The 115,343-nt window shown below is 74.5% G+C and carries 69 protein-coding genes, 1 tRNA gene, 1 rRNA gene and 1 pseudogene (1 of these 72 running past the window's edge); 54 read left to right on the plus strand and 18 right to left on the minus strand.

The genetic code is table 11. The features are described 5' to 3' along the window. The 3 genes from rrf to ACH495_RS26895 form a co-directional block, all read left to right on the plus strand. Positions 1–93 (plus strand): 5S ribosomal RNA (gene rrf, locus ACH495_RS26885); the annotation flags it as partial. Between the two features lie 1,418 nt (positions 94–1,511). Beyond that, positions 1,512–2,552 carry a tetratricopeptide repeat protein gene (locus ACH495_RS26890; protein WP_396860624.1) on the plus strand — a complete coding sequence of 347 codons (1,041 nt, stop codon included), beginning with the start codon at positions 1,512–1,514 and terminating at the stop codon, positions 2,550–2,552. A 2-nt stretch (positions 2,553–2,554) separates the two neighbouring features. After that, complete coding sequence (locus tag ACH495_RS26895) at positions 2,555–3,613, plus strand: HAD-IIA family hydrolase (protein WP_396860625.1); 1,059 nt, start codon at positions 2,555–2,557, stop codon at positions 3,611–3,613. A gap of 15 nt (positions 3,614–3,628) precedes the next feature. Here ACH495_RS26895 and ACH495_RS26900 read toward each other — a convergent pair whose 3' ends face one another. Then, positions 3,629–3,964 (minus strand): SCP2 sterol-binding domain-containing protein, encoded by a 336-nt coding sequence (locus ACH495_RS26900; protein ID WP_396860490.1) that lies wholly within the window; start codon positions 3,962–3,964, stop codon positions 3,629–3,631. A 112-nt stretch (positions 3,965–4,076) separates the two neighbouring features. On the opposite strand from ACH495_RS26900, the gene ACH495_RS26905 reads away from it, so the two are divergent. From ACH495_RS26905 to ACH495_RS26965, 13 genes are all read left to right on the plus strand, one after another. Then, positions 4,077–4,655, plus strand: coding sequence for a phasin family protein (locus ACH495_RS26905; protein WP_396860491.1), 579 nt, complete (start codon positions 4,077–4,079; stop codon positions 4,653–4,655). Continuing rightward, positions 4,652–4,882, plus strand: a complete 231-nt coding sequence (locus ACH495_RS26910; protein WP_396860492.1) for a hypothetical protein — start codon at positions 4,652–4,654, stop codon at positions 4,880–4,882. The genes ACH495_RS26905 and ACH495_RS26910 overlap by 4 nt, the downstream gene beginning before the upstream one ends. 23 nt (positions 4,883–4,905) lie before the next feature. Further along, on the plus strand, positions 4,906–5,754 hold the full coding sequence (locus tag ACH495_RS26915) for a TlyA family RNA methyltransferase (protein ID WP_396860493.1): 849 nt from the start codon (positions 4,906–4,908) through the stop codon (positions 5,752–5,754). Then, on the plus strand, positions 5,751–6,635 hold the full coding sequence (locus ACH495_RS26920) for an NAD kinase (protein WP_343442076.1): 885 nt from the start codon (positions 5,751–5,753) through the stop codon (positions 6,633–6,635). Before ACH495_RS26915 ends, ACH495_RS26920 begins: the two co-directional genes overlap by 4 nt. 468 nt (positions 6,636–7,103) lie before the next feature. Then, the gene (recN, locus tag ACH495_RS26925) at positions 7,104–8,861 is read left to right on the plus strand and encodes a DNA repair protein RecN (protein ID WP_396860494.1); all 1,758 of its coding nucleotides are present in this window, start codon (positions 7,104–7,106) and stop codon (positions 8,859–8,861) included. 117 nt (positions 8,862–8,978) lie between these two features. Continuing rightward, complete coding sequence (gene steA / locus ACH495_RS26930) at positions 8,979–10,157, plus strand: putative cytokinetic ring protein SteA (protein ID WP_396860495.1); 1,179 nt, start codon at positions 8,979–8,981, stop codon at positions 10,155–10,157. A 26-nt stretch (positions 10,158–10,183) separates the two neighbouring features. Further along, on the plus strand, positions 10,184–11,125 hold the full coding sequence (locus ACH495_RS26935; protein WP_396860496.1) for a copper transporter: 942 nt from the start codon (positions 10,184–10,186) through the stop codon (positions 11,123–11,125). Between the two features lie 62 nt (positions 11,126–11,187). Then, positions 11,188–12,051, plus strand: coding sequence for a hypothetical protein (locus tag ACH495_RS26940; RefSeq protein ID WP_396860497.1), 864 nt, complete (start codon positions 11,188–11,190; stop codon positions 12,049–12,051). 1 nt (position 12,052) lies between these two features. Continuing rightward, the gene (gene murJ, locus ACH495_RS26945; RefSeq protein ID WP_396860498.1) at positions 12,053–13,741 is read left to right on the plus strand and encodes a murein biosynthesis integral membrane protein MurJ; all 1,689 of its coding nucleotides are present in this window, start codon (positions 12,053–12,055) and stop codon (positions 13,739–13,741) included. Continuing rightward, on the plus strand, positions 13,738–14,871 hold the full coding sequence (locus tag ACH495_RS26950; protein ID WP_396860499.1) for a glycosyltransferase family 4 protein: 1,134 nt from the start codon (positions 13,738–13,740) through the stop codon (positions 14,869–14,871). Before murJ ends, ACH495_RS26950 begins: the two co-directional genes overlap by 4 nt. Further along, positions 14,871–17,237, plus strand: a complete 2,367-nt coding sequence (locus ACH495_RS26955) for a hypothetical protein (RefSeq protein WP_396860500.1) — start codon at positions 14,871–14,873, stop codon at positions 17,235–17,237. Before ACH495_RS26950 ends, ACH495_RS26955 begins: the two co-directional genes overlap by 1 nt. Positions 17,238–17,410: 173 nt before the next feature. Further along, entirely contained in the window at positions 17,411–19,129 is a 1,719-nt protein-coding gene (locus ACH495_RS26960) for a CTP synthase (protein WP_396860501.1), read from the plus strand. Beyond that, positions 19,126–19,731 carry an NUDIX domain-containing protein gene (locus tag ACH495_RS26965; RefSeq protein WP_396860502.1) on the plus strand — a complete coding sequence of 202 codons (606 nt, stop codon included), beginning with the start codon at positions 19,126–19,128 and terminating at the stop codon, positions 19,729–19,731. Before ACH495_RS26960 ends, ACH495_RS26965 begins: the two co-directional genes overlap by 4 nt. 61 nt (positions 19,732–19,792) lie before the next feature. Here ACH495_RS26965 and ACH495_RS26970 read toward each other — a convergent pair whose 3' ends face one another. Further along, the gene (locus ACH495_RS26970) at positions 19,793–20,164 is read right to left on the minus strand and encodes a TM2 domain-containing protein (protein WP_396860503.1); all 372 of its coding nucleotides are present in this window, start codon (positions 20,162–20,164) and stop codon (positions 19,793–19,795) included. 171 nt (positions 20,165–20,335) lie between these two features. Between ACH495_RS26970 and ald the strand changes: the two genes are divergently transcribed. From ald to ACH495_RS27015, 9 genes and pseudogenes are all read left to right on the plus strand, one after another. Next, positions 20,336–21,451 carry an alanine dehydrogenase gene (gene ald, locus ACH495_RS26975; protein WP_396860504.1) on the plus strand — a complete coding sequence of 372 codons (1,116 nt, stop codon included), beginning with the start codon at positions 20,336–20,338 and terminating at the stop codon, positions 21,449–21,451. Then, positions 21,448–22,437, plus strand: coding sequence for a site-specific tyrosine recombinase XerD (locus ACH495_RS26980; RefSeq protein WP_396860626.1), 990 nt, complete (start codon positions 21,448–21,450; stop codon positions 22,435–22,437). The genes ald and ACH495_RS26980 overlap by 4 nt, the downstream gene beginning before the upstream one ends. 199 nt (positions 22,438–22,636) lie before the next feature. After that, positions 22,637–23,560 (plus strand): ParA family protein, encoded by a 924-nt coding sequence (locus tag ACH495_RS26985; protein ID WP_396860505.1) that lies wholly within the window; start codon positions 22,637–22,639, stop codon positions 23,558–23,560. A 41-nt stretch (positions 23,561–23,601) separates the two neighbouring features. Further along, entirely contained in the window at positions 23,602–24,663 is a 1,062-nt protein-coding gene (locus ACH495_RS26990; RefSeq protein WP_396860506.1) for a segregation and condensation protein A, read from the plus strand. Positions 24,664–25,291: 628 nt separating this feature from the next. Beyond that, a pseudogene (gene scpB, locus ACH495_RS26995) lies at positions 25,292–25,900 on the plus strand (SMC-Scp complex subunit ScpB); the annotation flags it as partial. After that, a complete protein-coding gene (locus ACH495_RS27000) occupies positions 25,887–26,657 on the plus strand; it encodes a pseudouridine synthase (protein WP_396860507.1) in 771 nt (256 codons plus the stop codon). The pseudogene scpB and the gene ACH495_RS27000, both read left to right, overlap by 14 nt. Positions 26,658–26,830: 173 nt before the next feature. Further along, positions 26,831–27,511 (plus strand): (d)CMP kinase, encoded by a 681-nt coding sequence (cmk, locus tag ACH495_RS27005; RefSeq protein WP_396860508.1) that lies wholly within the window; start codon positions 26,831–26,833, stop codon positions 27,509–27,511. Next, the gene (der, locus tag ACH495_RS27010) at positions 27,508–28,914 is read left to right on the plus strand and encodes a ribosome biogenesis GTPase Der (RefSeq protein ID WP_396860509.1); all 1,407 of its coding nucleotides are present in this window, start codon (positions 27,508–27,510) and stop codon (positions 28,912–28,914) included. The genes cmk and der overlap by 4 nt, the downstream gene beginning before the upstream one ends. A gap of 164 nt (positions 28,915–29,078) precedes the next feature. Then, positions 29,079–29,152, plus strand: a tRNA-Pro gene (locus tag ACH495_RS27015). 629 nt (positions 29,153–29,781) lie between these two features. Here the strand turns inward: ACH495_RS27015 and ACH495_RS27020 are convergent. The 4 genes from ACH495_RS27020 to ACH495_RS27035 form a co-directional block, all read right to left on the minus strand. Beyond that, the gene (locus tag ACH495_RS27020) at positions 29,782–30,612 is read right to left on the minus strand and encodes a Crp/Fnr family transcriptional regulator (RefSeq protein ID WP_396860510.1); all 831 of its coding nucleotides are present in this window, start codon (positions 30,610–30,612) and stop codon (positions 29,782–29,784) included. Between the two features lie 61 nt (positions 30,613–30,673). After that, positions 30,674–30,868, minus strand: coding sequence for a ferredoxin (locus ACH495_RS27025; RefSeq protein ID WP_396860627.1), 195 nt, complete (start codon positions 30,866–30,868; stop codon positions 30,674–30,676). Beyond that, positions 30,862–32,109 carry a cytochrome P450 gene (locus ACH495_RS27030; RefSeq protein WP_396860511.1) on the minus strand — a complete coding sequence of 416 codons (1,248 nt, stop codon included), beginning with the start codon at positions 32,107–32,109 and terminating at the stop codon, positions 30,862–30,864. The genes ACH495_RS27025 and ACH495_RS27030 overlap by 7 nt, the downstream gene beginning before the upstream one ends. A 129-nt stretch (positions 32,110–32,238) precedes the next feature. Next, on the minus strand, positions 32,239–32,868 hold the full coding sequence (locus tag ACH495_RS27035) for a DUF6157 family protein (protein WP_396860512.1): 630 nt from the start codon (positions 32,866–32,868) through the stop codon (positions 32,239–32,241). 79 nt (positions 32,869–32,947) lie between these two features. Here ACH495_RS27035 and ACH495_RS27040 point away from each other — a divergent pair, with 79 nt between their 5' ends. The 11 genes from ACH495_RS27040 (at position 32,948) to ACH495_RS27090 (ending at position 55,112) form a co-directional block, all read left to right on the plus strand. Further along, positions 32,948–33,385 carry a group II truncated hemoglobin gene (locus ACH495_RS27040; RefSeq protein WP_396860513.1) on the plus strand — a complete coding sequence of 146 codons (438 nt, stop codon included), beginning with the start codon at positions 32,948–32,950 and terminating at the stop codon, positions 33,383–33,385. Further along, positions 33,382–34,095: a 3-oxoacyl-ACP reductase FabG gene (gene fabG / locus ACH495_RS27045; RefSeq protein ID WP_396860514.1), complete on the plus strand. Its 714-nt coding sequence runs from the start codon at positions 33,382–33,384 to the stop codon at positions 34,093–34,095. Before ACH495_RS27040 ends, fabG begins: the two co-directional genes overlap by 4 nt. Positions 34,096–34,203: 108 nt before the next feature. Beyond that, positions 34,204–40,890: an amino acid adenylation domain-containing protein gene (locus ACH495_RS27050; RefSeq protein ID WP_396860515.1), complete on the plus strand. Its 6,687-nt coding sequence runs from the start codon at positions 34,204–34,206 to the stop codon at positions 40,888–40,890. After that, the gene (locus ACH495_RS27055; RefSeq protein WP_396860516.1) at positions 40,887–41,660 is read left to right on the plus strand and encodes a thioesterase II family protein; all 774 of its coding nucleotides are present in this window, start codon (positions 40,887–40,889) and stop codon (positions 41,658–41,660) included. Before ACH495_RS27050 ends, ACH495_RS27055 begins: the two co-directional genes overlap by 4 nt. Beyond that, on the plus strand, positions 41,657–42,382 hold the full coding sequence (locus tag ACH495_RS27060) for an enoyl-CoA hydratase-related protein (protein ID WP_396860517.1): 726 nt from the start codon (positions 41,657–41,659) through the stop codon (positions 42,380–42,382). Before ACH495_RS27055 ends, ACH495_RS27060 begins: the two co-directional genes overlap by 4 nt. A gap of 7 nt (positions 42,383–42,389) precedes the next feature. Beyond that, positions 42,390–43,235: an ACP S-malonyltransferase gene (locus ACH495_RS27065; protein WP_396860518.1), complete on the plus strand. Its 846-nt coding sequence runs from the start codon at positions 42,390–42,392 to the stop codon at positions 43,233–43,235. 73 nt (positions 43,236–43,308) lie between these two features. After that, positions 43,309–49,332 carry a beta-ketoacyl synthase N-terminal-like domain-containing protein gene (locus ACH495_RS27070; RefSeq protein WP_396860519.1) on the plus strand — a complete coding sequence of 2,008 codons (6,024 nt, stop codon included), beginning with the start codon at positions 43,309–43,311 and terminating at the stop codon, positions 49,330–49,332. Positions 49,333–49,365: 33 nt separating this feature from the next. Beyond that, positions 49,366–50,808: an MDR family MFS transporter gene (locus ACH495_RS27075; RefSeq protein ID WP_396860520.1), complete on the plus strand. Its 1,443-nt coding sequence runs from the start codon at positions 49,366–49,368 to the stop codon at positions 50,806–50,808. 140 nt (positions 50,809–50,948) lie between these two features. Beyond that, a complete protein-coding gene (locus tag ACH495_RS27080) occupies positions 50,949–51,863 on the plus strand; it encodes a DUF6039 family protein (protein ID WP_396860521.1) in 915 nt (304 codons plus the stop codon). 7 nt (positions 51,864–51,870) lie between these two features. Then, a complete protein-coding gene (locus ACH495_RS27085; RefSeq protein ID WP_396860522.1) occupies positions 51,871–54,180 on the plus strand; it encodes a PfaD family polyunsaturated fatty acid/polyketide biosynthesis protein in 2,310 nt (769 codons plus the stop codon). Positions 54,181–54,197: 17 nt separating this feature from the next. After that, positions 54,198–55,112 carry a DUF6039 family protein gene (locus ACH495_RS27090; RefSeq protein WP_396860523.1) on the plus strand — a complete coding sequence of 305 codons (915 nt, stop codon included), beginning with the start codon at positions 54,198–54,200 and terminating at the stop codon, positions 55,110–55,112. Between the two features lie 66 nt (positions 55,113–55,178). On the opposite strand, the gene ACH495_RS27095 is transcribed toward ACH495_RS27090, so the two are convergent. Together ACH495_RS27095 and ACH495_RS27100 are read right to left on the minus strand one after the other, a co-directional pair. Beyond that, on the minus strand, positions 55,179–55,550 hold the full coding sequence (locus ACH495_RS27095; protein WP_396860524.1) for a VOC family protein: 372 nt from the start codon (positions 55,548–55,550) through the stop codon (positions 55,179–55,181). Positions 55,551–55,607: 57 nt separating this feature from the next. After that, a complete protein-coding gene (locus ACH495_RS27100) occupies positions 55,608–56,027 on the minus strand; it encodes a DUF3224 domain-containing protein (protein WP_396860525.1) in 420 nt (139 codons plus the stop codon). Positions 56,028–56,168: 141 nt separating this feature from the next. Between ACH495_RS27100 and ACH495_RS27105 the strand changes: the two genes are divergently transcribed. Further along, positions 56,169–56,885 carry a PIG-L deacetylase family protein gene (locus tag ACH495_RS27105; protein ID WP_396860526.1) on the plus strand — a complete coding sequence of 239 codons (717 nt, stop codon included), beginning with the start codon at positions 56,169–56,171 and terminating at the stop codon, positions 56,883–56,885. Between the two features lie 123 nt (positions 56,886–57,008). Here the strand turns inward: ACH495_RS27105 and ACH495_RS27110 are convergent, their stop codons facing one another. Next, entirely contained in the window at positions 57,009–57,734 is a 726-nt protein-coding gene (locus ACH495_RS27110; RefSeq protein ID WP_396860527.1) for a class I SAM-dependent methyltransferase, read from the minus strand. A 55-nt stretch (positions 57,735–57,789) separates the two neighbouring features. Beyond that, on the minus strand, positions 57,790–59,580 hold the full coding sequence (locus tag ACH495_RS27115) for an alpha/beta fold hydrolase (protein WP_396860528.1): 1,791 nt from the start codon (positions 59,578–59,580) through the stop codon (positions 57,790–57,792). Positions 59,581–59,753: 173 nt separating this feature from the next. Here ACH495_RS27115 and ACH495_RS27120 point away from each other — a divergent pair, with 173 nt between their 5' ends. From ACH495_RS27120 to ACH495_RS27145, 6 genes are read left to right on the plus strand one after another with little or no spacing between them, the layout of a single operon-like run. Then, the gene (locus tag ACH495_RS27120; protein ID WP_396860529.1) at positions 59,754–60,014 is read left to right on the plus strand and encodes an acyl carrier protein; all 261 of its coding nucleotides are present in this window, start codon (positions 59,754–59,756) and stop codon (positions 60,012–60,014) included. Next, a complete protein-coding gene (locus ACH495_RS27125) occupies positions 60,011–61,591 on the plus strand; it encodes an AMP-binding protein (RefSeq protein ID WP_396860530.1) in 1,581 nt (526 codons plus the stop codon). Before ACH495_RS27120 ends, ACH495_RS27125 begins: the two co-directional genes overlap by 4 nt. Then, a complete protein-coding gene (locus ACH495_RS27130) occupies positions 61,588–80,181 on the plus strand; it encodes an SDR family NAD(P)-dependent oxidoreductase (protein WP_396860531.1) in 18,594 nt (6,197 codons plus the stop codon). Before ACH495_RS27125 ends, ACH495_RS27130 begins: the two co-directional genes overlap by 4 nt. Next, complete coding sequence (locus ACH495_RS27135) at positions 80,178–81,416, plus strand: hydroxymethylglutaryl-CoA synthase family protein (RefSeq protein ID WP_396860532.1); 1,239 nt, start codon at positions 80,178–80,180, stop codon at positions 81,414–81,416. The genes ACH495_RS27130 and ACH495_RS27135 overlap by 4 nt, the downstream gene beginning before the upstream one ends. A gap of 21 nt (positions 81,417–81,437) precedes the next feature. Next, positions 81,438–81,680, plus strand: a complete 243-nt coding sequence (locus tag ACH495_RS27140) for a phosphopantetheine-binding protein (RefSeq protein WP_396860533.1) — start codon at positions 81,438–81,440, stop codon at positions 81,678–81,680. Beyond that, positions 81,677–82,933, plus strand: coding sequence for a beta-ketoacyl synthase N-terminal-like domain-containing protein (locus tag ACH495_RS27145; RefSeq protein ID WP_396860534.1), 1,257 nt, complete (start codon positions 81,677–81,679; stop codon positions 82,931–82,933). Before ACH495_RS27140 ends, ACH495_RS27145 begins: the two co-directional genes overlap by 4 nt. Here ACH495_RS27145 and ACH495_RS27150 read toward each other — a convergent pair. Further along, positions 82,896–83,873 (minus strand): alpha/beta hydrolase, encoded by a 978-nt coding sequence (locus ACH495_RS27150; RefSeq protein ID WP_396860535.1) that lies wholly within the window; start codon positions 83,871–83,873, stop codon positions 82,896–82,898. The genes ACH495_RS27145 and ACH495_RS27150 overlap by 38 nt on opposite strands. A gap of 156 nt (positions 83,874–84,029) precedes the next feature. Between ACH495_RS27150 and heR the strand changes: the two genes are divergently transcribed. From heR to ACH495_RS27165, 3 genes are all read left to right on the plus strand, one after another. Continuing rightward, positions 84,030–84,797 (plus strand): heliorhodopsin HeR, encoded by a 768-nt coding sequence (heR, locus tag ACH495_RS27155; protein WP_396860536.1) that lies wholly within the window; start codon positions 84,030–84,032, stop codon positions 84,795–84,797. A 305-nt stretch (positions 84,798–85,102) separates the two neighbouring features. Next, positions 85,103–85,234, plus strand: a complete 132-nt coding sequence (locus tag ACH495_RS27160) for a hypothetical protein (RefSeq protein ID WP_396860537.1) — start codon at positions 85,103–85,105, stop codon at positions 85,232–85,234. Positions 85,235–85,339: 105 nt separating this feature from the next. Then, the gene (locus tag ACH495_RS27165; RefSeq protein WP_396860538.1) at positions 85,340–85,849 is read left to right on the plus strand and encodes a DUF6624 domain-containing protein; all 510 of its coding nucleotides are present in this window, start codon (positions 85,340–85,342) and stop codon (positions 85,847–85,849) included. A 13-nt stretch (positions 85,850–85,862) separates the two neighbouring features. Here the strand turns inward: ACH495_RS27165 and ACH495_RS27170 are convergent, their stop codons facing one another. The 6 genes from ACH495_RS27170 to ACH495_RS27195 all read right to left on the minus strand — a co-directional run bounded on the left by ACH495_RS27170 (position 85,863) and on the right by ACH495_RS27195 (position 100,717). Next, complete coding sequence (locus tag ACH495_RS27170) at positions 85,863–87,755, minus strand: hypothetical protein (RefSeq protein ID WP_396860539.1); 1,893 nt, start codon at positions 87,753–87,755, stop codon at positions 85,863–85,865. Next, positions 87,752–91,303, minus strand: a complete 3,552-nt coding sequence (locus ACH495_RS27175) for a DUF5682 family protein (protein ID WP_396860540.1) — start codon at positions 91,301–91,303, stop codon at positions 87,752–87,754. Before ACH495_RS27175 ends, ACH495_RS27170 begins: the two co-directional genes overlap by 4 nt. Further along, complete coding sequence (locus ACH495_RS27180; protein WP_396860541.1) at positions 91,287–92,447, minus strand: AAA family ATPase; 1,161 nt, start codon at positions 92,445–92,447, stop codon at positions 91,287–91,289. Before ACH495_RS27180 ends, ACH495_RS27175 begins: the two co-directional genes overlap by 17 nt. Next, positions 92,444–97,201: a hypothetical protein gene (locus ACH495_RS27185; RefSeq protein WP_396860542.1), complete on the minus strand. Its 4,758-nt coding sequence runs from the start codon at positions 97,199–97,201 to the stop codon at positions 92,444–92,446. Before ACH495_RS27185 ends, ACH495_RS27180 begins: the two co-directional genes overlap by 4 nt. Further along, positions 97,198–98,073, minus strand: a complete 876-nt coding sequence (locus tag ACH495_RS27190) for a DUF4132 domain-containing protein (protein ID WP_396860543.1) — start codon at positions 98,071–98,073, stop codon at positions 97,198–97,200. Before ACH495_RS27190 ends, ACH495_RS27185 begins: the two co-directional genes overlap by 4 nt. A 1,231-nt stretch (positions 98,074–99,304) precedes the next feature. Beyond that, positions 99,305–100,717 (minus strand): beta-1,3-glucanase family protein, encoded by a 1,413-nt coding sequence (locus tag ACH495_RS27195; RefSeq protein WP_396860544.1) that lies wholly within the window; start codon positions 100,715–100,717, stop codon positions 99,305–99,307. Positions 100,718–100,926: 209 nt separating this feature from the next. Between ACH495_RS27195 and ACH495_RS27200 the strand changes: the two genes are divergently transcribed. Then, the gene (locus ACH495_RS27200) at positions 100,927–104,016 is read left to right on the plus strand and encodes a discoidin domain-containing protein (RefSeq protein ID WP_396860545.1); all 3,090 of its coding nucleotides are present in this window, start codon (positions 100,927–100,929) and stop codon (positions 104,014–104,016) included. A gap of 51 nt (positions 104,017–104,067) precedes the next feature. Here ACH495_RS27200 and ACH495_RS27205 read toward each other — a convergent pair whose 3' ends face one another. Next, entirely contained in the window at positions 104,068–104,871 is an 804-nt protein-coding gene (locus ACH495_RS27205; RefSeq protein WP_396860546.1) for a DUF1206 domain-containing protein, read from the minus strand. 100 nt (positions 104,872–104,971) lie between these two features. On the opposite strand from ACH495_RS27205, the gene ACH495_RS27210 reads away from it, so the two are divergent. From ACH495_RS27210 to ACH495_RS27240, 7 genes are all read left to right on the plus strand, one after another. Continuing rightward, positions 104,972–105,763: a thioesterase II family protein gene (locus ACH495_RS27210; RefSeq protein WP_396860547.1), complete on the plus strand. Its 792-nt coding sequence runs from the start codon at positions 104,972–104,974 to the stop codon at positions 105,761–105,763. 142 nt (positions 105,764–105,905) lie between these two features. Beyond that, on the plus strand, positions 105,906–106,913 hold the full coding sequence (locus ACH495_RS27215) for a class I SAM-dependent methyltransferase (RefSeq protein ID WP_396860548.1): 1,008 nt from the start codon (positions 105,906–105,908) through the stop codon (positions 106,911–106,913). Between the two features lie 5 nt (positions 106,914–106,918). Continuing rightward, entirely contained in the window at positions 106,919–109,543 is a 2,625-nt protein-coding gene (locus ACH495_RS27220; RefSeq protein WP_396860628.1) for an amino acid adenylation domain-containing protein, read from the plus strand. After that, entirely contained in the window at positions 109,524–110,693 is a 1,170-nt protein-coding gene (locus ACH495_RS27225) for a potassium transporter TrkA (protein WP_396860549.1), read from the plus strand. Before ACH495_RS27220 ends, ACH495_RS27225 begins: the two co-directional genes overlap by 20 nt. After that, a complete protein-coding gene (locus tag ACH495_RS27230; protein WP_396860550.1) occupies positions 110,684–112,045 on the plus strand; it encodes a DUF6002 family protein in 1,362 nt (453 codons plus the stop codon). The genes ACH495_RS27225 and ACH495_RS27230 overlap by 10 nt, the downstream gene beginning before the upstream one ends. Continuing rightward, positions 112,042–114,414, plus strand: coding sequence for an amino acid adenylation domain-containing protein (locus ACH495_RS27235; protein ID WP_396860551.1), 2,373 nt, complete (start codon positions 112,042–112,044; stop codon positions 114,412–114,414). The genes ACH495_RS27230 and ACH495_RS27235 overlap by 4 nt, the downstream gene beginning before the upstream one ends. Beyond that, positions 114,411–115,343, plus strand: partial view of a beta-ketoacyl synthase N-terminal-like domain-containing protein gene (locus ACH495_RS27240; RefSeq protein ID WP_396860552.1) — the 5' portion only. Its footprint extends 717 nt past the window's final position; the window shows 933 of its 1,650 coding nt (coding positions 1–933); the start codon lies at positions 114,411–114,413; the stop codon falls past the right edge of the window. The genes ACH495_RS27235 and ACH495_RS27240 overlap by 4 nt, the downstream gene beginning before the upstream one ends.

The raw sequence follows: 115,343 nt of genomic DNA on the forward strand, positions 1-115,343 counted from the left end.
ACGCCCGGTTACATTCCGAACCCGGAAGCTAAGCCCTCCAGCGCCGATGGTACTGCACTCGGGAGGGTGTGGGAGAGTAGGACACCGCCGGACAAACTTTCAGTCGAGGGCCGCCCCACCAAGGGTCGGCCCTCGACTGCGTTAGCGTTTCTGGCGGAAACGCCATCAGGAAGGATGCACCTGTGAGCTCTGGACCCCAGGGCGGGGACCGCCCCCGTCGCTACGAGGACCGCGCCGACCGTGGCCAGGGGCGCGGCGACGCCCGCCGCGATGACCGCCCCTCGTACCGGGGTGGTCGTGACGACCGCGCCGGCGGGGCCGGCGGTGGCGACCGTCGTGAGGGCGGTTACCGCCGCGATGACCGTGCCGGCGGTGCCCCGAGCGGTGGGCGCCGTGACGGTGGCTTCCGTCGTGACGACCGTTCCGGCGGCGCCCCCGGCGGTGACCGTCGTGAGGGTGGCTTCCGTGGTGGCGAGCGCTCCGGTGGGTTCCGTGAGGGTGGTTTCCGTGGCGGTGACCGTCGTGAGGGCGGTTTCCGTCGTGACGACCGTTCCGGCGGTGCCCCGAGCGGTGACCGTCGTGAGGGCGGGTTCCGTGGCGGTGACCGTGAGGGCGGTTTCCGTGGCGGGGAGCGCTCCGGTGGGTTCCGTGGCGGTGACCGTCGTGAGGGTGGCTTCCGTGGTGGCGACCGTTCCGGCGGTGCCCCGAGCGGTGACCGCCGTGAGGGCGGGTTCCGTGGCGGTGACCGTGAGGGCGGTTTCCGTGGTGGCGAGCGCTCCGGTGGGTTCCGTGGTGGTGACCGTGACGGTGGTTTCCGTGGCGGTGAGCGCCGTGAGGGTGGCTTCCGTCGTGACGACCGTTCCGGCGGTGCCGCGAGCGGTGAGCGTCGTGAGGGCGGGTTCCGTGGTGGTGACCGTGAGGGCGGTTTCCGTGGTGGCGAGCGCTCCGGTGGGTTCCGTGGTGGTGACCGTGACGGTGGTTTCCGTGGCGGTGAGCGCCGCGAGGGTGGCTTCCGTCGTGACGACCGTTCCGGCGGTGCCCCGAGCGGTGACCGTCGTGAAGGCGGTTTCCGTGGTGGCGAGCGCTCCGGTGGGTTCCGTGGTGGTGACCGTGACGGTGGTTTCCGGGGCGGTGACCGTCGTGAGGGTGGCTTCCGCCGCGACGACCGTTCCGGCGGCGCCCCGAGCGGTGACCGCCGTGAAGGCGGCTTCCGTGGCGGCGACCGTGAGGGCGGCTTCCGTGGCGGTGACCGCCGCGAGAGCTACGCCGGCGGCGACCGCCGGGACGGCGGTTACCGGGGTGGGCGTACCGAGCGGGACGGGGAGCGCCGTGGCTACGGCGACCGGCCGGACGGGGACGACCGTCAGTCGGGCACCTACGGTCCGCAGCGTGAGCGTCAGGACGAGCGGGGCGAGGGACGTACCGGCGAGGCGCCGGCCCTGCCCGACGACGTGGTCGCGACCGACCTCGACTCGACCGTTCGGGCGGAGCTGCTCTCGCTCAACAAGCCGGTGGCGGAGACCGTCGCCCGGCACCTGGTCGCGACCGGCCTGCTGATCGACGACGACCCGACGCTGGCGCTGGCGCACGCCATGGCGGCCCGACGGCTTGCCTCGCGGATCGCCGCCGTGCGTGAGGCGGTCGGGCTGGCCGCGTACCACTCGGGGGAGTGGCAGACGGCCATCGCCGAGCTGCGGACGTACCACCGGATGACCGGCCTGCAGAGCCACCTCGCGGTCCTGGCCGACTGCGAACGGGCGCTGGGCCGGCCGGAGCGGGCGATCGACCTGTTCCGCGGGGCCGACCAGGCGAAGCTCGACCAGGCCGTCGCCATCGAGCTGCTGATCGTGGCGGCCGGCGCGCGCGGCGACCTGGGCCAGAAGGACGCGGCCGTGGCGATGCTCCAGGTTCGCGAACTGACCGCCGAGTCGGCCGAGCCGTGGGCGGCGCGGCTGCGCTACGCGTACGCGGACGCGCTGCTCTCGGTGGGTCGGCGTGAGGAGGCACGCGAGTGGTTCTCCCGCGCTTCCGACATCGACTCCGACGGTGAGACCGACGCCGCGGAGCGGCTGCTGGAGCTCGACGGCGTGGTGATCGAGGGCGACGACGACGAGGACGACGACGCGATCAGCTCGGACTCGTCGGCCACGGACCGCGACTCCGACGACGAACGGGACGGCGAAGACGGCCGGACCGACGACGAGGACGACGACCTCGACGACGACGAGGACGACGACCTGGACGAGGACGACGACGACCTCGACGAGGACGACGACGAGGACGAGGACGACGACCTCGACGAGGTGGCCCGCCCGACCGACGACCGCGCCGACGCGCCCGGCGCCGGTGACGCGGCCCGGGCCGGGTACCGGGACCGTGACGCCGGTGACCTGGGGGACGACGAGCTGACCGACACCGAGGCCGACTCGCTCACCGCCGCCACCGCCGACGCACCCGCCGGCCAGGCGGATGACCGACCGGCGACCGGCGGGAGCGAGAACGGGACCGGCGGGACCACGCCGGGCGGGGACGAGGCGGCGGAGCGCCGGTGAGCGTGCACGCCGGGGACACCGGCGCGGAGCGGGCGCGTCCCGACCGCGCCGAGGCGGACGGGCGGCTGGTCGACGGGTATGCCCTGGTCGTCTTCGACCTGGACGGGGTCATCTATCTGATCGACCGGCCGATCCCCGGCGCGGTCGAGGCGGTCGGCCGGCTGCACGCCGAGGGCCGGGCGGTCGCGTACGCGACGAACAACGCCTCGCGCCGTTCCAGCGAGGTGGCCGACCTGCTCACCGGCATGGGCGTGCCGGCCGAGCCGACGGAGGTGCTGACCTCCGCCGCCGCCACCGCCGAGCTGCTCCGGGACCGGTTGCCGGCCGGTGCGCCGGTGCTGGTGGTCGGCGCGGAGGCGCTGCGGGCGGAGCTGCGCGCGGTGGGCCTGCGGCCGGTGTCGACTGTCGACGAGGAGCCCGCCGCCGTGGCCCAGGGCTACGGCCCGGAGGTCGGCTGGTCCGAGCTGGCCGAGGCGTCCCTGGCGGTACGGGCCGGTGCGCCCTGGTACGCCACGAACACCGACCGCACGCTGCCGAGCCCGCGCGGGCCGCTGCCCGGGAACGGTTCGTTGGTGGCGGTGCTGCGTACCGCGCTCGGCCGGGATCCCGACGTGGTGGTGGGCAAGCCGGAGCCGGCGCTGTTCGCCACCGCCGCCCGCCGGGCCGGGACCGGGCGCACGCTGGTGGTGGGCGACCGGCTGGACACCGACATCGAGGGCGCCCGCCGGGCCGGGCTGGACAGCCTGCTGGTGCTGACCGGGGTCAGCGACGCGGCCGAGCTGCTGGCGACGCCCGAGTCGCGCCGGCCGGCGTACGTCTCCTTCGACCTGACGGGGCTGTTCGACGCGAAGGCCGTGGTGGCGGTGCCGGGCCGACCCGAGACCGGGGGCTGGTCGGTGACGGTGACCGGCGGGGAGCTGGTTCTCGACGGCGCGGGACGGTCGTTGGACGCGCTCGCGGCGCTCTGCGCGGTGGCCTGGTCGACGCCGGCCGGCCCGCGGGTGCGGGCCGCGTCCCCGGCGGCGGCGGAGGCGCTGGCGGCGTTCGGTCTCGACGGCTGAAGCCGGCGGCGCCGCTCAGAGCAGCTTGCGGAGTTTCATCAGGTCGAACGGGTTCGCCTTCACGGAGACCCGTCGGGACGCCACCGCCGACATGATGTCGAGCTTGCCGTGGACGAGGGCGATCAGGTCGTCGCTGGCGATGCCCAGCGCGATCTTGGCCTTCGGGTCGTCGCCGTCGGTCAGCCCGACCAGCCGGCCGCCTTCGAGCCGTCCGTGGAAGGCGGTGCCGAGATCGGTGATCCGGCAGGCCAGGGTGCGGTCGAGGTCGATCTTCCCCGATGCCTCGGCGTGCCGGTCGAGCCGGTCGGCCAGGTCCTGCAACGCCTGGCGGCAGTCGTCCACGCTGGCCACATCGTCTCCTCACCACGAGCCACGCCGTTCCCCGGCACCGTACCGCAATGGTGTGTCAGCGGTGCCCGGTAGCGTGGCACCTGCACACCTCGCCCCGTGGAAGGACTCAGGCATGCAGGACGCGTGGCGCGCCTACCTCTCGCTGGCCATGGGCCTGACGGAGGCGCCCCGGAAGAAGGCGCAGGACGCGGTGATGCGCGTCGTCGGTCAGGGCGGCGCGACGGCCGGTCAGCTCCAGTCGCTCGCCGAGGAACTGGTCGCCACCGGCCTGGCGAACCGGGAGGCGCTCACCAAACTGGTCCGCTTCGAGGTCGACCGGGCCCTGGGCGCGGTCGGGCTGGCCACCGCCGACGAGGTCGCCGAGCTGACCCGGCGGGTGCACGACCTGGAACGGCAGTTGCGTGAGGCGCGCACGTCGGTCGAGCCGGCGACCCCGGCCGCCCCGACCACGCCCGCCCCGGCGACCTCCACGCCGACCACGTCCGCGCCGGCTTCGAGCGGGACCGTGCCGGGCCGGACCGAAGAGGACGGGACCGTGCCGTCCAAGGCGGTGGCGAAGAAGGCGGTGGCCAAGAAGGCGATCGCGCGCAAGCCCGCGGCCACGGTGGCCCGCACCCCGGCCGGTGAGTCGCCCGCCGCGCCCGCCCGGCCGGCGCGGAAGGCCACCGGCCGTCGGGCGGACGGTTCGTGACCGCGCCCTACCGACCGGGTCCGCCGCCGGGCCCGCGCCCCGGCCCGCCCCCGGGGGTACGCTCCGCGCCGGCCGAGGAGGTCGGCGAGGCGCGGCACCCGGCGGTGGACGCCGCGGTGCGGGGCATGGCCAACGCGGAGGCGCTCGCCCCGGCGGACCAGATCGCCCAGTACGAGGCGGCGTACGAGACGCTGCGCGAGACCCTGGCCGGCATCGACCAGGCCTGAGCAGAGGCGGAGAACGGACACCGATGGCTCGTCGTACCCGACTGGACGCCGAACTCGTCCGCCGCGGTCTGGCCCGCTCCCGGGAGCAGGCCGCCGCGCTGGTGGAGGCCGGTCGCGTCCAGTTGCGCGGGGTGCCGGCCCGCAAGCCGGCGGCCATGGTCGACCCGGCCGACCCGCTGCTGGTCACCGGCGAGGACCCGGCGGAGGACTACGTCTCCCGGGGCGGGCACAAGCTGGCCGGCGCGCTTGCCGCGTTCGCGCCGGGCGGGCTGGTGGTGACCGGCCGGCGCTGCCTGGACGCCGGCGCGTCCACCGGCGGGTTCACCGACGTGCTGCTGCGCGCCGGCGCGACCGAGGTGGTGGCCGTGGACGTCGGCTACGGGCAGCTCGCCTGGCCGCTGCGCACCGACGAGCGGGTCCGGGTCTTCGAGCGCACCAATGTGCGTACGCTCACGCCGGAGACGATCGGCGGCCCGGTCGACCTGACGGTGGCCGACCTGTCGTTCATCTCACTGCGGCTGGTGCTGCCGGCGCTGGCCGGCTGCACCGGGCCCGACGGCGACCTGGCGCTGATGGTCAAGCCGCAGTTCGAGGTCGGCAAGGAGCGGGTCGGCGCCGGTGGGGTGGTGCGCGACCCGGCGCTGCGCGCCGAGGCGGTGCTCGACGTGGCCGCCGCCGCGGCGCGGCTCGGTCTCGGCCTGGCCGACGTGGCGGCCAGCCCGCTGCCCGGGCCGAGCGGCAATGTCGAGTTCTTCGTATGGTTGCGCCGGGACGCGTCCGCCGCCGATCCCGACCGGGTACGCGCGGTGGTGGCCGCGGGTCCGCAGGGTGCCGCCGCGACGGCGGCCACGACCGAGGAGGTGTCCGGGTGAGTCGCACCGCGCTGTTGGTGACGCACACCGGCCGTCGACGCAGCACCGAGCACGCCCGGGCGGTCGCCGCCGACCTGATCTCGAACGGGTTCGAGGTGCGGGTGGTGGCCGAGGAGGCCGACGACCTCGACCTGCCGGGCGTGGTGCCGGTGACCGGCCCGGAGGCGGCCGAGGGCGCGGAGATCGTGTTCGCGCTGGGCGGGGACGGCACGTTCCTGCGCGCCGCCGAGCTGGCCCGTCCGGCCAAGGCGCCGCTGCTCGGCATCAACCTGGGCAAGGTCGGCTTCCTGGCCGAGGCGGAGATGAACGACCTGGACGCCGCGGTGCGTGACGTGGTCGCGCGCAACTACACGGTGGACGAGCGGTTGACCCTCGACGTGACCGCCGAGTTCGAGGGCGGGCCGACCATCGAGTCGTGGGCGCTCAACGAGATCAGCGTGGAGAAGGGCGAGCGCGCCCAGATGCTGGAGCTGCTCGTCGACGTGGACGGCCGGCCGCTGTCCCGGTACGGGTGCGACGGCGTGGTCTGCGCGACCCCGACCGGCTCCACGGCGTACGCGTTCTCCGGCGGCGGGCCAGTGGTCTGGCCCGAGGTGGAGGCGCTGCTGCTGGTGCCGATCAGCGCGCACGCGCTGTTCAGCCGTCCGCTGGTCACGGCGCCGACCTCCACGTTCGTCATCACGGTGGACCCGTTCACCACGCTCGCGGTGCTCTGCTGCGACGGCCGGCGGGTCTACGACCTGCCGCCCGGCGCGCGGGTCACCGTGCGTCGGGGCGCGTTGCCGGTGCGCATCGTCCGGCTGCGGGCACGCCCGTTCACCGATCGGCTGGTGGCCAAGTTCGACCTGCCCGTGCAGGGGTGGCGCGGCAACCGTCGCTGATCGACGGCTCAGCGGCGTACCGGGGTGCGCCGGTGCGCGTTACGGTGGGCGGGACGGGCCGCGTCGAGGTGAGTCCGGGCGCGGTGGTGAGGCCCGCCGCGCCGGGAGGTGACGTGGCCCGCGGTCGCGGGTTCGACCAGGGGGTGGTCGGAGCCGCGACGGTCGGGGTGCCGGAGCGTCGCGGCCGGCCGCGGCGGGCGGACCGGCGCGCCGTGCCCGGTCGGGTGTCGACCCCGGTCGGGCCGACAGGTCGATGAGCCGCCGCCGGAGGAAGCGGCGGCACGCGAGCTGGGCGACGACGTGACGCCCGGCGCCCCGACCACACCCGGCTCTCGGGTGCGCTGATGCACGGAAAGAGTGGCTATCCACGGCTGGATAGCCACTCTTTCCGGGAAAGCGCAGAGCGACGTCCGCCGGCCACCGTGCCGGCTGGTCAACTGTCACCCGGCGGGGCTACTGTCGGGTGCTGTGCTGGAAGAGCTGCGCATCACCGGACTGGGCGTCATCGAGGACACCACGCTGCCGCTGGCCGGGGGGATGAACGTCATCACCGGCGAGACCGGCGCCGGCAAGACCATGGTGGTGACCGGCCTCGGCCTGCTCTTCGGTGGCCGGGCCGACGCCGGCCGGGTGCGGGCCCAGCCGGGTCGCGCGGTGGTGGAGGGGCGGCTGCGGCTGCGCGGCCGGGTGGCCGAGGCGGTGCACGCCCGCATCATCGACGCCGGCGGCGAGCCCGACGAGGACGGCTCACTGCTGCTGAGCCGCACCGTCACGATCGAGGGCCGCTCACGTGCTCACCTGGGCGGGCGCAGCATGCCGGTGGCGACGCTCGGCGAGGTCGGCGAGCAGGCGCTGGCGGTGCACGGCCAGTCGGACCAGTTGCGCCTGCTGCGGCCGGCCGAGCAGCGGGCCGCGCTCGACCGGTTCGCCGGTCCCGACCACGAGAAGCTGCTGGACGCGCTACGCGAGACGTACGCGCGATGGCGGCGGGTGGTCGACGACCTGGCCGACCGGCGGCGCAACGCCCGGGAGCGCAACCAGGAGGCCGACCTGCTCCGGCTCGGCCTCGACGAGATCACCCGGGTGGATCCGCAGCCGGGGGAGGACGACGAGCTGAAGGCGGAGGCGCAGCGGCTGGAGCACGCCGAGGGGCTGCGCACCGCGGCCCAGGTGGCGCAGCAGTGCGTGGCCGGCGGCGTGGAGGCGACCGACGACACGCCGGACGTGGCCGTGCTGCTCGGCACCGCCCGTCGCACCCTGGAGGCGCAGGCCGGCACCGACCCGGCGCTCGGTGAGCTGGCGGCCCGGCTGGAGGAGGTCGCCACGCTGGTCACCGACGTGGCCGCCGAGCTGTCCACCTACCTGACCGCGCTGGACGCCGACCCGGCCCGGCTGGAGACGATCTACGAGCGACGGGCCGCGTTGCGTGGGCTCACCCGCAAGTACGCCGACGACGTCGACGGCGTGGTGGCCTGGGCCGAGCGGGCCCGCGCCCGGCTGTCCGATCTGGACACCTCCGACGAGCTGTTGGACGAGCTGGACCGGGAGGCGTCCCGGCTCGCCGGTGAGGTGGCCGACCTCGCCGGCCGGGTCTCCGCCTCCCGGCAGGAGGCGGCCGTCCGCTTCGCCGAGCAGGTCACCGTCGAGTTGGCCGGGTTGGCCATGCCGCACGCCCGGATCGAGGTGGCGGTGCTGCCCCGCGCGGCCGGGCGGTCCGAGCCGAGCCTGCCGGTCAACGGCGTCGAGGCGGGCGTCGGCGCGGACGGCGCCGACGAGGTCGAGTTGCGGCTGCTGGCCCATCCGGGAGCGCCGTCGTTGCCGTTGCAGCGGGGCGCCTCCGGCGGTGAGTTGTCCCGGGTGATGCTCGCCATCGAGGTGGTCTTCGCCGGTTCCGGCGGTCCGCCCACGCTGGTCTTCGACGAGGTCGACGCCGGTGTCGGCGGGCAGGCGGCGGTGGAGATCGGCCGGCGGCTGGCCCGGCTGGCGCGCAGTCACCAGGTGCTCGTGGTCACCCACCTGCCGCAGGTCGCCGCGTTCGCCGACCGGCACCTGGTGGTGGCGAAGGACACCGGGGGCGCGGTGACCACCAGCGGCGTCCGGGTGGTGGAGGACACCGAGCGGGCCCGGGAGCTGGCCCGGATGCTCGCTGGTTTGCCGGACTCCGATCTGGGTATCGCCCACGCCGAGGAGCTCTTGGCCGTGGCGGCCAAGGAAAGGCGTCCGTGATACCCCGATTGTGAGCGCAAGCACACCGGGGCGCGTCCCGGTGTGCTTCCCTGGGTAGGCGGCCCTGCTCAGCATGTCGCGACAGCAGAACCTGCCCCACATGCCAGGATGGTCACGATGCGTCTACCCACACTGCGCCGGACCCGGAACGCGGAACCGGGCTCGATCCTCGGCACCGCGCGCCTCGACCGCCGGACGAAACGGCTGGTCGGCCGCCTGCGCCCGGGTGACATCGCGGTCATCGACCACGTCGACCTGGACCGGGTGGCGGCCGACTCGCTCGTCGCGGTGGGAGTGGCCGCGGTGCTCAACGCCAAGCCGTCGGTGTCCGGGCGCTATCCCAACCTCGGTCCCGAGGTGCTGGTGTCGGCCGGCATCCCGCTCCTGGACGACCTCGGTGAGGGCGTCTTCGAGCAGGTCCGCGAGGGCGATCTGGTGCGTATCGAGGGCAACACGGTCTTCGTGGGCACGGAGCCGGTCGCGCACGGCGCGCTGCAGGACGCGGAGACGGTCGGCAAGTCGATGGCCGACGCCCGGGAGGGCCTGTCGGTGCAGTTGGAGGCGTTCGCCGCCAACACCATGGACTACCTCCGGCAGGAACGCGACCTGCTGCTCGACGGCGTCGGCGTGCCGGAGATCCAGACCCAGATGCAGGGCCGGCACTGCCTGATCGTGGTCCGGGGCTACGACTACAAGGCCGACCTGGACGTGCTGCGACCGTACATCCGGGAGTTCAAGCCGGTGCTGATCGGCGTGGACGGCGGGGCCGACGCGCTGGTCGAGGCCGGCTACACCCCCGACATGATCATCGGTGACATGGACTCGGTCACCGACGACGTGCTGCGCTGCGGCGCCGAGGTGATCGTGCACGCCTACCCGGACGGGCGGGCCCCCGGTCTGGCCCGGGTCAACGGCCTGGGTGTGCCCGCGATCACGTTCCCGGCGGCGGCCACCAGCGAGGACCTGGCCATGCTGCTGGCCGACGAGAAGGGCGCCTCGCTGCTGGTGGCCGTCGGCACCCACGCCACCCTGGTGGAGTTCCTCGACAAGGGTCGGGGCGGCATGGCGTCGACGTTCCTCACCCGGTTGAAGGTGGGCGGCAAGCTGGTCGACGCCAAGGGCGTCAGCCGGCTCTACCGGCAGAGCATCTCCGGGTCCTCGCTGCTGCTGCTGGTCCTCTCGGCGGTCGCCGCGTTGGCCTCCGCGGTGGCGGTCTCCACCGTCGGGAAGGCGTATTTGGGCGTGGTCTCCGAATGGTGGGACAATTTCGTGTTCCAGCTCGGCCAGCTCTTCTAGCCCCCGACGATCAAGAGGCTGCAAGCGTGATCAATTTCCGCTACCACGTGGTGTCCCTGACCGCGGTGTTCCTCGCGCTGGCGATCGGCCTGGTGGTCGGCACGGCCGCCCTCAACGGCCCGGTCGCCGACTCGCTCCGGGAGACCGTCAACGGTCTGCGCAAGGACAACTCGCTGATGCGCCAGTCGGTCAACGACATGCAGAAGCAGCTGAAGACCGAGGAGGAGTTCGTCGGCGAGATGGCGCAGCTCGTCCTGCCCGGCAAGCTCAGCGGCCGGCGGGTGGTGGTGCTCAGCCTGCCCAGCGGCCGGGACCAGACCGAGGGCGTGATGGAGATGCTCCGCACCGCTGGCGCGGACGTCACCGGCCGGGTCACCGTGCAGGAGAAGTTCGTCAACCCGGACAGCAACAACAACCTGCTCGAGCTGGCCGTCACCGCCGTCCGCCCGAACAGCGCCGCCACCGCGAACCTGCCCGGCAACGGGCACGGCGTGGAGACCTCCAGCGCGTTGCTGGCCAACGTCCTGCTGGACCGCCCGGCGGGCAGCCCGCCGGTCAGCGAGGCCGACCGGCGCAGCGTGCTCCAGAAGTACGCGGAGGCCGGCTACCTCACCCCGGAGGACAAGATCTCCGGCGCCGCCGAGGCGGTGGTCCTGGTCACCGGCCAGCCGTACGTGGACAAGGACTCGGCGAAGAAGGACGAGTCGGTGGTGAAGGTCGCCGAGCAGTTCGACCGCGCCGGCGCGGTAGTGGTCGCCGGCATGGGCTCGACCGGCGGCAACCTGGTGGCCGTGGTCCGCGGCGACCCGGTGCTGTCGCAGACCATCTCCACCGTCGACAACGCCAACACGGTGCAGGGGCAGCTGGTCACCAGCCTCGCCCTGGCCGAGCAGCTCACCGGCAAGAAGGCCGGCCAGTACGGCGCGGGCGACAACGCCGCCGCCCGGCTGCCTAAACTGCCCCAGTGACCGCGGCGGGCCGTGGAGGTCCGTGCCGCGTCGCGTCGAGAGTCCGGATCAGGAGGGGTCGCGTGAGACTGGGTCGGCTGCTGGCCGTGGGCACGGGGGTGCTGGCCGCCCGCTACGCGCTGCGGGAGGTGCGCACGTCGCCGAGCGCGCCGGCGTTGGAGCGCACCAACTTCCGGGGCCGCACCGTGACGCTGGCCGCCGGCCCGGCCCTGGCCGTGGGCGCCGCCACCGCGGGCGCGCTCGGCGCCGGCAGCGCCCCGGCCGGCGCGGCCGCGCTGCTGGCCGGCGTCGGCGCGGGCGCGGTCGGGCTCTACGACGACGTGGTCGGCGCGCGACCGGAGCAGAAGGCCGCCAAGGGCTTCGCCGGCCACCTCGCCGCGCTGCGCGAGGGCCGGGTCACCGCCGGGCTGGTCAAGGTCGCCGGGGTGGGCGTCGCCGGGCTGGGCGCTGCGGCGCTGCTCGCCGCCGACCGGCGGGTCGCCGCCCATCCGCGCCGGCAGCGGGCCGGCGCGTTCGGCCGCGGGGTCGACGTCCTGCTCGGCGCCGGCGTGGTGGCCGGCACCGCCAACCTGGTCAACCTGCTCGACCTGCGCCCGGGCCGGGCACTGAAGTCCGGCCTGCTGCTCGGCGTGCCACTGTCCACCGGCCCGCACGGCGGCATCGCGGCGGGCGCGGTCGGCGCCGCCGCCGGCCTGCTGCGCGACGACCTGGACGAGCGGGTGATGGTCGGCGACAGCGGCGCCAACGCGCTCGGCGCGCTGCTCGGCGTGAGCCTCGCCGCGCGTACCGGACCGGTCGGGCGGGCCGGCGTGCTGGCCGTGCTCGCCGCGCTCACCGCGGCCAGCGAGAAGGTCAGCTTCACCCAGGTCATCCAGCGGACCCCGGGGTTGCGGCACCTCGACGAGCTGGGCCGGCGCACCGACTGACGTGACGAAACCGGCACCCCTCGCCGCCGCCGGCCGCGTCGCCGGGGCGGCCGCCCTCATCGCCGTCCTCACCGTGGTCAGCCGCCTCGCCGGCTTCGGTCGCACCGCCGTGTTCACCTGGACGCTCGCCCCCACCGACCTGGGCGGCGCCTACCTGGTGGCGAACTACGTCCCGAACTTCATCTTCGAGATCGTCGCCGGTGGGGCGCTGGCCAGTCTGGTCGTACCGCTGCTGGCGGGCGCCGTCGCGGCGGGTGACCGGCGGGCGGTGGCCGCCGCCACCGGGGCGCTGCTGACCTGGACGTTGAGCCTGCTGGTCCCGCTGGCGGTGCTGGTGGCGGTGTTCGCCGACCCGCTGCCGGGTCTGCTCGGCCACGGCCTCAGCGAGGCCCAGCAGGCGTCCGGCGCGCGGATGTTGCGGGTCTTCGCGCCCCAGTTGCCGCTCTACGGCGTGGGGATCGTGCTCACCGGCGTGCTCCAGGCGCACCGGCGCTTCGCCTGGCCGGTGCTCGCGCCGCTGCTGTCCAGCATCACCGTCATCGGTGTCTACCTCGTCTTCACCGCCGTCGAGGGACGGGGCGCGAGCATCGGGGCGGTCGGGCGGGGCGGCGAGCTGATGCTCGCCGGCGGCACCACGCTCGGCGTGGTGGTGCTCTCGCTGTCGCTGCTGATCCCGCTGCGCCGGCTGCGACTGTGGCCCCGGCCGGGCTACCGGTTCCCGGCCGACGCCCGGGCGCGGGTCGGCGGGCTGGTGGTCGCCGGCGTGGCCACCGTGGCCGCCCAGCAGATCGCCCTGGCCGTCACGCTCAACCAGGTCACCTACGGCCGGACCGCCGATGTGGGCGTGTACAACCTGGCCCAGACCGTCTACTTCCTGCCCTGGGCGGTGCTGGCGGTGCCGCTCGCGGTGGCCGCGTACCCGGCGCTGGTGGCGGCCCGGGCCGCCGGCGACGAGCGCGCCTACCGCGACACCCTGGCCCCGGCGGCGCGCGGGGTCGTGCTGTTCAGCCTGCTCGGCGCCGCCGCGCTGGCCGGCACCGCGATCCCGGTCGGGCACTTCTTCTTCCCCGACCCGGTCGACGCGCGCACCGCCGCGGCCGGGATCGCCGGCTTCGCCCCCGGCCTGCTCGGCTACGGCCTGTTCGCGGTGCTCACCCGGGCGCTCTACGCACGCGGCGAGACCCGCTCGGCCACGGTCGCCACCGCGCTCGGCTGGCTGAGCGTGCCCGCCCTCGCGCTCCTGCTCGGCCCGGCGCTGCCGCTGGCCGACCGGGTGCCCGCGGTGGCGCTGGCCACCTCCGCCGGCATGCTGCTGCTCGGCGCGCTGCTGGTCACCGCCGTACGGCGCACCGCCGGCCCGGAGGCGCTGGCCGGCATCGGTCGGGCCGGCGCGGCCGGGCTGCTGGCCGCCGTGGTGGCGGCCGCGGGTGGGGTGGCGACCGCCCGGGGCCTCGACGGGCTGGGCGACGGGACCCCGACGACGCTCGCGGCCCTCGCGCAGGGCATGCTGTCCGGGGTCGTGGTCGGCGTCCTGTTCCTCGCCGTCGCCTGGCTGACCGACGCCCGCGACCTGCGGCCGCTGCTCGCGGCCGTGACCCGCAGGCTGCGTCGCCGGCGACCGGCCGACGGCCCGCCGGCGGACCAGCACCCCGGCGAGCGGGGCGACGGAAAGGAGATCGTTTCCTCATGACGGACGCCTCGCCGGCACCGCGCTGGCCCGGGTCGGTCGCCCTGGTGCTCGCCTCCAGCACCGGTGGGGTGGGACAGCACGTCCGCTCGGTCGCCCGAGGGCTGACCGCTGCCGGCGCGTCGGTGCTGGTCTGCGGCCCGGCCGCCACCCAGGAACAGTTCGACTTCATCGGGGCGGGCGCCCGGTTCACGCCGGTGGAGATCCCGGCCAGCCCGACCCCGGGCGACGCGCGCGCGGTCACCGCGCTGCGCCGGGCGCTGGCCGAGACGCCCGTCGACGTGGTGCACGCGCACGGCCTGCGGGCCGGCCTGGTCGCCGCGCTCGCCCGGCCCACCGTCCCGCTGGTGGTGACCTGGCACAACGCGGTGCTCGCCGGCGGGCTGCGCGGCGCGCTGTCCCGGCTGGTCGAGCGCGTCGTCGCCCGCTCCGTGCGGGTCGCCCTCGGCGCCTCCGCCGACCTGGTCGAGCGGGCCGCCGCGCTGGGCGCCACCGACGCCCGGCTGGCGCCGGTCGCCGCGCCGGCGCTGCCCACGCCGGCTCGCCGCCGCGCCGCGGTACGGGCCGAGTTCGGCGTCACCGCCGACCGCCCGCTGATCCTCTCGGTGGGCCGGCTGCACCCGCAGAAGCGGTACGACGTGCTGATCGACGCCGCCGCCCGGTGGCGGACCCGGGTCCCCGCCCCGGTGGTGGTGATCGCCGGCAGCGGCCCCGCCTACCTGCCGCTGGCCGCGCGGATCTCGGCCGCCCGCGCCCCGGTGACCCTGCTCGGGCACCGCACCGACGTGGCGGACCTGCTGGCCGGCGCCGACCTGGCGGTGGTCACCAGCGACTGGGAGGCCCGCCAGTTGTTCGCGCAGGAGGCGCTGCGCGCCGGCGTACCGCTGGTGGCGACCGCTGTCGGTGGCCTGCCGGAGTTGGTCGGCGACGCCGCGGCGCTGGTCCCGGCCGGTGACGTGGACGCGGTCGACGCGGCGGTGCGTGAGCTGCTCGACGACGCGGCCCGCCGCGCCGACCTGGGCCGCCGGGGCGCGGCGCGCGCAGCGACCTGGCCCACCGAGGCGGACACCGTGGCCGCGCTCGCCGACCTCTACGCCGAGCTGACGCCGCAGCACTCCCCGGGGCACCGCTGATGCTGCGCAGACTGACCCCGGTGCTGCTGACCCTGGTGGTGGTGGCACTGGGCATCACCGCGCTGGCCGCCCGCCCGGACGACGGCGGGCCCCGGCGCAGCGCCGACTTCGTGGTGCTGGTCGGCGCGGCGGGCCTGCGCTGGGACGACGTGGACCCGCAGAACACCCCGACGCTGTGGCGGATGGCGGAGCAGGGCGCGATCGGCTCCCTCTCGGTGCGCTCCGCGCACCGTCCCACCTGCCCGGTGGACGGCTGGTTGACGCTCGGCGCGGGAAACTTCGCGGCCTGGAACGGCAGCCGCCCGGGCGGTGGCTGCCCGGCCACCGGGGTGACCGTCGAGCAGCCCGACGGGATCGGCGCCAACCTGCCCGACCAGCAGGGCGTCGTCGCCCACAACCAGGAAAAGCTCGCCTGGGGCGCGGTGCCGGGCGCGCTGGCCGAGTCGGTGCGCTGCTCGGTGGCGGTCGGGCCGGGCGCCGCGGTGGCCGCCGCCCGTCCGTTCGGCCGCGTCGACAGGTACGAGCCGGCGCTGCCCGAGGACCCGGCGGAGCTGCTCGGCTCCTGCGTGCTGAGCATCGTCGACGTGGGCATGGTCGACGACGACGATCCGGCGGTCCGGGCCGCCCAGGCCCGCCAGGCCGACGCCCGGCTCGCGCGTGTGCTCGCCGCCCGGCCGCCGCGCTCGCTGGTGCTGGTCGCCGGCGTCTCCGACACCGACACCCCGGCGCGGCTGCACGTCGCCGTCGCGGACGGGCCCGGCTGGGACGGCGGCTGGCTGACGTCGCCGAGCACCGCCCGGGCCGGCTACCTGCAACTGGTCGACCTGGCCCCGACCGCGCTCGCCGCGCTCGGCCGGCCGATGCCGGAGCGGCTCTTCCTCGGCCGGCCCGCGGTGACCGTCGACGACCGGCCGGACGACCTGCGGGAGGCGATCACGGCGCCGGCCGACGCCGACCGGGAGGCGGCCGCCCAACGCCGGGTCGCCGGCTGGTTCTTCACGCTGCTGGCCGCCGCCCAGACGGCCCTCGCGGTGGCGGTGCTGCCGCTGCTGCGGCGGGCCCGCCGGCTGGCCGGCCCGCACGGGCCGGAACCGGTGTCCAAGCGGGTGGTCGCGGTGGTGGAGCTGCTGCTGGTCGCCGCCGCGCTGGCCGTGCCGGCGGCCCTGCTGGCCGACGCGGTGCCCTGGTGGCGCGGGACCCACGCGGGCTGGTGGTTCGCCTCGGTGACCGCCCTGCTCATCGTCGGTGGTACGGCAGTGGTCCGGTTCGCCCCCGGGCACGACCGCACGCTGGGGCCGCTCGGCGCGGTCGCCGGGCTGGCCACGCTGGTGGTCGGCGTGGACGTGCTCACCGGTTCCCGGCTGCAACTCAACGGCGTGGTGGGTTACTCCGCGCTGGAGGGCGGCCGGTACGCCGGCCTGGGCACCGTCGGCTTGGGCGTGTTCATCGCCGGGTCGCTGCTGTGCGGGGGCTGGCTGGCCCAGCGGGTACGCCGCACCTGGCGGCCGCCCGTCATGGTGGCGGTGGCCGGCACCGCGGTGGTGATCGTCGGCAGCCCCTACCTGGGTGCGGATTCGATCGGCGCGATCGCGCTCACCGCCGGGGTGAGCGTGGCCGCGGCGATCTGCGGCGGCGGCTGGCTGACCGTCAGCCGCCTCGCCTGGGCCACCATGGCCGGGCTGGCCGTCACCATCGGCTTCGCGCTTGTCGACCTGGGCCGGCCGGCGGCCGAGCGGGGCAGCCTGGGCCGTTTCCTGGCGGCGCTCGGGGACGGCACCGGCGGTCTCACCGTGCACCGCTCCAGCACCTCGAACTTCCAGACGCTGGTGAACAGTCCGCTCACCGTGCTGGCCCTGGCCGGGGCCGCGCTGGTCTGGCTGGCGCTGCTCCAACCGTGGGGCGGGCTGATGCGGCTGTTCGGCATCTACCCGGCGATCCGGGCGGCGATGGCCGGCACCGGGGTGGCTGCCGGGCTCGGTGGTGTGCTGGGCGGCTCCGCGTTGGACGTGGCCGGCGCGGCGGGCGCGCTGGTGGTGCCGATGGCGGCGCTGGCCGCGCTGCGGGTGCTCGACCACTCCACCGACCGGACGCAGCCCGACAGCGGCCGGCCGGGAGGCGAGGGGGGCGCGACCGGGTCGGGCGGCCCCGCCCCGTCCGGTGGTGGCCCGGACCGGGCCGTCCACCCCGCCGGTGACGCCGAGCGCGCCGGTACGCCCGGCCGGTCGGGCGACGCCGACGGGGCCGGCCCGGGTCGGGCGGAGCGGCCGGGGTCGGCGGACTCCGCCGGCCCGGCGTCCGAGCGTTCCGCCGGCGTGCGGGTGCCCGCGCAGTCCGGCCCGGCATCGACCGAGGTGCCCGCCGGTTGACCCCCGACCCGGTGCCGGACGTACCCGGACGGGGTCCCACGTGCGCCGACAGCGGGTGCGACGCCGGCTCACGGTCCGGAAGGTGTTACCGTGGAATCCCGTGGATCGCGTGATCACTTGTCTGATCGGCACGGCGGTTCGCACGACCGCTACGGACGACACGGGAGCAGGCCTTGGCCCCTTCAGCACGGACGACCAGGCACATTTTCGTCACCGGGGGAGTCGCCTCCTCGCTGGGCAAGGGCCTCACCGCCTCCAGCCTCGGCAACCTGCTGACCGCGCGCGGGCTGCGCGTGGTGATGCAGAAGCTCGACCCGTACCTGAACGTCGATCCCGGCACGATGAACCCGTTCCAGCACGGCGAGGTGTTCATCACCGAGGACGGGGCGGAGACCGACCTCGACGTCGGCCACTACGAGCGGTTCCTCGACCGTGACCTCTCCGGCAAGGCGAACGTCACCACCGGGCAGATCTACTCGGCGGTGATCGCCAAGGAGCGGCGCGGCGAATACCTCGGCGACACCGTCCAGGTCATCCCGCACATCACCAACGAGATCAAGGCCCGGATCCTCGGCATGGCCGACCCGGACGCCGACGGTCAGGTCCCCGACGTGGTGATCACCGAGGTCGGCGGCACGGTCGGCGACATCGAGTCGCTGCCGTTCCTGGAGTCGATCCGGCAGATCCGGCACGACCTGGGCCGGGACAACTGCTTCTACCTGCACGTGTCGCTGGTGCCCTACCTGGCGCCGTCGGGCGAGCTGAAGACCAAGCCGACCCAGCACTCGGTGGCGCAGCTGCGCAGCATCGGCATCCAGCCCGACGCGCTGGTGCTGCGCTGCGACCGGGAGATCCCGGACAAGGTCAAGGAGAAGCTCTCGCTCTACTGCGACGTGGACCGGGAGGCGGTCACCGCCGCCCCGGACGCGCCGAGCATCTACGACATCCCGAAGGTGCTGCACCGCGAGGGCCTGGACGCGTACGTGGTGCGCCGGCTCGGCCTGTCGTTCCGCGACGTCGACTGGGCGAGCTGGGACGACCTGCTGGAGCGGGTGCACCAGCCGCGCCACACCATCACCGTGGCGCTGGTCGGCAAGTACGTCGACCTGCCCGACGCGTACCTGTCGGTGAGCGAGGCGATCCGGGCGGCCGGGTTCGGCCACCGGGCCCGGGTGCAGCTGCGGTGGGTGCCCAGCGACGACTGCGTCACCCCGGCCGGCGCGGCCGCCGCCCTGGCCGGCGTGGACGGCATCGTGATCCCCGGCGGGTTCGGGGTGCGTGGCATCGAGGGCAAGGTGGGCACCGCCCGGTACGCCCGGGAGAACGGTGTGCCGCTGCTCGGCCTCTGCCTGGGCCTGCAGTGCATGACCATCGAGGTGGCCCGCCACCTGGCCAACCTGGACGGGGCGAACTCGCTGGAGTTCGACGAGGAGGCCGTGCACCCGGTCATCGCCACCATGGCCGACCAGGAGGACATCGTGGCCGGCCGGGGCGACCTGGGCGGCACCATGCGGCTCGGGGCGTACCCGGCGACGCTGGCCGAGGGGTCGATCGTCGCCGAGGCGTACGGCAGCACCGAGGTCAGCGAGCGGCACCGGCACCGGTACGAGGTGAACAACGCCTACCGTGACCAGCTCACCAAGGCCGGCCTGACCGTCTCCGGCACCTCGCCGGACGGCCGGCTGGTCGAGTTCGTCGAGCTGGACCGGAACCTGCACCCGTTCTTCGTGGCCACCCAGGCGCACCCGGAGCTGAAGAGCCGCCCCACCCGCCCGCACCCGCTGTTCGCGGCGTTCGTGGGCGCCGCGGTCGCGTACTCCGAGTCCGACCAGCTCCCGGTGGACCTGGAGGGCACGACGGCGAAGGCCGGCCGGGGCGGGGAGGCAACGTGAGCGGCGTCGAGCACCGGTACGAGGTGACCGCGCGCCGGGACGTCTGGTCCGGCCGGATCTTCTCGGTGGTCAGCGACGACGTGACCATGCCCGGCGGTGGCACCGCGGCGCGCGACTACGTCCGGCACGTGGGCGCGGTGGCCGTGGTGGCGCTCGACGACGCCGGCCAGGTGGTGCTGATCCGCCAGTACCGGCACCCGGTGGGCCGGCACCTGTGGGAGCTGCCCGCCGGCCTGATGGACGTCAGCGGGGAGGACCTGGCCGCCGCGGCGGCGCGGGAGCTGGCCGAGGAGGCCGACCTGACCGCGGGGCGCGTCGACGTGCTGGTCGACCTGCACAGCTCGCCCGGTTTCTCGGACGAGGTGGTGCGCGTCTTCCTGGCCCGTGACCTCGCCGACGTGCCGGCGTCGGAGCGGCACGACCGCCGTGAGGAGGAGGCCGACCTCCAGGTGGTGCGGGTCGATCTCGACGAGGCGGTCCGGATGGTCCTGGCCGGGGAGATCACCAACGCGTCCTGCGTGGCCGGCCTGCTCGCCGCCGCCCGGGCCCGGGAGACCGGCTTCGCCGAGTTGCGTCGCCCGGAGGCGCCGCTGCCGCGCTGATCGGAACCGACGACGAAGGGGCCGCGCGGCGCACGCCGCGCGGCCCCTTCCGTGTCGCCGCTCAGTCGCGCAGCGGGCGGCCCTGGCCGTCGACGCCGCCGTTGACCAGGATCAGGATGCCGTCGACGAGGCCCCAGATCGCGCCGAAGCCACAGGTCACGAGTGTGACCACGAGCTGGATGACGCCGGTCTTGGTGTCGCCCATGTAGAACCGGCCGATGCCGAAGCCGCCGAGGAGGATCTGGAGGATGCCCGCGACGACCTTGCTCTTGTCCGAGACGCCGTACGGGTGCTGCTGGTAAGGAGTGGTCATGAGCGGACACCATAGTGATCCACTCTCGTTCTGTCCGCGCCGGCACCCCGCCGGTGCGAGGATATTTACCGAAGTCTGTCCTGTCGGCTGATGGCGTCTCCACCGGGCAGCCCGGTCCATGCCTGACACTCCGTCAGCACCACCGGGCACCGGATGTCACTGTGTCGGCGTCCCCGGGTCGCCCGCACGCCTAGACTGCCGCCGGCGGGACCGGTGGACCGCGTCGGCAACGGAGCCGTCGCGGCACCGCGCTGTCGGGGGTGAGCCGCCCCGGAGGAAGGTGTCTGCATCGTGAAGGTCGGAATCCCCCGCGAGGTCAAGAACCACGAGTACCGGGTGGCGATCACCCCCGCGGGCGTCAACGAGTTCACCCGTCACGGTCACGAGGTCTTCATCGAGGCGGGCGCCGGGGTCGGCTCCAGCATCACCGACGACGAGTTCGCCGCCGCCGGCGCGAAGATCCTGGCCACCGCCGACGAGGTGTGGGAAACCGCCGAGCTGGTGCTCAAGGTCAAGGAGCCGATCGCCGAGGAGCACCACCGGATGCGCGCGGGGCAGGTGCTCTTCACCTACCTGCACCTGGCCGCCTCCCGGGAGTGCACCGACGCGCTGGTGGACCGCAAGGTCACCGGCATCGCGTACGAGACGGTCGAGCTGCCGGACCGGTCGCTGCCGCTGCTCGCCCCGATGTCCGAGGTGGCCGGCCGGCTCGCCCCGCAGGTCGGCGCGTTCTACATGATGCGCACCGGCGGCGGCCGGGGCGTGCTGCCCGGCGGCGTGTCCGGCGTCTACGCGGCCAAGACCGTGGTCATCGGCGCCGGCGTGTCCGGCCTGAACGCCGCCGCCATCGCGCTGGGCCTCCAGTCCGAGGTGCTGCTGCTGGACAAGAACGTGGCCCGGCTGCGCTCCGCCGACGCGATCTACCGGGGCCACCTGCAGACCGTGGCCTCCAACGCGTACGAGATCGAGCGGGCCGTGCTCGACGCGGACCTGGTCATCGGCGCGGTGCTGGTGCCCGGCGCGAAGGCCCCGAAGCTGATCTCCAACGAGCTGGTGGCCCGGATGAAGCCGGGCAGCGTGCTCGTCGACATCGCCATCGACCAGGGCGGCTGCTTCGAGGACTCGCGCCCCACCACGCACGCCGACCCGGTCTACAAGGTGCACGACTCGATCTTCTACTGCGTGGCGAACATGCCCGGCGCGGTGCCGAACACCAGCACCTACGCGCTGACCAACGTCACCCTGCCGTACGCGCTCGAACTGGCCAACCAGGGCTGGCGGGACGCGCTGCGCGCCGATCCGGCGCTGGCGCTGGGCCTGAACACCCACGACGGAAAGGTCGTCTACGGCCCGGTCGCCGAGGCGCACGGCATGGACGTGCTGCCGCTGGCCGAGGTGCTGAGCTGACCGACCCCGCGGCACACCGGGCCGGCGCGGAACCCGCGCCGGCCCTGCGCCGCGCGGTCCGGGGCTACCTCGACCACCTCACCGTCGAGCGTGGCCTGTCCGGGAACACGCTCGCCTCGTACCGCCGGGACCTGGACCGCTACCTCGACACGCTGGCCGCCGCCGGGGTGACCGACCTGGCCGCCGCCGGTCCGGCCGTGGTCGAGGCCCACCTGGCCCGGCTGCGTGCCGGCGACGACGAGCACCCGCCGCTCGCCGTCTCGTCCACCGCGCGCGCGGCCAGCGCGGTCCGCGGCCTGCACCGCTTCGCGGTGCGCGAGGGCCTGGCCGGCGCCGACCCGGGTCGCGACGTCCGACCGCCCACCCCGCCGCGCCGGCTGCCCCGGGCGCTGCCGGTCGACGCCGTGCTGCGGCTGATCGACGCCGCCGGCCCGGCGGTCACCACCGGCGACGACGCGCCCCGCGCGCTGCGCGACCGGGCGCTGCTGGAATTCCTGTACGGCACCGGCGCGCGCGTCTCCGAGGCGGTCGGCGCGGTCGTCGACGACCTCGACCTGGAGGCCGGCGCCGTGCTGCTGCGCGGCAAGGGCGGCAAGGCCCGCCTCGTCCCGGTCGGCGGGTACGCCGCCGACGCGGTGCGCGCCTGGCTGACCCGGGGCCGCCCGGCGCTGCTCGCCGCCGGGCGGGGCACCCCGGCGCTGTTCGTCAACGCCCGCGGCGGGCCGCTCACCCGGCAGGGCGCCTGGGGCGTGCTGCGCGCCGCCGCCGACCGGGCCGGCCTGCCGGTCGAGGGGCCCGACGCGGTCTCCCCGCACACGCTGCGTCACTCGTACGCGACCCACCTGCTCGACGGCGGCGCGGACGTGCGCGTGGTGCAGGAACTGCTCGGCCACGCGTCGGTGACCACCACCCAGGTGTACACGTTGGTCACCGTGGAACGGCTGCGCGAGGTGTACGCCACCGCGCACCCGCGCGCCCTCGGGTGAGCCGGGTTCGCGAGCGGACCGCGTCGCTGATGGGCGGCCGACACGCCGACCCGCTGCCGAACGTGCTGCTGGCCGGTGGCGTACAGTCGGCATCGGCGCGGGCCTCCAGGTGCGACGGACCGGGGGTGCGCAGCGGCGCCGCGAGGGACGTCGGACGGCTCCGACGCCGGGTTGGTCGTCGGGAGGGGGCAACGAGGACATGGCAGGAAACGGTGACCGTGCCGAGACCTGGACGTCGGAGCTCCGCGAGCAGCAGGCGACGCTCGGCGCCGACCTCGGCCCCGCCGACCCGGCCGCGTACACGATGCGCAAGCCGATCCCCGAGCCGATGCCGACCGACCGGCACGGCCCGGCGCGGATCATCGCGATGGCCAACCAGAAGGGTGGCGTCGGCAAGACCACGACCACCATCAACCTGGGCGCCGCCCTCGCGGAGTACGGCCGCAAGGTGCTCCTGGTCGACTTCGACCCGCAGGGTGCCCTCTCCGTCGGGCTGGGCGTCAACCCGCACAATCTCGACCTGTCGGTCTACAACCTGCTCATGCAGGACGACGTCATCGCCGAGGACGTCCTGATCAAGACCGACGTGGCCGGGCTGCACCTGCTCCCGGCCAACATCGACCTCTCCGCCGCCGAGATACAGCTGGTCAACGAGGTCGCCCGGGAGATGGCCCTGGCCCGGGTGCTGCGCACCATCCGCAAGGAGTACGACTTCATCCTGATCGACTGCCAGCCCTCGCTGGGCCTGCTGGCGATCAACGCGTTGACCGTCGCGCACGGCGTGCTCATCCCACTGGAGTGCGAGTTCTTCAGCCTGCGCGGCGTCGCGCTGCTGCTGGACACCATCGACAAGGTGCGCGAGCGGCTCAACTTCGACCTCGAACTCGAGGGCATCCTCGCCACCATGTACGACAGCCGCACCACCCACTGCCGCCAGGTGCTGCAACGGGTGGTGGAGGCGTTCGGCGACAAGGTCTACCAGACCGTCATCACCAAGACGGTGAAGTTCCCCGAGTCGACGGTGGCCGGCGCGCCGATCACCACGCTCGACCCGGCCTCCTCCGGCGCCCGCAACTACCGGCAGCTCGCCCGAGAGGTGATCGCCGCCGAGACGGACCGGTAGGGCGTCCGCCACCCGCCCACCGCGTCGACTACGGTTTCCCGGTGACCGCACCGCCCGTCGACCCGCCGCAGGGCGCCGGCGACCCCGTCGCCGAGGTCGCCACCGGGCCCGCCGAGAGCAGTGGCTTCACGGTCCGGCTGGACAACTTCACCGGCCCGTTCGACCTGCTGCTCCAGCTGATCAGCAAGCACAAGCTGGACGTCACCGAGGTCGCGCTGCACAAGGTCACCGACGAGTTCATCGCCTACCTGCGGGCCATGGGCGACCGGTGGGACCTGGACGAGACCAGCGAGTTCCTGCTGGTCGCCGCCACCCTGCTCGACCTGAAGGCGGCCCGGCTGCTGCCCTCGGCCGAGGTGGAGGACGAGGCGGACCTGGCGTTGCTGGAGGCGCGGGACCTGCTCTTCGCCCGGTTGTTGCAGTACAAGGCGTACAAGGAGGCGGCGGCGCACATCGCCGGGTTGGAGGCGGTCGGCGGCCGGCGCTATCCACGGGCGGTCACCCTGGAACCCCGGTACGCCGAGGCGCTGCCCGACCTGGTGCTCGGCATCGGCCCGCAGCGGCTGCTCCGGCTGGCGGTGAAGGCGATGAGCCCGAAGCCGGTGCCCGAGGTGTCGATCGCGCACGTGCACATGGTCCGGGTCAGCGTGCGGGAGCACGCCGGCATCATCGCCGACCGGTTGCGCCGTGCCGGTGTCGCCACGTTCTCGCAGCTCTGTGTCGACTGCGAGATGACACTGGAGGTGGTGGCCCGGTTCCTGGCGCTGCTGGAGCTGTACCGGCAGGGGCTGGTGGCGTTCGTGCAGGAGCAGGCGCTGGAGGAGCTGACGGTCCGTTGGACCGGCCCGGTCGAGGGCGCGGCCGAGTTGACCGTCGACGAGTACGCCGGCGCCCCGGAGCCCAGCACCGCCCCCGCCGGCACGTCCGCCGTAGTCGACGCGTCCGGCCCGGGCGCCGCCCCCGGCACCGCACCCGCCGTCGGCGTGCCCGACGAGGGCGGCTCCGCCGGGGTCATCCCCTCCGGCACCACCGTCCGCCCCGCCGGCGGCAGCGCTGACGCTGACGGCGAAGCGGCGGACCAGTCCGCACCGACACAGGAGTGACCCGATGAGCGACGAGGAGCGACGCGACTCGCTGGCCGACCAGGCCGCCGCCTGGATCCCTCCGTGGGCGCGCCCCACCCCGCCCAAGCCCGACCCCACCGACGAGCCTCCGGAAGCGGAATCCGTCCAGGATCTCGATCTCTCCGCAGATCTTGGAAGCGCCGGGCCCTCGGAGGGGCCGCATCCTTCCAAGATCTCGTCTACGGATGAGGGGGGCCGAGATCTTGGTACCGGAGCGCCCCGGGCGGGGCGGGACCGTACCAAGATCTCGGAGGAGATCGGGTCAGGTGGGGTGGCGTCGGCGGGCGGGCCGGAGGAGCCGGTTGGCGGCGGTACTCCGCCGGACGGCGACACCCTGCCTGGCGGTGACACGGCCGCCGAGACCTCGGGTGGTGAGGGCCCCCGGTCCGGCCGGGACGCCCGGCCCGGTGGCGAAGCCCACACCGGCGGCGGCATGTCCGGTGACGATGCCCGATCCGGTGGTGACGCCGGGTCGGACAGGGACGCCCGGTCCGGTGGGGACGCCCGGTCCGGTGGGGACGCCCGGTCTGACGGGGACGCGCTGGCCGGCGGGGTCGACGGGGGCACGCCGGGTGGGCAGCCGGCGGGGAGCGAGGGGGGCGCTGCGGGCGTACCCCCGAGACGGGGGCGGCGGCGGGCGGCGCCCGAGCCGGCGCCCGCGCCGGTGCTGGACGACGCGGAACTGCGCGGCGCCCTCGAGGCGATCCTGCTGGTGGTCGACCAACCGGTCAGCGAGCTGATCCTGGCCGACGTGCTGGAGCAGGCCCCCGAGCGGGTCGGCGCGATGCTCGACGAGATCGCCGCCGGCTACACCGCCGCCGGGCACGGGTTCGAGCTGCGCCGGGCCGCGGGTGGCTGGCGTCTCTACACCCGGCCGGAATACGCCACCTACGTCGAGCGGTTCGTGTTGGACGGGCAGTCGGTCCGGCTGACCCAGGCCGCGCTGGAGACGCTCGCCGTGGTCGCCTACCGCCAGCCGGTGACCCGTTCGCGCATCTCGGCCATCCGGGGTGTCAACTGCGACGGGGTGCTCCGTACCCTGGTGGGTCGCGGCCTGGTCGAGGAGTGCGGCACCGAGGCGGACAGCGGTGCGTTCCTCTACCGGACCACCACCATGTTCCTGGAGAAGCTGGGGCTCAACTCGGTGGACGACCTGCCGCCCCTGGCCCCGTTCCTTCCCGACGACGTAGAAGAGCTTGCCGATGCGACGCGATGACCGTGCCCCGAAGCCCGACGCCCCCGTGTACGAGGGCGCCGAGCGCCTGCAGAAGGTGCTCGCCGCCGCGGGGGTGGGTTCGCGGCGGGCCTGCGAGGACCTGATCTTCCGGCGGCGGGTCACGGTCAACGGAAGGGTCGCGCAGCTCGGCGACCGGGCCGACCCGACCCACGACGTCATTCACGTCGACGGCGAGCGGCTCCAGGTCGACGTCCGCCTGGTCTACGTGGCGATGAACAAGCCGCGCGGGGTGGTCACCACCATGGCTGACGAGAAGGGCCGCACCGAGCTCGCCGACTTCATCGGCGCGCGGCTGGAGCAGCGGGTCTACCACGTCGGGCGGCTGGACGCCGACAGCGAGGGCCTGCTCCTGCTCACCAACGACGGCACCCTCGCCCACAAGCTCATGCATCCGTCGTACGAGGTACTCAAGACCTACCTCGCCGAGGTGGCCGGGCCGATCCCGCGCAACCTGGGCAAGCGGCTGACCGGCGGCGTCGAGCTGGAGGACGGGCCGGTGAAGGTCGACGGGTTCAAGGTGGTCGACACGCTGGGCAAGACCGCCCAGGTGGAGCTGACCCTGCACGAGGGGCGCAAGCACATCGTCCGGCGCCTGATGGCCGAGGTGGGACATCCGGTGTCCCGGCTGATCCGTACCTCGATCGGTCCGATCAAGCTGGGCGACCTGCGCACCGGGCGGCTGCGGCGGCTGACCAACGCGGAGGTCGCCGCCCTGTTCAAGGCCGTGGGTGACTGACCGGAGACGATCGGGGTAGGGCGACCGGTAGGCTTCGACGCGGTCCGCGGGCCGGCGCGCACGCGCCCCCGACGGGACGCCCGCGCGGCGCGGGCATGATTGACGACGAGAACCATCCGCTCAACGGCGCCGGACCGCGGCGACCTGCGAGGTACGGGCTGAGGAGGACAACGGTGGAGGAAAACGTACCGGCCGGGCGCTGCGTGGTCGCTGTGGACGGGCCGTCCGGTTCGGGCAAGTCCACCGTGTCGCGGCGACTGGCGGTGGGCCTCGGCGCCCGCTACCTCGACACCGGCGCCATGTACCGGGCGCTGACCTGGGCGGTCCTGCGCTCCGGCGTCGAGCTGACCGACGCCGAGTCGGTGGCCAAGGTCGCCCGCGAGGCAGACCTGCGCATCGGCACCGACCCCCAGGGGTACGCGGTGACCGTCGACGGCACCGACGTGTCCGCCGACATCCGCGGCCCGGAGGTGACCGGCGCGGTCTCCGCGGTGGCCGCCGTCGGCGCGGTCCGGGAGCTGCTGGTGGACCGGCAGCGGCGGCTGGTCGCCGAGGCGGGCCGGATCGTGGTGGAGGGTCGCGACATCGGCTCCGTGGTGACGCCCGACGCCGACCTGAAGGTCTACCTGACCGCCTCCGAGGTGGCGCGCGCCCAGCGGCGCAGCGCCGAGGACGCCGCCGACGTCTCGGCGACCGCCGCGGACCTGGCCCGCCGGGACCGGCTCGACTCGACCCGCACCGTCAACCCGCTCCAGCAGGCCCCCGACGCGGTGGTGCTGGACACCACCGAGCTGGGCATCGACGAGGTAGTCGCCCGCCTGCGTGATCTTCTCACCGAGCGGGGCGTGGCATGACCGACGACTTCGGCGGCTGGGTGGAGCTGCGTGAGCCGGAGGTCGAGGCCGACGAGCCGACCGGCCCGCAGCCCGTGGTGGCCGTGGTCGGCCGCCCCAACGTGGGCAAGTCCACGCTGGTCAACCGCATCATCGGCCGCCGCCAGGCGGTCGTCGAGGACATTCCCGGCGTGACCCGGGACCGGGTGCCGTACGACGCCCAGTGGAACGGCCGGACGTTCACCGTGGTCGACACCGGCGGCTGGGAGCCCGACGCCAAGGACCGGGCCGCGGCCATCGCCGCCCAGGCCGAGACGGCCGTGGCCACCGCCGACGTGGTGCTGTTCGTGGTGGACGCCATGGTCGGCTCGACCGACGTGGACGAGGCCGCGGTGAAGATGCTGCGCCGCAGCGCCAAGCCGGTGATCCTGGTGGGCAACAAGGCCGACAACACCACCATCGAGATGGAGGCGACCGCGCTGTGGTCGCTCGGCCTCGGTGAGCCGTACCCGGTGTCGGCGCTGCACGGTCGCGGCTCCGGCGACCTGCTCGACGCCATCATGGCCGCGCTGCCCGAGGCGCCGCCGATCGTGGAGAACCGCCCGCGCGGACCGCGCCGGGTGGCCCTGGTCGGCCGGCCCAACGTCGGCAAGTCCAGTCTGCTCAACCGGTTCTCCGGCGAGGAGCGGGCGGTGGTCGACTCGGTCGCCGGCACCACCGTCGACCCGGTGGACAGCCTGGTCGAGATCGGCGGCGAGACCTGGCAGCTCGTGGACACCGCCGGCCTGCGCAAGCGGGTCGGCAAGGCCAGCGGCACGGAATACTACGCCAGCCTGCGTACCGCCGCGGCGATCGAGGCCGCCGAGGTGGCGGTGGTGCTGCTGGACTCCAGCGAGGTGATCAGTGAGCAGGACCAGCGGATCCTCACCATGGTGGTCGAGGCCGGCCGGGCCCTGGTCATCGCGTTCAACAAGTGGGACCTGGTCGACGCGGACCGCCGCTACTACCTGGACAAGGAGATCGACCGGGAGCTGCGCCGGATCCCGTGGGCGATCCGGCTGAACCTGTCCGCGCAGACCGGCCGGGCCGTGGACAAGCTCGCCCCGGCGCTGCGTAAGGCGCTCGCGAGCTGGGAGACCCGGATCCCCACCGCGCAGCTCAACCAGTGGCTCACCGCGCTGGTCCAGGCCACCCCGCACCCGGTGCGCGGCGGCCGGGCCCCGCGCATCCTGTTCGCCACCCAGGCCGGGGTGGCGCCGCCGCGCTTCGTGCTGTTCACCACCGGCCCGCTGGACGCCGGCTACCAGCGGTTCGTGGAGCGCAAGCTGCGCGAGGAGTTCGGCTTCGAGGGCAGCCCGATCGACATCTCGGTGCGCCCGCGCAAGAAGCTGGGCCCGGGCGGCCGCGGCAAGGCGCACGGCTGACCGTCCGGGACGGAAGCCGCCGGGGCCACCCCGGCGGCTTCTTTCCTAGGACGCTCTAGGGGGAGTGGCGCAGGTCCGTGCGTCGCGGAGGGCCCTGTGCGTACGGTGCGAAGATCTTGCGCTAAGCTGTACCGGCTGCCGCGGGGAACGTCGCGCGGGGGCATCGGGACGTGGCGCAGTTTGGTAGCGCACTTGACTGGGGGTCAAGGGGTCGTCGGTTCGAATCCGGCCGTCCCGACAGCAAGAGGGTTTCCGCAGGTCAGCGACTTGCGGGAACCCTTTTTTTATTGCTCGGCATGAATGCCTGGGCCAGCAACTATCTCCTCGCTGCCGCGCAGTTGGGTCGGTACCGTCCCTGCTCGCGGGCCGGGGTCAGTTCCTTCCGGCATGGGCGGCACCAAGCCCACGCCGCCCTGGAGGAGGCGCCGACCCGTCCCGCCGCCGCAGTCGGCCCGCGCCGCCCAGGTGATCATCCTGTCCGCGCGTACCCACGAGGCGTTGGACGCGGCCGGCACGCAGCTCGCCGCGGTCCTCACCGCGCACGAACGCGCCCAGGCCGCCGAGCCGGAGTGCGCCGCCCGACGGCGGGCGGTCGTCGCCGAGCGGTACCGGGCGACGGCCGCGCTGCGCGCCGCCGGTGTCGCGGTGCCGACGGGCGAGGGAACCACCTCTGGTTGCCGCTGGGCGACCGGACCTCCGGGTTCGCGGCGGCCTGTCGGGCCCGGGGCGGTTGGTGCACGCCTTATCCGAGGGCGTCCGGGTCACCCTCGGGGTCGCCCGAAGGCAACGACCTGCTGCTGGAGGTGGCCCGCCAGGGCGATGTCGCGCGCACCTGACCACCGGCCGGGCGGATGGGTGAGCGGGGAGTCAGAGGTACTGTTCGATGTAGCTGCGCAGGGCCGGCTGGTTCACGGCCAGCAAGCCGCCGGGCCTGGCGCTGACCAGGCCCTTGCTCTTGAAGTTCTTGAGGAAGACGCCGATCCGGGACCGGGTGGTGCCCACCATGTCGGCGAACTCCTCCTGGGTCAGCCGGTGCTCCAGTAGGGTGACGTCGCCGCGGTGGATGCCGAGTTTGCGGCTGAGCTGGTACAGCATGTATGCCAGCCGTTGCTGGCAGTCGAAGGTGACCAACGCGGCGATCGTCTCCTGGCGCTGCTGCAGACGCTCGGTCAGCCACAGGACGTACGCCTCCTGCACCTGCTGGCGGCTCAGTGCGGCCCGCAGCTGGTCGCGGGTGATCACCTGTAGCACCGAATCGGTGAGGGCCACCGCGGTCTCGGCGCGGCGGTCGCTGATCAGCACGCCCTCGCCGACCAGTTCGCCGGCACGGTGTACGTCGAGCAGGCAGGACTTGCCGGTCCGCATCACGACGCTCGTTTTCAGCCGGCCGGAACGGATCAGATAGAGACACGAGTCCCGATCGCCCACCGAGTAGACCGCCTCCTTGGGGGCGACCAGCCGCCGTGAGCCGGGCAGGGTGGCGAGTTCTTCGGCCAGTCGCCGGTGCAGGTTGGCTTCGGTGGGGCGCCCCGGCGCGAGGGGCTCGGCAGGGCGCCCCGGCGTGAGCGGAGCTGCCTGCGTGTGCCCGGCGGGCGCCGTCTTGCGGGCTTGTCCGATCCTGGCTCGTGGGGAGGGGAGGAGCTTGGAGTGGCGCCAGGTGAGGGGAGCTGACTGCGCGTACACGGAGGACGTGGTCATGCGTGCTCGTCCGATCTTGGCTCGAGGGGTGGGCAGGCGCGCGTGCTGCCGCGCCTTGTCGTCAGTCGGCGAGGTCGATCGCCTGGCGGGGACAGACCAGGGCGGCTTCGTGGACGTCGTCGTGCTGCTCGGGTGTCGGCTCCGCCACGAGGAGCCGCGCGATGCCGTTCTCGTCCTGGTCGAAGACGTCGGGCGCGGACAGCACACACTGGCCGGCGCCGCAGCACAGGTCGCGGTCGAGGATCACCTTCACCAGTCCACCGCCAATCGCGAGACCCCGTACACGATGGCCTCACGGCGCAGCTCCAGATCAGCCTCGCCAGCGGCCAGGCGCAGGGCGGGGAAGCGTTCCAGCAGGCGGCCGAAGACGACCTCGAGTTCCAGTCGGGCCAGGGTGTGGCCGAGGCACTGGTGAGGGCCGTAACCGAAGGCCAGGTGGCGGCGTGCGTCGCGGCGGATGTCCAACTCGTCTGGGCGCTCGAAGACGGCCGGGTCCCGGTTCGCGAGCGCGAGCAGGGCCACGACGCCCTCGCCCGCTGCCACCGTACGGCCGTCCACCTCCGCGTCCGTCACGGCCACCCGGGTCATGCCGAGCTGCATGACGGTCAGGTAGCGCAGTAGTTCGTCGACGGCCCGGGGCATGAGCTGCGGTTCGCGGCGAAGGAGCTCGAGTTGGTCGGGGTGTCGCAGCAGTGCGGCGGTGCCCAGGCCGATCATGTGGGCGGTGGTCTCGTGCCCGGCTGCCAGCAGCATCCAGGCGATGGTGAGCACCTCCTGGCGGGTCAGCTCGCCGGTGACCAGGTGGCCGCGTACCAGGCGGCCCAGCAGGTCGTCCCGGTCGTGCTGTTCCCGGTCGGTCACCAGGGCGTCGAGGTAGGACACCAGGCCCTGCTTGGCGGCGTTGATCTGGTCCCGGTCGCTGCTCGCGTCGAAGAGCGTCTGCAGGAGATCGGCGAACGAACCGTGGTCGCTGTGCGGCACGCCCAGCACGTGGCAGATCACCCGGGATGGCACCACGAGTGCGACGTGCTCGACGACGTCGGCGCCGGGGCCGGCCGCCGCGAGTCGGTCGAGGGCCTCGTCGGTGATTCGGGTGACGACAGGCCGCATCGCTTCGACCCGCTTGACGCTGAATTCGCCGATCAGCATCCGGCGGTAGAACATGTGGTCCTCGCCGTCCATCCGGATGAACGTGCCCTTGAGGACGGGGTCGACGGGTTTGGCGTACAGGTTGGGAAAGCCCGGTCGTGACATGTCCGAGCTGAAGCGGGGGTCGCTGAGCACGGTGCGGACCCCTTCGAAGCTGGTGACCAGCCATGAGGTCTGCCCGCTGGGTAGTTTGGCGGGTGCTACCGGGCAGCGTCCGCGCAGCTCGGTGAAGGCCTGCGGCGGATCGAACGGGCCGGGGCGGTCGAACTGGGGGAAGTCCAGCTCCGGCGCCGGCGTGTCCAGCGGTGCGGTGGTGTCGGTCTGGGGATGGGCGGGGTGTGACGGCATGCGGATTCCTCCGTCGGCTCGGATGTGCGCCTGGGGCGCACGGCAAACGGTGTCCGGGGCACGCATCGTGTCCGGATGTGCTGGCAGGGTGGGCCGGCGGCGGTCAGCGACCGTGCCCGGGAGAACCGTTCATCGCTGGGAACGCAGCGCCTTCACCGTTTTCACGGAGTCGTCGGCGAGCAGTTCGCGGTAACGGGGTGAATTGGCGGGGTGGACAGCAGTTCGACCTTTGTCGTCGAAATGAATTCCCCAGCCGTACTTCTTGCCGAGAGGCGAGGAACGCAGGCAGGCACGCGGCTTGGCGAAGAATTCGTCGCGCTTCTCAGGCGTGTCCGCGGAGGGCGGCAGCGACTGCTGTCGCAGTGCGGTCAGGACCAGGATGTCCGCTTGGGTGTATCGGTACGGATTTTCGGAGATCAGCTCGTAATGGGACGTCGCGACCGTTGGTTTTCCACCCCGGGTCTGTGGTATCTCGGCCACCGCCGTGCAGTCGTCGGCGACCGCGATGAAGGTGTTCCGGTATCCGTCACGCGCCGTTGCCACCGTGAGAATCCCTTCCCCATACCGGGTGGTGCCGGGCAAAGGCACCAACCCAATTCCGGACGAACGAAGAGAAGCGGGTGCACCCGTTCGCAGTATCTCCCTGACGCCGAGTCGCTGCAAGTCGATCGAGCTGTCCGCCTCCGCGAGAATCTCCGGAGTGATGTTCGCCGGCTGCTCACGATTGAGCACGGTGGGCGGCGGCGCTCCTGCCACCATGAGGCTCCGGCGACATCCGGCCGGATCCGCGCGCCGGGGCCCGGCAGGCGCGCCAGACGATGCCAAGCGAGGAGCAGGCATGCCCGAGACCATGTTCGAGCACGTGGGAGGCGAAGAGACCCTGCGTAAGCTCGCCTCCGCCTTCCACCACGCGGTCATGGACGATCCGCTGCTGGCGCCGCTGTTCGCCTACAGCGGCCAGCGGCACACGGAGAACCTCACGAAGTACTTCACCGAGGTGTTCTCCGGTCCCCCACTGTTCACCGAGGAACTCGGCGGCTTCGAGTACATCAAGAACCGGCACGCCCGCCTGCGTATCACCGAGGAGCAGCGGACCCGCTTCGTCGAGCTGATGCTGCGGGCCGGGGAGGAGGTCGGCCTACCCACCGACGAGCGGTTCCAGACCGCCTGGCGAACGTGGGTCGACCGGGCCGCCGGCTTCTCGCTGAAGGCCTCTCACCTGACTGACGAGCAGCTCGCCGCCGTGCACTCGAGCCTCGGGCGGTGGGACTGGTGAACCGCACGGTCCTGGTCACCGGCGGCAACCGGGGGATCGGGGCGGCGATCGTGGCGGCGTTCGCGGAGCTGGGCGACACGGTGTGTGCGACGTACCGCAACCAACCCGCGCCCAGTTGCTCACCCCGGCACGAGCAGTTCCGCTGCGACGTGCGGGACGCCGCGGCTGTGGACGCCATGTTCACCGAGATCGAGGCCCGGTACGGCGGTGTGGATGTCGTGGTGGCCAACGCCGGAGCCACCGACGACCGGGTCGCACTCCGGATGGACGATCACTGCTTCACGAGCATCCTCGACGTCAACCTGACCGGCGCGTTTCGGGTCGCCCGGCGCGCGCTCGGCTCGATGGCCCGCCGACGCCACGGTCGATTGATCTTCATCTCCTCGGTGGGCGCGCTGTCCGGCTCGCGGGGCCAGGCGAACTACGCCGCCGCAAAGGCCGGCATGGTGGGTCTGGCCCGCTCGCTGGCCCGCGAGTTCGGCCCTCGGGGGATCACGGCGAACGTGATCGCGCCCGGATACGTCGAGACGGACATGTCCGCGGCCATGACACCGGAACGTCGCCGGGAAGTGTTGGCCGGTATTCCGCTGGCCCGGATCGCCAGCCCCACCGAGGTGGCCGGCGTGGCGACGTTCCTGGCCTCGGACGCCGCCGGCTACATCACCGGTGGCGTGATCCCGGTCGACGGTGGCCTCGGTATGGGCCACTGAGGACTGCACCGCCGGCCGGCCCGCCGATGCGCAAAGTTGCACAGCGTGGCGGCCGGCCCGCTCCCTAGCGTGATCGCGTCGAGGGTCGAGGAAAGGTAGGACCGCCTCATGCGCACCGAAGCCGTCCGCACCGATGCCCGCCACGCCGTGCAGGCCGAGGTCCGACAACTGGTGGCCGCCGTCGCCGACGGCGACGTGCCGGCCGGTGACCAACCCGGACTGGGCCTGGACTCGATGGCCGCGGTGCGGCTGACCGCCGAACTCGAGATGGCCTTCGGAGTCCGGCTCGGGCTGCGTGAGGTCCGAGAGTGCACCGGCGTCGAGGAACTCGCCGACCGGGTCGCCCGGCTCGTCGCCGACGGCGGCGGACAGCCGGCCGTCTCGGCCCCCACCGCACCCGCCGGCACCGAGATCCCGGCCGGACTCACCCCCTTGCAGCAGGCTTACCTGGTCGGCGCCGACGAACAGGCCACCGCGGACCCGGTGGGCTGTGTGCTCTACCGCGAGTTCGACGTGCCCGACCTGGACGCGGAACGGCTCCGCCAGGCCTGGACCGCCGTGATGGCACACCACCCGATGCTGCGCGCCCGGGTCACCACCGACGGCCGGCAGAGCGTCCAGGAGCGGCTGCCCGAACCGCCCGTCGTGATCGACGTCGAGCACGACGAGCGCGACCGGCACGTGGCCCAGGCCCGCGACGAGCTGACCGGGACCCGGTTCCCGATCGGCGCCTACCCCCGCGTGACCGCGCGGGTCCTGAGGTGCCGCCGGCACGGCGAGGCGCGGGTGTGCCTGGTCATCGACGCCGGCATCGCCGACGCCACCGCAGTGGACATCCTGCTCGACCACTGGGGCCGCTGCTACCAGCATCCCGGCGCCGCGTTGCCGTCAACCGGGGCCACCGTGACCGAGGCGTTCGCGACCCTGGCCCAAGGCCGGCGCCGGATCCGCGACGAGGACCTGGCGTACTGGGAGCGGCGGTTGGCCGAGCTGCCCGCGCCGCCCCGGTTGCCGTACCGGGACACCGGCCGCCGCGCGCTGCGCCGGACCTCGCTGACCGGCCGGATCGGGCCGGAATCCTGGCAGGCGCTGCGCCGGCTGGCTGGCCGGTGGCGGGTGTCCGAGTCTGCGCTGCTGCTCACCGCCCTGTTGCGGACCCTGGATGACGGCGCGCGGGAACCCGCGACGATCGTGGTCACCACAAACGACCGACCCCGGGTACGCGACGTCGGCGACACCATCGGGCCGTTCACCTCCACGCTGGTCTTCGCGGCGCCGGGCGGTGCGGCGGCACCGTCCACCCACGCCGGTGAGGTCGACCGGCTGCTCTGGTCGGACCTGGAACACGCCGGGACGTCCGGCGTCGAGGTGCTGCGCCGCGTCGGCCCCCGCGCCGACGGCGGTGCCCTGCCGGTGGTCTTCACCAGCATGCTGGACGCCCGGGCGCAGTACCGCGACGGGTTCGCCGGCGCCGTACGCCACAGCGCCACGAGCACCTCCGGCGTCGACCTCGAGCACCAGGTACGTCCGGACGGCGACGGCCTGGTGGTGTCCTGGGACGTCTCCGAACGGCTTCCTCTCGACGACGCCCGGCTCCGCTTCGCCCGCTGCCTCAACCTGCTGGAGTCCTGGGCGGCGCAGACGGACGGGGAGGACAGCGCCGGGCGGCTCAACGCGCTGCAGGAGGCGTACTGGGTCAGCCGGCAGCACCGCCCGGCAGAGGCCTGTCAGATCGCGATGACCAGCACCGTGCCCGGGCTGGACGTCGACCGGCTCACCTCGGCGTGGCTGCGGCTGATCGCCCGGCATCCGGCGTTGCGCACCCGGGCCGGCACGGACGGCATCCCGCGTGCCTGTACCGCCGCCCCCCGCGGCTGGACGATACCGGTGCTGGAGGCAGAACCCGAGCAGGTCCGAGCCGACCTGTGCCGCCGCCCGTTCCCCGCCGAGACGTGGCCGGGCGCAGAGATCGCGGTCGGCTCCGGCCCGGACGGCCCGGCCGTCACGATCGCCGTCGACCTGATGCACGCCGACGCTCGCGGCATCATGCGCCTGGCCGGCGAGCTGCTGGCCGAATACGGGGGGCAGCGACCGGAGCCGCTCCCCGAGCCTCGCGGTGAAGCCGACCCGGCGGCCGATCCGCAGCACTGGATCGAACGGGCCGCGGTGTTGCGAGCGACGTCGCTGACCCATGCTGTCGACGGACCCCGGCTGCGTCGCGAGCTGACCCTGCCCGGCTGGACCCGCCGCGTACACCACCTGGCCGAGCGAGGGCTGCGCCCGGACGACGTGCTGCTCGCACTCTATCTGGACGCGCTCACCGCGCTCGTTCCGGCCGGCGAGCCTGTGTCCGTGGTGCGCTGGAACCCGGCGGCACCCCGCACGGTCGCCGAGCACACCGCGTTGAGCTGGGTCACCACGGGGCCGGTCGACCTGGGTGACGTCGGCCGCCGATGTCGTGAGCTGCGCGAGGCACTGACCGCCGACGAGCGCGTGGACGGGACGTCCGCCCTGGCCGGGCTGCGTATGGCGGCCCGCCGTGACCACCGGCTGCGTGCACCTGTGCTGGTCTACACCTCGCTGCTCACGGCGCCCGCCGGCCGGTCGGAGCGGGACGGCTGGCTGACCAGCACCCCCGACGTAGCCGTCGACTGCGTCGGGGTGGTCGCCGGCGACACCCTGCAGCTGGCCTGGGACGTGGCTGCCGATGACGTCGACCCGGCCGCGCTGGAGACGGCGTTCGCCCGGTTCGAGGCGGCCGTCCGCCGGGTCCTGGACATGCCCGGCGTGCCGGAGCCGTCCCGGCTGAACGCCGCCGAGAGGCACCGGATCCTGCACGTCTGGAACGCCACCGCCCGCGACTACGTGGCCGACGGGCCGGTGCACGTGCTGTTCGAGCGGGCGGCGCGGGCCCGGCCGGACGCTGTCGCGATCCGCTGGCGGTCGGGGACCATGACGTACGCCGAGCTGGACGCCCGTGCCAACCGGATCGGCAACCGGCTGCAAGCGGCCGGGATCGGCGCCGGGGACATCGTGGCCATCTCCACCCGGCGCGGTCCGGACATGATCGCCGCGGTGTTCGGCGTCCTCAAGGCGGGCGCCGCGTACCTACCGATCGAGGCGTCCCTGCCGCAGGAGCGCGCCCGTCTCATGCTCGCCGACGCCCGCGCCGCCGCCGTGCTGGTGGACGCCGGCCGTGCCGGCTGGGAGGCACCGCCGGACTGCCCGGTGGTGGACCTCAGCGCGCTCGGCGACGACGTCCCGGACACCCCGGTGCCACTGCCGGAGGGAGTCACCGCCGACTCCATCGCTTACGTCATCTACACCTCCGGCAGCACCGGCACACCCAAGGGCGTGGTCGTCACCCACCGGCCGTTGTGGAACCTGCTGCAGTGGTGCGCGCGCACCTTCCACTTCGGCCCGGACGACGTCGGCCTGTGTGTCACGTCGCTCGGCTTCGACCTGTCCGTCTTCGACATCCTCGGGCTGCTCGGTCATGGCGCCGGTCTCTACGTGGCCGACGCCGCGCAGCAGCGCGACCCCACCGAACTGCTGGCGATCCTCCTGCGGGAACCGATCACCTTCTGGAACTCCGCGCCGACCACGCTGGCCCAGCTGGCGCCGCTGCTGCCGCGGCACATCGGCGCGGTGGGCACCGACCGGTTGCGGCTGGTGTTCCTCAGCGGCGACTACACACCTCTCACCCTGCCCGACGTCGTCCGGGCGACCTTCACCCGAGCCCGGCTGGTCAGCCTGGGCGGGGCCACGGAAGCGACGGTGTGGTCCAACTGGTTCCCCGTCGACCGGATCGACCCGCAGTGGCGCAGCATCCCCTACGGACGGCCGATCGACAACGCCCGGTACTACATCCTCGACGAGTCGGGCGAGCCGTGCCCGGTCGGCGTCGAGGGTGACCTGTTCATCGGCGGCGAGTGCCTCAGCGTGGGCTACCTCAACCAACCGGAGCTGACTGCGGAGCGGTTCGTGCCCGACCCGTTCGTGCCGTTCGACGACGCGCGGATGTACCGCACCGGCGACCGGGCCCTGTTCTTCCCGGACGGCACGATCTGCTTCCGGGGCCGGACGGACCACCAGGTCAAGCTCCGCGGGCACCGGGTGGAGCTGGACGAGATCGAGCACCATCTGCGCCGGCATCCGGCGGTGGACGACGTCGTGGTGCTGGTCCGGCGGACCGACGACGGTGACCAGCGGCTCGTCGCGTACGTCGTCGCGGCCGATCCGGCCGCCCCGCCGACCGTGCGCGAGCTGCGCGCCTGGGCGGCCCGCACGCTGCCCGACTACATGCTGCCGAACCACGTGGCGGCGGTGCCGTTCTTCCCGGCCACCGCGAACGGCAAGCTGGACCGCGACGCACTGCCCTGGCCGCTCCCGGCAGCGCCGCCCGGGCCGGTCGTGGAGCCGGCGTCGCGGGCTGAGCCGGTTGTGGAGCCGGCGTCGCCCGGGCCGGCCGGGGCCGCAGCGCCCTTCGGCGTGGACGAGCTGGCTGACCTCGTCGCCGACCTGCTCGGCCAGCCGGTGGCGCCGGACGACGACCTGTGGGACCTGGGCGCCACCTCGTTCACCATGGTTCAACTGTCCAACCTGCTCGCCGAACGGTACGGGGTGACGATGCCGGTCGCCGCGCTGCTGGACGAGCCCACCGTCCGCGGCGTCGCGGCCCGCGTCGGCCCGCCCGGCCGCGGCGGCGACGACCGGGCCGGCGACAGCCCTCCGCCGGCCGTCCCCCCGCCGGCTGGGGGGAGCACCGGCCAGGACCAGCCGCGCCGGGCCGCCACCGACCTGCTCTTCGCCGCCGACGACCGGGACGCCTTCAAGCAGGAGCATCGCGAGCTGCGGCCGGTCGACCCGGCCGAGCCGCTGCGGGAACTGCCCGCGGCCGGCGTCGACGAACGGTACCTGCGCCGGCGGGCCAGCCGCCGTGACCTGGCCGCCGGTGTGCCTGCCGAGTCGCTCGCCGGGCTGCTCGGGCTGCTGCGGATCCACGAGGTCGACGGCCGGCCGCGCCGTGCGTACCCGTCCGCCGGGGAGACGTACGCGGTGCAGGTCTACCTGCACGTCCGGCCCGGCGGCGTGGTCGGGGTGGAACCGGGCCTGTACTACTACCGGCCGGAGCGGCACGCGTTGCAGCAGATCGCCGTCGGGACGGACGTCGACCGCAACGCCCACGTCTTCTACAACCGGACGGTGTACGACACGGCCGGCTTCGAGATCTTCCTGATCGGGCAGCGCCGGGCGATCGCCCCGCTGTATGGCGCCGAGAGCGACCGTTATCTCGCACTGGAGGCCGGCTACCTCGGCCAGGTGCTGCTCGCCGGGCAGGTCGACCACGGCATCGGCCTGTGCCCGGTGGGCCTGATGTCGTTCGACGCTATCCGCGAGCAGCTCGGGCTCGACGATGACCAGCCGTTCCTGCAGGCGTTCATCGGTGGGCGGGCGGGGGACGCCGGAACCGAGCCGCCGGCGCCGGTGCCGGCCCTGCGGTCGGCCTCGGCGGACACCACGCGTACCGGGGAGCTGGCGGTGATCGGAATGGCCGGCCGGTTCGCCGGCGCCACCGGGACCTCCGCGCTGTGGCGGTTGCTGCGGTCCGGGCAACGCGCGCTGCGGCCGGCCGCCGACCTCGCGGCCCGCTGGGCACGGGCCGCTCTGGATCCGGGCCCGGTCGCGCCGGTCGGCGCGGTGGGGATGCTGACCGACGACGACGGCTTCGACCCGCGGGCGTACCGCATCTCGCCGCGCGAGGCCGCCGGACTGGATCCCCAGCTGCGGGCGTTGCTGCCGGTCGTCACCGGTGCCCTGGAGAGCGCCGGGTACACCGGCCACGGCCTGCGGGCCACAGGTACCCGGGTCGGCGTCTTCGTGGCGGTCATGTGGCACGACCACATGCAGTCCGGCCTGGACCGGTGGCGCAGCGGGGCCGGTGCCGAGTACAGCTCGTTCGGCTCCGACCTGGCCAACCGGATCGCTCACGTCCTCGACCTGCGCGGGCCCGCCGTCGCCGTGGACACGTCCTGCTCGTCGGCGGTCAGCGCGCTGCATCTGGCCCGGCTGAGCCTGGCCGCGGGCGAGTGCGACGTCGCGGTGGTGTGCGCCGCGAACATCCTGGCCCATCCGTACCATCTCGCTCTGCTCGCTGATCTGGGGTTGACCGCGACCGGTACGGAGCCGGCCGCGTTCGACGCCACGGCGGTCGGTTGGACGCCCGGCGAAGGCGTCGGCGCGTTGCTGGTCCGCCGCCTGTCGGACGCGCGGCAGCAGGGTGACCCGGTGCTCGGCGTGGTGACCGGTACCCGTGTCGGCCACGTCGGGCAGGTCGCCCGCTTCGGCTCGCCCAGCCAGCAGGCGCTGACCGACAGCATCCGAGCGGCCCTGGACGACGTGGGCTGGCGTCCCGCGGACGTCGGGTACGTGGAGTGCGCGGCCGCCGGCGCCAGCCTGGCCGACGCCGCCGAGGTGGGCGCGCTCGTCGAGGTGTTCGGCGGCGGATCCCGTCCTGGTCCGGTGCCCATCGGCACACTGAAACCCAACCTCGGGCACGCCGAGGCGGCGGCCGCGCTGGCCCAGCTCAGCAAGGCGCTGCTGCAGAGCCGGTACGGCCTTCTCGCGCCCACCCTGGTGGCCGAGCGGACCAACCCGCTGATCGGGTGGGACGACGCCGCGGTCCGCCTGGTGCGCTCGGCCGAGCCGGTAGCCGGTGCGGGCCTGCGCACGCTGGTCAACGCCGTCGGTGCCAACGGCAGCATCGGTCACGTCCTGCTGCGGGACCCGCGATGAGCGCGCCGGTACTGGACGTCGACTCGTGGTTCGCGCGTACCGCCGTCGAGCCCGACCGGGGTCTGCCGCAGATGTTCGCGTTCCCGCACGCCGGTGGTGGAGCCGCGTTCTTCCGGCCCTGGGCCGCTGCCCTCGCCGGGCACGCCACCGTCCTGCCGGTGGTGCTGCCCGGCCGCGAGGGACGGCTCCGTGAACCGGCGCACACCAGCCTCGACACACTGCTGCCGCCGCTGGTGGCCGCGCTGCGGGCCCGGATCCACGGCCGCTACGTGCTGTTCGGACACAGCCTCGGCGCGTTGGTCGCGCACGAGGTGGCCCGGGCGCTGGCCGGTACCGAAGCAGGGCCGCCCGCCTGCCTGATCGTGTCCGGCCGGCGACCGCCGCACCTGCCGGCGCGGCGCGGGGACCTGCACCGGCTCGACGACGACACGTTCGTGGCGGAGGTGGCCCTGCTCGGCGGGATGCCGCCCGCCCTGCTGGCCGACCCGGCCCTGCTCCGGGTGTTCATTCCGGCCATGCGGGCGGACTTCACCGTCAACGAGACGTACCGGCCGCCCCGCCCGCCGACCCTGGACTGCCCGATCCTGGCCCTCACCGGCCTGGACGACCCGGAGGTCACGCCGGCCGAGATGCAGGGCTGGGCGGAGGTGACCACCGGCCGCTGCCGGCTGCGGGTGTTCGAGGGCGATCACTTCTACCTGCAGGATGCCCGCGCCGACGTCCGGGACGCCGTGCTGACCCGGCTGCGTGAGCTGGCGGCCGACCGATGAGCGCCGACGTGCTCGTCGCGAGCCTGACCACCCCGGACGGTCGCTACACCCTCGACCCGGACGGCGTCGAACGGCTGCACGACACGCTGACCGAGGCGGAGCGGCGGCCGGGACCGCGCATCCTGGGACTGACCGGATCGCCCGGCACCTTCTGCACCGGCATGGACCTGCCCGGGGCGGCCGGCGGTCACGGCGACGCGCGCCGCTTCCAGGACCTGCTCGACCGGGTGGCCCGCTCGCCGGTGGTCGTGGTCGCCCTGGTCGACGGCACGGTGGCCGGCGGCGGCGTCGGCCTCGCCGCGGCCAGCGACTTCGTGTACGCCACCGCGCGCAGCACCTTCGCCCTGCCCGAGCTGCGGCTGGGGTTGCTGCCGTACATGGTGGTGCCGTACCTGGTGCGCCGGGTGGGCTTCCAGCAGGCGTATGCGATGGCCCTGTCCACCCAGCCGGTCCTGGCCGCCGAGGCCCACCGCGCCGGGCTGGTCGACGCCGTCGCCGACGACCCCGCCCGGCTGCTGGCCCGCCTCGCGGTCCGGCTCGGTGGCGTGCGACCCGCGATGGTCCGTGCCCTCAAGGAGTACTTCGAGACGGTGTCCGTGGTCGACGAGCGGGTTCGTGCCGCCGCCCCGGCCGCCCTGGAACGCCGGCTGGCCGACCCGCAGGTGCGCGTGACCCTCGGCCGGGCCACCAGGTCCGCGACGCCGGCCGCGGCGGAGGGATGAGAGGACGATGACGACAGCGTGGCTGTTCCCCGGGCAGGGCTCGCAGCGCGAGGACATGGGCCGGGGTCTGGTCGAGCGATATCCCGACCTGACGCGGCAGGCCGACGAGGTGCTGAACGCGCCGCTGGCCACCCTGGCCGGCGGATCCGACCCGCGACTGCGGGAGACCGAGTACCTCCAGCCGGTGCTGTTCGCGATCTGCGCACTCGCCTGCCGGGCGGCGACCGACGCGGGTGCCCAGCCGGACGTCGTGGCCGGGCACAGCCTCGGCGAGTACGCGGCCCTGTACGCCGCCGGCAGCCTCGGCTTCGCCGACGGACTGCGCCTGGTCCGCCGTCGCGGCGAACTGATGGCCCGGTGTCCGGGCGGCCGGATGCTGGCCGTCGTCGGGCTCGACGAGGCCGCCGTCCACCAGGTGCTGGCCGACGAGAAGGCGATCGACGTGGACGTGGCCAACCACAACGGCGAGCGGCAGTTCGTCCTGTCCGGCCCGGACGGCACGTTGCGGCTGCTGCGGGACCGGTTCACGGCGGCCGGGGCCACCAAGTGCGTACCACTGGCAGTCAGCGTCGCGGCGCATTCGCGCTATCTGGCGTACGCCTCGGCGCTCTTCGCCCGCGACCTGGCGGTCGTGTCGTTCGCGCCGCCCCGCATTCCGGTGATCAGCAACGGCGACGTGCTCACCGACCCGACCACCGTCGCCGCCACGCTGGCCGCGAACCTGAGCGCACCGGTGGCCTGGACGGCGACCATGGCCCGGCTGCGGACGCTCGGGGTCGACCGGATCCGGGAGATCGGCCCGGGGCACGTGCTGACCCGGCTCTGGGAGACGCGCCCCGCTGCGCACATCTGAGCAGCGACCGCCCCGGCCGGATTCCTAGCCTGGCCGACGGGGTGCTTTCCACGAGCCCAGTGGGAGGGCGATCATGTCGTACCAACAGGTGAACCGGTCCGGAGCCGAGTACGTGCCGCTGTCCGCGGACAGCGAGGAAGGGCTGCGCGAGTACGCCGCCGACCTCGCCGAGCACCTGCGGGCCGCACCCGAGGAACCGGCCGACGTGGCGTACACGCTGCGCGTCGGGCGGGAGGCACGCCGCTGGCGGGCGGTGATCGACGCCGGCGGCCTCGACGACATCCTGGCCGGTCTGGACGCGATCGCCGCGGGCCGTGACCAGCCCGGTGTCCGCCGGGCCAGGGTGGATCGGGTCGACACCCCGCCGGAGACGCCCGACGACGCGGCCGAGGCGGTACGGCGGTGGCTGACCGGTGTGGAGATCGACTGGTCCGGCCTGGAAGCGCCGGGCGCTCGCCGGCTGACACTGCCGGTGCCGGTGCCCGGCGGTGCCCCGGACGCGGTGCCGGATCCGTCGCCGGAGCCCGTGGTGACCCCGGCGGCCGGCGCGTCGCCCCAGCCTGTCACGCCCCTCGTGGCGGGTCTGTCGCCGCAGCCCGCCGGGCACCCGGCGGCCCGGCAGCGGGCACTCGACCTGCTGCTCAACCTGTACGCGGAGGTGTCCGGCTTCGCCGTCGGTGACCTGCGCGCGGATGTGCCGACCGACCGCTACGGGCTCACCTCGGCCCAGATCGTCGAACTGAACGGCCGGCTCGCCGAACTCACCGGGCCGGGCCTGCCGCCCACCCTGTTCTTCCGCAACGCGACGCTCGGCGGTGTCGCCGACGATCTGAGCCGGCTGCCCGGCCCGTGGTCGACCGAGCCGGAACCGCCCGCCGCGGTCCCGGCGGTCGCGCCCGCGCCGGCGGTCGCCGCGCACGCCGACCGCGGCGCCCTCGGCGCGCACGCCGACCGCGGCGCCGTCGCCGTGATCGGCCTGGCCGGTCGTTACCCGGACGCCCCGGACCTGGACACCTTCTGGCGGAACCTGCTCGACGGACACGACGCCGTACGGCAGGCGCCGGCCGACCGCGGCCACCCGGCCTGGGGGGCCGAGCGGATGTGGGGCGGCTTCCTCGACGACGTGGCCCACTTCGACCCGGGCCTGTTCGGCATCACCCCCCGCGACGCGTCCCGGATGGACCCACAGGAGCGCCTGTTCCTCGAGTGCGTCTGGGAGGCGCTCGATGACGCCGGGCATCCCCGATCCCGGCTGCGCGACCGGCACGGCGGTCGGGTCGGCGTGTTCGCCGGCTCGATGTACAACGAGTACCCCTTCTTCGGCGTCGAGCGGACCCTGCGTGGCGAACCCACCGACACCGGCTCGGCGATCGGCGGCATCGCCAACCGGGTGTCGTTCCATCTCGACCTCGTCGGGCCGAGCCTCACCGTGGACACCCTGTGCTCCTCCTCGCTGGTCGCCATCGACCTGGCGGTACGCGCCCTGCGGCACGGCGAGTGCGAGGTCGCGATCGCCGGCGCGGTCAACCTGTCGCTGCACCCGAACAAGTTCATCCAGCAGGAGCGGATGAGGCTGACCGCGTCCGGGCGGCGCTGCCGCAGCTTCGGCGCCGGGGGCGACGGGTTCGTGCCGTCCGAGGGGGTGGGCGTCGTCGTGCTCAAGCCGCTGGCGCGGGCACTCGCCGACGGTGACCCGGTGCACGGTGTCATCCGCGGCACGGCGACCCTGCACATGGGCCGGACGTCCGGCTGGATCGTGCCGAACCCGACCCGGCAGGGCGAGCTGATCCGGGCCGCACTGGCCGACGGGGGCACGCCGGCGACGAGCATCGGCTACATCGAGGCGCACGGCGCCGGCACCGCGCTCGGCGACCCGGTCGAGATCGAGGGCCTGCTGCACGCGTACGGGGACCTGGGCCTCGCCCCGGGATCGGTACCGATCGGAGCGGTCAAGTCGAACATCGGCCACGTCGAGGCGGCCGCCGGGATCGCCGGGCTGACCAAGGTGCTGCTGCAGATGCGGCACCGGACGCTGGTCCCCTCGTTGCACGCCGACCCGCTCAACCACCGTATCGACTGGGACGCGGTCCCGTTCCGGGTACAGCGCGCCGCCGAGCCGTGGCCCGAGCCGGCGGGTGGGGGACCACGGCGGGCCGGCGTCAGCTCGTTCGGTGCCGGCGGCATGATCGCCCATGTCGTCGTCGAGGAGCCGCCCGTCCCGGCCGTCCGGCCGTCGGTGCCGCCCGGCCCGCAGGTGGTCGTGCTCTCCGCCGCCGACCGTGATCGGCTGGCCGAGTGTGAGAAGCGCCTGCTGCGCCACCTGGAGGACGACGTCGCTGCCCGGCCCGAGCCCGGTGCCCGGGTCCTCGCCGCGCTGCGCTCCCTGGCGGCCGGCACCGTGCCGGCCGGCCTCGACATACCCCTGGGGGCCGGACCGGCCGAGGTGGCCGCCGCCCTGCTGCGGGCCGATCAGGCGACGGACGCGACCGCGCTCGCCGACCTGGCGTACACCACCCAGCTGGGTCGCGAGCCGCTGCGCGAGCGGGTGGCCTTCGTCGTGGACGACCTCGACGAGCTGCGCCGGGAACTGCGGGCACGGATCGACGGGTCTCCCGGCCGGGCGTTCTCCGGCACCGCCGGGCGGGGTGGGACCGAGCCGGGGGCCCCGCACGGCGCGGCCGGCCGGGAACACCTGACCGACCTGGCTCGCCGCTGGGTGGGCGGGGCGGACGTGGACTGGCATGCGCTGCACCAGCCTGGCACGCGGCGTCTCGTGCCACTGCCGAGCTACCCTTTCGCGCGGGTCCGCTGCTGGCTGCCCGACACACCGGTGGCCGGCGTGCCCCTCTACGAGCAGGTCTACGCGGACGCCGGTCCGGTGACCGACACCAGCGTGCCGCGGCCCGGCGTCACCATCTGTGTCTATCCGCCGTCCGCCGAGGCGCTGGTGGCCGAGCTGGTCCGGGCTCGAACCTGTGGCGAGCTGCTGCCGATCCGGTGGGGCGACGCCTCTCGCCCCGACGGACCGGTCAGTGACCTGGCGGTGGTCGACGACCACGCCGGGGCGGTGCGGGCCGCGGGCCGGCTGCTCGCCGAGCACGCCGGCGTGGACGGCCTGCTCGACCTCTGCGACCTCGCCGACCGCCCGGCGTCCGGCAGCCTGCTGCCCCGCATCGCGATGCTCCAGCAGCTCATGCTGCACCGCCGGGGACGGGTCCTACGGGTTCTGCACGTCACGCGCGGTCTGGACGGCGCGCACGAGGATGCCGTCCAGTTCGCCGCCGTGGTGGCCACCGTGGCCGCCGACCAGCGTGGACTGCGTACCACCACGGTGGACGTGGACGAGGCGCGGGCGGCCACGCTGGCGGCGGCATGGACGGCCGAGGCTTCCCGTGCCCGAGTCCGGGCCGGACGGCTCCAGGTGATGCGCCTGGCACCGGTCGAGGCCCCACGGGCCGTTGCGCTGGATCCGCACGCCTGGTATCTGGTCACCGGGGCCGGGCGGGGCATCGGTGCCCGGGTCGCCCGGCACCTGGTCGACCGTGGCGCCCGCCGGGTCGCCCTGCTCGGCGTCCGGGCGCTCGACCATGTGGCCGGCGGCGACCGGACGCGGCGGGCCGCCGAGGTGGTCGACGACCTGCGCCGCCGAGGAGCATCCGTGCGGGTGCACACCGGCGCCCTCGACGACGCGGCCGGGCTGGCCGTGTTCCTCGACGGTCTGCGGGCCGACGGCCCGATCCGTGGCCTGGCCCACTGTGCCGGCCGCACCGGCGGCGCACCGCGGATCTTCGCGCACCAGGGCGCGCTGGAGTTGCGGGCGATGACGGCGCCCAAGCTCACCGCGTGGCTGGCCCTGGCGCAGGCGTTGAAGGCCGACACTCTCGACTTCGCGGTGGCGTTCTCGTCGCTCGCGGCGGTCAGCCCGGTGCTGGCCCGCGGTGGGATCGACTACGCGGCTGCCAATGCGGCGCTGGACCTCTGCGGGGCCGACAGTGGCTTCGGCTCGGCGAACCGGACCATCGCGTGGCCGATGTGGGCGCAGAGCGGACAGGGGGCCGGCCGGCCGAACGTGGGCGATCGGATCGACGTGGCTGCGCTGGACGACGCGGCTGCGCTGGATGTCCTCGACCGGGTGGCCGGGCTGCCCCGGCCGGTTACCGTCGTACCGCTGCCCGGGGTGGGCGGGGCCGCGGTGGATCCGGCCAAGGTGCTCGCCGGGCCGGACGAGCCGGAACCCGCGAAGGCACCGGAACCCACCCGTCCGAACACGACCGGGGCCGCCGCCCTGCCCGGCTCGCCCGTCGAAGCCGCCGCCCCCACCGCAGCCGCCGCCCCACCCGCCTTCCGCGTCGCGGCGGGGACGGGAACCGACGAGGTGCCACGATGGCTGGTGGAGATCGTCGCCCGCATCACCGGCAACGACCCCGCCGATCTGGACGTCGACCGGGATTTCGGTGACCTGGGTATCGAGTCGGTCATGCTGGCCGATGTCCTGGCCGGGGTCGAGCAGCACGCCGGGCGCAGTCTTGAGCCGGCGCTGTTGATCGAGAACCCGACCGTACGGCGGCTGGCGACCGCCCTGGCTCGGGAGGGAATCGGCGCCCCCGCCGAGCGACCGGTGGAGGCCGAACCGGAGCGACCGCCCGCCGTCGCGGTGCCGGTCGAGACCGCCGCGCTCCCGGACGGGCGGGTTGCGGTGATCGGTCTCGCGGTCCGGGTGCCCGGCGCCGACGACCCGGACACGTTCTGGGCGAACCTGATCGCCGGCCGGTCCGCGGTCGGGGAGGTGCCGCCGTCGCGGTGGGACGTCGCTACGCTGTACGACCCGGCCGGGGGTCCCGGCCGGAGCATCTCGCGGTCCGGCGGCTTCATCGACGGGCTGGAGGAGTTCGACGCCGCGCACTTCGGCATGTCCGCTCAGGAAGCGCGCGACCTCGACCCGGCGATCCGGCTGGTGCTGGAGAGCGCCGCCGAGTGCCTGGACGACGCCGGCTACCGGCCCGAGGAACTGGCCGGGCGACGGGTGGCGACTGTGGTCGGAGGCCGGGTCACCGGCTACGTGGCCCGGGCCGGGATGTCCCCGGCGGTGCTGCAGACCGACGCGAACTTCATGGCGGCGCAGGTGGCTCAGCGGTACGACTTCCGCGGCCCGGCCCTGGTGGTCGACAGCGCCTGCTCGTCCGCACTGCTCGCGGTGCACACCGCCGTGCGTGGACTGCTCGCCGGGGACGCCGACGTCGCCTTCGTCGCAGGCGTCGAGGTGCTGCTCGACGAGCGACCCTACCTGGAGTTCACGGCCGCCCGGGCGATCTCCCCGTCCGGCCGGTGCGCCACCTTCGACGCCTCCGCCGACGGGTTCGTCCCCGGTGAGGGCTGTGTCGGCGTTCTCCTCAAGCCGCTGGCGCGGGCGCTGGCCGACGGCGACCGGATCCACGCGGTGATCGAGGGCAGCGCGGTGAACAACGACGGGCAGACGATGGGGGTGACCACCCCGAATCCGGCCGCGCAGGCCGACGTGGTGCGCCGGGCCCTGCGGGCGGCCGGGCGCCGGCCGGACGAGGTGGGCATGATCGAGGCGCACGGCACCGCCACCCCCATCGGTGACCCCATCGAGCTGCGCGCGCTGACCGACGTGTTCGGCGAGGCGGGCGTCGCGTCCGGATCCTGCGCGGTCGGCAGCGTCAAGAGCGGAATCGGGCACCTGCTCAACGCCGCCGGTATGGCCGGGCTCGTCAAGAGTGTGCTGGCAGTCGAGCGTGGGGTCATCCCGCCCACCCTGCATTGCCCGCGGCCGAACCCGCGCTTCGACTTCGCCGCCTCGCCGTTCTTCCCGGTGCGGGAGCCGACCGCGTGGCATCCCGGCCGGCCGCGCGTGGCCGGCGTCAGCTCGTTCGGGCTGGGCGGCACCAACGCCCACCTCGTGGTGGCCCAGCCGCCGGACACCGGGGCACATCCACCGCGGCGCGGTCCGCTGCCGCGCAGGGTGTGGCAACGGGAGCGCCTCTGGCACGACCGGCCCGGAGCCGACGCGCCGCGTACCTCGTTGTTGAATCTCACGATCCGCCAGTCCCGCCAGACCCCCCTGGCCGTGGGTTGACGGCACCCACGCCATCGCAGAGAGGACGAGGAGATGACCACGGTGAACGAGGCTGCGCCGCCGGCCCTGCCCGCCCGGCAGGTGCGGCTGGTGGTGCTCGGCGCACTGCTCGGTGTGCTGCTCTCGGCACTGGACCAGACCATCGTCAGCACGGCGCTGCCCCGGGTGGTCGCCGACGTCGGCGGCATCGACGACCTGCCCTGGGTGGTCACCGTGTACCTGCTGACCTCGATGGCCACCACACCGGTGTGGGGCAAGCTGGCCGACCTCTACGGCCCACGCGGCACCTTCGCCACCGCGATCGGCGTATTCCTGGCGGGTTCGCTGCTGTGCGGCCTGGCTCAGGGCATCGGGCAGCTGATCGCCTTCCGTGCGCTGCAGGGGCTCGGCGGCGGCGGCCTGTTCGCGTTGGCGCTGAGCATCATCGGCGCTGTCGTGCCGCCCGCGGACCGGGGCCGCTACCAGGGCGCGTTCGGCGCCGTGTTCGGCCTGGCCAGTGTGGGTGGCCCGGTGCTCGGTGGCGGGTTGGCCGACTCCCTCGGCTGGCGGTGGATCTTCTTCGTTAACCTGCCGGTCGGCCTGGTCTCGCTGGCCACCGTGTGGACCACGGTCCGGGTCCCGCGGACCCGGCGGGACCATCGGATCGACGTCACCGGGGTGGTGCTGATCCTGATCTCGGTGACCGCCCTGCTGCTCTACCTGAACTGGGCCGGCCGTACCCACGGCTGGACCGCGCCGGGCTCGCTGGCGCTGCTGGCCATCTTCGTGGTGGCCGCTGTGGCGTTGCTGGCCGTCGAGTCGCGGGCACCCGAGCCGATCCTGCCGCCGCAGCTGTTCCGCGTCCCACTGGTACGCGTCGGCGGCGTGTTCGCCTTCTTGTCCGGCTTCACCATGTTCAGCGGCGTCGTCTATCTGCCGGTGTATCTGCAGGAGGTGGCGGGCATGTCGGCGGCGCGGACCGGTCTGGCGATGCTGCCGCTGATGCTCGGTATCGTCGCCACCTCGATGGGGTCGGGCATGCTCATCAGCGCCCGCGGACGGTACAAGCCGCTCGTGGTCACCGGGGCGTTTCTCGTGCTGCTGGGCACCCTTGCCCTGACCCGGATCGGCACCGGCACGCCGTACCTGTTCATCGGGGCGGCCGGTCTGGTCTTCGGCGCCGGTGTCGGCCTCACCATGCAACCGGTGATCACCGCGGTGCAGAACTCGGTGCCGTTGCAGGACATCGGTGCGGCCACCGGCAGCGTCAACTTCCTCCAGCGGATGGGGTCGGTGGTAGGCACCGCCCTGCTCGGGAGCGTGTTGAGCAGCAGGGTGGCGTCCGGGATGGCCGACGCATTGTCCACGGTCTTCCTGGTGGCGGTGCCGTTCGCCGTGCTCGCCGCCGTGGTGTCGATGTTCCTGGTGGAGATGCGCCGGCCGGCCGCGCCGGGAGGTGCACCGGCGCAGCCGGCTGCCGAAGCCGCCGGCGATTAGCCGCTCACGAGCCGCTCACTTGTGCGCAGACGGGCCGCGGCGGCTCGACGAAGCTGGAGAGCACACCGGTTGGCTACGAGGCGGCCGGTGTTCGCCGCAGCCATGCAGCAACCCACGCCATGCCGAGAAAGGGAACCGTCATGACCGTGTCGATCGAGCAGCCGGCAACCTCGCCGGCCCCGTCGGCCACCATCCGGCCCGCTGCGCACCAGACCTCCGTGCCGGCCGACCGGGTGCTGCACTCCGGCAACGCCGGGTTCATCATCGCCCGCAACGTGCAGCTGAAGAACGAGTTCCGCACGCAGGGCCGAAAGTTCTTCTTCGACGTCATCAAGCACATGAACGACTCCGATCTGAACGGGGCGTCGTTCTTCGCCTACGAGGAGCTGTTCGGCGCCCGCGACAAACTGCACTGGCTGATCAACTGGAACACCCCGAACGACTACGCGATCAGCCTCGAGATGGTCGACCACGACTCCAAGATGATCGACCTGCTTGAGTCCGACATCGTCGAGGACGACAACGGCCGGGGCGCCTGGGGCCGGATGGTGGTCGAGGGCAGCATGCAGGAGAAGATCCTGGTGCCGCAGCACGGCGCCCACGACGAGCACGATGAGGAGGACCACGACAGCAAGTCATGGGTCCCGACCGCCTGGCGGCAGAGCTCCCAGCCGCGCGAACTGCAGCTGAACTCGGCCAACTCGCCCCTGGTCGTGCACCGGGTCGGCTCAGCCAAGCACGAGTTCCGCAAGGAGGCCCGCTACTTCGCCTTCGCCTGGCAGGACCTGGTCAACAGCAAGATGACCGGCCGGTGCACCTCCTACCTCTACGAGGAGACCTTCGGGGTGATGGACCAGCTCCACTGGCTGGTGCACTTCGCGTCGTTCGAGGACTACGAGGCGCTGCGCCGGCTGGAGCAGCGGGACCCGGACTTCGCGGCCCTGTACGACAAGCAGTTCGTAGCCAAGGGCAAGGGCGGTGGCACCTGGGCCCGGACCTTCGTCGACGGCGGGATCACCGACACCCTGCTGGTGCCCTACCAGCTGCAGGACTGAGCGCCCCGTGCTGGCCTGGCTGTTCCCGGGTCAGGGCGCGCAGCGGCGGGGAATGGGGCGGCAGTTGTTCGACCGGTACCCCGACCGCTGCGCGCAGGCCCGGGACATTCTCGGCTATGACCTGGTGGCGCTCTGCCGGGACGATCCCGACGGCCGGTTGCGCGGCACCCGGTACGCCCAGCCGGCACTGTTCCTCGTCGCCGCGCTCGAGGTGCTCGCGCGTCGGGCCGACGGCGACCCGGAACCGGACGTGCTGGCCGGGCACAGCGTGGGGGAGTTCGCCGCGCTGTTCGCGGCGGGCTGCTTCGACTTCGCCACCGGCCTGCGCCTGCTCGCCGCGCGCGGCGACCTGATGGCCCGGGCGGACGGGGGAGCGATGACCGCCGTGGTCGGCGCGCCGGTGTCCGAGGTCGAACGGGCGGTGGCCGCCAGCGGCATCCCGGTCGACGTGGCCAACGTCAACGCGGCCCGGCAACTCGTGCTCTCCGGCGCGGCGGCCGACATCGAGCGGGTCGCCGCGGTGGTGGACGCGGTACCTGGTGCCCGTCGGGTCCCGCTGCGGGTCAGCGGGGCCTTCCACTCCCGGCACATGCGGGCGGCCGCCGAGCGGTTCGCGGCCGACCTGCGGGCGGCCGGACTGCGCGACCCGGACCGGCCGGTGATCGCCAACGTGACCGGCGAGCCGTACCCGCCGGGCCGGGTCACGGACCTGCTCGTGCGGCAGATGGCCGAGCCGGTGCGCTGGTGGCGGGCAATGAGCCTGCTGCGGGCCGGTGGAGTGACCGAGGCCGTCGAGCTCGGCGGCGCCCGGGTGGTGGCTGACCTGTGGAAGCAGGCGGCGCGCGAGCCGGACCAGGTCGACCCGGCGCGGGCGCGAGCCCTGCTGCGGCCCGCGACCGCCGTCCCGGTCGAGGCCGTCCAGCCGACGCCGCGGCTCCGCTCGGTCGGGTCCGTCGAGCCGGCAGCGCTGCTCGGCTCGGCCGGATTCCGCGCCGACCACGGGGTGCGGCTCGCCTGCGTGGCGGGCTCCATGTACCGCGGGATCTCATCGGTGGAGATGGTGCGGCGGCTGTCCGAGCACGGTCTGCTCGGCTTCTTCGGCACCGGCGGGCTCACTCTCGCCGAGGTGGAGAAGGCGCTGATCGAGCTCGGCGCCTCATGCGGGCCGGACCAGCCCTACGGGGCGAACCTGCTGCACGAGGTCGACGACCCCGGGCACGAGGACGCGATGGTCGACCTTTTCCTGCGGCACGGCGTCCGGGTGGTGGAGGCGGCGGCGTTCCTGCAGATCACCCCGGCCCTGGTGCGGTACCGGCTGTCCGGAGCCCACCTCGACGGCACGGGGCGTACGGTCACCCCGCACCGGATCATCGCCAAGGTGTCCCGCCCGGAGGTGGCCGAGCAGTTCCTGCGCCCGGCCCCGGCCCGGATCGTCGACGAGCTGCTGCGCACCGGCCGGCTCACCGAGCAGGAGGCGCGGGCGGGCCGGGACGTGCCCATGAGCCAGGACATCGCGGTGGAGGCCGACTCCGGTGGGCACACCGACGGCGGCGTGGCGTGGGCCCTGCTGCCGGCCATGGCGGTGTTGCGCGACACCGTGGTGGCCGAGCGGGGCTACCGGGTCCCGGTTCGGATCGGCGCGTCCGGCGGGCTCGGCTCGCCCGAGGCGGTGGCGGCCGCGTTCGTGTTGGGCGCCGATTTCGTCGTCACCGGTTCGGTCAACCAGTGCACGCCGGAGGCCGGCACCTCGGACGAGGTGAAGGACCTGCTCAGTCGGCTCGACGTGCAGGACACCGGATACGCGCCCTCCGGCGACATGTTCGAACTCGGCGCTCGGGTGCAGGTGGCTCGCAAAGGGACCCTGTTCGCCGCGCGGGCCAACAAGCTGCACCAGCTCTACCGCCAGTACGGCAGCCTCGCCGAGCTGGACGACGCGACCCGGCGGACGCTGGAGAAGAGCTACTTCGGCCGGAGCCTGGAGGAGGTGTGGGACGAGACGGTCGCCTACTACCTGCGTACCGGGCGGCCCGAGGTGGTGGCGCGAGCGGAACGGCAGCCCAAGACCAGGATGGCCCTCGTGTTCCGGTGGTATCTGGCGCGCACGACCCGACTCGCGCTGGCCGGCGACCCGGCACACCGGGTCGACTACCAGATCCACTGCGGGCCCGCGATGGGCTCCTTCAACCGGTTCGTGGCCGGCACCGACCTGCAGGACTGGCGGGCCCGGCACGTCGAACTGGTCAACCAGCGACTGATGGACGGCGCGGCGGCCGTCCTGCGCCGGCGCCTGGCCGCACTGGTTCCGTCCGCCGCATGACCTGACAGGAGGAGAGCATGACCAGTATGATCACCCGCTCGGTCACCGCGGCGCACCAGACCGGGCAGCCCACGGACAGACTTCTGCACTCGGCCAACGCCGGGGTCCTCGTCGAACGCGTCGCGCAGGTCGCGGCGGGTCGGGGCACCGACGCGCGCGCGGCCCTGCGGGACATGACCTCGGCCGTCAACGAGGCGGGCGTGGCCACCGCGATGGTCTTCGAGGAGACCTTCGGCACCCGTGACCGGATCCACGTCCTGCTGCACCTGCGCTCACTGTCGGACTACGACGCTCTGCTCGCGCCGGGCGGTCACGACGTGAGCAACGGCCTGTTCGGTGCCGCGGTGAGCGGTCGTGACCGGGCCCGGTGGGACGCGCTATTCGTACCCGGTGGGGTGCGCGACACCGCCCTGCTGCCGCACCGGTTCGGAATGTTCGGCACCGCCACCGAGGCGATGGCGGCGGACCCCCGGATGGCCCCTCTGGTCGAGCGGGACGGGCTGCCGGTCTTCGACGTGCAGCCGGCCGTCGCGCAGACCGCGGTGCCGGCCGACCAGATTCTCGACTCCTCGACCGCCGGTGCGCTGATGTGGCGGCACGTGCAGTTCGACTACCGCTACCGGGCCGAGGCGCGGGTGTTCGCCCGGACCATTGCGGAGACGATGAACCTGAACATGCGCGGGCACGCCACCGTGCTGCTCTACGAAGAACTGTTCGGCACCATGGACCGGGTGCACTTCCTCGTGCACCTGCGCAGCCTCGACGTCATGTACGAACTCATGGGCCTGGACGCCCGGACCGACCCGGACGCGCCGCGCGCCTCGTTCCTGAAGGACTGGGTGTCGCTGGAGAAGGGTGGCGGTTCGTGGGACCAGATGATCGTGCAGGGCGGCACGCGGGACTGCGCGCTGTCCCCGCAGAACTGGACCTGAACCTCCGCAACGAAGTACGGGCGCCGCGACTCGCGCGGCGCCCGTTTCGTGTGCTGTGCGGTGTGCTCAGGCCTTGAAGGTGGTGACGCAGAACGGGTGACCCGCCGGGTCCTGGAGAACCCGCCACTTGTCGCCGCCGGGCTGGAACTCCGGCTTGCTGCCACCGGCCTCCAGGATGGCCTTCTCCGCGTCGTCCAGGTTGTCCACCGACAGATCCAGGTGGAACTGCTTGTCCGAGCTCGGCCAGGACGGCGGCTTGTGGTCGGGCACGCGTTGCAGGCTCAGCCGGACCGGGAAGTCCTTGCCTGCCAGGTAGGTGAAGTCGTCACTGCTGAAGACGACTTCCCAGCCCAACAGCCGAGTGTAGAACTCGGCCAGAACGGCCGGGTCTGGGCAGTCCAGCGAGACCGCCGCGAGCGTGCCAATCGGGCGTGACATGACAACCCTTTCAGGACGGGGCGCGAGGCGCCGACGATTATTGCGGCTTTTGACACATTAGCCGAGGTGCACGTCCAGCGTTACCTCGGCGTGCCCGTCCGGGCCGACATTGCGGCAGACGTACGTGGCGGAGCCGCTGATCCCGGCCAGTTCGCCGGTGCCCGACCCCGACACGATCGTCAGCGTGGCCGTCGCGGTGCCGTTCTCCACCACGCCGTCCAGGCGCACCACGAAGGTGCCGCGCCGGCCGTCCAGGGTGCCGTCCACCCGCTCCAGCCCGATCATCGGGCTACGCCCGTCCGGGTGCACCGTCACCAGCGTCTCGAGGGTGCCGACCGCCTCAAGCCGGCCGGTGTAGTGGTTGCGCACGCTGCCCCGCATCAACAGCGGACCGCCGTTGGGCTCGACGAACGGGGCCGGCTGCCACGGCTCCCAGGTCAGCGTGGTGGTACGGGTGCCGGTCGCGGCCTGCGTCATGTTGCTCTCCCTCCACGTTCTCCTCGCGCCGGGGCCTGGTCCGGCCCATCCCGGCGTACCTGCCGAGTGTGCCGCCGCTCGTCCGGCCGGGCTGCTCACTAGTGACCACCGCCGTGGCCCCACCATCCCTAGCCTCGGTTCATGGACACTCAGTACCCCTTCCTCACCACCGACTGGAACTCGGCTCTGGTCGTCGTGCCGCACCCGGACGACATCGAGTTCGGTGCCGCGGGCGCGGTCGCGGCCTGGACCGCTGCCGGCAAGTCCGTGCGGTACCTGCTGCTCACCCGGGGCGAGGCCGGCATCGACGGGATGCCTCCCGAGGAGGCCGCCAAGGTCCGCGAACGCGAACAGCGGGAAAGCGCCGCGATCGTGGGCGTGGAGCAGGTCGAGTTTCTCGACTACGCCGACGGCACCATCGAGGCCACCATGGACCTGCGCCGCACCCTGGTCGGCGCCCTGCGCCGGCACCGCCCCGAACTCGTGGTCGGGTTCAACCACCACGACCGCTACCTGTCCGGTCGGTGGAACCACCCGGACCACCGGGCGGCCGGACGCGCGTTGCTCGACGCGGTCGGCGACTGCGGCAACCGGTGGGTGCACACCGACATCGGTCCGGAGCCGTGGACCGGCATCAAGCACGTGGTGATCGCCAACTCCGCGCAGCCCACCCACGCGGTGGACATCACCGACACGTTCGACCTGGCCGTGCGGTCGCTGGCGGCGCACCAGGCGTACCTGGAGGGGCTCAACCCGCCGGTGGCCGACGTGCGCGGCCCGCTCGCCGCGATGGCCGGTGGGGTGGGCGCCCGGGCCGGCGTCCGGTACGCGGTCGCCTTCGAGGAGATTCCCCGCTGAGCCCGCGCTCTCCCGGCGTACGGCGAAGCGGGCCTCCGGGCCACCGCACGCGTCGGACGCGAGTCCCGGACACGCACGGAGCGGACCCGGAAGGGTCCGCTCCGGTGTTTTGGGTACCCCCGGTCAGCCGGCCGGCTTGGCCAACACCGTGCACTCGGAGCGCCAGCGGTGCACCCGCGCCACGTCCTGGTCAGGCAGCGCCCGCAGCTCGGCGAGCACCGGCTCGACCACCCGGCTCCAGGCCAGCTCGTCGACGTCCCAGAGGTACGGCGGCACCCGGTCCTCGATGCTGCGGATCAGAGCCGTCGGGGTGGTGGGCTGGTCGTACTCCCCGCCCCTGGTGTGGGTGACCGGCTCCAGCCCGGCAGCCGCGCCGATCCGGGCCAGGTTCGCGGCGGTGTCCGGCCGCGGCGGTTGCAGCACGGAGAGCCGGGCCAGCGCGTCCACCATCGGATCCGGGTCGGCGGTGGGCATGCCGTGGATCGCGACCAGTCGTCCGCCGCCGCGCAGCACCCGGGCCGCCTCGGTGATACCGGCGTCCATGTCCCCGATCAGGTGCAGCGTGTGCACGAAGACCACGTTGGCCACGCAGGCGTCCGGGAAGGGCAGGTTACGGGCGTCTGCCTGCTGCACCCGGCCGGGCAGCCGTTCGTGGGCCTGTTCGAGCATGGCCTCGGAGATGTCGACGCCGAGTACCTGATGGCCGAGCCGTTGCAGGCCCAGGGCGACGATCCCGGTGCCGACCCCCACCTCCAGGACCACGCCGTCGGTCAGATGCGGCGAGATGCCGCGGGCCGAGGCCAGCCCTCGCTCCTCACCGCCGCGCATGGCGTCGTAGCGTGACGCCACCCGGTCGAACGATTTCGGGCCGCCGTCCGGCCGTGTCCGCAGGGTTCCCCGGTTGTCAGTCATGAGAGATCACGAACTCCTCGATGTGCTCGGCGATCACCGGAGCGTCGTCGACCAGGGACTGATGTCCCCCGCCGGCGATCTCGACGCTGGTCAGGTGAGGCAGGTCGGCCAGGACGCGGCGGGCGCGCTCGTTCGAGACCACGTGGTCGTGCTGGGCGCTGAGAGCCAGCACCGGCAGGTCCGGGACGTCGCCCGGCCACACCGGTCGCCGCCAGAAGTCGAGCATCTGCGCGCAGTACGTCACCATCGGCCCGACCTCGGCGAACGGGGCCGCGAGCAACCGGCGCAGCGCCGGGCCGGTCGTCAGAAGGGCGGCGCCGGCGTCCGCGGGGGTCTCGTCGTCGGCGGCGTCCGGGGCGAACATCGAGCTGAGCCGGGCCGCCCAGGCGGGCCGGGTCTGCACGGTACGGGCGAGTGAGGCGAGGTTTCGCTCATAGCCGACGTCGTCCGCCTCGGCGGTGTCGCTGGTCTTCACGGAAGCGTTGAGCGAGACGATCGACGCCACCGGTCCGGGTCCGTCGGCCCACGCGGCGAAGGAGACCTTCACGCCGGTGCACCAGCCGAGCAGGTGGCAGCGGCGCGAACCGGTCCACTCCAGCACCGACCGGAGGTCGGCGACCTGCTCGTCGAAGAGCACCGGTCGGCCGTCCGGCCGGGTGGCGCGGGCCTGCCAGAGCAGCACCGGCCGATACGGGGCAAGTTCGGCCAGCAGCGGAAACCAGCAGTCCACCGGCTGGCCCAAGGCGTTGACCACCACCAGCGGGGGCCGGCCGCAGGCACTCGCCGACGCCGGTTCGTGACGCAGGACGGTGAGCACGCCGCCGTCCGGCCGCGTCAGCTCGGTCGTCCGGAGCCGGGACGCGATGGCGAGCGCGGCCCGGCGGCGGTCCCGCTCCCGCTCGCGGATCGCGTGCACCGACGCGCGCAGCGCCCGTTGGGTTCCGGTGGTGTCGGGTGCCCGGGTTGCGGCCGTCGCGACCGACGTGCCCGGGCGGGGGAGCCGGCCCCGGACCAGGGCGTCGACCGGTTCGGGCGCTGCCGGATCGACGTGCCCGCCGACCGCCTCGGCGAGCAGCTCCCACAGCGTGCCGCCGGGCAGCACCACCTCCGGCGGCACGGCCTCCTCGCCGTCCGGTGCGGTCCCGTCGGCCGCCGCGACGGCAACCAGCCGGGCGGCCACCGCCTCGGCGCCGGCCAGCGGAACGTCGCCGGGCCAGTCGACGGTCGGGACCGGCCACGGGCCGGTCCAGCCGGCCCGGCGCAGCCGGCCCTCGACTTCGGTGAGCAGCGCGAGCACGGCGTCCGGGCCGGTCCCGCCGGGATCCGGGGCACCGGAGAGCACCGCCGGGACCCGTACCCGGCGCAGCGGGACGGCGTGCCGGCGGGCGAGCGCCCGCAGAGGGTCGTCCGCCGCCCCCGCCCCGGACGGGTGCGGCAGCACGTGCGTGATGTGCCGCAGCCGGGAGCCGGTCGAGGCGTCCAGGCGCGCCAGCAGGCGCGTGGCCCGCCGGTTGCGCCGGGAGGGTGAGTGGCCGCCCGGGTCATCGAGCCACCAGAGCCGGTCACCCCAGACCGGCAGCCGGTCGGTGTCGGGATCCGCCGTCAGGCAGGTGAGCCGACCGGCCCGGGCGGGCCGCGCCCGCTCCACCCGGTGCCGCACGAGGTGTGCCCCGGGATCACCTGGCTGCGTCACCACCACAACGTCGGAACCGGACCGCACGAGCTGGGCGGCCAGGTCCGGGGCCAGCGCCAGCGCCGGGCCGGCGATCAGTTCGGTGGGCACGGCGTTCCTCCTCCGCCGTCGATCGGGCAAGCAGGCTCTGATGGTGGCGTCGGGAAACGGACCCGACTGCTCAACTTTGAGCTGGATGCACCTTGCGAGTCTCCTAACGTCCACAAGGACGGCAGGGGGACCGCCGCGGGCGGGCCTCAACGGTCGCAAGCGGAGGAGCCGCCATGTGGGATTCCAGATTCGAGGAAGCGGTCCGGGCCCGGACCCCGATGCTGCCGCCCGGCTTCGCGTTCGGGCCCGACGACGAGCTGCGCGCGCTCGGGATGGACTCGGTCGCGACGGCGGCCCTGGCCGCCGACCTGGAGTCGGCGTACGGGATCACCTTCGAGCTCGACGACCTGGTGCCGGAGAACTTCCGCACCCCGGCCCGCATCTGGGAGCTGATCAGCGCGTGTCGCGCCCGTGTCTCGGCGGGGCGGCCGTGAGACTCGACGACTGGTTCCGGCGCGGGCTGGCGGTCAACCCGTCCGGCGTGGCTCTGCAGGTGGCCGGCCGGCAGTGGACATACACCGCAGTGGACCGCCTGGCCCGCCGGTGCGCCGCGCGGCTGCGGGCCGACGGCCGGCCACGACGCGTCGCCCTGCTGGCCGCCAAGTCCGAGACCGCGTACATCGGGCTGCTCGGCGCCCTCTACGCCGGCGCGACGCCGGTGCCGCTCGGCACCGAGACTCCCTACGAGCGGATGGTGGGGATGGTGGTCGCCGCCGAGGTCGACACGATCGTCGCCGAGCCGGAGCGGGCCGCCACCGCCGAAGGGTTGTGCTCCGTCGTCGGTGGCCGCTGCATCGTTCTCGGCGACGCCGAGCGGCTGCGGGCCACGCTCGACGAGCCCGAGCCCGAGCTCTCCGCACCCGACCTCGACGGGGAGGACCTCGCCTACATCCTGTTCACCTCCGGTTCGACCGGCACGCCCAAGGGCGTGCCGATCAGCCACACCAACGTCAACGCCTTCATCGAGGCCAGCCTGCCCCGGTACGACCTGAGCCCGGCGGACCGGTTCAGCCAGATCTACGAACCCACCTTCGACCTGGCCATGTTCGACCTCTTCATGGCCTGGGCCACCGGTGCCCGGGTCTGCGCGCTGTCCCGGCTGCAGGCGCTGGACCCGGTGCGCTGCGTACGATCGCTGGGCCTGACCGTGTGGCACACCACGCCGAGCCTGGCCGCGGCCGTGCTGGCGCGCGGCGGCCTGCCGCCCGGTTCCATGCCCGGGCTGCGTTACTCGGTCTTCTGCGGGGAGCCGCTGCGCGAACGCGTGGCCGCCGGCTGGCAGCGGGCCGCGTCGGCCGGCCTGCTGGACAACATCTACGGACCCACCGAGCTCACCATCGCGTGCACGCACTTCCGTCGGCCCGCGTCCCGCCGCGCCGCGCCGGACGAGGTCGTACCCATCGGGGTGCCGAACGAGGGCATGACCGCGCGGCTCCTGCTGCCCGACGGGCAGCTGGTCGAGCCGGTCGACGGCGCCGAGGGTGAGCTGTGCATGAGCGGGCCGCAGCGCTTCGCCGGCTACCTGGACCCGGAGCAGGACCGGGACCGGTTCCCGGTGACCGACGGCATCCGCTGGTACCGCACCGGCGACCGGGTCCGTGTCGACAGTGACGCCGGGCTACTGCACCTGGGCCGAACAGACTCGCAGGTCAAGATCCAGGGCTACCGGATCGAACTGGGGGAGGTGGAACAGGCGATCTCCCGGGTGACCGGCGCGGACACGCTCGTCTTCGCCACCGGGGACGGCACCGACACCCGGCTGACCGCGTTCGTCCTGGTGCCGGCCACCCGGCTGGCCGGCACCGAGGCCGAGGCCGTACCCAGGGTGCTACGTCGGCTCGCCGCGACACTGCCGCCGTACATGATGCCGGCCGGGTTGTGGTTCGAGCCCGACCCGCCACTCAACTCCAGCAGCAAGATCGATCGGACCGCCCTGCGCCGTCTCGCCGCCGAGCGACTCGCGGCGCGCGACAGCGATCGGCGGGTGGCAACGAAAGGTAGGGCGGCATGACCGTGACGGATACCCCGGCCGGACGGGAGGGGGCGACCATGGCGCCGGAGATCGAGGTCGAGCTGACCGTCGAGCACACCGACTTCGTGATGAGCAACCACCGGGTGCACGACGTGTCGGTGCTCCCCGGCGTGGCCTTCCTCGACGTGGCCGCGCGGGCGCTGCTGGCGACCGGGACCGATCCGGCGACGCTGGAGTTCCGCGACGTCTTCTTCATCCAGCCGGTCACCACCGCGCACGGGAACGACCGCCGGGTCCGGCTCACCGTCGACGGACCGTCGACGGGCCGGCGCACGTTGCGGGTGGTCAGTCGGCCGGCCACCGACCCGGCCGCAGGCTGGGTGGAGAACCTGACCGCGACCCTCGTCCCCGCCGACCCCGGGCCGGACCGGACGGCCGGTTGGCGCGACCGGGCCGACGCGCTGGAACGCGTCGAACCGGACGGCTCGATGGCCGACCTCTACGCCCAGGCCCGCGGCGAGGGCATCGTGCACGGTCCCGCGATGCGCTGCCACGGCGACCTGCACCGGCACGACGGTGCGTTGCTGGCCCGGCTGACGCTCGACCCGGCCGCCCCGCGGGCCGGCTTCCACCTGCACCCGGCGATGCTGGACGCCGCCACGGTGGCCGCCTTCGGGCAGCTGCCGTCACCCGGCGACCCGTTCATCCCCCTGCACATCGGTCGAGTCCGCGTGCACCGGCCGATGCCCGTGTCGTGCCGGGTGCTGGTGCCCGAGCCGGAACGGATGGCACCCTCGGGTGACCTGCTCACCTCGTCGCTCGTGGTGCTGGCCGACACCGGCGAGCTGCTCGTCGAGATCGACGGCCTGCGGTGCAAGCGGATCCGGCATGCCGGGCTGCTCGCCCGGCCCGGCGCGCCGGAGCCGCCGGAGCCGGCCACCTCCGCGCCCGAGCCGGCTGAGCCGCCCGCGCCCGCCACCTCCGCGCCCGAGCGACCCACCACGGGCCGGGATCGGGTGGAGCGCTTCTTGCGTACGGTGGTGGCCCGGCGGTTGGGCGTCGCGTCGGGGGTGGTGGACGCGGAGCGCGGCTTCTACGACCAAGGGCTGGACTCGGTCGCGCTGCTGGCGATCGGTCGCGAGCTGGAGGAGTGGCTGGGCCGGACGATCTATCCGACGCTGCTGTTCGAGTATTCGGACATCGCTCGTCTCGCGGAGCATCTCGCAGCCGACGGCCCGGTTCCCGAGGGCCCGGTCGGCGAGGACCCGGCTTCCGAAGCCGACATCGCGGCTCCGGAAGCCGGCAGCGAGCCGTCCGCGCCGGCTGCCGAGGCTCGTACGGTCTGCTACCGGCCGCACTGGGTGCCGGACGCCGCGGCGGAGCCCGGCCCGTTCACCCCGCTGGTCGTCGACCTGGTCGACGCCGGACGCGCGGAGGCCGTCACCCGGCGGCTGGGCGGCGAGGCCCCGCCGACGCGGCCGGTCGCCGACGTCACTGACCGAGCGGCCTGGCGGGCCGGTCTCGAACCGCTGTCCGGCCCGGTGCTCGTCGTGCTGCTGGCCGGGGACGGCCTCGACGCCGGCCATGTCTATGCGGTCTGGGCCGCCGCTGCCGCCGCCGCGGTGGACCGGCACCTGCGGGCGCGCTTCGTGGTCCTGCACCCGGGTACCGACAGCACCGACGCGGCCTGCGGTGCACTGGCCGCGGCCATGCGCACCGCGGCCGCCGAACTTCCCACGCTGACCGGACGGGTCGTCGCCGTGCCGCCCGGGATCCTGGCCGATCCGGCCGCCACGGCGGACGCCGCCCGCGCCGAGGCGGGTGGCGCGGAGCCGGTCGCGGAGGTCCGGATCGGCGCGGACGGCCGTCGGCGGGTACGCCGGCTGCGGCGCTGGGCTCCCGAGCCGAAGCAGCCCGCAGCGGTGCTGCGGCCCGGTGTGCGGTGTGTGGTCACCGGTGCCGCCGGCGGCCTCGGTCGGCTGCTGACCGGGTGGCTGACCGGGCGGAAGCGGGCCCGAGTGGTCATGCTCGGCCGCGGCGAGCCCGGCGTCGACCTCGCCGCCGACCTGGCCACCTGGACCGCAGCCGGGCACGACGTCCACTACCGACGCGCGGACGTGACCGAGCCGACCGAGCTGTCCGACGCCCTGGACTGGGCCCGGGCCGAGTTCGGCGGCCTCGACCTGGTGTTCCACTGCGCCGGTACGCTGCGCGACGCCACCGTGCCCCGGCAGCGACCCGAGGACGCCACCGCGGTGCTCGCCCCGAAGATCGTCGGGACGGACACGCTGCGCCGGCTGACCGCCGGCGACGAGCTGCACCGGCTGGTGCTGTTCTCCTCGTTCAGCGCGCAGGCGCCGAACCCGGGGCAGAACACGTACGCGTACGCGAACTCCGTCCTCGATCATGTGGCCGAGCAGGACGCCGCGGCCGGCCGCCGTACCCTGTCCGTGGGCTGGCCCTATTGGGCCGAGGGCGGCATGCGAGCCGGCACGGATGCCGCGGGAATGCCCACCGCGACCGGATTTGACCTGCTGGAACGGCTGCTGGACGCCGGTGTGACCGGCGCCGTCACCGTCGGCCACGGCGACGAGGGCGACCTGGACGCGGTGCTCGAACCGGTCGAGGCCGCGGCCGAGCCGGCCGCCGGCCCCACCCTGCTGAGACGCGCGGACCCGGCGGGGCCCACGCCGATCGCCGTGGTGGGTCTGGCCGGGCGCTACCCGGGTGCCGGGTCACCGGCGGAGTTCTGGGACCGGCTGCGCGCTGGCGAGGACTGCGTCGGCACCATCCCCGACGATCGCCGCGTGCCCGGCACCGCTCCGCTGACCGGCGGGTTCCTGGACCGCATCGGCGGCTTCGACGCCGCTTTCTTCGGTATCTCCCGTCGCGAGGCGGAGCTGATGGATCCGCAGGAGCGGCTCTTCCTGGCCACCTGCTGGCACGCCCTGGAGGACGCCGGCCTGCCGGCCGGCGCGCTGGCCGACACGGCGATCGGTGTCTTCGCCGGGGTGATGTGGAACCAGTACCAGCTGGTCGACCCCGGTGGCGACGGCGTGCGGGCGATGGCGATGCACTCGGCCATCGCCAACCGGGTGTCCTACCTGCTCAACCTGCGCGGACCCTCACTGGCGGTGGACACCGCCTGCTCGTCGTCGCTGTCCGCGGTGCACCTCGCGGTGCAGAGCATCCGCCGCGGCGAGTGTCGGGCCGCGCTGGCCGGCGGCGTGAACCTGACCACCCACCCGGACAAGTACCGGCAACTGGCGCACGGCGGTTTCCTGTCGCCGGACGGCCGCTGCCGGGCCTTCGGGGCCGGTGCGGGTGGCTACGTACCCGGCGAGGGTGTGGGCGCGGTGTTGCTCAAGCCGTTGCCCGACGCGTTGGCCGACGGGCACCACATCTACGGTCTCATCGTCGGCTCGTACCTCAACCACAACGGCCGCAGCGGCGGGTTCACCGTGCCCACACCGGCCGGGCAGGCCGAGGTCATCCGGGCGGCGCTGGCCGACGCCGGGATCGATCCCGGCACGGTCGGCTACATCGAGGCGCACGGCACCGGCACCGCGCTCGGCGATCCGATCGAGATCGACGGTCTGACGGCCGCGCTCGGGCCGGCCGACGGTGACCGGCACGTCGGCTCGGTGAAGTCCAACATCGGTCACCTCGAAGGTGCGGCCGGCATTGCCTCGCTGACCAAGGTTCTGCTGCAGCTACGGCACCGTACGATCGTCCCGTCGCTGCACGCCGAACCGCCGAACCCGCAGCTACGGCTGACGGAGGCGGGCCTGCGGGTGCCGCCGGCGGCGACGCCCTGGCGGCCGGTCGGTGACGCCCCGCTGCGCGCCGGCATCAGCGGATTCGGAGCCGGCGGTTCGAACGCCCACCTCGTGGTGCAGGAGGCGCCGGCCGGGCCGCCCGCCACCGAGCGGCCCGGCCCACACCTGTTCGTGCTGTCCGCCCGCACCGCCACCGCGTTGCAGGAGTACGCCGCCCGGCTGTGCGACGCGCTGACCGCCGACCCGGATCCGGTCGCCGGCGACGGCCTCGACCAGCGGGTGCTGGACGTGGTGGCCGAGGTGCTGTGCGTACCGCCCACCGCGTTGGACCCCGGCGAGACGCTCGACGACGTGGGTCTCGACCCGGTCGGGTTGGAGCAGGTGCGGGATCGGCTGCAGGTGGACGGTTTCGAGCTCGGCACGGTGGAGCCCGGCACCCGGATCGGGCAGCTCGCAGCCGCTGTCGCACCGGATCGCGGGGCTGCCGCGGCCGACGGCGACTCGTCCCGGCCGGAGCGGCCGTTGTCGCTCGCCGACGTCGCGTACACCCTGCAGGTGGGCCGCTGGCAGCTGCCGCACCGGCTGGCGGTCGTCACCGGCGACCGCGCCAGTTTGCTGCACGCGCTGGACGTGGTGGCCCGTGGGGAGACGGCCGGACCGGAGGTCCACCGGACCGGCGACGAGCGGCCGGTGGACCGCCGGGACGGCGACGTCGCCGCGCTGTTCCGTGCCGGGCACCTCGATGACGTGGCCGCGCGCTGGGTGGCCGGGGAGGACGTGGACTGGGCGGCGTGTCACGGGAGCGTGGGCCGGGCCCGCCGGGTGCCGCTGCCCGGGTACCCGTTCGAGGAGAAGCACTACTGGAACGGTGACTGGCAGGCCGGGCGTGCCGAGACGAGGGTGCCCGCTCCGGACGTGGCACAGCCGCCGACTACCGAGGTGGCGGATCGGCCGGCCACCGAGGCCGAGATCGCCGAGCTGGTCGCGAAGCTCCTCGCGGACGAGCTGTTCCTGACCGGCGAGGAGCTCGACACCGAGGCGAGCTTCCAGGACCTGGGCCTCGACTCGATCACCGGTGAGCTGCTGCGCGGCAAGCTGGAGGACACCCTGGGGGTGGAGCTGACCTCGGTGGAGTTCTACGACCACCCGTCGGTGCTCCGGCTGGCCCGGCACCTGGCCGGCAAGGACGCCCGCCTGCCCGGCGGCGACCAACCGCCGGCCGCGCCGCCGCCCGCGGCTGCTCAGGCGGCGGTCGCGCCATCGCCGGCCGGCGAGACGGAACCGGAGTGGTACGCGCCAGACGACATCGCCGTGATCGGCTACTCGGTGACCGCTCCGGACGCCCCGGACGCCGAGACGTTCTGGGCCAACATCCGCGCCGGCCGGTGCTCGATCGGTCCGGTGCCCACCGAACGGCTCGACCTGGCCGCGCGGTACAGCCCGCAGCGTCCGGCGCCCGGCCGGACCTACACGACAGCGGGAGCCATGCTGGACCGCGTCGACCTGTTCGACGCCGGCTTCTTCGCCGTCCCGCCGGTCGAGGCCGAGTCGATGGACCCCCAGCAGCGCCTGTTCCTCCAGGAAGCGTGGCGTGCCCTGGAACACGCCGGGCACGCCGGGACGACCGGCGAGCCCCGGCGGTACGGAGTGTTTGTCGGCACGGGCACCGGCGACTACGCCCGGCTGCTGGGCGAGCAGGACGACGCGGACACGGCGCAGGCCTTCCTCGGCGTCGCACCCTCCATCCTGGCCGCGCGCATCGCCTACCACCTCGACCTGGTCGGGCCCACCATGGCGGTCGACACCGCGTGTTCCTCGTCGCTGGTGGCGATCCACCTGGCGGCGGAGAGCGTCCGGCGCGGCGAGTGCGACGCCGCCCTGGCCGGCGGGGTGGCGCTGATGCTCACCCCGCAACTGCACGTGCGAAGCAGCCAGATCGGGATGCTGTCGCCGAGCGGCCGGTGCCGCCCGTTCGACGCGGAGGCTGACGGCACGGTGCTCGGCGAGGCCGTCGGTGTCGTCCTGCTCAAGCGGCTGGACCGGGCGTTCGCCGACGGCGACCGGGTGCACGCCGTCATCCGGGCCGGCGGTGTCAACGGCGACGGGCGGACGAACGGGATCACCGCGCCGAGCGCGGCATCGCAGCAGCGCCTGCTCGCCGACGTGCACGACCGGGCCGGGATCCGGCCGGGGGAGATCGGGTACGTCGAGGCGCACGGCACCGGCACGCCGCTGGGCGACCCGATCGAGTTCGCCGCGTTGGCCGCTGTGATCGGGCGGGACGCGCCCGCCGGCTACCGCTGCGCGGTCGGCTCGATCAAGGGCAACGTCGGGCACACCACCATGGCCGCGGGCGTTCTGGGCCTGCTCAGGGCGGTGTTGGCGCTGCACCACGGCGAGATCCCGCCGTCGGCCGGTTTCGAGCGGCCCAACCCGCGGATCGACCTGGCCGGCACGCCGTTCGAGCTGCCGGGTCAGGCCCGGCCGTGGCCCGCCCCGGCGACCGGCGGCCCGCGTACGGCCGTGGTGAGCAGCTTCGGGTTCAGCGGCACCAACTGCCATCTCGTGGTGGCGGAGGCGCCGACGCGGGAGCCGCTGCCGGCGGTCGACGAGGACGTTGTCGTGCCCGTCTCGGCGCGGACCCCGGCCGAACTGGCCGACGCGATCACCGACCTGGCGGGCGCCCTGCGGCCCGACATGTCGCCGACGGACGTGGCCTTCACCCTGTCGGTCGGCCGGCGGCACCACCCGGTGCGGGCCGCGTTCCGGGTGCGTACCAGCGCTGAGCTGATCGCGGCGCTGGGGTCTTGGACGCCCCAGGACGCGCCAGCGGCCGGCGTGGACACCAGCGGCCCGGACGGGCGGTATCTCGCCGGGGAGGACGTGGACTGGGCGGCGCTGTGGCGTGACCGCCCCGCCCGCCGGATCCCCCTGCCGGCGACCCGCTTCCGGACGGAGCGGTACTGGCTGCCCGCCGCTGGCACCCGGACCGCCGACGAGCCGCTCCTGGACTCCGCGGAACCGGTGCGCGTCTTCGTGCCCGACACCCGTCCGGCCGCGCCGCCGTCGGCCCCCGAGCCGGCCCGGACGGTCGCCGTCCTCACCGGCCCAGGCGCGCCTGACCTTGCCGACCACCTCGGGCGCTGGCATGAGGACGCCGGCTGCCGGGTGGTACGCGCCCCGCTGGGCGCGCCCGTGCCGGTCGGCGCGGACCGCGTCTATCTGCTGGCCGGGCCGGCAGACGACGACCTGGTCGTCGTGCCGGTCGCCGAGACGATCCGGTCCCTGCTCGACCGGTCCGCCGGGGACCAGGCACCGCAGGTGGCCGCGGTGCTCGACACCGACCGGCACGCGGCCGTCGTCGGGTTGATCCGCACGCTGCGGGCCGAGCGACCGGGCTGGCGGGTCGGCGTACTCGACGTGGCCGGAACCGACCCGGCCGGTGCCGCCGCCCTGGCGGGCCGGCTCGCCGCCGAGCCGCTCACCGAAGCGGTGGTGCGGGTGCTGGACGCCGACCGGCGGGTTCCGGCGCTGCGCGAGGTGGCCGTGGAGCCTGCCCCGGTGGTCCGCGCGGGTGATCACGTGCTGGTCGTCGGCGGCGCCGGCGGGATCGGCTCGGCGATCAGCCGGCGGCTGGCCGCCGACGGTGCCCGGCTGACCTGGGTCGGTCGCCGGCCGCTCGACGACGCGATCCGGGCCCGGGCGGCCGAGATCGACGGGAACGTCGACTACCTGAGCGCGGACGTCACGGACAGCGCCGCCCTGCGCGCCGCCGTGCACACCGCCGCGCGGCGATCCGGCCGGATCACTGCGGCGGTGCTGGCCGCCGGCGAGCTGGTGGACCGGCCCCTGGCGCAGTCGTCCCCCGACGACCTCGGCGCTCAGGTCGCGGCCCGGGTCGCCGCGGTGCGCACCTTCCTCGCTGTGCTGGACGAGACGCCGCCCGCGTTCGCGGTGATCTGCTCCTCGGCGGTGGCGCACCTGGACAGCGCGGGCCAGGCCGGGTACGCCTCGGCGGTCTGCGCGGCTGCGAAGGAGCCGCGACGGACGCCGGTCACCTTCCCGGTGCATGTGATCGACTGGGGTTGGTGGGGTGAGCGAGGCATGGCCGCCGGCGCGTCGCACCGAGCCGCCATGCAGGGCGCCGGTGTGCGGTCGATCGGCGCCGACGAGGGAGGCGCCGCGCTCACCGCCATCGTCGCGGCCGGGCTCCCGTGGGCGGTGGCGCTCAAGGCGGAACCGCACTGGTACCGGCGTACCGGGGTGGAGAGCCCGGAACCCGCCCCGCCCGTAGCCGCCCCGGCGGCGTCCATACCGCATGCGCAGGCGGTCCGCGAGTACGTGCGGGAGACGATCGCCGAGGTGCTGCACTACACCCCGGACCAGGTCGCCGAGAACGTCACCTTCGACAACTTCGGCGTCGACTCGGTGCTCTCGCTCGATGTCGTGGCCCGGTTCGAACGCGACCTCGGTCCGCTTCCGTCCACGCTGCTGTTCGAGCACACCACGGTGGCCCGGCTCGCCGAGCACCTACGCGCCGAGTACGGCGACCGGTTGCCCCGCCCCGAGCCGGCCGGGCCCGCGCCGGAGCCGGCCGGGCCCGCCGTCGTCGTCGACCGTGACGACGTCACCGGTCCGCCTCCGGTCGGTGACGACATCGCCGTCATCGGCGTGGCCGGCCGTTTCCCCGGGGCGCCCGACCTGGACGCCTTCTGGGAACTGCTCGCCGAGGGCCGCAGCGGGGTCACCGAGATCCCGCCGGACCGGTGGGACTGGCGTGCCCACTTCGATCCGGAGCCGGGCCGGCCGCAGCGCAGCTACAGTCGCTGGGGCGGGTTCCTGACCGACGTCGACCGGTTCGACGCCGCCCACTTCGGCATCCTGCCCAGCGTCGCGAAGGACATGGACCCGCAGGAGCGCCTCTTCCTGGAGACGAGCTGGCAGCTGCTGGGCCGGGCCGGCTATCTCGGTGAGCACGTCCGCGAGCCGGAGACCGGTGTGTTCGTCGGCGTCATGTACGGCACGTACGGCGAACTTGGCGCGACGCAGTGGGCGGCCGGCCGCCTTTCCGGGGCGCACACCGCGTACTGGTCGATCGCCAACCGGGTCTCGTACCAGTTCGACCTCCAGGGACCGAGTTACGCCGTCGACTCGGCGTGCTCCTCCTCGCTGACCTCGCTGCACCTGGCCTGTGAGAGCCTGCGCCGCGGCGAGTGCCGGATGGCGGTGGCCGGTGGGGTCAACCTGATCCTGCACCCGAGCCACCACGTGTCGCTGTCCGCGTTGACGATGCTGTCCCCCGAGGGGGCCTGCAAGACCTTCGACGCCACGGCGGACGGGTACGTTCCCGGCGAGGGCGTGGCGGCTGTCCTGCTCAAGCCATTGGCGCGGGCGGTCGTGGACGGCGACGACATCTGGGCGGTGATCAAGGGCAGCGCGTTGACCGCGGGTGGCCGGACCTCCGGGTTCACGGTGCCGAACCCGCAGGCGCAGGGCCGGGCCATCGCGCGCGCTCTCCAGCGGTCCGGCGTGGACGCGGCCTCGATCGGATACCTCGAGGCGCACGGTACCGGCACGGAGTTGGGCGACCCGATCGAGGTGGCCGGCATGGTCGACGCCTTCCGGCCGGCCAGCGGCGCGCCGCCGGCGCTGATGGGGTCGGTGAAGTCGAACATCGGGCACCTGGAATCGGCGGCCGGCATCGCCGCCCTGGTCAAGGTCCTCCTGCAACTTCGGCACCGGCAGATCGTCCCCACCGTCGGCCTGAACGAGGTCAACCCCAAGATCGACCTGTCCCGGGCGCCGTTCCGCCCCGCCATCGAACGCGTGCCCTGGCCGGCGCCGGCCGACGGCGGCCCGCGCCGGGCCGGGATCAGCTCGTTCGGGGCCGGCGGCGCGAACGCCCACGTGGTGGTGGAGGAGTACCGGCACGCCGGCCGGAGCCAATCGGATCCGACCGGACCGCAGCTCGTTCTGCTCAGCGCCCGCGACGAGGAGACCCTGCGAGACACGGCGGCGCGGTGGGCGGCGTTCGCCCGGCGGCCACGGCACGCCGACGGACGCCCGGCCGGCCTCGCTTCGATCGCCTGGAGCAGCCAGCTGGGCCGGCCGGCTGAGCCGGTACGACTCGCCGTCACCGCCCGCGACCTCGACGAACTGGCCGACCAGCTGGACCAGTTCGCCGCGACCGGACGAACCGGCCCGCGCCGCGTGCTGGGCCGCGGTGCGGGGAGCGACCTGCTGAACAGCGCCACCGGTGCCCAACTCGTCGAGGCGGCGCTGCGCGGCGGTGACCTGGCGGCGCTCGCCGCCGCCTGGACCGGGGGAGCGGACGTGGACTGGCGCAAGGCCTGGCCCGCCGACCACCCGCCGCGGGTGACGCTGCCGGTGAACCGGCTGCACGGTAGGCGGTTCTGGCTGGACCTGACCGCACCCACCGAACCCGTCCCGCACACCGCGACCGGGTCGTCTCAGCCGGTCGCCGACATCGAACCCGCGTCCGCGGTCACCGACGGCACCACACCGCCTCCGCCCGGCCCGGTTCCGGCCGACGGGACGGCACTCGACCTGGCGGCGCTCGGCCCGGTGGCCGACGAGCACCGCGTCGGCCAGCGGCGATGGCTGCCGGGCGCCGCCGTGCCGGCCCTGGCCGCCGCCGACGGTGACCGCCTCCGTGACCTGCGCTGGCTCGCGCCGGTGGATCTGGACGGCGGCGTCCGACCGGTGTGGCGGACGCTGGACGACGGCACGATCGCGGTGACGCACGGCGAACGGCGCCTGGTCACCTTCCGCCGGGAACCCGCCGACGCCCCGTCGGGTCCGGTCCCCGCGCCGGTGCTCGGCCCGGACACCCGTACGGTGGCCGGTGCGGACCTGTACGCCCGGCTGTGGGCCGCCGGTCTCCGGCATGGTCCCGCGCTGCGGTGCCTGCGCGAGGTCCGGGCCGCGGACGACACGGCCGTGGCTGACCTGGACGCGTCCGCCCTGCACGGTCCGGCGCGGGCGGCGGCACTGCTGGACGCGGCGTTCTGCGCGGCTGCCGTCCTCATCGACCGGCCCGGCACCTGGGTTCCGGTGTCCGCCGACCGGATCGATCTGCGTCCGCAGTTGCCGGGCCACTGCCGCGCGGTGGTACGCCGCCGCGACGACAGTGACGGCACGACGTTCGACATCGCCCTGGTCGATCGGCAGTCGGGCGACGCCTCGGCGGTCGCCCGGGTCGACGCCTTCCGGGTCGCCGCGGTCGACGCCAGGCCCGTCGAGCCAGATCCGGACGGCGTGCATCCCACCGTCGGCCCGGTGCGGGTCAGCGTCCCCGCCTGGGAGCCCGAGCCGCGGCCCGAGCCGGGCCACACCCTGAGCCGTCTGCTGGTAGTCGGTGCGGGTCCGGAGCTGCGCGCCGGCCTCGCCGACGCCTTCGGACCGGGCGTGCTGGTCGCACACACCCCGGATACGGCGAGTCTCGATGACCGTGCTGCGGCGCTCGCGGTGCTGACCGAGTCGTTCGGCGAGGAACTCCCGGACGCGCTGCTCGTGGTGTCGTCCGCGCACCCGGACGCGCTCACCGCGCTGCTCACCTACAGCGCCGCGGTCCTCGACCGCCGTGGCCGTCCGGCGCTCCGGGTGGCGGTGGCCGGCGACCTGACCGACCCCGCCGTGGCCGGGCTCGCCGGCGCGTTGCGCACCCTGGTGCTCGAGCACACCGGCGCCACCGCGGTGGCGGTGGACGTCGACCTTGCGGACCCGCAGGCGGCGCGACTGCTGCACGCCGAGATGCTGGCCGGGGGCGACGAGCCGGTGCAGGTCCGGTACGCCGGTGACCGGCGTCTAGTCCGGCGGCTTCGGCCGGCCGACCTGCCGGACGCCGGCCCGCTGTCGCTGCGCCCGGACGCCGCCTACCTGGTCACCGGCGGCGCCGGCGCGCTGGGCACGGCCACCGCGCGGGCACTGCTCGAGGCCGGTGCCGGCACCGTGGTGCTCGCCGGACGATCGAAGCTGGACCCGGGGCGGGAGCAGGCTCTCACCGGCCTGGGCGGGCGCGCCCGGTACCTCCGCGCCGATGTCAGCGATCCGGAGCAGGTCCGCCTGCTGATCGAGCGGATCGTCGCCGACCACGGCCCGCTGGCGGGCGTGGTCCACTCCGCCGGGGTGCTGCGGGACCGCCGTCTGGTCGCCAAGACCGACGCGGACGTCGCCGCGGTGCTGGCGCCCAAGGTCACGGCGGCCCGCCTGCTCGACGAGGCCACCCACGGGCAGCCCTTGGACTTCCTGGTGCTCTACTCGTCGGTGACGGCAGAGGTGGGCAACCCCGGGCAGATCGACTACGCGTACGCCAACGCGTACCTCGATGCCTTCGTGGCCCGGCGGGAGGGGTTGCGGCGGGCCGGCCGGCGCCAAGGCCGAACGCTCTCCCTGGGCTGGTCGTTCTGGCGCGAGGGCGGCATGGGCATGACGCAGGGCACCGAGGACGCGGTGGCCCGGCGCGGCGGTGGCCGCCCGCTGGAAACGGGCGAGGCCCTCGCCGTCCTACGCCGCGCGTTGGCCTCCGAGCACCCGCACGTGGTGGTGACTGGTGAGGGCGCGGACGGTCCGGCGCCGGCGGCCGTCGAGTCGCCCGCCCCGGCGGACGTCCGCGACGAGGTGCGCCGCCTCGCCGCCGGCTACCTGCTGGTCGACCCGGCGGACGTGGACGTCTCGGCCGAACTGATGGACCTCGGCTTCGACTCCATCACGCTGACGCAGCTGGTGAACCAGGTGAACGACCGCTACGGGCTGGACCTGCTGCCCACCGTGCTGTTCGAGTGCCCGACGCTGGCGGAGTTCACCGACTACCTGGTCGAGCACCACGGCGCCGCACTCGGCCGCCCGGCGGCCCCGGCGCAGCCGGAGCCGGTTGTCGCCGCCACTCCGGCAGAGCCGGAGCGGGTTGTCGCCGCGCAACCGGCTCCGGCGGCGCGGTTCGCCGACGCTGAGCCGATCGCCATCGTCGGCATGGCGGCCCTGCTGCCCGGAGCGGACGATCCGGACGAGTTCTGGCAGCTGCTGCTCTCCGGACGCGAGGCGGTCGGCCCCGTACCCCGGGACCGGGACGACCTGTGTGGTGACGATCGCCTGGCCGGCCTGCGCGGCGGCTTCCTGCGGGACGTCGCAGCCTTCGACCACCGCCTCTTCGGGGTGGCGCCGCGTGAGGCCGCGCTGATGGACCCGCAGCAGCGACTGTTCCTGCAGGCGGCGTGGCGCTGCCTTGAGGACGCCGGCCGTCGCCCGTCCAGCCTGGCCGGTACCCGTACCGGGGTCTTCGTGGGCGTCGCGACGACCGACTACCAGACCCTGATGACCCGGCACGGTGTCGCCACCGAGGGGCACACCGCCACGGGCGTGGCGCACGCCGTGCTGGCGAACCGGGTGTCACACCTGTTCGATCTGTGCGGCCCGAGTGAGGCGGTGGACACCGCCTGCTCGAGCTCGCTGGTCGCGGTGCACCGGGCGGTCGCCGCGATCCGGGCCGGCGAGTGCGACGCCGCGCTGGTCGGTGGGGTGAACGCCCTGCTGGATCCCGAGGTGTTCATCGCCTTCCAGGGTGCCGGCATGCTCAGCCCGGACGGCCGATGCAAGACCTTCGATGCGACAGCCGACGGGTACGTGCGGGGCGAGGGCGTCGGCGCGTTCCTCCTGCGGCCGCTGTCCGCCGCGCTGGCCGACGGCGACCCGGTCCACGCGGTCGTGCTCGGCAGCGCGGTGAACCACACCGGCCGCACCGCGTCGCTCACCGCCCCCGAACCGGCGGCCCAGGCGGGAGTGGTCCGTGACGCCCTGCTCCGGGCCGGAGCAGACCCGTCCACGATCGGCTACATCGAGACGCACGGCACCGGTACCCGCCTGGGCGACCCGGTCGAGATCGAGGGCCTGAAGAAGGTGTTCGCCGGTGCGCTCGCCGAGCACGACGAGCCGATCCTGGTCGGGTCGGTCAAGACGAACGTCGGTCACCTGGAGGCGGCCGCCGGCGTGGCCGCACTGGTGAAGACCGTGCTGGCGCTGCGGCATGGTGTCGTTCCGCCGACCCGCAACCTGACCGAGGTGAACCCGCTGCTGCGGATGTCCGGTACCGGCCTTCGGCTGGCCCGCGACGCCGCGCCGTGGCCGGCACGCCCCGCCGTGGAACCGCAGCGCCGTGCCGGGATCAGCTCGTTCGGCTTCGGCGGCAGCAATGCGCACGTGGTCCTGGCGACCCCACCAGCGCGGCTGCCCTACCGGGCGGCCGCCGGGCCGTACGTCTTCCCCCTGTCCGCGCCGGACGAGGAGCGGCTGGGGGAGTACGCCGGGCGGCTGGCCGACGCGCTGGACCGGCTGGACGGCGGCGACGCCGCGTCGGTGGCGTGGACACTGCAGACCGGGCGGGAGGAGTTCCCGCACCGGGCCGCCGTGGTCGCCGACTCGCTGGGCGTGGCCGCGGCGGCCCTGCGTGCCCTGGCAGCCGGCGGCGGTGACCGCTCGCCCGTCCCGGTGCACCGCGGGACCGACGCGGGCGTCGCGGTGGACCCGCCGGCCGACGCGTCCGCCGACGACCTGGCCGCGGCGTGGGTCACCGGAGCCCGGGTCGAGTGGCCCGGTGGGCCGGTTCCGCGGGTGTCGCTGCCAGGCGTGCCGTTCGCGCGTACCCGGTTCTGGTTCGACGCCCCGGACCGTCCGGCGAACCCGCATCCCCGTACGACCGCACCTGAACCGGAGACCGAGGAGGTGGCCATGCACCCTGCCGACGATCCCGTCGAGTCCGCGCCCCCTGCGCGCCCCCGAGTGCGACTCACCCCGCTCGCCGCGGCCCCGTCCCCGCCCTCGGCGCCGGACCCCGCGCTGGGCCTCGCCCCGGTGGCGACGCGGCACACCGCACTCGATTCCACCCCGGCCGGAGCGCCGCAGGAGGCTCCTCCGCCGGTCCCGTCCCAGACCCCGGCCGTGACGCCGGTCCCGGCTCCCGTCTCGTCGACCGCCGCACCCGGCACGGCGGAGGTGGCCGCTCTGTTGCGCAGCGAGCTGGCGCGCATCCTGGCCGTGGACGAGGACGAGCTTGCCGACGACCGGCCGCTGACCGAGTACGGCGTCGACTCGGTGTTCCGGATGGAACTGGCCCGTGCGGTGGGCGAGCGGCTGCGTACCGCCCTCACCGCCGACGACATGTACGTCGCCGACACCCTCGACGGTCTCGCCGCGGCAGTCACCGCCAAGGCGACCGCCACGTCGGGTGCCGTCCCGGCGGTGACCTCGGACGCCGTCCCGGACACCGGCCCGGCGGACGGCGACCTCAGCGACCAGGTGCGCGGGTTCCTCGCCCGCGTCCTCGGCCGTCCGATCGACCCCGACCGCAGCTTCCTGGACAACGCCCTGACCTCGATGGACATGATCCGGGCGATCAGCGCGCTGGAACGCCACCTCGGACGTGGCCTGAGCAAGACGGCCCTGTTCGACCATCCGTCGATCGCCGCGCTGACCGACTGGCTGGTCGAGCAGCGGGGCGCCGCCGCGGTCGCCGCGCTGAGCGCCGTCGATCCCGAGCCCGGACCCGCGCTGCCGCCGCCGGGCGATCCGCACGGCGAGGGCAGCCAGCTCGTGGTCGACCGGCGTGTCGTCGCCGGCCAGCCCGAGCTTGCGGCGCTGGTGCGCGGTCTGGAGGAGCGGTACGGCCGGGAGATCGGCCTGGCCGGCCGCGACATCGCGCCGATGCTGTTCGTCGACTCCGGTCGTCGGGGGATGCTCGCCTTCGGGCGCCGCGGCGACGACATGGTCTCCTGGAGCTACGTCGGACCGGATGAGTGCTTTCCCGAGATCTGCGCCGAGTTCGTGGCGTATGCCCGCTCGGGCGGGTGGCGGCCGAACATCCTGTCGTTGCAGGAGCTCGATCAGGCCGGCCAGTACCGGATGACCGCCACCCCGTTCGGCGCCATGCAACGCATCGACGACCTGTCCCAGTTCAGCCTCCAGGGCAAGGCGATGGCCCGGCTGCGGTCGATGGTCCACCGTTTCGGACGCCAGCCCGACGCGCGTACCGTGGAGTACGTCTCGGGCTCCGACCCGGCGGTGGACCGCGAAATCGGCGCGGTCATCGACCGGTGGACGGAGACGAAGAACTGGGTCAACCCGTACGTGCGTACCGTGCGTGACGAGGTGGTCCGTGGTGCGCTCGGCCCGCGGCAGCGGATCTTCCTGAGCTACCTGCGCGGCCAGCTCTCCCACGTGGTGATCATCGCGAAGATGCCCTCGGTGGACGGGTACCTGCTGGATCTCGAGTTCTACCCGGCGGAGCTGCCGGCCGGCGGGCTGGAGCACACCATCGTGACGATCCTGGAGACGCTGCGGGCCGAGGGCCGGAGCTGCTTCAGCTTCGGCGCGAGCTTCGGGGTCTCGCTGGGACGCGCCGCGCGGCCCGCTCCCGAGGTGGCACAGGGTCTTGCCGAGATGCGTGCGGGCGGACTGCTGAGCGAGGGCAACTTCCGGTTCAAGAACAAGTTCCGACCGACCAATCTGCCGCTCTACCTGTGTCAGCTGGCCGACGCCGAACGCACCTCGGCCGAGGACGTGGTCCTGATGATTGCCGACCCGGCCCCGACCCCGGTCCCAGCCGCGACGCCGAACGGGGCCGCGACCCCCGCCCAGGCCCCGGCCGCACCGGCGGCCCCGGCGGCCCCGGCGGCCCCGGCGGCCCCGGCGCCCGTGCCGCCGGGCCCGGCCCCAGCGGCGGAACCCGCGGGCACGCCCGCCCTGTCGACAGCCGCTGCCCGGCGTGCCGTGCTGGCCGAGGTCGGCTGGAACCCGCTGCGTCTCCCGCACGACCGGGTGCCCGTCGACCTGATCACCGATTCCTGGATGGAGCGGTCCGACGAGTGGGTTCGGCGTCGCCTCGACGAACTCACCCACCAGGCGGCCGGCACCCGTGACGCCGACGCGATCGCGCCCTCCTGGCTGCCGCACCGGCACGTGCTGGCCCTGCCTTCGGGCCGGGCCGCCGAGGCCGCACTCAGCCGGTGCTGGCCCGGGCCGCGCGGTACCGTGCTGCACGACCGGTGCTTCCCGACGTGGCTTTTCGCGCTGGCGTCCGAGGGCTTCACCCCGGTCACCATCGGCAGCCCGGTCGGCGGCGACGTCGACCTGGAGCTGCTGCGCCGGTCCCTGGCCGCTCACTCCGGCCGGGTGTCGTTCGTGGTGCTCGAGCCGGGGCGTAACTCCGCGGGCGGGCGGCCGATGTCACTGCCGAACCTGCGCGCCGCGCGCGACCTGATCCACCGGGCCGGCAGCCGCCTGGTTCTGGACGCGACCCGGGTGGTGGCCAACGCCCTCGCCGGCGGGGACGGCCAGGACCCGTGGGAGTTGGTCACCGAGCACCTGCGGTACGCCGACGCTGTCACGCTCAGCGCGTCCAAGGAGTTCGGCGTGGACGGCGGCGGGCTGTTGGCCACCGATGACGACGCGCTGTCCCGCGAGCTGCGTACCCAGATCGGGGTCGGATACCGGGACCTCGGCCTGATCGCGCGACGCCGGCTGGCGGCGGCGCTGGCCGACACCGGGTGGGTCACGGCGGCGCTGCGGCGCCGCCGGGCGGCCCACGACGCCCTACGTGCCGGCCTGGTGCGGGCGGGCGTCCCGGTCGAGGCGGAGGGCACCGGCCACTGTGTGCTGCTGAACGTGCCGGCGCTGACCGCCGGCCGGTCCATGGCCGAGCCGGTCGCCGCGGTCGCGGCCCACCTGTACGTCGCCGCCGGGGTCCGGGTCGGCCCGCACCTGGACGGCGGTGACCCGGACCTGGCGGGGCGGCTGCGACTGGCCGTGCCGGTGGGCCTGCCACCCGAGACCGCGGCCACGGTCGCCGAGCGGATCGCCGACGCGCTGCGGAACGTGGCGGCGATCCCCGACCTGACCAGAACCGACACCGGCGCGGCCGTCGAGTGGGCGTGCTACCGGCCCAGCGACTCCGTCCCGGCCGACGTGCGGGCCGAACTGGCGGACGGGTACGCGCCGGCCGACGAGAACTGGCAGGTTCTGCGTACGGAGGTGCCGGGCGTGCGGCGGCACCTTCTCGACGTGACCGGTGGCCGAGCCGAGGTGTTCGAGGCGGGCGCCGGGCAGCCGGTGCTGTTCCTCACCCCGTTCAACATCGGGGCCGGCTGCTACGCCGCGCAGGTCGCCGCGGTGGCCCGTGACCGGCGGGCGGTGGTCGTGCACCACCCCGGTGTGGGCCGTACCGCGCTGGACCGGCCAGTCACCCTGACCGGTATCACCCGGCTGTACACCGAGGTCCTGGCGGCGTTGGGGATCACCGAACCGGTCCACGTGGTGGGCGCCTCGTTCGGCAGCCTGCTCGCGCAGAACCTCGTACTGGACGAGCCGGCCCGGGTGGCGTCGCTGACGCTGATCTGCGGCTCGTACCGCTACGCCAACCGGAACGGCGCGGTGAACCGTCTCGACGAGGTGCTCGCCGTCGACTTCGACGCGGTGGAGCGCGGCGGCGGCCGTCTCGACCGGACCGGCGCCACCGAGCTGCTGATGCGGTGCCAGAGCATGGACGCGCGCACCGGCCTGCAGTACCTGGACGTCTTCGCGGCCGAGCCCGACCTGCGGGACCGGCTCGAGGAGATTCAGGTGCCGACGCTGCTGGTGACCGGCCGACACGACTCGGTCATCCCGCAACGCACGTCGCACCTGCTGCACGGGCTCATTCCGTGGTCCAGTTACCGGGAGATCCCCGACGCTGGGCACTTCCCGACCGTCACCCACGCTGAGACGGTGGCCGGGCTGCTGACCGGCTTCTTCGACGACTGCGAACGGCAGCCGAGCGCCGCGACCGCGGGACGGCCGGCATGAGCGGCGCAGTGGGCATCGAGGCCCTCAACGTGTACGCCGGCCTGGCGCGCGTCCCGGTCCGGGAGGTCGTCCGCGGCCGCGGGCTGGACTGGTCCCGCTTCGCCGGTGACCGGGCGGCGCACCGTTCGGTCGGGCTGCCGGTGGAGGACCCGGTCACCAATGCGGTGAACGCCGCCGCCCCGTTGCTGGCCACCCTCGCCCCGGAGCAGCGTTCCCGGATCGAGTTCCTGGTGACCGCCTCGGAGTCGGGCCTCGATCTGAGCAAGTCGCTGGCGTCGACGGTGCACGCGCAGCTCGGGCTGGACCGGCGGTGCCGGCTGCTGGAGACCAAGCAGGCGTGTTTCGCGGCGACCGCCGCGCTGCAACTCGCGGCCGGGTTCGTCGCCTCCGGCGTCTCACCCGGTGCCAAGGTGCTGGTCATCGCCACCGATGTGGCGTTGGCCGACGCCGACTCCGGGTACGCCGAGCCGGTCGCCGGCCATGGCGCGGTCGCCCTGCTGGTCGGCGACCGGCCGGACGTGCTGGCGCTGGACGCCGGGGCGTCGGGCAATCACAGCTTCGACGTCCTGGACACCGCCCGTCCCGGGCCGGAGTTGGAGATCGCCGACCCGGACACGTCGCTGATGGCCTACCTGGAGTGTCTGCGTGGCAGCGTCGCGGACTACTGCGACCGGGTGGAAGGCGCCGACGTGCTGCGGGATTTCGACCTGCTGGCGTTCCACACCCCGTTCACCGGCATGGCGCGGTCCGCGCACCGGGCCCTGCTGCGACAGTACGGCGTCCGGGACACCGCGGCGGTGACCGAGGACTTCGAGCGCCGGGTGGTGCCCTCGCTGCACTATCCGTCCGAGGTCGGCAACCTGTTCTCGGGTTCGCTCTACCTGGCGCTGACCAGCCTGGTCGAGACCGCGCAGCTCACCGAACCGGCCCGGGTGGGTCTGTTCTCGTACGGTTCGGGCTGCTCCTCGGAGTTCTTCAGCGGGGTCACCGGGCCGGCCGCGGCACGCCGGTTGGCCGGTCTGGGACTGCGCAGCCGCCTCGAACAACGCGCCGACCTGGACTTCGTCACCTACCAGGAGCTCGTCGAGGCCAACCGTCGGTGCCTGGTGGCCGACCGGGACCGGGTGGTCGAACTCGACCGGTGGAAGGACGTTCTGACCCGCGTGCCGGACCGGCCCGAGACCCTGGTGCTCACGGGGATCGAGGGCTACCGCCGGCACTACGCATGGATCTGAAGCGAGCGGAGGGAGCGGGAGATGGAGGAACCACAGATCTGGACCAAGCTGCGGGAGACCGTGCGTACGGTCGTGCCCGAGGTGCCGCCGGACGCACTGCGCCCGGACGTGTCCCTGACCGACCTCGGATGCAGCAGCCTGGACCGGGCGGACATCGTCAGCATGATGCTCGACGACCTGAACCTCGACGTGCCGCTGTCGGAGTTCCGGCCGGGTGCCCCGCTGGCCGAGCTGGTCGGCACACTCAGACGGCACACCGCATGACCGTAGCGACGATCACGGGCCTCGGCGTGGTCTCGGCACTGGGAACCGGGCTGGAGCAGTTCACCGCTGCTCTGCGGGCCGGCCGCAGCGCCGTCGGGACATGGCCGGACGCGCCCGCCGGCCGGCGGCTGGAGGCGGCACTGCTACCCGCGGCGGCCGGCCAGGACGTCGCCGCGCTGATCGGCGGCGCGTGCCCCCGGCCGCTGGCGGATCGGATCGCCGGGGCGGTGCGACGGGCGCCTCGCCCCGTCCGGGTGGCGGTTGGTGCGGCCGGTCAGGCCGCGGCGCAGGCCCGCCTCGCCGCCGAGCCGGTCCCGGCGGACCGGCTCGGCGTGGTGGTCGGCGCGTCGGGAGTCAACAACGCCACCGTCGAGCAGGTGTGCCGGGCGTACGGCGATCGGCCGCACCGGACGCCGCCGCGCAGCGCGGTGACGCTACCCGACACCCATCACGTTGCCGTACTCAGCGACGTGTTCGGTGCCCGCGGCGAGGGCTTCTGCGTCGGTGCCGCCTCGGCCTCCGGGGCGGCCGCGCTGGTCCAGGCGGCTCGGCTGGTGACCGTCGGCGACCTGGACGCCTGCCTGGTGACCGGCGCCCTGCACGAGCTCGGCGCGCTGGACGTCGGGGCACTGACCGGCCTCGGGGCGCTGGCCGAGGCGAACCCCGGACCCATCCCGCCGCCGTTCCACCAGGCGCATCGCGGCTTCGTCTACGGCGAGGCCAGCGCCTGCGTCCTGGTGGAGTCGGCGGCTTCGGCAGCCCGCCGTGGGGTGCCGGTGCTGGCCCTCGTCGACGCGGCGGTTCAGCGGCTGGACGGCAACGCCGGCGCTGATCCCGACGAGGACGGCGAGGTGACGACGATGCGCGCCGCGCTGCGGCGCGCGGGCCGAACCCCGCAGGAGATCGACTATGTGAACGCCCACGCCACCGGCACCCCACTGGGGGACCGGGCCGAGGCACGGGCGATCGAACGGGTCTTCGCCGACTGCCCCCGGCCTCCGTGGGTGAACGCCACCAAGATGCTGACCGGGCACTGTCTCAGCGCCGCGGGCCTGGTGGAGGTGGTCGCGACGGTGGCGCAGCTGCGCGGCGGCTTCCTGCACCCGTCGGTGGACCTGGCTGATGCAGTCGACCCGCGGCCCAGGCTGGTCGGTGCGGTGACCCGTGATGTCACCGCCCGAGTGGCGCTGTCCAACTCGTACGGATTCGGAGGTTTCAGTGTGAGTCTGCTGCTGAGTCTGCCGGAGGCGTGAGCAGCCGCTCCAGCCACCGCATCCGGGCGGCGCGCGCCTCGCGGGAGAGCCGGGCCGCCGGCACCCAGCCGTCGAACGTGTGGAACGCGCCCGGCCAGACGTGCAACTCCGCGTGCCCACCGGCCCGCCACAGCCGTACGGCGTAGTCGACGACCTCGTCGCGGAAGGTCTCCGCGCTGCCCACGTCGAGGTAGGTCGACGGTAGGTCGGACAGGTCGGTGGCGCGGGCCGGCGCCGCATACGGCGACACCCCGCGGGTGCCGCGCGCGGCACCCAGCAGCGCGGTCCAGCCGGTGTCGTTGGCGGTCCGGTCCCACACGTCCCGGCCCTGCATCTGGATCGCCGAGACGGTGTCGTTGCGGTCGTCGAGCATGGGGCAGATCAGCAGTTGCCCGAGCATCGTCGGACCTCCGCGGTCGCGGGCCATCAGGGCGAGCGCGGCGGCGATGCCACCGCCCGCGCTGACACCGGCCACCACGATCCGTGCCGGCGGCACACCCAGCTCCGCGCCGTGCTCGACCAGCCACTGCAACCCCGCCCAGCAGTCCTCGACCGGCCCCGGGTGCGGTGTCTCCGGCGCCAACCGGTACTCCACCGACACCACGACGAGCCGGAAGCGCTCCGCCCAGTCGAGGAACTCGTCCGCACCCTCCCGGTTGTGGCCGAGCACCATTCCACCGCCGTGCACCCAGTACAGCGCGGCCACCGGCGGGCGCGGCCCGGTGGGCCGGCAGACGAGCAGCCGGGCGTGCGCGCCCGGCACGTCCCGTTCCTCGACCGTGAACGCCCCGCCCCGGCGCAGCTCCTGGTCGGTGAGCCGCTCCCGGCGTCCACGCTCGCGGCGTTCCGCGATGTGCTCGAACCTCAGCGGCGGAGGAACCTGATCCCCCAGCCGGCGCAGGTTGTCCGCCAACTCGCGGTCGAACGGTGGCGGTCGCATCCGGGCATTATGCCCACCCGTCCGTCATCGACCTGCACCCCCGGCGCCGCCCCGACGGTAACGCCGCCTGATCACCTCTTCTCATCGTGTAGAGGGGCGCAAGTGGATGTGTTCAAAACCCGGCGGAGAGCCCATCGGCTACCTAACGTGGCGCGCATGGGGCACCATGCGGCTGCAGCCCGGGACCGTTTCCGGCGGTTGCGCGGGTTCAACGTGCTCGTCGGTCTGGTGCTGACCGCCGAGGGTGTCTGGATGTGGGCGGCCAGCAGCGACCTGTCCCTGCCGGTCACCGCGTCCTACCTGACTGCGGACCCGGTGACCCTGCGGGACGCCACCCTCCCGGAGGTGGCCTTCCGGATCGCCGTTGGACCGGCGGTGGCGGTCTTCCTGCTCCTCGCCGCGTTGGACCACCTCGTCACCGCCGCCCCAGGCGTACACCGCTGGTACGAGCGCAACCTCGACCGGCGCGCCAACTACGCCCGCTGGATCGAATACTCGGTCAGTGCCTCGATCATGATCGTGCTGATCGGCCTGTTCGTCGGGATCCGCGACCTCGCGGCGGTCATCGGGATCTTCGCCGCGAACAGCGCGATGATCCTGTTCGGCCTCCTGATGGAACGGCAGCAGACGCCGGGACGCGCGGACTGGACTGCCTTCTGGTTCGGCTCACTGGTCGGCGCGGCTCCCTGGCTGGCGATCGCCGTGTACGTCGCCCAGCCGCCGGAGATCCCCGGCTTCGTGTGGGCGATCATCATCGTGCAGTTCGTGCTCTTCGCGAGCTTCGCGGCCAACATGGCGCTGCAGTACGCCCAACGCGGTCGGTGGCGTGACTACCGTTACGGCGAGGTCTCGTACATCGTGCTCAGCCTCGCGGCGAAATCCGCGCTGGCCTGGCTGATCTACGCCAACGTCCTGCGCATCTGACGGCCGGTCCGGGTGAGGGCATCTTCCCGCTCAGCCAGCCGGCTGGTGTCAACGCCAGCTCAAACCTTGGGCGTAGGCGAACGTGGTGGGAGCGGTGCGACAACTCCTTGACTCGGCTGGTTGATGCTCTCAGCGACCTGGACAGACGTGCGTGAGCATGCCGCTGGGCCACCGGCCTACTGGGGGTCGAGGGGTCGTCGGTTCGAATCCGGCCGTCCCGACAGCGAGAGGGTTTCCGCAGGTCAGAGACTAGCGGGAGCCCTCTTTGATTGCTCAGTATGGATTCCTGGTCTAGTACGCCGCTGTTGGATCTTCAGAAGCTCACCGCCGGACTGTCCCGGACCTGGTCCGGGTTCCTTCGGGACTGGCACCGGTCGCTGCGGGCCGGGAACTACCCGCAGACCACCCGCTACAACTACCTTCTCGCTGCCGCGTAGTTGGGTCGGTACCTGGGGGAGTCGTCCCCGGATCCGGACGCCGACGACGCGGCTGACGACCCGTGCGCCGTGACCCGGGCGCAGTTGGAGGCGTTTCAGGCCTGAATGATCGAGACCCAGCGGGCCCGGTCCGAGGCGGAACGTCCGACGGCCGGTGACGCCCCCTGGGCCCTGGTACGCGAGGTCGACCTCGACAACACCGCGTGGCTGTCGCAGATCGTCGACCGGCAGGGTTGGCCTCGACGCAGCCGCGTCGGCAAGGAAGCGGCCACCGCCGCCTGGCTGCTCGCGCAACGCGCCGACCACGACCCCGACTTCCAACGCCGCTGCCTGCGCCTGCTCGCACACACCGTGGACGACGGGGAGGCCGAACCGTCCCACCTGGCCTACCTGACCGATCGCGTCCGCCGGGCCGAGGGCAGACCACAGCGGTACGGCACCCAGTTCTGGTGCGGCCCCGACGGCGCCGGCCCGCTCCAGCCCCAGCCGATCGAAGACCTGCAACACCTCGACGAGCGCCGCCGCAGCGTCGGGCTCGGCCCCTTCGCCGAGTACGCCAGCCACCTGTGCCAGCAGGACCCCGAGGAGCATGACCAGCGTCCGAGCCGTGGCTGAGGGTCGGACCGGCTCACCGTCGGGGCAGCCAGGACGCCTCGACCAGTGCCCGGGACGCCGCCTCCTCGTAGACCGCCAACGCCAGCCAGGACTCCGCGAACGCCTGCCCGTCGTCGTCGGTGACCCGGCCGAAGGCGTCCCGGGCCCGGTTCCGCGCCGCGACGCTCATCGCCCCGACCAGGTACCCGCCGACATCCAGGCGGGCCCGCCGCAGCTCCCGCTCGGTGGAGTCGGCCAGCGCCTGGACCGCCCGGCCACCCGAGACGACCCGCTCCACCTGCCGGCGCAGCAGACCCAACGCCGGATCGCCGAGGGCCGGGCGCGGCGACGCGGCACCGAACTGCGCAGGCGGCACGGGCTCGCCGAGGTTCGGGCGCCCACCGGCGACCGGCGTCGACGCCGGCACGCGGTCCGTCCTGAGCTGACTGTGGTGCAGCCGGTCGTACCCGAGATCGGCGTGGCCCGCCCAGCTCTCCGGCAGGGCGAGCCCGGGCCCACCGGCGGACACCGGGCCCACGGCGAGCGCCTGGACCATTGCCCGCCGGGTCGGATCGAGCCGGCCCACCAGGCGCAGCTCCGCCCCCACCGCCTGCCCCAGCAACCGCAGGTTGTCGCGGTGGGGCAGGCCGGGGTGCTCGTCGGCGACGGTCAACGTCAGGACCGCGCCGTCGCCGGTGGCGGCCAGCACGGCGTTCTCCTGGGCACCCAGCACCCGCACGGTCAGGAAGAGCAGGTCGGCCCCGACGGGACGCTCCGGCACCGGTTGGGCTGACGCGGCGAGGGCCCGCCGTACCTGATCGGCCAGGGGCTGTGCCCACAGCCCGACCAGGGGTTCGTCGGCCCAGCCGGCGCCGCTGGCCCGCGCCGCGCGCACCGCACGTCCGGTGCCCAGCTGCCCCGACACCGACGCGGTGCCGCCGGAAACCACCAACCCGGCCCGGGTCAGCTGCCGGTGGGTGAGCCCCGACTCGCCCACCGCCACGGTCGAGTCACCCGCGCCGGCGGCCCGCCCGGCACCGCCCGGCGCGAGGTCGGCGACCGTCCACAGCCGACCGTCCCGGTCCACCAGGTAGGTGACCACCCCGGCGTACCCGGAGTCGGCCACCACGGGCACCGCGCAGAGCCCGTACAGCCGCAGGCCGGCCTGCGGATCGTAGGCCCGCCGGGCGGCGCCCAGCAGCGGCCCGAGTTCCCCGGCCGGCGGGCCGGTTCCGCGCAGTCGACGGGACACGGCCAGCAGCTCGCGCAGATCGTCGGTCAGGTCGGCCAGCCGGAACTGCGACTCGGCCGCCCGGGCGGCCTGTAGTCCCGCCGCGACCCGGGTGCCGGACGCGGCGGCACGGTGCAAACCGTTGGCCCTGGCCTCGTGCACGGCCCGGAGCAGGGCGGTCCGCAGCACGACCCCGCAGCCGACGGTCCCGGCCCCGAGCACGGCCACCGCCACCTGCCACAACCCGTCGGCGGCGGCGCGCTGACGCGCGGTCAACTCGCTGCCCCCCGCCGACCCGCCCCCCGCCGCCGCCGACCCGCTGGCCGTCCCGGACGCCGCGACGGCGGTCGGACCGGATCCCGTGCCGGCGGTCGGACCGGCGGCCTCCGGCACCGGGTCCGTCGGGGCCGGGTCGTCTACCGGGGCCAGGGCGAGCACCGCCGCGCGGTGCAGGCAGTTGGGTGCGAGCAGGCAGCTGCATCGGGCGTCGGCGGCGGCGCGCACCACCCCGTCGACCGCGACCAGCGTCACCGTGGTCGCGTCGTCGACCCGGACCGTCACCTCGCCGGCCGTGCCGGCGACCGGCCAGTCGCTGGCCCGGGCCGCCGCGTCGTCCACCTTCCTGCGGAGCCGGGCGGGCAGCGCGTCGAGCGCCTCGGCCAGCACCGGCGCGGTCACCGCTGGCAGGCCGGTCATCCACGCACCTGCTCCCCGACCCACCGGGCCAGCTCCAACGGGCTCAACGCGGCGATCGGCATCCCCGCCGCCACCAGCTGACCGGCCGCCGAGACCGAGTACCGGGGTCGCCCGGTGTCGTCCAGGCTGGCGCAGCCCAGCACGGTACAGCCCGCCTCCACCAGCGCCCGGGTCTCGGCCAGCAGCCCACCCATCGGAAATCCCTCCTCGAAGTCGCTGACGACGACCACCATGGTCCGTCGCGGGACGGTGACCAGTGACCGGGCGTGACGCAACCCGGCCGCGATGTGCGTACCCCCGCCGACGCTGACCTCCAGCAGCAGGGCCAGCGGATCGTCGACCCGCTCGGACAGGTCCACCACCTCGGTGGAGAAGGCCACGAAGTGGGTGGTGAGCGCCGGTACACCGGCGAGCACGGCGGCGGTGAGCGCCGACCAGATCACCGACTCCTCCATCGAGCCGGAGACGTCGACGACGAGCACCAGCCGCCAGTCCACCCCCCGGCGGGCCCGGGTCCGGAACACCGGCCGCTCGGGCACCAGCACGACCCGGCCCTGCTCGTCGCGGCGGCTGGTGGCCAGGTTGGCCCGCAGCGTCCGAGGGAGGTCCAGCGGCCCGCCCGGTCGGTAGCTGGGGCGGGGGGTGGTCAGCCCGGTCAGCGCCGGCCGCAACCGGGAGGCCAGCTCCCTGGTCAGCTCCTCGACGAGGCGGGTCACCAGCGGTCGCAGCCGAGCCATGGTGGACTCCGGCAGCCCACCGGCGAGGGTGAGCACGTCGCGGAGCAACTCGACGGAGGGACGCACCGCCGCCGGATCGAGCTCGACCGCCGCGTCCAGCCGGCCCGCCTCGACCGCTCGGGCCAACACCTCCTCGCGGATACCGGGCCCGAACAGGACCGCCAGCTCCTCCGCCCACTCCCGTACGCCGGGGAACGACGCCTCCCGGCCGACGCGACCGGCCGCCTCCACGCCGGCCCCCTCGCCCCGGCCGGCCCCGTACAGCTCGTCGAGGGCGGTGGCGTACCGCCGTGCGCCCGACCCGGTCCGGCTGGTCTCCCGACCGAGCACGAGCCGCCACCGGTCGACCGTCGCGAGCGCGTCGGTCGGAGCCCGGCGGGCGGGCGGCGGCGCGGCGCCAGGAGCGTCGACCGGCCGGTCCGTCGGCGGCTCCGCCGGCTCGGGGGCGAGGAAGCCCTGCCGGACCAGTGCCGACCGGCCCGCCCGGTCGGCGAGCAGCCGGACCAGCAGGGCGTCCGGATCGTCGAGCACGGCGATGTCGGTGGCCGGATCGGCCCCGCCCAGCCGCGCCCGGACCACGTCCAGCAGGCGATCCCGGCCGGCCGGGCTGACCACGTGGAAGCCGGCGCGCAACGCCGGCAGCCGGGTGAGGAACTCCTCGTCGGGCAGCGCCTCGACCCGGTCGAGGAGGCCGTCCAGCACCTCGCCGCTGCCCCGCAGCAGCGGCTCGGCGACGACCAGCAGCCCGGTCAGGTGGCCCTGGAGTTGCCGCCGCGCGGTAGGTGTGGTCGCGGTGTCCACCCAGGACGCGATGCGCCGCCCGAAGGCGGCCGGCTCCCCCAGCCCCAGCAGGACCCGCACCGCCCCGGCTGCGGCGGCCATCAGCGGCGTGCCCTGGGCGGTGAGCCGGGCCAGGCAGTCAGCCAGCCGCAGCACCACCCCGGCGGCGTCGGCCCGCTGGGCGAGCGCGGCCAGCGCCTCCGCGTCGGCCACGTCCTCCGCACCGGCCAGCCCGTCGACCTGCCGGACCGCCGCGCTCTCCAGCGCCTCGGCGACCGTGCCCAGCTCGCCCGCCGGCAGCCCGGACCCACCCGGAAGCTGGCCGAGGCGCAGCCGGTCGAGCAGCGCCAACGCGGCGATCAGTTCGCCGAGGGTGCCCTCCGCCGGCACCGTGACCGCCAACTCGGTGAGCCGGCGCGCGGTCAACCCGGTCAGGTCGCACCGCGCGGCGGCCTCCAGACCGCCGATCACCGCGGCCACGGTCGGGCCCTCCTCGGCCCGTTCCCGCCGCCGCCGCTCCACCAGGGCGCCCTCGGCGGCCTGGGCGAGGGTCACCCCGCGCAGGCCGGCCACCTCGATCGTCGCCTCGGTCCGCGGCGACCACCCCACCCGCCAGCGCGAGGTGATCGCGTCGACACCGCCGACCCCCGCACCGACGACCGGTTCGGCGTAGGCGACGCCACAGACCGCGAGCCGGTGCAGGGTGATCTCGCGCCGTCGGTCCAGGTCGGACCGGAGCGGGTCCAGCCGCAGCTCTCTGGCCGGGTCGCCGGCGCCGGGCAGCCGCAGCCCGGCCAACAGTTCCCGCACCGCCGGGGCCAGCCCGGAGCGGGGAGCACCGGGGGGCAACGCGCCCCGCCGGTCGCCGACGAGAACCTGCTCCATCGCCCCGGCCACCACCCGGCCGCGGCCCAGCACCTCGCCGTGGGCCAGCACGCTCTGCATCGCCTCGACCAGCTCACCCCGGCCCGGCGCGGGCAGGCCGCGCAGTCGGGCCAGGTCGAGTGCGAGCCGGGCCGTCTCCCGGGCCTCGGCCGGACCGGCCGGATGACCGGCCCGGCGGATCGCCGCACAGACGGCCACCACGGCGGCCACCGTCGCCGACTCGACGGCGGCCGGGTCACCGCCGGCCGCGAGGACCGACTGCTGCCACTGCGGATCGCGGATCCCGGCCGGATAGCCCGACCGGGCATCCAGCAGCCCGAACGTGTACGGCACCAGCGAGGTCACCACCGACGGCGGGCTGGCCGGGCCCGCCGGCGGTGCGCCCGCCCCGGTCAGCAACGCCGGGGCGTGGAAGGCGCCGACCAGGGCGGCGACCCGTTGTTGCCCCGCCTCGGCCAGGCACTGTCGCATCCGCGCCTCCCGCCGCAGGTCGAGAGAGGACACCCCGGCCCCTCGCTCGGCATCGGCGCGCAGCGCCCAGCCGACCGCCAGCGCCGCGCGGCGTACCGCCTCCGGGCTCGCGCCGGGCGCTCGTGCCTCGACGGACCGGTCCCACAGGTCCTCGTCGGGACGCCCGGTGCCCGCCGCCCGCAGCGCGTCGGCGAACGACCGGCCCGTCGCCGGGGCGCCACCCGGCCCGGGGTCGCGCTCCCGCCACGCCGCGTCCGTCAGGGGCAGGTCGCACGGTACGACCGGGACCCCGTTGCGGGCGGCCCAGCGCACCGCGACGAACTCCGGGGAGAAGTCGGCGAACGGGTAGAACGCCGGCTCCCCACCGTCGCCGACCACGCCGGCCAGCGCCACCGGTGCGATCGTGGTCGGATCGGCGAGCCACGGCAGCCACTCGCCCAGCTCCGGTGGGAGTTCGAGGAGCAGCACCTCGGGCCGGAACTCGGCCAGCAGTCGCGGAAGCACCACCGCCAGCGCGGGCGAGTGGTGCCGCACCCCGATCAGGTACGGCCGGCGGCACCCGGCCAGCTCGGTGACCGCGACCACCGGATCGAGCTGCCCGGCGGCGGCCGGGTCCCGCGGCTCGGCCGGGTCCCGCGGCTCGGCCGGGTCCGGCGGCTCAGTCGGCGAGGACATCACGCAGTTCCCAGAGTCGCCGCCACAGCCGCGCACCGTCCTCGGCCCGACGCCGGACCGCGCCGTCCCAGTAGCCGAGCAGCTTGGCCCCGTCGGCGGGGTCGTCCTTGCGGACCACGCCCAGCAGGTGCCCCGGTAACAGCGACAACACGTCCCGGTCGCCGGGGAAGTATGCCGCCGCCAAGGCCAGCGACGTCGCGACCGCCACCGCCTCGGCGGTGCTCATCACCGTCGAGGGCCGCTCCACCTCCCAACCCTCGACCGACCGCCCGGCCCGCAGGTCCCGGAACGCGGTGACCAGCGCCTCCAGCACGGCGTCGTCGACCGCGAACGGGGTGCGTACCCGGTCCAGCGCCGCCCGGGCCTGCCGCCGCACCAGCGCGGTCTCCTGCGCCAGGTCGGGGATCGGGCCGACGGTCTCGAAGTTGAACCGGCGCTTGAGCGCGGCGGACATCTCCGACACCCCCCGGTCCCGGAGGTTGGCGGTCGCGATCAGCGTGAAGCCGGGCGCGGCGGGAACGGTGGCCTCGACGGTGCCGGACAGCTCCGGCACCGCGATCCTCCGGTCGGACAGGATGGACACCAGCGCGTCCTGGACCTCCGGCAGGCAGCGGGTGATCTCCTCCACCCGGGCCACCGCGCCGGTACGCATCGCGGTCATGATCGGCGACGGCACCAGCGCGGCGGCGCTGGGCCCGTGCGCGAGCAGCAGCGCGTAGTTCCAGCCGTACCGGAGCTGGTCCTCGGTGGTGCCCGCGGTGCCCTGCACGACCAGCTCGCTGGTGCCGCAGACCGCCGCGGACAACAGCTCCGACAGCATCGACTTCGCGGTGCCCGGCTCGCCGACGAGCAGCAGTCCCCGCTCTCCGGCCAGGGTGACGACACAGCGCTCGACCAGGGCCCGCTCGCCGACGAACTTGGCGGCGACGGCCAGCTTGCGGGGCAGGGTGTCGCGGCGGGCCTCCTTCGGCAGCTCAAGCTCGGCCTCGGCGCTGCCGGCGATGAACGTGACGACCGCACGGGGGGTGAGCCGCCAGCCCGGGGGCCGGGGCCCGTCGTCGTACGCGGCGAGGAACTCCAGCTCGGTGGCGTGGGCGTGCTCGGCGGGGTGGACCTGCCGAGCCGCCGGGGTGGTCGTGGTCATCGGCGCCTTTCCGTGACGAGATCATCGAATCGGGGTGCGTCACCGGCGTGCAGCCGGTCCCAGGCGAGCGCGAACATCCGGGGCGCGGGAGCGATCGGGATGACGATGCCCAGGGCGGTCACGCCGCCCTCGCCCCCGATCAGCAGCGGCAGCTTCCACCGCTCCAGCGGCAGCAGCGGCGCCTTCAGCGCCAACCAGCCACCGGGTAGGAACAGGGACCGCCCGGCCCGGGACCGCTTCGCGACCACGACGTGCGGGGTCGCGGCCAGCTCGGCCCGCGCCGCCTTGAGCCGCGCCGGCTTCCACCCGGTCCACCGGGCGACGTTGCGGTCGGTGGGATCGGGCAGGGCGAGCAGTTGCAGGTAGAGCGCGGCGGCGTCGGCGCTCAGCCCGAGCGTGGCGCCTACCGTCGCGACCAGCTCCGGCGCGGACCGGGTCGGGTCCTGCGCGAAGCCTTCGGCCGTCGGCGCGACGGTGTCGGACACCGCCTCGGTGAGCTGGTCACCGAGCAGCGCCCGCAGCGCCGCGAGCACCGACTCGTCGGCCCCGTCGAGGCGGGCCCGCAGCACCGCGAACACCGGATCGTCCACCCCCCGCAGCCCGGCCGGGCGCAGCCGCACCTGGTGCCAACCGGTGTCCGGCGGGATGACCACCGGGCCGATGCCGGTCCCGGCGGGGCCGGTGGTCGCCGGAGTGCCGAGCGCGGCGGCGAGCGCCGGGATCTTGGGCTCGTTGAGGCGACCGACCGGGATGGTGAAGTCGGGATCGGTCAGCCGCTGCCGGGCCAGCCGGGCGGCGACCGGCAGCGCCGACCGGATCGGATCGTCGGCGGACAGGTCGTACGCCAGCCACGGCAGCGTCTTGGTCAACGCGACCAGCACGTCGTGGTCGTCGATCCCGGGGGCGGTGCCGGCCAGCCAGCGGCAGGTGGTCGGATTCGCCACCCCGTGGATCACCTCGGAGGCCGACAACGGACTGGCCACGTCGGCCCGGTCCACCCGGACGATCAACTCGTCGGAGACCGGCCGACGTCGGCCGTGCCGCCGGATCCACTCCTCGACGATCAGGTCGTGCCGCGGCCCGTCGGCCCAGAGCGCCGCCGGGTCGTCGGGCACCAGCCGCCCCAGCACCTCGGCCACGCCCTCGCGCCGGTCGTCGCCCCAGAACCGCGCCGCCACCGCCGCGGCCGCCGGGTCGGGCAACCCCAACGTGGTACGCGCCGACGCGCCCTCGGCCTTCTCCCACGCGACCCGGGGCAGGCCCGCCAGCAGCAGCACAGCCTCGGCGTGGCTCATGCCCGCCTCCTCGGACAGCGCCAGCGCCCGATCCGCGCGCCAGGGCGCCGGGCCGTTCCCGCGGACCAGCCGGACGAAGGAGTCGATCCGCTCCGGCGTCACCGCACCGGTCCGCATGATCTGCTCCCCGGTGATCCGGAAACCCGGCACCGCGTCGAACCGTCCGGTGGACGCCCAGTCGAGCACGTCGACCTCACGGTCGTCGGTGTCCACCCCGAGCACCAGCAGCCGCCGGCCGCCGGCGGTGAACACCTGCCCCCTGACGTGGTCGAGCGGTCGGGTGCCGTCGGCGACCAGGGTGGCCCGCCGTACCCGGCTGCCCGGAGCGACGAGCCCGGACCGGGCGCAGGTCTCCAGCAGTGTCAGCAGCGCCTCGCGCACCTCGGGCCTGGTCACCGGTCCCGCCGCCCGGTACATCGCGGCGGGCAGCAGCCCCAGCGCGTCGAACCAGTCGAGGTCGCCGTCCAGTTCGATCGGGGCGGTCGGGACCGGCCCGGTGCCGGTGAGCGCGGCGCCCGCCCGCGCGATGAGCCGCTGGGCGCTGTCCCCCTTGCTGTAGCAGTATTGGATGAGCCCGGACAGTCCCTCGACGAGCAGCCGGTCGGCGGCCGTCTCCTCGGCACCGGCCGGACTCCGATCCCCGGCCGGCGAGGCGCTGCCCGGCCGGCCCGCCAGCACGTCGGCCAACGCGCGCAGCCGCGCCGCCTGCCCGGCCGCCTGCTCGACGAGGCCGGCGACCCCGGCGACGAGAGCGGGGGCGGTGAGCTGCGGGAGGTGCCGGCCGACCAGGGCGCGCACCTGCGTGGTGTCCAGCCCGGCCGCCTCGGCCAGCAGCGCCCCGGCCTGCGCGTCGGTGACGGCTCGCAGTGCCGCCGAGCCGGCCTCGTCGCGGGGGCGCAGAAAGTGCCAGAACTCCGGCGGCGGCACCAGGCCGGTGCCGGCGGCGGAGGCAGAGCGTTCACCGCCCAGCGGGTACCACCCGAGTTGGAAGCCGTCGTCGGCGCAGACCAGCAGCGAGCCACGGTTGCCCCGGCTGCTGCGCAGCAGACCGTGGGTGGCGGTCGCGCCCGGGAATCGCACCGCTGCGGCCAGGCTCCCGTCCGGGCCGACACCGGCCGGCAGCGCGAAGGACCGGCCGTTCACGGCTTCGCCGGCCCAGCCGCCGTCGGGGCCGCGCCGGACCCGCCACCCGGCGAGCCCGTCGGCCCGGCCCAGCGGGCTGTCGGCCGACTCGGTGGGGCGCAGCCAGCACAGGTCGGCGTCCAGCGGTTGGCCGTCGACGGCGCCGTCCTCGAAGAACGCCGGCAGGGAGGACCGCCCGGGCTCGCCGGTCGCCGGGTCGTACTCGTGCCACCCCCGGTCCTGCTCGCGGGCGCGCACCCAGTAGGTGCTGCCGTCGCTGATCACCCGACCGCCGGTCCGCTCCCCCCGGTCACCCACCCGCAGCGGACGCCGACCGAAGGTGCGCCCGCCGCCGGGCAGCGGCAACGACAGGTCGGCGTACGGGTTGAAGGCGTCGTCGTCGATGACGAAGACGTCGTCCGGCGCGCCGCTCCAGTAGGCGGCCCGGTCCGGGCCCCGGTCCCAGCAGACCAGCAGTTGGCCGTCGACGTAGCGCAGCACCTGCCGCCACAGGTAGCGGCGCTCCCCGGCCGGGATCCGCATCAGGTGCTCGTGCTCCACCCCGTCCGGCCCGACCACCAGCACCAGGTCACCGCGGACCAGCAGCAGGTACGGCCACTGCCCGATGAGCCGTAGGTCCTCGTCCGGCTCGCCGAGACGGTCGGCGGCGGCGTCCAGGGCCGGCCAGCCGTACTCGTCGAGCAGACCGGTCCGCAGGGTACGGCCGAGAATCGGGCCGAGGTCGTGCGCGACGAGCCGGCGTACCGCGTCGGGGTTGACCGCGAACCCGGCCGGGCAGGCGACGGTGTCGACCCGGTCGAGTTGGTGGTCGATCGCCGGCAGCCCCTGCCGGCCCACCGCGTCGGCGAGGGTGTCCAGCCACCGCCGCAGGGCCGTGCGGAGCCCGGGCGCCGCGATGATCTGGCGCACCCGCGCCGTCGTTTCGCGCTGGTCGCGCGAGCCGGTCCGCAGCCGGCCCTCCACGCCCTTGATCAACGCCGGCAGGAAGCGCGGGTCGGCGGCGGTGGCCACCAGGTCACGCCGGCCGGGCGTCTCGTCCGACAGCCACTGGTCCACCCAGTACCGGGCGGTGTCGGCCGGGTCCGCGACCGGCACGCCCAGCGCCAGGCAGAGGTCGAGCAGGTCGAGGTCGACCGCGTCGTGGTCGCGGCAGAGCGCGACCGGCACACCGTCGGACTTCAGCCGCCCGGCCATCCGCTCGACCAGCGCCAGCAGCCCGGGGTGCCGCTTGCGTGCCCGCCAGGAACGCCGCTCGCGGTGCCCGTCGATGCGGCGCAGCCAGCCGGCGGGTCCGTCCGGCGCGTCGGCCTCGGCGGGGACGCCACCCGCCGGCTCGGTCAGCGCGGCCGTGGCGCCGGCCTCCTCCAGCACGCCCAGCCAGACGTCGTCGCCGCAGTGCTGCGGGGTGAGGCCGAGCAGCCGGCCGCGCAGGGCGGGATCGGCGGCGGCGAGCCGGGCCAACGGCTTCCGGTAGGCCGTCCAGAACGCCTCGGGCGCCCGGTTGAGCGCCGGGGCGGCCAGCAGTTGGCCGAGCACCTGTTCATCGGCGGCGGTCGGGTCGAGGCCCGCCTTACGGGCCAGCCGGCGCAGGTCGGTGTGCATCGCCGCGTACGGCGGGAGGCCACCCAGGGTGCGCTCCACGCACAGCCGCAGGAACATCTCGTACGCGTCCGCCGGGGCACACCGCGTCGCCAGGTCTCGGGCGTGCCCGGAGAGCGCCTTCGCGGTCAACGCTCCGGCCAGGGCGAACTCCAGGAACACGGCGTGCTGGCGGTCCTCGTCGATGGTCAGCCCGTAGGCCCGTTCCGCCTCGCGTGCCTTGCCGAACATGGTCGCCGCGTACGCCACGCTGTCGGCGGCCAGGAACGCCCGGCCGGCCTCCTCGTAGAACGTCGGCAGGAAGTGCGGCACCGACCGGGCCAGCCGCTCGCCGAGGGCGTTGAAGCCGTCCTTCGCCGGGCCGATCCGGGACTTGGCCGTCCGGGCCAGCCGCTCGATCTCCTTGACCAGGGCAAGCGCGTGGTGCCCGTTGGCCGGGTCGTGGACCAGCGCCCACGCCGGGAAGCCCAGCGCCTGTTGGCGGACCACACCGACCGGGGTCACCCGGTGCGGGCGGGCGAAGCCCAGGAACTCCATGGCGAGGTCCTCGGCCTCGCCCAGCGCGCCGCTGACCAGCCGGACCACGGCCCGCCCGGCGAGCACCGGGTGGGCGTACCGACGGGCGGTCAGGGTGTCGACGACGTCCTCCTTGGGCACCACCGTGCCGGCCGGCAGCACGGCCCCCGCTTCCACCAGGTCCATCGCGTCGATGCTCACTTCTCCTCCTCCTGCTGCTCCGCCACGACCCGGCCGGCGTGCAGCGCGGCGGCCATCCGGGTGCCTTCCGACCAGGTCACCGGGCCGACCGCGCCCAGCGGCAGGGCGGTGCCGTGCCGGTCGGTGAAGACGAGGTCGCCCGTCTCGGTCTCGTAGTACGGGTCGTCGGCGCCGACCCACGACCGGGCCTCGACGGTGCGGCCGTCCTCGAAGATCCGGCACACCGCGTTGCCGCCGCGCACCGGGTAGCCGAGCTTCGTCGCACGGGCCGTCAGGTGACGCAGTTGGTCGTACTTGCCGCCGGAGTAGTCACCGAACCGGGTCGCCTTCGGGTCGACGTCCGCGCCGCGGACCCAGGTCTGCCGGAAGAGTTGGTCGACGGACTGGCGGACCTGGAGGTCGGCGGCGAACTCGCGCAGGTCGTCGAGGTCGGCGAGGGTGACCGGGTGCGGGACGACGACCCGCCGGGCGGCCCGGCGGACCGTGTCGCCGTCGAGGTTGACCAGCCCGATCTGGCCGTCGCCCACCTCGCGCAGCAGACCCACCTCGTCCGGGTCCCAGTGGCCGTCGTCGTCGAGCACCGCGACGACGAGGTCGGTGAGCGCGGCGCGCCACGCCTCGTCCGGCCACACCTCGGTCAGGACCGCGACCGGCACCGGCAGCGAGCGCACCATCCAGCGCTCGACGTCCGTGCGGCACTGGGTCTCGTGCCGGGCCAGCCACTCGGTGAGCTGCCGCAGCCCGACCACTGTCGGATCGTCCCGCAACGACGCCGGCAGGGAGCGGAGTTCGCGCCCCTTCGCGTTACGGGCGACGACGTCGCCATCGCGGTAGGTGACCTGGTAGCCACCCGAAACCTCTGACCATCCCATGTGGACATCCGACGCTCGACGGGAGAAGACACTCGACGGGAGAAGACACCGGAGGCTAGCCCAGCCGGGCGACAAACCCGCCGTCGCTCCGCCGGGCGCGGGCCGACCCGGCGGACCCGGCTGCCGGCGCACGCCAGTCGGCGAGGCGACCAGCCGCTCAGGTCTGTCGGCCGCCACCCGCGACGTGCACAATCGGCCACATGACGATCACGGTTGGCGGGCCGCCCGCCCACGACACGCCGGCCGACCTCGCTCGGCGCTCCTGACGGGCGGGGTGATCGGGAGCATCGCTGACCGCCTTCATCGGTGGCTGCGTCGTCGAGCGGGCGCCGCTGATCGTCGGGGGGCTGGTCCTGCCCGCGGTCTACGGCCTCGCCCTCTTCCTCGCCACGTTGCCGCGCGGCGCCCGGGAAGCGGCCTTCGTGCCGCGCACGGCACTCGCGGTGATCGAGGTTCTGGAGGCCGTCGGGGGCGAGACGCGGATCGTGACACGGCCGACGCCGGAGTGGGACGAGCGGGCGGCCGTGTCCCAGGTGGACTCGGCGCCCGGCCCGGCCATGAGAAGCGAGTCGCCGCGGGCTGTTTCGGCGGCTTCCTCACTCTCCTCGGTCTGCTGCTCGGCGCGGGCCGCGGTACGCGCTGAGGCGCCCCCCGGCGGGCCTGGCGGCCGGCGTCTCCTGGGCCGCGTCGCTGCCCTGCCCGTGATTCCGCCGCATAGCCCGATCCGCCTTCCACCGCCGCTGGACCGTCTCATCGACGACCTTGTCCCACCACCGCGTCGGGCACACCGCCGTGGCTCGCACCCCGGGCAGCCCATGGCTGTTCCCCGGCGGGGCACCCGGTCGTCCGATCAGCGGACCACAACTCGCCGCACTACTACGGCGCCTCGGCATCCCAGCCCGGCTGGGCCGCAACAGCGCCCTGATCGACCTCGCCACTCAGCTGCCTGCCGCCCTCAGCCAATTCCTCGGCGTGCACTCGCAAACCGCAACAGCGTGGACCGTCGAAGCCGGCAACACCCGGCTTCGATCGTGGTGCTGAACGCCGGGTGGAACACGCTACGCCTGACCCGGCGCAGCCGCTGGGCGGAACTCGACGACCTGGAGATCGCCTGACCGTCGGTGCGGGCGAAGCCGTTCGTGGGGAGGCGGGGGGGGGGGGGGGGGGGGGGGGGGGGGGGGGGGGGGGGCGCGGGGCGGGGGGCCGCGCCCCCCCCCCCCCCCCCCCGCGTTCACCAGCCGACGGCGACGAGCAGCCACTGCGGGTCGCCGTGCGAGACGAACGACGACTGGTCGGCGACGTCGTCGTACGGGAAGCCGTAGGCGCGGCCGTTGATGGCGCGGTCGTGCCAGAACTTCGCGTACCAGTTGGCCGGCGACTGCTGGTAGAAGCGGGTCGGGTCCTCCCACTGCGTCCGGGCGAGCTGCGCGGTGTGCCGGTTCAGCGCGGCGCAGCCGGTCGGGTCACCGGCGAACCGGCCGGCGCAGCCGAAGATGTCCGACGTGGCCGCCGGCAGCCCCACCGAGGTGGCGTACGCGGTGAAGTAGCCGGCGTACTGGCCGCCGGCCCGGAACTGCGGCGAGCTGCCCGGCGCCGGGATCCGGTAGGGCGCCTCGATGCTGGCCAAATGCTTGAACTCCGCCGGCACCGCGTCGGCGAAGCGCTGGAACGTCACCGAGCGGTCCTCGGCGAAGGTCGCCTCGTTCTCACCGACCGCGACGTCGTAGCCGTCGCGCGCGTGCAGCCGCATCGCCAGCTTGAGCGCGAACGCGTCGACCCGGGTGGTGTTGCCGTTGAACTGGTTCGTACCCACCGTGAACTCGATGAAGTCACTGTACTGACTGGTCGGTGAGCCGAGGCGGAAGTACATCCGGCCCGCGGAGTTGACCGGCATGTCCAGGTAGGGCTGTTCGGCGATGGAGTGGGTCTGCCCGTTGAAGCTCCAGTAGACCTGACTGTCGGGGTAGCGGCCGTTGGTCCGGTTGAGCACCTTGACGGTGAGCACGTTGCGGGCCGGCGGGATGCTTGTCGTGTCACCCCAGAACCCGCCGGTCGGCGGTGGGGTGGTCGGCGGCGTCGTCGAGTCGTCGGTGCTGGCGACCGCCACCTCCCAGAGCGAGTAGCCGTAGGGCGTGGCCCGGGTCGTGCCGTACATCCGCAGGTAGCGGCCGGTGCCGGTGACCGCGAGGGTCTGCGTGCCGCCGGTGCCGGCGGTGGTCGAGGAGATGGTGGTCCACGGCCCGTCCGGTGCGGCGGCCACCTGGAGTTGGAAGGCCACCGCGTACGCGGCCTCCCACCGAAGCGTGACCTGGCAGATGGTCCGGGTGGCGCCGAGGTCGACGCGTAGCCACTGCGGGTCGGCGAAGGCGCTCGACCACCGGGTGCCGGTGTTGCCGTCGACGGCGGCCGAGGCCGGGAAGGCGGCGCTCTCGGTGGACGAGGCGACCGCCGGGCGACCGGCGGCCACGTTGCCGCCGCAGGCGGCGAGGCCCGGGGCCGCGCCCGCCGAGGGGGCGGCGGCGAGCATGCCGCCGGCGAGCAGGGCGAGCGCGGTGACGGCGGCGGCGAGCAGCCGACGCCCGGGACGGCCGGGGACGGGACGGGCCGGCACGAGCCGGTGCGGGACGGGTGGGGTGGGGGACATGAACGCCTCCTTCGGTGGATCCGACGGAGGGCGCTCTCTCGGTCACCGAGGGTGGACCCGGATCGCGGTCGTTGTCAAGGAACAGTCGGCGCCTCATGATCTTTTCCGGACTTTCCGCGCATCGTTGACTCAGTGAAGAGCGTCGATGACGCTGGATTCGAGGGCGCTCTCTCCGCAAGGTCCCCACCACCACCGTCTGGGAGCCACGCATGCCCGCGACACCACCGCTGCCCGCACCCGTGCGCCGCCGGCACCGCCCTGCCGGCGTGGCGCTGGCGCTGCTCGCCCTCCTCGCCACGTGTCTCGTCGTGCCCGGCCCGGCCGCCGGCGCGGCCGGGCCGCTGATCTCGCAGGGACGGCCCACCACCGCCTCGTCGTCCGAGGGCGCCGCCACCCCGGCCGCCGCCGCCACCGACGGCGACGCCGGCACCCGTTGGTCGAGCGCCTTCGCCGACCCGCAGTGGCTCCAGGTCGACCTCGGGGCGACCGCCACCGTCGACCAGGTGCAGCTCGTCTGGGAGGCGGCCTACGCGACCGCGTTCCAGATCCAGGTGGCCGCTGCGCCGTCCGGGCCGTGGACCACCGTCCACACCACCACCGCCGGCACCGGCGGCACGCAGACCCTCGCGGTCACCGGCACCGGTCGCTACGTGCGGATGTACGGCACGGCCCGGGCCACCGGCTACGGCTACTCGCTCTGGGAGTTCAAGGTCTTCGGCAGCATCGGCACCACCCCGCCGCCCACCGGCCGGCCCATCTCGGAGTTCCGGACGGTCGCCGCGTCCTCGTGGGAGGGTGGCAACGCGCCCGCCGCCGCGCTCGACGGGCGGAGCACCACCCGATGGTCGAGCCAGTTCGGCAGCGACCCGCAGTGGCTGAGCATCGACTTCGGCGGCGTCGCCACCATCAACCGGGTGGTGCTCGCCTGGGAGGCCGCCTACGCCACCGGCTACCGGCTGGAGACGTCCGCCGACGGTGCCACCTGGACCACGATCTACGCCACCACCACCGGCCGGGGCGGCACCGAACAGCTCACCGTCACCGGCACCGGTCGCTACCTGCGTCTCTACGGCACCGCCCGGGCCACCGGCTACGGCTACTCGCTGTGGGAGGTGCAGGCGTACGGCGGCGTCGACGACACCGCCACCACCGCGCCGCTGCTCTCCGGCCCCACCCGCCCGCCGGCGACCCGCGACCAGTTCGCGCTGACCGCGCCGGCCGACGCGGCGATGGTCACCACCACCCGCCGGCCCGCGCTGAGCTGGACGGCGGTCGCCGGCGCGACCCGCTACCAGGTGTGGATCAACATCAGCCGCACCGACTACGACTTCACCGCCGTCGGCAACCTGCTCGACCTCTACACCAAGGTCGCCGAGCCGACCGGCACGACCTACACGCCCACCTGGGACCTGCCGGACCGCTGGACCTACCAGTGGTACGTCACCACCGTCGGCGGCACGCCGGTCACCTCGACCATCAGGCGCTTCAGCGTCTACCTGCCCACTGTGGAGAACGTCGCCGACGGGATCGGCGTCGTCGCCGGCGCCCGCGACCTCAACCGCAGCGGCGCCATCGAACCGTACGAGAACTGGCGGCTGCCGGTGTCGAGCCGGGTGGACGACCTGCTCGCCCGGATGACGCCCGAGGAGAAGGCGTACCAGCTGTTCTACAACGCCCAGGCGTACCCCCGGTCGGGTTGGCACTTCGGCCCCGCGCAGGCGGCGGACCTGCACAGCCAACTGCTCGCCTCGGCCGGCACCCGGCTGGGCATCCCGTTCGTCTCGGCGGGCGACACCATCCACGGCTACCAGACGACGTACCCGATGCAGAGCGCGCTGGCCGCGGCGAGGAACTACCCCCTCGACTACCGGCTCGGCGACATGCAGCGGCGGGAACAGTTGGAGGTCGGCACCCGCGGCGTGCTCGGTCCGCTGGCCGAGGTCGGCACCAAGGTGATCTACCCCCGGATCCAGGAGGGCAACGGCGAGAACGCGCAGGTCGCCGCGGCCCAGGTCCGCGCCCTGGTGGCCGGCCTCCAGGGCGGCCCGGAGCTGAACCCGCACTCGGTGCTGGCGACGGTCAAGCACTGGCCCGGCGAGGGCGCCGGCGGCGAGGCCCTGATCGTCTACGACAACGTGACGATCAAGTACCACATGATCCCGTTCCGCGCGGCCATGGAGGCCGGCGCGGTCAACATCATGCCCGGATACGCGGGCAGCTCACTGCTCGACCCGGGCGGCCCCGGCGCCGGCGACAGCGCCAAGATCCTCGCCTACCTGCGGCAGAACCTCGGCTACCAGGGTCTGATCACCACCGACTGGCTGCCGTCGGGCTCCTGGATCGGCGCGGCGAAGGCCGGCTCCGACGTGATGGGCGGCGCCGACCCGGGCGCGGCCGGCTTCTCGATCGCCGACTTCGTGGCCAACGTGCCGGCGTCGCGCATCGACGACGCGGTCCGGCGGGTGCTGCGGCTCAAGTTCCAGCTCGGCGTCTTCGAGGCCCCGTACGGCGACCCGGTCAACGGCCCGTACCGCTTCCACCAGCCGGCGTACGCGGCGCTGGCCGACCAGGCCGCCCGCGAGGCGATGACGTTGCTGAAGAACGACGCCGGCACGCTGCCGGTGCGGCTCGCCGCCGGTGACGACATCGTGGTCGCCGGTCCGCGGGCGGCCGACGGCGGCTCCTGCTGCGTGTGGACCAGCTTCTTCCACGCCGAGTACGGCTCGCGGACCATCCTGGACGCCATCCGGGCCCGGGCCGCCGAGGTCGGGGTGACAGTGCACCAGGACGACAGCCCGAACCCGAAGCTGGCGGTGGTCGCGGTCGGCGAGGCCTCCTACACCCACGCGACCAACTGGCCCAAGGAGCAGCCGTACCTGCCGCCGGACCAGCTCGCGGTGATCCAGAAGTTCCGCGCCCGGGGCATCCCGGTGGTGGTGGCGCTGGTGCTGCCCCGGCCCTACGTCATCACCGAGTGGCGGGACCTGGCCAGCGCCGTCGTGGTCACCTACCGGGGCGGCGAGGAGATGGGCCCGGCCCTGGCCGGCCTGCTCTTCGGCGACTACCAGCCGCGCGGCAAGCTGCCCTGGCAACTGCCCCGCAACCTCTCCGACGTGCTGCGTCCGGGTGGCACCGACACCCCGGCCGACGCGGTCGAGTCGTGGGACCTGCCGTACGACCTGGGCGCGACCGCGACCGAGCGGGGGCAGATCCGGGCCTCGATCGACGCGGGCCAGCCACCGGCGACGACGTACGGCAATCCGCTCTACCCCTACGGCGCCGGGCTGACCGGCTTCTGAGCGCACGGGCGGGGGCGCGCCCCGGCACCCGGTGCCGGCGCGCGCCCCGGCTCACACCTTGCGGAAGCGCGCCTCGGTCACCGCGAACAGCCCGTACGCCGCGAACCCGGCCGCGACCACGAGCAGCAGCGCGGTGCCGTAGGGCTCGCCGGCCAGCGTCCGCAGCGCCGCGTCGAGCCCGCGTGCCCGGTCCGGTTCGTACCGCCATGCCGCCAGGACGAACAGCACCCCGGCGATCCCGTACGCCAGCCCCTTGGCCACGAAACCCGCCGTGCCGAGCCGGCGCACCAGCCGCCGGGTCGCCGCCGCCATCTCGCCGACCCGCAGGTGCTTCTCGAAGCGCCCGGTGACTCCGACGAACGCCAACCATCCCCCGAGCCCGGCCAGGACCAGGCCCGCCACGATGACGGCGAGCCGTCCACCGCTCGACGCGAGCAGACCCTCGGCGGTGTCCTGCTGGGTGTCGGCGCTCGACGACTTCTTGCCGCGCACCACCTTGACCCCGCTGAACGCGAGGTAGAGGTAGAACGCGGCCCGGCCGGCCGACGCCAGCCGCTCGGTCGGCCGGCGCTCCCGGAGCATCTCCAGCACCTGCCAGACCGCCATGGCCACCAGCCCGACGACGATCGCCACGACGAGCACCAGGCCGAACGGCTCGTCGGCGATCTCCTGCATGGCGCCCGACTGGTCGCCGTCGGCGGCCGGCCCGCCCGAGGCCACCCGGACGATCACCCAGGCGAAGAGCAGGTGCAGGATGCCGTACCCGACGAAGCCGGCCCGGGTGAGACGCTCCAGCGTGGGATTGTCGGCGGCGCGGGAGACGGTGCCGCGAGCCCGCGAGGACAGCGATGACATGCGCCGACATTCACCCGTCGTGGCTCCGGCGAAACCTCGCCGACCCCCGGCGCACGTCGGCGTACCCGGTCTCGGTGACGCCGTGTCTATGCTCGTGGTCATGTCCCTGGGGAGCGCGGGCGGCGCGGACCGCTGGTTCGAGTCGGCGACCGGGACGGCCGGCGGGGTCGAGGTGTTCGTCTTCCCGTACGCCGGTGGCATCGCCGCGTCGTTCACGCCCTGGCAGGAGGCGGCCCCGCCGGAGCTGTCGGTGCGGGTCGCGCTGATGCCGGCCCGGGGGGTCCGGTTGCACGAACCGCCCGTCGACGATCTGACCGAGCTGGTGGCGGACCTGACGACGGCGGTCACCGAGCGGGCGTCGGGGCCGTTCCTGCTGTTCGGGCACAGCCTGGGCGCGCTGGTGGCGTTCGAGGTGACCCGGGAGCTGCGTCGCCGGTGCGGCCCCGATCCGCTGGCGTTGCTGGTCAGCGGTGCCGAGGGGCCGCAGACCCGGCGGGTCGCGCGGCGCTGCCACGAGCTCGACGACGACGGCCTGATCGAGGCGCTGCGCGACTTCGGGGTCACGTCGGCCGCGCTGCTGGCCGACCGGGAGCTGATGGAGCTGATCCTGCCGGGGATCCGGGCCGACTTCGCCCTGTCCGAGCGGTACGCCTACCGTCCCGGACCGCCGCTGGAGCTGCCGGTGCACGTGCTGCTCGGCGACCGCGACGAGCACGTCGACCCGGACCGGGCGGCCGGGTGGGCGCGGGACTGCGTGGCCCCGCCGCGGGTCCACGTGTACGCCGGGGGGCACTTCTTCCTGACCGAGCACCGGTCGGAGATCCTGGACCTGATGCGACGCATCGTCACCTGTCCCACCGCTCCGGCGCATTCCGCGACAAAGGACAGGTAAGGACCCACCGGTTCGCGAGGGCTTCCACGATGCCGGCCGGCGGACATGGTGGACCGACGAGACGCGGTGCTAGAGTTCGCCATTCCTTCGTCGAGGAACGCCGCTGTCGAGGCGGCACACCGTAGCGCGCGCCGAGGTGCTGATGAGCCGGCCGTACCTGCCGTCCCTGGTTCTGCGCGACTACCTGCACGCGGTGGCGACACTGCACCCCCACCTGCGCGGGATGCTCGACTTCGGACGGCCTGGCGCGGCCGAGGCGCTGGCCGAACTGGCTGCCACGGTGAGCGAGTTCGACACCGACTCCACCGGCCGGGGCGACTCGTACCGCCGGGCCCAGCGCGACACGCTGGTGCGCTGGACCGGGATGCGGCGCCTGCTGGAGTTGGCCACCCCGGCGGACGCCGAGCCGGTCACCCTGATCCTGGACGTGCTCGGCGGCGACGGCACCGTGGCCCGCGCCGCGAGCAGCCAGTCCGCCTGCTTCGAGTCCAAACTGGCGTTCGTCACCGGTGACGTGTCCGGCCACATGGTCGACCGGGCGCTCGCGCACGGCCTGCCCGCCGTCCGTCAGGCCGCGCACTTCCTCTTCCTGCGCGACGGCAGCGTGGACGCGGTGCTGCTGGCGTACGGCACCCACCACATCCCGGCCCACCGGCGGCCGCCGGCGGTGGCGGAGGCGGCCCGGGTGGTCCGACCCGGCGGCCGGATCGTGCTGCACGACTTCGACGAGTCCAGCCCGATGGCCGGGTTCTTCGCCGAGGTGGTGCATCCGCACGCCGCCGGCGGCCACGACTACCGGCACTTCACCCGCGCGGAGCTGGCCGGCCTGTTCGCCGACGTCGACCTGCCGGTGCGCGTCGTCGACCTGTACGACCCACTGATCGTGCGCGCCGACACCGAGCGGGCCGCGTACGCCGGGATGCGCGACTACGTCGGCGACATGTACGGCGTCCGGGACTTCTTCGCGACGATCGGCGACGACGCGGTGTGGCGGTTGCTCACCCACCACTTCGACCACACCGGCTACCTGGCCGCGATCGGCGGTCGGGACGGCATCCCGGTCCGGCCGGTGGTCTACCGGGCCGACGGGCAGTTCGTCGCCGAGGTGCCCCGGATGGCGATCGTCGCGACCGCGACCAGGACGGCGTGACCACCATGTCCGATCCGCGCTACCTGACCGATCTGGTGCACCGGCCCACCGGCCCGGACGCCGACCGGGTCGCGGTCGTCGCCCCCGACGGCGAGCTGAGCTACGCGCGACTGTGGGAGCGGGCCGACGCGACGACGGAGCTGCTGCGCCGGGCCGGCGTCCGGCCGGGCGACCGGGTCGGCCTGCACCTGCACCGGTCCGCCGACTACGTGACGTCGCTGCTGGGGACGCTCGGGGCGGGCGCGGTCGCGGTCCCGGTCGATCCCGAGCTGCCCTCCGGCCGGGCCGAGCAGATGCTCGCCCTGGCCGCCCCGCGCGTCGTGCTCCACGCGGACCGGCCCGCGACGGTGGCCGCACCGGCGGGCACCCTCTGGCGCGACGTGCGTACCGCCGGGGTGGGGGTGGGCCTCGACCCGCCGGACCGCGCGGGCTGGGCGCCGCCCGCGGAACAGGCCGCGCTGGTGTTGTTCACCTCGGGTTCCACCGGCCGGCCGAAGGGGGTGGTGCTGCACCACGCCGGGCTGGTCAACCGGCTGGCCTGGGGCCACGACCGGTTCGGCTTCACCGCCGAGGACCGGGTGCTGCACAAGGCGTCGATCGGGTTCGACGCGTCGGTGCACGAGATCTTCTCCCCGCTGGTCGCGGGCGGCGTCGTGGTCGTCGCCGGTCCGGGGCTGCCGTTCGACGGCCTCGGCCTGGTCCGGCTGATCCGGCGGGAGGCGGTCACCACCGCGCACTTCGTGCCGACCATGCTGCGGCACGTGCTGGACGAGCCGGAGTTCGCCGGCTGCGGGACGCTGCGGCGGGTGCTGTGTGGCGGTGAGGCGCTGGACATGCGGCTGGTCCGGCGGCTGCGGGAGGTGCTGCCGTGCGGGCTGTTCAACGGGTACGGCCCGAGCGAGACCTCGATCAACGTGTCCTACTGGGACTGCGCGGAGCCGTACGCGGGCAGCATCGCCCCGATCGGCCGGCTCGTCGACGGCGTGGTCGCCCACGTGCGCGACGAGGAGGGCCGGCCGGTCGCCGACGGGGACACCGGTGAGCTGTGGCTCGGCGGGGTGGCGGTCGGCCTGGGCTATCTGGGCGACGACGCGCTCACCGCGGAACGCTTCCGGCCCGACCCGGAGCGGCCGGGCGGCCGGCTCTACCGCACCGGCGACCTGGTGCGGGTCGCGCCGCAGGGATTCCTGGAGTTCCGGGGCCGGGTCGACGACCAGGTCAAGGTCCGGGGCGTGCGGGTGGAACCGGGCGAGGTCGCGGCCGTGCTGCGTGAGCATCCCGCGGTGCACGACGCGGTGGTGGTGACCGTGCCCGACGCCGACGCCGGGCCGCGCCTGGTCGGCTACGTCGCGCCCCGGCCGAGACGCGCCCCGACGGTCGGTGGGCTGCCCCGGTTCCGGCTGCCCAACGGCATGGCGGTGACCGCCGCCTCGCCCGACGAGGCGGTCTTCCTCTTTCGGCAGATCTTCGACCACGCGGAATACTCCCGGTTCGGCGTCCGCCTCGGTGACGGCGCGGTCGTCGTCGACGTGGGCGCCAACATCGGCCTGTTCGCGCTCTGGGCGACCCGGCAGGCCCGCGACGTACGCCTGGTCGCTGTCGAACCGAATCCGGACACGCTGCCGTACCTGCGGGCCAACCTCGGCCTCTACGCCGCGTCGGCGTCCGTCGTCGAGGCGGCGGTGACCGACGTCGCCGGCACCGCCGAGCTGATCTCGTTTCCCGAGCTGAGCTACCTGTCCGGCCTCGGCGCCGACCGGGCCGGGGCGGCGTCGGAGCTGGTCCGGTCGCACTACCGGCACGGCGTCGGCGCCGCCGACGACGCCGAACGGGCCGCGCTGCTGGCGGACGCGCGCCGCCGGCTGACCCCGGTGGCGCACGTCGTGCCGACGGTGACCCTGTCCGAGCTGCTGGACCGGTTCGCGCTCGACCGGGTCGACCTGCTGAAGGTCAACGTGGAGGGCGCCGAGCTGAGCGTGCTGCGCGGGGTGCGCCCGGAGCACTGGCCCCGCGTCCGTCAGGTGTGCCTGGAGGTCGAGCGCAGCAGCGTCACCGCGCCCCGGGCGCGGGAGCTGCTGTCGGCGGCCGGGTTCGTGGTGCACGAGGTCGGCGACTGGAACGTCGGCGCGGACGCCGACGTCAGCTACCTATACGCGGTGCGGCCGGGGGAGCAGCCGCCGGCCGGGTCGCCCTGGGCCGAGCCCGCCGACCAGATGCTGACCACCGCCCAGCTCCAGGGCTACCTGGCGTCGGCGCTGCCGTCGGCGATGCGCCCGGACCAGATCGTCCTCGTCGACCACCTGCCCCGGCTGCCCAACGGCAAGGTGGCGCGGCGGGAGTTGCCGCCGCCACCCCGGCGGCCGGCGGACGTCGCCGCCGAACCCGGCGGCGTGCTCGCCGACCGGTTGCGCGAGGCGTGGCGGGTCACGCTCGGCGTCGACGCGGTCCACGACGACGACAACTTCCTCGCCCTCGGCGGGCATTCGCTGACCGCGCTGCGGGTGGCGGTGCGGGTGCGCGAGATGGCCGGCCTGGAGGTCAGCCCGGCGGGCTGCCTGCGCGCCGGGTCGTTCGCCGACTGGCTGACCCGGGTCACCGACGGGGGACGCGATGTCCGCGCCGCCCGGTGACGCGTCCCGGCACGTCGTCGTGGTGGGCGGCGGCCGGCTCGCCCGCGCGCTCTGCGACTCCCTGGCCGCGATCCACACCCCGGTCCGGCTCCGGGTGACAGTGCTGGCCCGCGACCCGGGCGCGGCGAACCGGCTGGCCCGGGGCGCGCAGGTGCGGGCCACCGTCGCCGGCACCGCCGTCGGGTTCACCGCCCGGCCGTTCACCCCGTCCACCACCGACCCCGGGCGCGGGTACGCCGCCGACGCCGCGTCGATGGCCCGGCTCCGGCCCGACGTGCTGGTCTGCGCCGCGTCGGCCCAGTCGCCGTACGAGCGGACGCACGCGCCGTCGGCCTGGACGGAGCTGGTCACAGCCGCCGGGTTCGGGGTGACGCTGGCGTTGCAGGCCGAGCTGGTGTCCCGGCTGGCCGCCGCGCTGGCCGCCGGCGCGCCGGACGCGTCGCTGGTGAACGCCGCCTTCCCGGACGCGGTCAACCCGCTGCTGGCCGCGGCGGGCCGGCCGGTGCTCTGCGGCATCGGCAACGTGGCGACGCTGGCCGCCTGCCTGGACGCCGCGCTGGGCGGCCCCGGGCCCCGGCGGTTGGCCGTGCTCGGCCACCACGCCCACCTCGCGGCGCCCGACCCGGCCGCCGCCGACGACACCGCCGAGGTGCGCGCCTGGCTGGACGGCCGGGAGGTCCCGAACGTCACGCCGCTGCTCGCCGGCTACCGCGCCCTGCCCCGCCCGGAGCTGAACGCGCTGGCCGGGCACGCCGGGGCCGCCGTGGTGGCGGCGCTGGCCGCCGGGATGGACGAGGTGGTGGCGAACCTGCCCGGTCCGCTGGGCCTGCCGGGCGGCTATCCGGTCCGACTACGCGACGGTCGGGCCGAACTGCGCCTGCCGGCCGGCGTCGACGTGGCGCACGCGTCGGCCTGGAACACCGCCGCCGGGCGCCGGGACGGCGTCGAGGTCGACGACGGCCACGTGCGCTACCCGGAGCGGGCCCGGGCGGCGCTGGCGGCGTACCGGCCGGACCTGGCCGGCGGTTGGCACGCCGGCGAGCTGCCGGAGGTCTTCGCCCGGTTCACCGCCCTGCGTGACCACCTGCGAACGGTGCCGCCGGCGCCGGCCCGTGCCCGGAGTGTGTGGGAGGAAGCCCGATGTCCGTGACCGCCCCGACCACCCGCAACCTGATCACCGACTACCAGGACGTCATCGCCTCGGCGGTGCGGCGGTGCGGCGCGGTCCCCGGCGACGCCGCCGGCACGCCCGGCTTCGCGCCCGGCTTCGACCTGCCCGAGCTGACCCCGGCCGTGCGCGACTTCTACGCCGTCGCCACGGTGCGTTGGGCCCCGCTCGGTGAGTACGGCGGCCACCGCCTCCACCTGCTCGACCTGACCGGCAACCCGGGCACCCGGACCACCAAGACGTTCGCGTCCCTGGTGATCGTCGCCCGCGCGGTGGAACACATCCGGCGTACCGGCGCCCGGCTGCGCATCGTCACCCCGACCTCTGCCAACAAGGGTGTCGCGCTGCGCGACGCGGTGGCCCGCGCGTACGCGGCCGGGCTGGTCACGCCGGAGCAACTCGCCATCGTGGTGCTGGCGCCGCGGGCGACCCGGCACAAGTTCCGCCACGACGCGCTCGCCGCCGACCCGGTCGCCCGCCGGCTCAACCCGCTGCTGCGCTACACCGGCGACGACCCGGAGGGCGTGAAGGCGCTCGGCCGCGCGTTCGTCGACGCGTACGCCGCCCGGCTGCACGACGAACAGGGCGTCACGCTCTGGTACACGCTGGACCTGAAGAACTACCTGGTGGCCGACGCGGCCCGGGCCGCGTTCGAGGCCGACGTCGCCCCGACCGGCGCGGCCGGTGCCCGCTGGCACGCCCACGCCGTCTCCAGCGCGTTCGGTCTGCTCGGCTACAACCTCGGCCGCGACGTGCTGGAGGCGGCCGGCCGGGCCGACCCGGACGACCGTCCCGGTTTCCTGCTCGTGCAGCACCTCGGCACGCCCGACATGGTGCTCAGCCTGCGCCACGGCTCGTTCGCGCGGGACAACGTCCCGACCTGGACCCGCGACGAGAGCCTGGACGCCTGGACGCAGGACAAGGACCCGCGCTTCCCGGCCGTCACCGACGACCCGGCCGAGGTGCTCGACCCGACCTTCTACACCCACCGCCCGGTGACCTCCCCGGCGATGAACGCGCTGATCGACCGGCACGGCGGCGACGGCATCGTGGTGTCGCGGCGCGAGTGCGTCAAGCGCTACCCGGCGGCCCGGGAACGGCTGGCCGAGGCCGGACTGGTGCTGCCCGCCGAGCCGGGACGGCTGCGGGAGTGGTCCATCGTGATGGCACTGACCGGCGTCTGCAACGCCGTCGACCGGGGCCTGGTGCCGGCCGGACACGACATCGTGGTGCACGGCACCGGCAGCTACGCCGACGACTTCACCGTCGCCGACGCGGACGCCGAGGTGTCCACCGTCGCCGACGTCGCGGCGGCCGTCGTGGGCCGGCGGTGAGCCCGACGCCGGCCGCCCACCCGCTCGGCCTGCCCGCCGCGCGGGCCGAGCGGCTCGTCGCGCGGGCCCACGCCGCCGGGGTCGCGCCGGCCACTGTGGTCCTCACCGCGACCGCGCTGCTGTTCCGCCGGTACACCGGCGTCCAGGTGGTGACGCTGGGCCACGGCGACGAGCCGGTGACGCTGGACCTGACAGTCGACGCCCCGATCCGCGAGCTGTGGCGCGCGCTGCGCCCGGCGCCGCCCGGCGTCACCCCCGACGCCGTCGTCCGGATCGACCCCGACCTGCGCGCCGGCACGCTGACCGGGCTGCCCGACGACTACGCCGACGACCTGCGCGCCGACCTGATCGACGTGCTGTCCGCGCTCGACCCGGACGCGTCGTCGGCCGACGTGCTGCGCGCGGCCCGCTACGAGCGGCGTCCGGCGCCCGACCTGGGCCGGCTGCACGGCGGCGACGGCACCGAGGCCGACGCGGTGCGCGGGGAGACGATCCCCGCCGCGTTCGCCGCGGTGGTCGCCGCGCACCCGGACCGGGTGGCGGTGCTGGCCGACGACGCGACAGTGACCTACCGCGACCTCGGCGCCGCCGTGGCCGCGACCGCGGCGGCGCTGACCGGGCCGGGCGACCCCGCGACGCCGCCCGCGCCGGTGGCGGTGCTGTGCCGACACGGGGTCGCCACGATCACCGGGATCCTCGCGGCGCTGGCGTCCGGGTCGGCGTACGTGCCGCTGGACCCCGTGTTCCCGATCATCCGGCTGGCCGGCATGATGCGCGACGCCGGGGTGCGGGCCGTCGTCACCGACTCCGGACACGCGCGGCTCGCCGCCACGCTGGCCGCCGACGCCGGGCTGCCGGAGCTGCCCGTGGTGATGCTGCGACCGGGCGCTCCCGGGTCCAGCCCGCCGGTACCGCATGGCCCGGCGCGGCCGGACGACCCGGCGTACGTGCTCTACACCTCCGGGTCGACCGGGCGGCCGAAGGGGGTGGTGCAGAGCCACCGCAACGTGCTGTTCGGCATCCGTAACCACGTGCGCAACTTCGCCGTCCGGCCGGACGACCGCACCAGCGTGCTCACCTCGTTCGGCTACGACATGGCGGTCACCGACACGTTCGCCGCGCTGCTGTCCGGCGCCGCCGCCGTTCCCGTCGACGTGCGGGCGCACGGCCTCGGTCACCTGGCCGGCGCGCTCGCCGACCGGGGCGTCACTGTCTACCACTCCACCCCCACCGTCTACCGCTACCTGGTGGCGAGCCTGGGCGACGGCGGGCGGCTGCCGTCGGTCCGGGCGGTCCTGCTCGGCGGCGAGGAGGTCACCCGGCACGACGTGACGCTGGCCCGGCGGTCGTTCGCGCCGGGCGTGGTGTTCGTCAACGGGTACGGCACCACCGAGATCAGCTTCGCCGCGCAGCACCACCTGCCGCCAGGCGCGCGACCGGAGCGGGCCGTGGTGCCGATCGGGCACCCGCTGCCGGGCGTCGAGGTGGTGCTGACCGACCCGGCCGGGCGCCCCACCTGCCGGACCGGCGAGGTCGTCGTGCGCACCCCGCACGTCGCGCTCGGTTACCTGGGGCTGCCGGAGCTGACGGCGGCCCGGTTCACCGAGCACGACGGGGTGCGGGCGTACCGGACCGGGGACGTCGCCCGGCGGCTGCCGGACGGGACGCTGGTCTTCCTGAGCCGCAGCGACCGGATGGTGAAGATCCGCGGCTACCGGGTGGAGCTGGGTGAGGTCGAGGCCCACCTGGCCGGGCTGCCCGGGGTGGGCCGGGCGGCCGTGGTGGCGCGGCGTGGCGCGGCCGGCGCCGGCGAGCAGGAAATCATCGGGTACGTCGTGCCGGCCGGCGGGGCGGACCTGCGGCCGGCGGTGCTGCGGGAGCGGCTGGCGGCGGTGCTGCCGGACTTCATGGTGCCCCGGGCCGTGGTGCCGGTGGCGGACCTGCCGACCGGTCCGACCGGCAAGCTCGACGCGGCCGCCCTGCCCGACCCGGCCGTTCTGCCGGACCCGGACGCGGAGGCCGATGGCCCGACCGGTGGGCCGCCGTCGGGGCCGGTCGAGGAGACCATCGCGGCGGGCTGGCGCGCGGTGCTGGGACTGCCCACCGTGGACCGGCGGGTGAACTTCTTCGCCGCGGGCGGCCACTCGCTCCAGCTCGCCCTGGTGCAGAAGCACCTGGAGGAACAGCTCGGGCGGCGGGTGCCGCTGGCCCGGCTGGTGGAGTTCCCGACGGTGGCGTCGCTGGCCGCACACCTGGCGGCGGGCAGCGCGGTCGGCGTACCGGAGGACGGTCGCCTGGCGGCGGTCGGCCGCCGGATGGCGCGGCGCCGGGCCGCGCGGGGCGGCGGCCCGGGGGAGGGTGACACATGACTGAGGACGACCGGATCGCGGTGGTGGGGCTGGCCTGCCGGGTGCCCGGCGCGGACGACGCGGTCACCCTGTGGCGCAACCTGCTGGCCGGCACGACGTCGGTACGCCGGCTGACCGCCGCCGACGGCGCGCCCACCGACCCCGACTGGGTGCCGGTGTTCGGCCGGCTCGACGACCTGGCGGGTTTCGACGCGGACCTGTTCGGCTACCCGGCCGGGGCGGCGGCGCTGCTCGACCCGCAGCACCGGCTGTTCCTGGAGGTGGCCTGGCACGCGCTGGAGGACGCCGGCATCGACCCCGACCGCGACCCGGCCCAGATCGGCGTGTTCGCCGGCTGCGGCCCCAACCGCTACCTGCGTCACCACCTGCTGGGCAACCCCGCCCTGCGGCCCGCCGCCGGGGACCTGGCCGAGGACTGGGACGACGCGCTGACCGGCGCCGACGGCGACTACCTGCCGACCCGTGCCGCGTTCGCGCTGGGCCTGACCGGGCCGGCGGTGGCGGTCCGGACCGCCTGCTCGACCTCGCTGGTCGCGGTCTGCCAGGCCGCGCAGAGCCTGCTGGACTACCGCTGCGACGTGGTGGTCGCCGGTGGCGCGGCGGTGGTGTCGACCCGGCAGGCCGGCTACCGCCTGCGGCCGGGCGGCCTGCTGGCCACCGACGGGGTGTGCCGCCCCTACGACACGGCGGCCACCGGGCAGGTGTTCGGCAACGGCACGGGCGCGGTGGTGCTCAAACGGCTCGCCGACGCGCGCGCCGACGGCGACCACGTGCACGCCGTGCTGGCCGGGTGGGCGGTGAACAACGACGGCGCGGACCGGCCCGGCTTCACCGTGCCGGGCGTGGCCGGGCAGGCGGCGGTGCTGGCGGAGGCGTTGGCGTCGGTGGGCTGGGACCCGGCCGACGTGGGCTACCTGGAGGGGCACGGC

The organism is Micromonospora sp. NPDC018662 (assembly GCF_044391475.1).
Classification (GTDB): domain Bacteria; phylum Actinomycetota; class Actinomycetes; order Mycobacteriales; family Micromonosporaceae; genus Micromonospora.

Bases quoted from the DNA above. Each gene is read 5' to 3' on its own strand.
- ACH495_RS27180 (WP_396860541.1), bottom strand. From the start codon at position 92,447: ATGACCACGACCACCCCGGCGGCTCGGCAGGTCCACCCCGCCGAGCAC.
- ACH495_RS27170 (WP_396860539.1), bottom strand. From the start codon at position 87,755: ATGACCGGCCTGCCAGCGGTGACCGCGCCGGTGCTGGCCGAGGCGCTC.
- ACH495_RS27145 (WP_396860534.1), top strand. From the start codon at position 81,677: ATGACCGTAGCGACGATCACGGGCCTCGGCGTGGTCTCGGCACTGGGA.
- ACH495_RS26905 (WP_396860491.1), top strand. From the start codon at position 4,077: ATGCAGGACGCGTGGCGCGCCTACCTCTCGCTGGCCATGGGCCTGACG.
- ACH495_RS27030 (WP_396860511.1), bottom strand. From the start codon at position 32,109: ATGCCGTCACACCCCGCCCATCCCCAGACCGACACCACCGCACCGCTG.
- ACH495_RS26915 (WP_396860493.1), top strand. From the start codon at position 4,906: ATGGCTCGTCGTACCCGACTGGACGCCGAACTCGTCCGCCGCGGTCTG.
- ACH495_RS27080 (WP_396860521.1), top strand. From the start codon at position 50,949: ATGACCGTGTCGATCGAGCAGCCGGCAACCTCGCCGGCCCCGTCGGCC.
- ACH495_RS27120 (WP_396860529.1), top strand. From the start codon at position 59,754: ATGTGGGATTCCAGATTCGAGGAAGCGGTCCGGGCCCGGACCCCGATG.
- ACH495_RS27065 (WP_396860518.1), top strand. From the start codon at position 42,390: ATGACGACAGCGTGGCTGTTCCCCGGGCAGGGCTCGCAGCGCGAGGAC.
- ACH495_RS27195 (WP_396860544.1), bottom strand. From the start codon at position 100,717: ATGTCCCCCACCCCACCCGTCCCGCACCGGCTCGTGCCGGCCCGTCCC.
- ACH495_RS27050 (WP_396860515.1), top strand. From the start codon at position 34,204: ATGCGCACCGAAGCCGTCCGCACCGATGCCCGCCACGCCGTGCAGGCC.
- ACH495_RS27140 (WP_396860533.1), top strand. From the start codon at position 81,438: ATGGAGGAACCACAGATCTGGACCAAGCTGCGGGAGACCGTGCGTACG.
- ACH495_RS27175 (WP_396860540.1), bottom strand. From the start codon at position 91,303: ATGTCCTCGCCGACTGAGCCGCCGGACCCGGCCGAGCCGCGGGACCCG.
- ACH495_RS27075 (WP_396860520.1), top strand. From the start codon at position 49,366: ATGACCACGGTGAACGAGGCTGCGCCGCCGGCCCTGCCCGCCCGGCAG.
- ACH495_RS26950 (WP_396860499.1), top strand. From the start codon at position 13,738: ATGACGGACGCCTCGCCGGCACCGCGCTGGCCCGGGTCGGTCGCCCTG.
- ACH495_RS27130 (WP_396860531.1), top strand. From the start codon at position 61,588: ATGACCGTGACGGATACCCCGGCCGGACGGGAGGGGGCGACCATGGCG.
- ACH495_RS27210 (WP_396860547.1), top strand. From the start codon at position 104,972: ATGTCCCTGGGGAGCGCGGGCGGCGCGGACCGCTGGTTCGAGTCGGCG.
- heR (WP_396860536.1), top strand. From the start codon at position 84,030: ATGGGGCACCATGCGGCTGCAGCCCGGGACCGTTTCCGGCGGTTGCGC.
- ACH495_RS27200 (WP_396860545.1), top strand. From the start codon at position 100,927: ATGCCCGCGACACCACCGCTGCCCGCACCCGTGCGCCGCCGGCACCGC.
- ACH495_RS27105 (WP_396860526.1), top strand. From the start codon at position 56,169: ATGGACACTCAGTACCCCTTCCTCACCACCGACTGGAACTCGGCTCTG.
- ACH495_RS27040 (WP_396860513.1), top strand. From the start codon at position 32,948: ATGCCCGAGACCATGTTCGAGCACGTGGGAGGCGAAGAGACCCTGCGT.
- ACH495_RS27150 (WP_396860535.1), bottom strand. From the start codon at position 83,873: ATGCGACCGCCACCGTTCGACCGCGAGTTGGCGGACAACCTGCGCCGG.
- ACH495_RS27100 (WP_396860525.1), bottom strand. From the start codon at position 56,027: ATGACGCAGGCCGCGACCGGCACCCGTACCACCACGCTGACCTGGGAG.
- ACH495_RS27070 (WP_396860519.1), top strand. From the start codon at position 43,309: ATGTCGTACCAACAGGTGAACCGGTCCGGAGCCGAGTACGTGCCGCTG.
- ACH495_RS27165 (WP_396860538.1), top strand. From the start codon at position 85,340: ATGATCGAGACCCAGCGGGCCCGGTCCGAGGCGGAACGTCCGACGGCC.
- ACH495_RS27215 (WP_396860548.1), top strand. From the start codon at position 105,906: ATGAGCCGGCCGTACCTGCCGTCCCTGGTTCTGCGCGACTACCTGCAC.
- ACH495_RS27020 (WP_396860510.1), bottom strand. From the start codon at position 30,612: ATGACCACGTCCTCCGTGTACGCGCAGTCAGCTCCCCTCACCTGGCGC.
- ACH495_RS27135 (WP_396860532.1), top strand. From the start codon at position 80,178: ATGAGCGGCGCAGTGGGCATCGAGGCCCTCAACGTGTACGCCGGCCTG.
- ACH495_RS27095 (WP_396860524.1), bottom strand. From the start codon at position 55,550: ATGTCACGCCCGATTGGCACGCTCGCGGCGGTCTCGCTGGACTGCCCA.
- der (WP_396860509.1), top strand. From the start codon at position 27,508: ATGACCGACGACTTCGGCGGCTGGGTGGAGCTGCGTGAGCCGGAGGTC.
- ACH495_RS26970 (WP_396860503.1), bottom strand. From the start codon at position 20,164: ATGGACCGGGCTGCCCGGTGGAGACGCCATCAGCCGACAGGACAGACT.
- ACH495_RS27035 (WP_396860512.1), bottom strand. From the start codon at position 32,868: ATGGTGGCAGGAGCGCCGCCGCCCACCGTGCTCAATCGTGAGCAGCCG.
- ACH495_RS27060 (WP_396860517.1), top strand. From the start codon at position 41,657: ATGAGCGCCGACGTGCTCGTCGCGAGCCTGACCACCCCGGACGGTCGC.
- ACH495_RS27090 (WP_396860523.1), top strand. From the start codon at position 54,198: ATGACCAGTATGATCACCCGCTCGGTCACCGCGGCGCACCAGACCGGG.
- ACH495_RS27225 (WP_396860549.1), top strand. From the start codon at position 109,524: ATGTCCGCGCCGCCCGGTGACGCGTCCCGGCACGTCGTCGTGGTGGGC.
- ACH495_RS27220 (WP_396860628.1), top strand. From the start codon at position 106,919: ATGTCCGATCCGCGCTACCTGACCGATCTGGTGCACCGGCCCACCGGC.
- ACH495_RS26955 (WP_396860500.1), top strand. From the start codon at position 14,871: ATGCTGCGCAGACTGACCCCGGTGCTGCTGACCCTGGTGGTGGTGGCA.
- ACH495_RS27230 (WP_396860550.1), top strand. From the start codon at position 110,684: ATGTCCGTGACCGCCCCGACCACCCGCAACCTGATCACCGACTACCAG.
- ACH495_RS27205 (WP_396860546.1), bottom strand. From the start codon at position 104,871: ATGTCATCGCTGTCCTCGCGGGCTCGCGGCACCGTCTCCCGCGCCGCC.
- ACH495_RS27000 (WP_396860507.1), top strand. From the start codon at position 25,887: ATGCGACGCGATGACCGTGCCCCGAAGCCCGACGCCCCCGTGTACGAG.
- ACH495_RS26985 (WP_396860505.1), top strand. From the start codon at position 22,637: ATGGCAGGAAACGGTGACCGTGCCGAGACCTGGACGTCGGAGCTCCGC.
- ACH495_RS27190 (WP_396860543.1), bottom strand. From the start codon at position 98,073: ATGGGATGGTCAGAGGTTTCGGGTGGCTACCAGGTCACCTACCGCGAT.
- ACH495_RS27055 (WP_396860516.1), top strand. From the start codon at position 40,887: ATGAGCGCGCCGGTACTGGACGTCGACTCGTGGTTCGCGCGTACCGCC.
- steA (WP_396860495.1), top strand. From the start codon at position 8,979: ATGCGTCTACCCACACTGCGCCGGACCCGGAACGCGGAACCGGGCTCG.